The organism is Kineococcus halophytocola (assembly GCF_041276425.1).
GTDB classification, from domain to species: domain Bacteria; phylum Actinomycetota; class Actinomycetes; order Actinomycetales; family Kineococcaceae; genus Kineococcus; species Kineococcus halophytocola.
Genome location: NZ_JBGFTU010000018.1, coordinates 1 through 106,115 on the forward strand (window position 1 = coordinate 1; position 106,115 = coordinate 106,115).

The 106,115-nt window shown below is 74.8% G+C and carries 104 protein-coding genes and 1 tRNA gene; 55 read left to right on the top strand and 50 right to left on the bottom strand.

The genetic code is table 11. The features are described from left to right. A partial coding sequence (locus tag AB2L27_RS15045; protein WP_370442300.1) for a phosphoenolpyruvate carboxykinase domain-containing protein occupies positions 1-317 on the top strand: 317 nt, incomplete at its 5' end. Positions 318-402: 85 nt separating this feature from the next. Then, positions 403-1,881, top strand: coding sequence for a glyceraldehyde-3-phosphate dehydrogenase (locus tag AB2L27_RS15050; RefSeq protein WP_370442301.1), 1,479 nt, complete (start codon positions 403-405; stop codon positions 1,879-1,881). Here AB2L27_RS15050 and AB2L27_RS15055 read toward each other — a convergent pair. From AB2L27_RS15055 to AB2L27_RS15070, 4 genes are read right to left on the bottom strand one after another with little or no spacing between them, the layout of a single operon-like run. Then, a complete protein-coding gene (locus tag AB2L27_RS15055; RefSeq protein ID WP_370442302.1) occupies positions 1,848-2,450 on the bottom strand; it encodes a DJ-1/PfpI family protein in 603 nt (200 codons plus the stop codon). The two genes, AB2L27_RS15050 and AB2L27_RS15055, sit on opposite strands and share 34 nt — an antisense overlap. A 22-nt stretch (positions 2,451-2,472) precedes the next feature. Beyond that, positions 2,473-3,252 carry an HpcH/HpaI aldolase family protein gene (locus AB2L27_RS15060; protein WP_370442303.1) on the bottom strand — a complete coding sequence of 260 codons (780 nt, stop codon included), beginning with the start codon at positions 3,250-3,252 and terminating at the stop codon, positions 2,473-2,475. Beyond that, positions 3,237-4,022, bottom strand: a complete 786-nt coding sequence (hpaH, locus tag AB2L27_RS15065) for a 2-oxo-hept-4-ene-1,7-dioate hydratase (protein ID WP_370442304.1) — start codon at positions 4,020-4,022, stop codon at positions 3,237-3,239. Before hpaH ends, AB2L27_RS15060 begins: the two co-directional genes overlap by 16 nt. Before the next feature lie 2 nt (positions 4,023-4,024). After that, positions 4,025-5,488 carry a fumarylacetoacetate hydrolase family protein gene (locus AB2L27_RS15070; RefSeq protein ID WP_370442305.1) on the bottom strand — a complete coding sequence of 488 codons (1,464 nt, stop codon included), beginning with the start codon at positions 5,486-5,488 and terminating at the stop codon, positions 4,025-4,027. Positions 5,489-5,710: 222 nt separating this feature from the next. On the opposite strand from AB2L27_RS15070, the gene AB2L27_RS15075 reads away from it, so the two are divergent. The 6 genes from AB2L27_RS15075 (at position 5,711) to AB2L27_RS15100 (ending at position 12,956) form a co-directional block, all read left to right on the top strand. Further along, positions 5,711-6,415 (top strand): GntR family transcriptional regulator, encoded by a 705-nt coding sequence (locus AB2L27_RS15075; RefSeq protein WP_370442306.1) that lies wholly within the window; start codon positions 5,711-5,713, stop codon positions 6,413-6,415. A 68-nt stretch (positions 6,416-6,483) separates the two neighbouring features. After that, entirely contained in the window at positions 6,484-7,962 is a 1,479-nt protein-coding gene (hpaE, locus tag AB2L27_RS15080; RefSeq protein WP_370442398.1) for a 5-carboxymethyl-2-hydroxymuconate semialdehyde dehydrogenase, read from the top strand. Between the two features lie 27 nt (positions 7,963-7,989). After that, on the top strand, positions 7,990-9,051 hold the full coding sequence (gene hpaD, locus AB2L27_RS15085; RefSeq protein WP_370442307.1) for a 3,4-dihydroxyphenylacetate 2,3-dioxygenase: 1,062 nt from the start codon (positions 7,990-7,992) through the stop codon (positions 9,049-9,051). Then, the gene (locus tag AB2L27_RS15090) at positions 9,048-10,031 is read left to right on the top strand and encodes a LysR family transcriptional regulator (RefSeq protein ID WP_370442308.1); all 984 of its coding nucleotides are present in this window, start codon (positions 9,048-9,050) and stop codon (positions 10,029-10,031) included. Before hpaD ends, AB2L27_RS15090 begins: the two co-directional genes overlap by 4 nt. After that, positions 10,021-11,466 carry an aldehyde dehydrogenase family protein gene (locus tag AB2L27_RS15095; RefSeq protein ID WP_370442309.1) on the top strand — a complete coding sequence of 482 codons (1,446 nt, stop codon included), beginning with the start codon at positions 10,021-10,023 and terminating at the stop codon, positions 11,464-11,466. Before AB2L27_RS15090 ends, AB2L27_RS15095 begins: the two co-directional genes overlap by 11 nt. Then, entirely contained in the window at positions 11,463-12,956 is a 1,494-nt protein-coding gene (locus AB2L27_RS15100; RefSeq protein WP_370442310.1) for a GMC family oxidoreductase, read from the top strand. The genes AB2L27_RS15095 and AB2L27_RS15100 overlap by 4 nt, the downstream gene beginning before the upstream one ends. On the opposite strand, the gene AB2L27_RS15105 is transcribed toward AB2L27_RS15100, so the two are convergent. From AB2L27_RS15105 to AB2L27_RS15135, 7 genes are all read right to left on the bottom strand, one after another. Beyond that, positions 12,940-14,802, bottom strand: a complete 1,863-nt coding sequence (locus AB2L27_RS15105; RefSeq protein WP_370442311.1) for an FAD-dependent monooxygenase — start codon at positions 14,800-14,802, stop codon at positions 12,940-12,942. The genes AB2L27_RS15100 and AB2L27_RS15105 overlap by 17 nt on opposite strands. 104 nt (positions 14,803-14,906) lie before the next feature. Continuing rightward, complete coding sequence (gene pcaC / locus AB2L27_RS15110; protein ID WP_370442399.1) at positions 14,907-15,278, bottom strand: 4-carboxymuconolactone decarboxylase; 372 nt, start codon at positions 15,276-15,278, stop codon at positions 14,907-14,909. Between the two features lie 56 nt (positions 15,279-15,334). Further along, positions 15,335-16,096 carry an alpha/beta fold hydrolase gene (locus tag AB2L27_RS15115; protein WP_370442312.1) on the bottom strand — a complete coding sequence of 254 codons (762 nt, stop codon included), beginning with the start codon at positions 16,094-16,096 and terminating at the stop codon, positions 15,335-15,337. Then, positions 16,093-17,070 carry a lyase family protein gene (locus tag AB2L27_RS15120; RefSeq protein ID WP_370442313.1) on the bottom strand — a complete coding sequence of 326 codons (978 nt, stop codon included), beginning with the start codon at positions 17,068-17,070 and terminating at the stop codon, positions 16,093-16,095. The genes AB2L27_RS15115 and AB2L27_RS15120 overlap by 4 nt, the downstream gene beginning before the upstream one ends. Before the next feature lie 7 nt (positions 17,071-17,077). Next, a complete protein-coding gene (gene pcaG / locus AB2L27_RS15125) occupies positions 17,078-17,632 on the bottom strand; it encodes a protocatechuate 3,4-dioxygenase subunit alpha (protein ID WP_370442314.1) in 555 nt (184 codons plus the stop codon). After that, positions 17,629-18,405, bottom strand: a complete 777-nt coding sequence (pcaH, locus tag AB2L27_RS15130) for a protocatechuate 3,4-dioxygenase subunit beta (RefSeq protein ID WP_370442315.1) — start codon at positions 18,403-18,405, stop codon at positions 17,629-17,631. The genes pcaG and pcaH overlap by 4 nt, the downstream gene beginning before the upstream one ends. After that, the gene (locus tag AB2L27_RS15135; RefSeq protein ID WP_370442316.1) at positions 18,390-19,601 is read right to left on the bottom strand and encodes a 4-hydroxybenzoate 3-monooxygenase; all 1,212 of its coding nucleotides are present in this window, start codon (positions 19,599-19,601) and stop codon (positions 18,390-18,392) included. The genes pcaH and AB2L27_RS15135 overlap by 16 nt, the downstream gene beginning before the upstream one ends. 72 nt (positions 19,602-19,673) lie before the next feature. Between AB2L27_RS15135 and AB2L27_RS15140 the strand changes: the two genes are divergently transcribed. Beyond that, a complete protein-coding gene (locus AB2L27_RS15140) occupies positions 19,674-20,423 on the top strand; it encodes an IclR family transcriptional regulator (protein WP_370442317.1) in 750 nt (249 codons plus the stop codon). A 64-nt stretch (positions 20,424-20,487) separates the two neighbouring features. On the opposite strand, the gene AB2L27_RS15145 is transcribed toward AB2L27_RS15140, so the two are convergent. Beyond that, a tRNA-Thr gene (locus AB2L27_RS15145) sits at positions 20,488-20,560 on the bottom strand. A 21-nt stretch (positions 20,561-20,581) separates the two neighbouring features. Continuing rightward, a complete protein-coding gene (locus AB2L27_RS15150; RefSeq protein WP_370442318.1) occupies positions 20,582-21,139 on the bottom strand; it encodes a cysteine hydrolase family protein in 558 nt (185 codons plus the stop codon). A gap of 149 nt (positions 21,140-21,288) precedes the next feature. Here AB2L27_RS15150 and AB2L27_RS15155 point away from each other — a divergent pair, with 149 nt between their 5' ends. The 8 genes from AB2L27_RS15155 (at position 21,289) to AB2L27_RS15190 (ending at position 31,690) form a co-directional block, all read left to right on the top strand. Further along, the gene (locus AB2L27_RS15155; RefSeq protein ID WP_370442319.1) at positions 21,289-23,067 is read left to right on the top strand and encodes an alpha-keto acid decarboxylase family protein; all 1,779 of its coding nucleotides are present in this window, start codon (positions 21,289-21,291) and stop codon (positions 23,065-23,067) included. Between the two features lie 132 nt (positions 23,068-23,199). Continuing rightward, positions 23,200-23,385, top strand: coding sequence for a hypothetical protein (locus AB2L27_RS15160; RefSeq protein ID WP_370442320.1), 186 nt, complete (start codon positions 23,200-23,202; stop codon positions 23,383-23,385). A 79-nt stretch (positions 23,386-23,464) separates the two neighbouring features. Next, the gene (locus AB2L27_RS15165; protein ID WP_370442321.1) at positions 23,465-25,777 is read left to right on the top strand and encodes a SpoIIE family protein phosphatase; all 2,313 of its coding nucleotides are present in this window, start codon (positions 23,465-23,467) and stop codon (positions 25,775-25,777) included. Positions 25,778-25,878: 101 nt separating this feature from the next. After that, complete coding sequence (locus AB2L27_RS15170; RefSeq protein ID WP_370442322.1) at positions 25,879-28,011, top strand: PP2C family protein-serine/threonine phosphatase; 2,133 nt, start codon at positions 25,879-25,881, stop codon at positions 28,009-28,011. A 49-nt stretch (positions 28,012-28,060) separates the two neighbouring features. Then, the gene (locus AB2L27_RS15175; RefSeq protein WP_370442323.1) at positions 28,061-28,459 is read left to right on the top strand and encodes an ATP-binding protein; all 399 of its coding nucleotides are present in this window, start codon (positions 28,061-28,063) and stop codon (positions 28,457-28,459) included. Between the two features lie 104 nt (positions 28,460-28,563). Then, complete coding sequence (locus AB2L27_RS15180) at positions 28,564-29,892, top strand: ABC transporter substrate-binding protein (RefSeq protein WP_370442324.1); 1,329 nt, start codon at positions 28,564-28,566, stop codon at positions 29,890-29,892. Then, on the top strand, positions 29,889-30,815 hold the full coding sequence (locus AB2L27_RS15185; protein ID WP_370442325.1) for a carbohydrate ABC transporter permease: 927 nt from the start codon (positions 29,889-29,891) through the stop codon (positions 30,813-30,815). The genes AB2L27_RS15180 and AB2L27_RS15185 overlap by 4 nt, the downstream gene beginning before the upstream one ends. Then, positions 30,812-31,690 (top strand): carbohydrate ABC transporter permease, encoded by an 879-nt coding sequence (locus AB2L27_RS15190; RefSeq protein ID WP_370442326.1) that lies wholly within the window; start codon positions 30,812-30,814, stop codon positions 31,688-31,690. The genes AB2L27_RS15185 and AB2L27_RS15190 overlap by 4 nt, the downstream gene beginning before the upstream one ends. Positions 31,691-31,696: 6 nt before the next feature. Here AB2L27_RS15190 and AB2L27_RS15195 read toward each other — a convergent pair whose 3' ends face one another. The 8 genes from AB2L27_RS15195 to AB2L27_RS15230 all read right to left on the bottom strand — a co-directional run bounded on the left by AB2L27_RS15195 (position 31,697) and on the right by AB2L27_RS15230 (position 43,868). Next, positions 31,697-32,776: a sensor histidine kinase gene (locus AB2L27_RS15195; protein WP_370442327.1), complete on the bottom strand. Its 1,080-nt coding sequence runs from the start codon at positions 32,774-32,776 to the stop codon at positions 31,697-31,699. Then, the gene (locus AB2L27_RS15200; RefSeq protein WP_370442328.1) at positions 32,773-35,130 is read right to left on the bottom strand and encodes a SpoIIE family protein phosphatase; all 2,358 of its coding nucleotides are present in this window, start codon (positions 35,128-35,130) and stop codon (positions 32,773-32,775) included. Before AB2L27_RS15200 ends, AB2L27_RS15195 begins: the two co-directional genes overlap by 4 nt. 69 nt (positions 35,131-35,199) lie before the next feature. Then, the gene (locus AB2L27_RS15205; protein WP_370442329.1) at positions 35,200-36,225 is read right to left on the bottom strand and encodes a polysaccharide deacetylase family protein; all 1,026 of its coding nucleotides are present in this window, start codon (positions 36,223-36,225) and stop codon (positions 35,200-35,202) included. A 63-nt stretch (positions 36,226-36,288) separates the two neighbouring features. Further along, positions 36,289-37,878: a methyl-accepting chemotaxis protein gene (locus AB2L27_RS15210; RefSeq protein WP_370442330.1), complete on the bottom strand. Its 1,590-nt coding sequence runs from the start codon at positions 37,876-37,878 to the stop codon at positions 36,289-36,291. Positions 37,879-38,018: 140 nt separating this feature from the next. Continuing rightward, on the bottom strand, positions 38,019-38,399 hold the full coding sequence (locus AB2L27_RS15215) for a DUF6958 family protein (protein WP_370442331.1): 381 nt from the start codon (positions 38,397-38,399) through the stop codon (positions 38,019-38,021). 22 nt (positions 38,400-38,421) lie between these two features. After that, positions 38,422-41,388 (bottom strand): PAS domain S-box protein, encoded by a 2,967-nt coding sequence (locus AB2L27_RS15220; RefSeq protein ID WP_370442332.1) that lies wholly within the window; start codon positions 41,386-41,388, stop codon positions 38,422-38,424. Further along, positions 41,385-43,424 (bottom strand): diguanylate cyclase domain-containing protein, encoded by a 2,040-nt coding sequence (locus AB2L27_RS15225; RefSeq protein WP_370442333.1) that lies wholly within the window; start codon positions 43,422-43,424, stop codon positions 41,385-41,387. Before AB2L27_RS15225 ends, AB2L27_RS15220 begins: the two co-directional genes overlap by 4 nt. 60 nt (positions 43,425-43,484) lie before the next feature. Continuing rightward, complete coding sequence (locus AB2L27_RS15230; protein WP_370442334.1) at positions 43,485-43,868, bottom strand: hypothetical protein; 384 nt, start codon at positions 43,866-43,868, stop codon at positions 43,485-43,487. 206 nt (positions 43,869-44,074) lie between these two features. Here AB2L27_RS15230 and AB2L27_RS15235 point away from each other — a divergent pair, with 206 nt between their 5' ends. From AB2L27_RS15235 to AB2L27_RS15245, 3 genes are all read left to right on the top strand, one after another. Beyond that, the gene (locus AB2L27_RS15235) at positions 44,075-44,947 is read left to right on the top strand and encodes a sugar phosphate isomerase/epimerase family protein (RefSeq protein WP_370442335.1); all 873 of its coding nucleotides are present in this window, start codon (positions 44,075-44,077) and stop codon (positions 44,945-44,947) included. A gap of 117 nt (positions 44,948-45,064) precedes the next feature. After that, positions 45,065-45,616, top strand: coding sequence for an ANTAR domain-containing protein (locus tag AB2L27_RS15240; RefSeq protein ID WP_370442336.1), 552 nt, complete (start codon positions 45,065-45,067; stop codon positions 45,614-45,616). 54 nt (positions 45,617-45,670) lie between these two features. Next, complete coding sequence (locus tag AB2L27_RS15245) at positions 45,671-47,059, top strand: ANTAR domain-containing protein (protein WP_370442337.1); 1,389 nt, start codon at positions 45,671-45,673, stop codon at positions 47,057-47,059. Here AB2L27_RS15245 and AB2L27_RS15250 read toward each other — a convergent pair. Both AB2L27_RS15250 and AB2L27_RS15255 read right to left on the bottom strand, forming a co-directional pair. After that, positions 47,038-48,939: a CheR family methyltransferase gene (locus tag AB2L27_RS15250; RefSeq protein ID WP_370442338.1), complete on the bottom strand. Its 1,902-nt coding sequence runs from the start codon at positions 48,937-48,939 to the stop codon at positions 47,038-47,040. The two genes, AB2L27_RS15245 and AB2L27_RS15250, sit on opposite strands and share 22 nt — an antisense overlap. After that, positions 48,932-49,984, bottom strand: coding sequence for a chemotaxis protein CheB (locus tag AB2L27_RS15255; protein ID WP_370442339.1), 1,053 nt, complete (start codon positions 49,982-49,984; stop codon positions 48,932-48,934). Before AB2L27_RS15255 ends, AB2L27_RS15250 begins: the two co-directional genes overlap by 8 nt. A 220-nt stretch (positions 49,985-50,204) precedes the next feature. On the opposite strand from AB2L27_RS15255, the gene AB2L27_RS15260 reads away from it, so the two are divergent. The 6 genes from AB2L27_RS15260 to AB2L27_RS15285 all read left to right on the top strand — a co-directional run bounded on the left by AB2L27_RS15260 (position 50,205) and on the right by AB2L27_RS15285 (position 54,646). Further along, a complete protein-coding gene (locus AB2L27_RS15260) occupies positions 50,205-50,549 on the top strand; it encodes an STAS domain-containing protein (protein WP_370442340.1) in 345 nt (114 codons plus the stop codon). A 98-nt stretch (positions 50,550-50,647) separates the two neighbouring features. Continuing rightward, positions 50,648-51,058, top strand: a complete 411-nt coding sequence (locus AB2L27_RS15265) for an STAS domain-containing protein (RefSeq protein WP_370442341.1) — start codon at positions 50,648-50,650, stop codon at positions 51,056-51,058. Between the two features lie 38 nt (positions 51,059-51,096). Then, positions 51,097-51,474 (top strand): ATP-binding protein, encoded by a 378-nt coding sequence (locus AB2L27_RS15270; protein WP_370442342.1) that lies wholly within the window; start codon positions 51,097-51,099, stop codon positions 51,472-51,474. 132 nt (positions 51,475-51,606) lie between these two features. Further along, entirely contained in the window at positions 51,607-52,563 is a 957-nt protein-coding gene (locus tag AB2L27_RS15275) for an acyl-CoA dehydrogenase (protein ID WP_370442343.1), read from the top strand. Continuing rightward, complete coding sequence (locus AB2L27_RS15280; protein ID WP_370442344.1) at positions 52,560-53,936, top strand: PIG-L family deacetylase; 1,377 nt, start codon at positions 52,560-52,562, stop codon at positions 53,934-53,936. The genes AB2L27_RS15275 and AB2L27_RS15280 overlap by 4 nt, the downstream gene beginning before the upstream one ends. Beyond that, the gene (locus AB2L27_RS15285; RefSeq protein ID WP_370442345.1) at positions 53,933-54,646 is read left to right on the top strand and encodes a glycosyltransferase family 2 protein; all 714 of its coding nucleotides are present in this window, start codon (positions 53,933-53,935) and stop codon (positions 54,644-54,646) included. Before AB2L27_RS15280 ends, AB2L27_RS15285 begins: the two co-directional genes overlap by 4 nt. On the opposite strand, the gene AB2L27_RS15290 is transcribed toward AB2L27_RS15285, so the two are convergent. The 4 genes from AB2L27_RS15290 to AB2L27_RS15305 form a co-directional block, all read right to left on the bottom strand. After that, on the bottom strand, positions 54,580-55,506 hold the full coding sequence (locus AB2L27_RS15290) for a manganese catalase (protein ID WP_370442346.1): 927 nt from the start codon (positions 55,504-55,506) through the stop codon (positions 54,580-54,582). The genes AB2L27_RS15285 and AB2L27_RS15290 overlap by 67 nt on opposite strands. A 10-nt stretch (positions 55,507-55,516) precedes the next feature. After that, entirely contained in the window at positions 55,517-56,707 is a 1,191-nt protein-coding gene (locus tag AB2L27_RS15295; RefSeq protein WP_370442347.1) for an FUSC family protein, read from the bottom strand. Next, positions 56,680-57,876, bottom strand: coding sequence for a zinc-dependent alcohol dehydrogenase (locus AB2L27_RS15300; protein ID WP_370442348.1), 1,197 nt, complete (start codon positions 57,874-57,876; stop codon positions 56,680-56,682). Before AB2L27_RS15300 ends, AB2L27_RS15295 begins: the two co-directional genes overlap by 28 nt. A gap of 61 nt (positions 57,877-57,937) precedes the next feature. Then, the gene (locus AB2L27_RS15305; RefSeq protein WP_370442349.1) at positions 57,938-58,819 is read right to left on the bottom strand and encodes a Rieske (2Fe-2S) protein; all 882 of its coding nucleotides are present in this window, start codon (positions 58,817-58,819) and stop codon (positions 57,938-57,940) included. A 155-nt stretch (positions 58,820-58,974) separates the two neighbouring features. On the opposite strand from AB2L27_RS15305, the gene AB2L27_RS15310 reads away from it, so the two are divergent. Then, positions 58,975-60,006 carry an NAD-dependent epimerase/dehydratase family protein gene (locus AB2L27_RS15310; RefSeq protein WP_370442350.1) on the top strand — a complete coding sequence of 344 codons (1,032 nt, stop codon included), beginning with the start codon at positions 58,975-58,977 and terminating at the stop codon, positions 60,004-60,006. Here the strand turns inward: AB2L27_RS15310 and AB2L27_RS15315 are convergent. Then, the gene (locus AB2L27_RS15315) at positions 59,889-60,635 is read right to left on the bottom strand and encodes a sigma-70 family RNA polymerase sigma factor (protein ID WP_370442351.1); all 747 of its coding nucleotides are present in this window, start codon (positions 60,633-60,635) and stop codon (positions 59,889-59,891) included. The genes AB2L27_RS15310 and AB2L27_RS15315 overlap by 118 nt on opposite strands. A 251-nt stretch (positions 60,636-60,886) precedes the next feature. Between AB2L27_RS15315 and AB2L27_RS15320 the strand changes: the two genes are divergently transcribed. From AB2L27_RS15320 to AB2L27_RS15330, 3 genes are all read left to right on the top strand, one after another. Then, the gene (locus AB2L27_RS15320) at positions 60,887-61,597 is read left to right on the top strand and encodes a GAF and ANTAR domain-containing protein (RefSeq protein ID WP_370442352.1); all 711 of its coding nucleotides are present in this window, start codon (positions 60,887-60,889) and stop codon (positions 61,595-61,597) included. A 45-nt stretch (positions 61,598-61,642) separates the two neighbouring features. After that, positions 61,643-61,822: a hypothetical protein gene (locus AB2L27_RS15325; RefSeq protein ID WP_370442353.1), complete on the top strand. Its 180-nt coding sequence runs from the start codon at positions 61,643-61,645 to the stop codon at positions 61,820-61,822. Between the two features lie 117 nt (positions 61,823-61,939). Next, a complete protein-coding gene (locus AB2L27_RS15330) occupies positions 61,940-62,644 on the top strand; it encodes an ANTAR domain-containing protein (protein ID WP_370442354.1) in 705 nt (234 codons plus the stop codon). A 45-nt stretch (positions 62,645-62,689) separates the two neighbouring features. On the opposite strand, the gene AB2L27_RS15335 is transcribed toward AB2L27_RS15330, so the two are convergent. Continuing rightward, positions 62,690-63,019, bottom strand: coding sequence for a DUF3140 domain-containing protein (locus tag AB2L27_RS15335; protein ID WP_370442400.1), 330 nt, complete (start codon positions 63,017-63,019; stop codon positions 62,690-62,692). Between the two features lie 42 nt (positions 63,020-63,061). After that, entirely contained in the window at positions 63,062-64,129 is a 1,068-nt protein-coding gene (locus AB2L27_RS15340; protein ID WP_370442355.1) for a spore photoproduct lyase family protein, read from the bottom strand. Positions 64,130-64,211: 82 nt separating this feature from the next. Between AB2L27_RS15340 and AB2L27_RS15345 the strand changes: the two genes are divergently transcribed. Further along, complete coding sequence (locus AB2L27_RS15345; protein ID WP_370442401.1) at positions 64,212-65,105, top strand: SDR family oxidoreductase; 894 nt, start codon at positions 64,212-64,214, stop codon at positions 65,103-65,105. 8 nt (positions 65,106-65,113) lie between these two features. Here AB2L27_RS15345 and AB2L27_RS15350 read toward each other — a convergent pair whose 3' ends face one another. The 3 genes from AB2L27_RS15350 to AB2L27_RS15360 all read right to left on the bottom strand — a co-directional run bounded on the left by AB2L27_RS15350 (position 65,114) and on the right by AB2L27_RS15360 (position 68,924). Next, positions 65,114-66,265 (bottom strand): RNA polymerase sigma factor, encoded by a 1,152-nt coding sequence (locus AB2L27_RS15350; protein ID WP_370442402.1) that lies wholly within the window; start codon positions 66,263-66,265, stop codon positions 65,114-65,116. A gap of 28 nt (positions 66,266-66,293) precedes the next feature. Next, positions 66,294-66,701 carry a YciI family protein gene (locus AB2L27_RS15355; protein ID WP_370442356.1) on the bottom strand — a complete coding sequence of 136 codons (408 nt, stop codon included), beginning with the start codon at positions 66,699-66,701 and terminating at the stop codon, positions 66,294-66,296. A gap of 93 nt (positions 66,702-66,794) precedes the next feature. Then, complete coding sequence (locus AB2L27_RS15360) at positions 66,795-68,924, bottom strand: putative bifunctional diguanylate cyclase/phosphodiesterase (RefSeq protein WP_370442357.1); 2,130 nt, start codon at positions 68,922-68,924, stop codon at positions 66,795-66,797. A 118-nt stretch (positions 68,925-69,042) separates the two neighbouring features. On the opposite strand from AB2L27_RS15360, the gene AB2L27_RS15365 reads away from it, so the two are divergent. After that, on the top strand, positions 69,043-69,375 hold the full coding sequence (locus AB2L27_RS15365) for a hypothetical protein (RefSeq protein ID WP_370442358.1): 333 nt from the start codon (positions 69,043-69,045) through the stop codon (positions 69,373-69,375). 157 nt (positions 69,376-69,532) lie between these two features. On the opposite strand, the gene AB2L27_RS15370 is transcribed toward AB2L27_RS15365, so the two are convergent. Further along, positions 69,533-69,913 (bottom strand): response regulator transcription factor, encoded by a 381-nt coding sequence (locus tag AB2L27_RS15370; RefSeq protein ID WP_370442359.1) that lies wholly within the window; start codon positions 69,911-69,913, stop codon positions 69,533-69,535. 93 nt (positions 69,914-70,006) lie between these two features. Between AB2L27_RS15370 and AB2L27_RS15375 the strand changes: the two genes are divergently transcribed. Continuing rightward, positions 70,007-71,110 (top strand): LacI family DNA-binding transcriptional regulator, encoded by a 1,104-nt coding sequence (locus AB2L27_RS15375; protein ID WP_370442360.1) that lies wholly within the window; start codon positions 70,007-70,009, stop codon positions 71,108-71,110. On the opposite strand, the gene AB2L27_RS15380 is transcribed toward AB2L27_RS15375, so the two are convergent. Further along, entirely contained in the window at positions 71,050-71,925 is an 876-nt protein-coding gene (locus tag AB2L27_RS15380) for an endo alpha-1,4 polygalactosaminidase (protein WP_370442361.1), read from the bottom strand. The genes AB2L27_RS15375 and AB2L27_RS15380 overlap by 61 nt on opposite strands. 61 nt (positions 71,926-71,986) lie before the next feature. Between AB2L27_RS15380 and AB2L27_RS15385 the strand changes: the two genes are divergently transcribed. Genes AB2L27_RS15385 through AB2L27_RS15395 form a run of 3 tightly spaced genes read left to right on the top strand, consistent with a single transcriptional unit; the run spans position 71,987 to position 74,512 of the window. Then, on the top strand, positions 71,987-73,108 hold the full coding sequence (locus tag AB2L27_RS15385; RefSeq protein WP_370442362.1) for a hypothetical protein: 1,122 nt from the start codon (positions 71,987-71,989) through the stop codon (positions 73,106-73,108). A gap of 56 nt (positions 73,109-73,164) precedes the next feature. After that, entirely contained in the window at positions 73,165-73,647 is a 483-nt protein-coding gene (locus tag AB2L27_RS15390) for a DnaJ family domain-containing protein (protein ID WP_370442363.1), read from the top strand. A gap of 10 nt (positions 73,648-73,657) precedes the next feature. Next, positions 73,658-74,512 carry an LLM class flavin-dependent oxidoreductase gene (locus AB2L27_RS15395; protein ID WP_370442364.1) on the top strand — a complete coding sequence of 285 codons (855 nt, stop codon included), beginning with the start codon at positions 73,658-73,660 and terminating at the stop codon, positions 74,510-74,512. A 3-nt stretch (positions 74,513-74,515) separates the two neighbouring features. On the opposite strand, the gene AB2L27_RS15400 is transcribed toward AB2L27_RS15395, so the two are convergent. From AB2L27_RS15400 to AB2L27_RS15415, 4 genes are read right to left on the bottom strand one after another with little or no spacing between them, the layout of a single operon-like run. Then, positions 74,516-76,054, bottom strand: coding sequence for an alpha-N-arabinofuranosidase (locus AB2L27_RS15400; protein ID WP_370442365.1), 1,539 nt, complete (start codon positions 76,052-76,054; stop codon positions 74,516-74,518). Positions 76,055-76,062: 8 nt separating this feature from the next. Further along, positions 76,063-76,971 carry a carbohydrate ABC transporter permease gene (locus AB2L27_RS15405; RefSeq protein ID WP_370442366.1) on the bottom strand — a complete coding sequence of 303 codons (909 nt, stop codon included), beginning with the start codon at positions 76,969-76,971 and terminating at the stop codon, positions 76,063-76,065. Between the two features lies 1 nt (position 76,972). Beyond that, positions 76,973-77,914: a carbohydrate ABC transporter permease gene (locus tag AB2L27_RS15410; RefSeq protein ID WP_370442367.1), complete on the bottom strand. Its 942-nt coding sequence runs from the start codon at positions 77,912-77,914 to the stop codon at positions 76,973-76,975. 37 nt (positions 77,915-77,951) lie between these two features. Continuing rightward, positions 77,952-79,319, bottom strand: coding sequence for an extracellular solute-binding protein (locus AB2L27_RS15415; protein WP_370442368.1), 1,368 nt, complete (start codon positions 79,317-79,319; stop codon positions 77,952-77,954). Positions 79,320-79,624: 305 nt separating this feature from the next. Between AB2L27_RS15415 and AB2L27_RS15420 the strand changes: the two genes are divergently transcribed. Beyond that, positions 79,625-81,091: a CAP domain-containing protein gene (locus AB2L27_RS15420; protein ID WP_370442369.1), complete on the top strand. Its 1,467-nt coding sequence runs from the start codon at positions 79,625-79,627 to the stop codon at positions 81,089-81,091. A gap of 45 nt (positions 81,092-81,136) precedes the next feature. Here AB2L27_RS15420 and AB2L27_RS15425 read toward each other — a convergent pair whose 3' ends face one another. Then, positions 81,137-82,114 carry a TIGR03557 family F420-dependent LLM class oxidoreductase gene (locus tag AB2L27_RS15425; protein WP_370442370.1) on the bottom strand — a complete coding sequence of 326 codons (978 nt, stop codon included), beginning with the start codon at positions 82,112-82,114 and terminating at the stop codon, positions 81,137-81,139. 205 nt (positions 82,115-82,319) lie between these two features. On the opposite strand from AB2L27_RS15425, the gene AB2L27_RS15430 reads away from it, so the two are divergent. Further along, positions 82,320-83,741 carry an NADP-dependent succinic semialdehyde dehydrogenase gene (locus tag AB2L27_RS15430; RefSeq protein ID WP_370442371.1) on the top strand — a complete coding sequence of 474 codons (1,422 nt, stop codon included), beginning with the start codon at positions 82,320-82,322 and terminating at the stop codon, positions 83,739-83,741. 191 nt (positions 83,742-83,932) lie between these two features. Continuing rightward, positions 83,933-84,271 (top strand): ANTAR domain-containing protein, encoded by a 339-nt coding sequence (locus tag AB2L27_RS15435; RefSeq protein WP_370442372.1) that lies wholly within the window; start codon positions 83,933-83,935, stop codon positions 84,269-84,271. 9 nt (positions 84,272-84,280) lie between these two features. On the opposite strand, the gene AB2L27_RS15440 is transcribed toward AB2L27_RS15435, so the two are convergent. After that, the gene (locus AB2L27_RS15440; protein WP_370442373.1) at positions 84,281-85,198 is read right to left on the bottom strand and encodes a GAF and ANTAR domain-containing protein; all 918 of its coding nucleotides are present in this window, start codon (positions 85,196-85,198) and stop codon (positions 84,281-84,283) included. Positions 85,199-85,249: 51 nt separating this feature from the next. Between AB2L27_RS15440 and AB2L27_RS15445 the strand changes: the two genes are divergently transcribed. The 3 genes from AB2L27_RS15445 to AB2L27_RS15455 are packed head-to-tail and all read left to right on the top strand — an operon-like array spanning position 85,250 to position 87,202. After that, a complete protein-coding gene (locus tag AB2L27_RS15445; protein ID WP_370442374.1) occupies positions 85,250-85,837 on the top strand; it encodes a heme oxygenase in 588 nt (195 codons plus the stop codon). Continuing rightward, positions 85,830-86,855, top strand: coding sequence for a DUF4037 domain-containing protein (locus AB2L27_RS15450; protein ID WP_370442375.1), 1,026 nt, complete (start codon positions 85,830-85,832; stop codon positions 86,853-86,855). Before AB2L27_RS15445 ends, AB2L27_RS15450 begins: the two co-directional genes overlap by 8 nt. Further along, positions 86,852-87,202: a hypothetical protein gene (locus AB2L27_RS15455; RefSeq protein ID WP_370442376.1), complete on the top strand. Its 351-nt coding sequence runs from the start codon at positions 86,852-86,854 to the stop codon at positions 87,200-87,202. Before AB2L27_RS15450 ends, AB2L27_RS15455 begins: the two co-directional genes overlap by 4 nt. Here AB2L27_RS15455 and AB2L27_RS15460 read toward each other — a convergent pair. Then, on the bottom strand, positions 87,184-87,747 hold the full coding sequence (locus AB2L27_RS15460) for a dihydrofolate reductase family protein (protein WP_370442403.1): 564 nt from the start codon (positions 87,745-87,747) through the stop codon (positions 87,184-87,186). The genes AB2L27_RS15455 and AB2L27_RS15460 overlap by 19 nt on opposite strands. A gap of 82 nt (positions 87,748-87,829) precedes the next feature. Then, positions 87,830-88,879: a LacI family DNA-binding transcriptional regulator gene (locus AB2L27_RS15465; protein ID WP_370442377.1), complete on the bottom strand. Its 1,050-nt coding sequence runs from the start codon at positions 88,877-88,879 to the stop codon at positions 87,830-87,832. A gap of 293 nt (positions 88,880-89,172) precedes the next feature. Here AB2L27_RS15465 and AB2L27_RS15470 point away from each other — a divergent pair, with 293 nt between their 5' ends. From AB2L27_RS15470 to AB2L27_RS15490, 5 genes are read left to right on the top strand one after another with little or no spacing between them, the layout of a single operon-like run. Beyond that, positions 89,173-90,498: an extracellular solute-binding protein gene (locus tag AB2L27_RS15470; RefSeq protein ID WP_370442378.1), complete on the top strand. Its 1,326-nt coding sequence runs from the start codon at positions 89,173-89,175 to the stop codon at positions 90,496-90,498. An 8-nt stretch (positions 90,499-90,506) separates the two neighbouring features. Next, positions 90,507-91,424, top strand: a complete 918-nt coding sequence (locus AB2L27_RS15475) for a carbohydrate ABC transporter permease (RefSeq protein WP_370442379.1) — start codon at positions 90,507-90,509, stop codon at positions 91,422-91,424. Position 91,425: 1 nt separating this feature from the next. Then, positions 91,426-92,307, top strand: a complete 882-nt coding sequence (locus tag AB2L27_RS15480) for a carbohydrate ABC transporter permease (RefSeq protein ID WP_370442380.1) — start codon at positions 91,426-91,428, stop codon at positions 92,305-92,307. Between the two features lie 16 nt (positions 92,308-92,323). After that, positions 92,324-93,049 (top strand): ThuA domain-containing protein, encoded by a 726-nt coding sequence (locus tag AB2L27_RS15485; protein ID WP_370442381.1) that lies wholly within the window; start codon positions 92,324-92,326, stop codon positions 93,047-93,049. Next, complete coding sequence (locus AB2L27_RS15490; protein ID WP_370442382.1) at positions 93,034-94,176, top strand: Gfo/Idh/MocA family protein; 1,143 nt, start codon at positions 93,034-93,036, stop codon at positions 94,174-94,176. Before AB2L27_RS15485 ends, AB2L27_RS15490 begins: the two co-directional genes overlap by 16 nt. Before the next feature lie 132 nt (positions 94,177-94,308). Here the strand turns inward: AB2L27_RS15490 and AB2L27_RS15495 are convergent, their stop codons facing one another. Continuing rightward, a complete protein-coding gene (locus AB2L27_RS15495) occupies positions 94,309-94,677 on the bottom strand; it encodes a VOC family protein (RefSeq protein ID WP_370442383.1) in 369 nt (122 codons plus the stop codon). A 101-nt stretch (positions 94,678-94,778) separates the two neighbouring features. Between AB2L27_RS15495 and AB2L27_RS15500 the strand changes: the two genes are divergently transcribed. Genes AB2L27_RS15500 through AB2L27_RS15515 form a run of 4 tightly spaced genes read left to right on the top strand, consistent with a single transcriptional unit; the run spans position 94,779 to position 97,033 of the window. After that, positions 94,779-95,252: an RNA polymerase sigma factor gene (locus AB2L27_RS15500; RefSeq protein WP_370442384.1), complete on the top strand. Its 474-nt coding sequence runs from the start codon at positions 94,779-94,781 to the stop codon at positions 95,250-95,252. Continuing rightward, positions 95,252-95,842: a methylated-DNA--[protein]-cysteine S-methyltransferase gene (locus AB2L27_RS15505; protein ID WP_370442385.1), complete on the top strand. Its 591-nt coding sequence runs from the start codon at positions 95,252-95,254 to the stop codon at positions 95,840-95,842. The genes AB2L27_RS15500 and AB2L27_RS15505 overlap by 1 nt, the downstream gene beginning before the upstream one ends. Beyond that, a complete protein-coding gene (locus AB2L27_RS15510) occupies positions 95,839-96,411 on the top strand; it encodes a DUF1697 domain-containing protein (protein WP_370442386.1) in 573 nt (190 codons plus the stop codon). The genes AB2L27_RS15505 and AB2L27_RS15510 overlap by 4 nt, the downstream gene beginning before the upstream one ends. Before the next feature lies 1 nt (position 96,412). Further along, positions 96,413-97,033, top strand: a complete 621-nt coding sequence (locus tag AB2L27_RS15515; protein WP_370442387.1) for a DUF6328 family protein — start codon at positions 96,413-96,415, stop codon at positions 97,031-97,033. On the opposite strand, the gene AB2L27_RS15520 is transcribed toward AB2L27_RS15515, so the two are convergent. From AB2L27_RS15520 to AB2L27_RS15540, 5 genes are all read right to left on the bottom strand, one after another. Next, positions 96,985-98,013, bottom strand: coding sequence for an ABC transporter substrate-binding protein (locus AB2L27_RS15520; protein WP_370442388.1), 1,029 nt, complete (start codon positions 98,011-98,013; stop codon positions 96,985-96,987). The two genes, AB2L27_RS15515 and AB2L27_RS15520, sit on opposite strands and share 49 nt — an antisense overlap. A gap of 60 nt (positions 98,014-98,073) precedes the next feature. Then, positions 98,074-99,918 carry a thiamine pyrophosphate-requiring protein gene (locus AB2L27_RS15525; RefSeq protein WP_370442389.1) on the bottom strand — a complete coding sequence of 615 codons (1,845 nt, stop codon included), beginning with the start codon at positions 99,916-99,918 and terminating at the stop codon, positions 98,074-98,076. Between the two features lie 55 nt (positions 99,919-99,973). Further along, positions 99,974-100,315 (bottom strand): YtxH domain-containing protein, encoded by a 342-nt coding sequence (locus AB2L27_RS15530; RefSeq protein ID WP_370442390.1) that lies wholly within the window; start codon positions 100,313-100,315, stop codon positions 99,974-99,976. A 102-nt stretch (positions 100,316-100,417) separates the two neighbouring features. Next, a complete protein-coding gene (locus AB2L27_RS15535) occupies positions 100,418-101,584 on the bottom strand; it encodes an aminotransferase class V-fold PLP-dependent enzyme (protein ID WP_370442391.1) in 1,167 nt (388 codons plus the stop codon). Between the two features lie 32 nt (positions 101,585-101,616). Continuing rightward, on the bottom strand, positions 101,617-101,832 hold the full coding sequence (locus AB2L27_RS15540; RefSeq protein WP_370442392.1) for a hypothetical protein: 216 nt from the start codon (positions 101,830-101,832) through the stop codon (positions 101,617-101,619). 123 nt (positions 101,833-101,955) lie between these two features. Here AB2L27_RS15540 and AB2L27_RS15545 point away from each other — a divergent pair, with 123 nt between their 5' ends. From AB2L27_RS15545 to AB2L27_RS15560, 4 genes are read left to right on the top strand one after another with little or no spacing between them, the layout of a single operon-like run. Beyond that, complete coding sequence (locus AB2L27_RS15545; protein ID WP_370442393.1) at positions 101,956-102,681, top strand: metal-dependent transcriptional regulator; 726 nt, start codon at positions 101,956-101,958, stop codon at positions 102,679-102,681. After that, complete coding sequence (locus AB2L27_RS15550; protein WP_370442394.1) at positions 102,678-103,607, top strand: ribokinase; 930 nt, start codon at positions 102,678-102,680, stop codon at positions 103,605-103,607. The genes AB2L27_RS15545 and AB2L27_RS15550 overlap by 4 nt, the downstream gene beginning before the upstream one ends. Then, complete coding sequence (locus AB2L27_RS15555; RefSeq protein WP_370442395.1) at positions 103,604-104,617, top strand: Gfo/Idh/MocA family protein; 1,014 nt, start codon at positions 103,604-103,606, stop codon at positions 104,615-104,617. The genes AB2L27_RS15550 and AB2L27_RS15555 overlap by 4 nt, the downstream gene beginning before the upstream one ends. Positions 104,618-104,627: 10 nt before the next feature. Then, a complete protein-coding gene (locus tag AB2L27_RS15560) occupies positions 104,628-105,065 on the top strand; it encodes a nitroreductase family deazaflavin-dependent oxidoreductase (protein WP_370442396.1) in 438 nt (145 codons plus the stop codon). 167 nt (positions 105,066-105,232) lie between these two features. Here AB2L27_RS15560 and AB2L27_RS15565 read toward each other — a convergent pair whose 3' ends face one another. Next, positions 105,233-105,718 carry a GNAT family N-acetyltransferase gene (locus AB2L27_RS15565; protein ID WP_370442397.1) on the bottom strand — a complete coding sequence of 162 codons (486 nt, stop codon included), beginning with the start codon at positions 105,716-105,718 and terminating at the stop codon, positions 105,233-105,235. Positions 105,719-106,115: the final 397 nt, after the last annotated feature.

Sequence of the window (106,115 nt, forward strand, 5' to 3'; positions counted from 1 at the left end):
GTGGTGATGGGCGGTTCTTGTGGCCGGGGTTCGGGGAGAACTCCCGGGTGATCGCGTGGATCTGCGCGCGGTTGGCCGGACGGGTCGGTGCGGTGTCGACGCCGGTGGGGTTGGTGCCTGCTGCTGGCGATCTGGACGTGGCCGGGTTGGACGTGCCGGGTGCTGATCTGGCGGAGTTGTTCGCGGTGGATCCGGTGGCGTGGGCTGCGGAGCTGGATGAGTTGGAGGCGTACTTCGGACGGTTCGGCGACAAGCTCCCCACCGAGATCCGCCGGCGCCTGGAGCAGGTGCGTTCGGACCTGGCCACCGTGAGCTGACCACCGTGAACTGACCACCCCGAGCCGACCACCCCGAGCCGACCACCCTGAACCGACCGCGCGAACCGAAGGAGACGAACCACCCATGTCCGACCCGACCCCGCCCACCGACGACCTCGGCTGGTCCCTCAAGCTCGGCCTGGCCGAGGCGATGGTGCCGCTCATCGGCCGCCTGCACCGCGACCACGGGGTGACGGCCACCGTCCACGGCCGCAGCCTCGTCGGCAAGTCCGTCGTCGACCTCATCAAGGCCCACCGGTTCGCCCGTCGCGTCGACGACGTCGAACTGTCCCTGGAGGGCAGCCTGGAACTGCTGCAGGTGCTGTGCCGCCTGCCGCTGTCACCGGCCGTCATCGACCTCGCCCGGCTCACCGGCGCGGGGGACGAGACGGCCGTCCGCGACCTGCTCGCGCCGCTGGCCGCCGCGGCGGCGCGCGGGGACCGGCCGGCGGGGCACCGCGACGTCGTCCTCTACGGGTTCGGGCGGATCGGCCGCCTGCTCGCGCGCATCCTCGTCGAGCAGGGGCAGGACCCGTGGGGTCTGCGGTTGCGCGCCGTCGTGGTCCGCCGCGGGGGCGCCAACGACCTCGTCAAGCGGGCCAGCCTGCTGCGCCGCGACTCCGTGCACGGCGCCTTCGCCGGCACCATCACGGTGGACGAGCAGAACGAGCGGATCCACGCCAACGGCACCACGATCCAGGTCATCTACTCCGACGACCCGGCGACCGTCGACTACACCGCCCACGGGATCCGCGACGCCCTGGTCATCGACAACACGGGCCGGTGGCGCGACGCGGACGGGCTGGCGCAGCACCTGCGCAGCCCCGGCGCCGGGCGCGTGCTGCTCACGGCCCCGGGGAAGGGTTCGGTCAAGAACGTCGTCCACGGCCTGAACCAGGACTCCCTGACGGACTCCGACCGCATCGCCTCGGCGGCCTCGTGCACGACGAACGCCATCGCCCCGGTCCTGAAGGTCGTGAACGACCGCTACGGGATCGTCCGCGGGCACGTGGAGACGGTGCACTCGTTCACCAACGACCAGAACCTCATCGACAACTTCCACAAGGGTGACCGGCGGGGGCGTTCGGCCGTGCTCAACATGGTGCTCACCGAGACCGGCGCCGCCAAGGCCGTCGCCAAGGCGCTGCCGGAGCTGGAGGGCAAGCTCACCGGGAACTCCATCCGGGTACCCACCCCCGACGTCTCCCTCGCGGTGCTGCACCTGACGCTGCGCGAGGCCGTCGGGAAGGCCGACCTCAACGACTTCCTGCGCCAGGTCTCGCTCGACTCCCCGTGGCAGGACCAGATCGACTACACCGACTCCCCGGAGGTCGTCTCGACCGACTTCATCGGGACCCGCAAGACCGGCGTCGTCGACGCGCTGGCGACCATCACGGCGGGGGACACCGTCGTCCTGTACGTCTGGTACGACAACGAGCGCGGGTACTGCGAGCAGGTGCTGCGGGTGGCCCGCACGTTCCAGGGCCTGGACCGGCCGGTCTTCCCGGGGGTGCAGACCCCGCTGGCGGCTCAGACGGGCGGTGCCGGGTCGTACTCGATGTGACGGCGCACCTGGCGGGCCCGGTCCACCGAGGTGGACCGGGCCACCAGGTGCAGGGCCATGTCGATGCCCGCGGAGACCCCCGCCGACGTCACGACGTCGCCGTCGTCGACGAAGCGGTCCTGCGGGCGCACCTCGATCGAGGGGTCCAGCTCGCGCAGCAGGTCCAGTGATCCCCAGTGCGTCGTCGCGGGCCGGCCCGCGAGCAGGCCCGCGGCGGCGTAGACGAGCGCGCCGGTGCAGACGCTCGTCAGGAGCGGCACCGACCGGCGCTGGGCCCGCACCCACTCCAGGTGGGCCTCGTCGCGCAGCTGCGGGCGCGTCCCGCGCCCGCCGGGGTGCAGCAGGAGGTCCAGGGGCGGGGCGTCGGCGAAGGAGTGGGCCGCGGTGATCGCCAGCCCCTTGGCGGCGGTGACGACACCGCCCGCGGGGGACAGCGTCGTCACCGTCCAGCCGTCCTCGGGGAACTGCTGGGTCCACAGGGCCAGCACCTCCCACGGTCCGACGGCGTCGAGCTCCTCGACGCCGTCGAACAGGACGATCCCGATCCGCCGCGGTGCGCTGTCCGTCACGGGATCATCCTGCCGCACGGGCTCACCCGGCGGGAGGCACGAACTCCGCGGCCAGGCGTTCCGACCCCCGGGCCAGCAGCACCACGTCGGCGCCGACGAGGACGAACCGGGCCCCGGCCTCGACGTAGCGGCGGGCGAACGCCGGGTCGAAGGCGTTGACCCCGGCCGGCCGGCCCGCCGCGCGGATCTGCGCGAGCGCGGACTCGACCGCCGCGACGACGTCGGGGTGGGTCTGCTGCCCGAGCAGGCCCATGGAGGCGGCGAGGTCGCTGGGGCCGACGAGGACACCGTCGATCCCCGGGGTCGCGGCGATGGCCCGCGCGTTGGCGACCCCCTCGGGCGTCTCGACCTGCACGAACACCGACACGTGGTCGGCGGCCTGCTGCAGGTAGCCCTCCACGCGGTTCCAGCGCGCCGAGCGGGCCAGGGCGCTGCCCACCCCGCGCCGTCCCAGGGGCGGGTACCGCGTCGCGGCGGCCACGTCCGCGGCCTGCTCGGGGGTGGAGACCATCGGCACCAGCACGGTGCGGGCCCCGAGGTCGAGCACCTGCTTGAGCAGCACCTCGTCGGCGGCCGCCACCCGCACCACGGGGACGGCCGGGTAGCCGGAGACCGCGTGCAGCTGGGCCAGCACCGACTCCAGCCCGTTCGGCGCGTGCTCCATGTCGATGAGCACCCAGTCCAGGCCGGAGCCGGCGACGATCTCGGCCACGACGGGGGAGCCGGTGCAGACCCAGCCCCCGAACAGCGCCCGGTCGGTCCCGGCCAGGGCGTCTCGCAGGGTCGTCAGCGGAAGCGGCACGAGATGGTCCCCAGTCGTCCGTAGTCGGCGAGCACGGTGTCCCCGGGCTCGATCCACACCGGCCGGGTGAACGACCCGGCCAGGACGACCTCGCCGGCGGCCAGGCCGTCGTCGTGCTGGGCCAGCTTGCGGGCCAGCCACGCCACGCCCGTCGCGGGGTGGTTCAGCACCGCGGCCGCCACCCCCGTCTCCTCGATGGTCTCGTTGCGGTAGAGCAGGGCCGAGACCCAGCGCAGGTCCACCTCCTCGGGGGCGACGGGGTTCCCGCCGACCACCATGCCGCCCATCGCCGCGTTGTCGCTGATCGTGTCCACGATGGTCCGGCCGGCCATCTCCAGGCGCGAGGACAGGATCTCCAGGGCCGGGACGACGTACTCGGTGGCGCGCAGCACGTCGAACACCGACGTGTGCGGCCCGGAGAGGGGTTCGCGCAGGACGAAGGCGAGTTCGACCTCGATGCGGACGTTGGAGAAGCGCGCGTGCTCCACGACGCTGCCGTTCTCGAACACCATGTCGTCGAACACCGCGCCGTAGTCCGGTTCGGTGATGCCGGTGGCCTCCTGCATGACCTTGGAGGTCAGCCCGATCTTGCGGCCCACGAGGCGGCGACCGGAGGCGACGGCCCGGCGGCGCCACTCGTTCTGGACGGCGTAGGAGTCCTCGACGGTCATGCCCGGGTGCCGGGCGGTGAGCAGCGGGACGGTCGTGCGGTCGCGTTCGGCGGCCGCGAGCTCGTCGGCGATGGCGGTGATGGTCTCGGGGGGCAGCACGGTCAGTCCTCTCCGTCGGTTCCTGCGGTGCGGGCCTCGAACCGGGCGCGCCACTGCGCGTTCAGGGGGAACAGCCCGTCCACGGGGTGTCCCGCGGCGACCTGCCCGGCGATCCAGGCGTCCTCCTCCTCCTGGGCCAGGGCGGCCGCGACGACCTCCTCGACGATCGCGCGGGGCACGACGAGGACCCCGTCGGCGTCGCCCACGACGACGTCCCCGGGCTGGACGGTCGTCCCGCCGCAGGCGATCGTGACGTCGGTGTCCCAGGGGACGTGCTTGCGGCCCAGCACCGCCGGGTGCGCCCCGCGGGAGTACACCGGGATGCCGACGGCGGTCACGGCGTCGTGGTCGCGCACGCCGCCGTCGGTCACGATCCCCGCGGCCCCCAGGGCGTGCGCGCGGATGGCCAGGATGTCCCCCAGGGTTCCCGAACCGGTCTCCCCACGGGCCTCGATGACGATGACCTCCCCGGCGCCCACGCTGTCGAACAGCCGCTTCTGGGCGTTGAAACCCCCGCCGTGGGAGGCGAAGAGGTCCTCGCGGTTGGGCACGAACCGCAGCGTGCGGGCCAGCCCGACGAGCTTGTGCCCGGGGTGGTTCGTGCGCACCCCCTCGACCGTGACGTTGTTCAGCCCGCGCTTGCGCAGCTGGCCGGACAGCGCCGCCGTGGGCACCCGTTCCAGGTCGGCCCGCAGCGCGGCCGGCAGTTCCCGGGAGGGCAGGCCGGCCGCCTCGCGCGAACCCCAGGCCTCCTCGCGCTGGACGTCGTCGGCAGCCGGGACCGATCCCAGGGCGGGGTCGAACCCGTGCTCGCCCTGGACGACCGTGGTGCGCAGCCGCCCCGTCGCGGGGCCGCCGGGGACGTCGACCTCGACCTCGACCACGTCGCCCGGCACGACGACGCCCGCGCCCGCGGGCGTGCCCGTGAGGATCACGTCCCCGGTCTCCAGGGTCAGGTGCTGGGAGAGGTCGGCCACGATCTGCGCCAGCGGGAACAGCAGCCGCTCGGTGGTGTCCTCCTGGACGAGCTCGCCGTTGACCCACGTGCGCACGCGCAGCCCCGCGGGGTCCAGCGCGCGGGCGTCGAGCACGGCGGGGCCCAGCGGGGTGAACCCGTCACCGCCCTTGGACCGGACGTTGGAGCCCTTGTCGGCCGCCCGCAGGTCGTACAGGCCCAGGTCGTTGGCCGCGGTGACCCCGGCGACGTGGTCCCAGGCGTCCTCGAGGCCGACCCGGCGGGCCGGTTCCCCGATGACGAGGGCGATCTCGCCCTCGAACCCGAGCAGTTCGGTGCCGACGGGGCGTTCCACGGTGCCCTCGCCCACGACGACGGAACTGGTGGGCTTGAGGAAGTAGGACGGGTGCGCCGGGCGCCGGCCGCGCTGGGCGGCGCGGGAGGCGTAGGCGAGGTGGACGGCGAGGACCTTCCCCGGCCGCTGGGGGAGGGGTCCGGGCGAGGACGGCATCGGCGCACTCCTTCGTGTGGTGTGGTCCGACCGTCGAGGTGGCGGCCGGGATCGTCAAGACCAGGCGGCTGAGGTGCCTCCTCGGTGACGTCGAGGAGATCGACCCTTGCGCGCCGTCGTGCGGGGATTTACCGTATCTCCGAAGATATACGATCCTCCGCCGGTGTTCCAGTGGTCCCGCGATCCCGTGACCGCCGGCGGACCAACGTCGAGGAGGACGTCGTGCCGGGTCCGGAGGCGGGTGTCGCCACGTCCAAGGTGGAGCTCGCCTACGAGCTGGTCCGCGAGCGCATCGTCTCCGGGCGCTACACGCCGGGTTACCGGCTCGTGCTCGGTGCGCTGGCCCGCGAACTGGGCTCGTCCTCGGTCCCGGTGCGCGAGGCCGTGCGCCGCCTGGAGGCCGAGGGGCTCGTGGAGTTCGAGCGGCACGTCGGGGCCACGGTCCGGGGGCTGGACCCGGTGGAGTACCGCTGGACCATGGAGACCCTGGCCGTGGTCGAGGGGGCCGCGGTCGGGCAGGCCCTGGCCTCGCTGACGGCGCAGGACCTGGCCGAGGCGCGGCGGCTGAACGACCTCCTGCGCGCCGAGCTGGCCGGGTTCGACCGCGGGGAGACCGACACCCAGTGGTTCAGCCAGCTCAACCAGCGGTTCCACCGCACCCTGGCGGCCCGCTGCCCCAACCCGCACCTGCTCGACCTCGTCGACCGGGGGTGGCACCGGCTCGCCACCCTGCGCACCAGCGTCTTCTCGCTGGTCCCTGACCGGACCCACCGGTCGGTGGCCGAGCACGACGCCCTGCTCGACCTCATCGCCTCCGGCGCCGGTGCCGCCGAGGTGGAGACCGCGGCCCGTGAGCACCGCGCGGCGACGCTGCGCTCGGTGCTCGCCCACGAAGCCGCCACCCGCAACCCCGAGGAGACCGCGTGACCACGCCCACGACGCCCACAACGCCCACCACCCCGACCGACCCGACCGAGCGGCACGTCCCGCAGGGGCTGCCCACCCACCTGCAGCACTTCATCGACGGGGAGCTGCGCGACTCCGTCGACGGCGCCACGTTCGGCGTGCTGGACCCGGTGTCCAACGAGGACTACGCGACCGCCGCGGCCGGGCAGGCGGCCGACGTCGACGCCGCCGTGCAGGCCGCCCAGCGGGCCTTCGACTCCGGGGTGTGGGCCGAGAAGCCCGCCCGGGCCCGCGCCCGCGTCCTGAACAGGATCGCCGACCTCGTCGAGGCCAGCGACACCCGCCTGGCCGAGCTGGAGACCTTCGACACCGGTCTGCCCATCACCCAGGCGCTGGGCCAGGCCCAGCGGGCCGCGGAGAACTTCCGGTTCTTCGCCGACCTGATCGTCGCCCAGACCGACGACGCCTACAAGGTGCCCGGCAAGCAGATCAACTACGTCAACCGCAAGCCGGTCGGGGTCGCCGGGCTCATCACGCCCTGGAACACCCCGTTCATGCTGGAGAGCTGGAAGCTCGCCCCCTCGATCGCCTCCGGGTGCAGCGTCGTCCTCAAGCCCGCGGAGTTCACCCCGCTGTCGGCGAGCCTGTGGGTGGACATCTTCACCGAGGCCGGCCTGCCCAAGGGCGTGTTCAACCTCGTCAACGGGATCGGGGAGGAGGCCGGTGACGCGCTGGTCAAGCACCTCCGGACCCGGCTCATCTCCTTCACCGGCGAGACCACGACCGGCCAGCTCATCTTCCGCAACTCCGCGACCCACCTCAAGGGCATGTCGATGGAGCTCGGCGGGAAGTCCCCGGCCGTCGTCTTCGCCGACGCCGACCTGGAGGCCGCGCTGGACTCCACCCTGTTCGGGGTGTTCTCCCTCAACGGGGAGCGGTGCACCGCGGGTTCGCGCATCCTGGTGCAGCGCAGCATCTACGACGAGTTCGTCGAGCGCTACGCCGCGCGGGCGAAGAACATCGTCGTGGGCAACCCGCACGACCCGCGCACCGAGGTCGGCGCCCTGGTGCACCCCGAGCACTACGAGCGCGTCCTGGGCTACGTCGAGGTCGGCAAGACCGAGGGCCGCCTCGTCGCCGGCGGCGGCCGCCCGGAGAACCTGCCCGTGGGCAACTACCTCGCGCCCACCGTGTTCGCCGACGTGCCCTCCACCGCCCGGATCTTCCAGGAGGAGATCTTCGGCCCCGTCGTGGCGATCACGCCCTTCGAGGACGAGGCCGACGCGGTCCGCCTGGCCAACGACGTCAAGTACGGCCTCGCGGGGTACGTCTGGACGTCCGACCTCACCCGCGGTCACCGCGTCGCGCAGTCCATCGAGGCCGGCATGGTCTGGCTGAACTCGCACAACGTCCGTGACCTGCGCAGCCCGTTCGGCGGGGTCAAGGCCTCCGGCCTGGGCCACGAGGGCGGGTACCGCTCCCTGGACTTCTACTCCGAGCAGCAGGCCGTCCACGTCACGCTCGGCGACGTCCACACCGCGCGCTTCGGCGCCCACGACACCCACTGACCCGACGTCTCGACGAGGAGAACGACCGTGACCACCGCACTGCCCACCCCGCCCGACGTGATCCGCTGCGCCTACGCCGAGCTGGTCGTCACCGACCTGCAGGCCTCGAAGTGGTTCTACACCGAACTGCTCGGCCTGGTGGTGACCCACGAGACCGAGGACACCCTCTACCTGCGGGCGTTCGAGGAGTACCTGCACCACTCCCTCGTCGTCCGGCAGGGGCCGGTCGCGGCGCTGGCGAAGTTCGCCTACCGCGTGCGCACCCCCGGTGACCTGGACCTGGCCGAGGAGTACTACCGCGCCCTGGACGTCCCGGTCCGGCGGGTGCCGGCCGGCACCACCCGCGGCATCGGCGAGGCCGTCCAGGTCGTCGACCCGCTCGGCTTCCCGGTAGAGTTCTTCCACGAGGCCGAGCACGTCGAGCGGTTCACCCAGCGCTACGACGTCCACGGGGCCGGGGCGATCTCGCGCCTGGACCACTTCAACGTCGTCACCCCCGACGTCCCGGCCGCCCGCGCCTACTACGAGGGCCTGGGGTTCAAGGTCTCCGAGGACATCGAGGACGAGCGGGGCACGGTCTACGCTGCCTGGATGTACCGCAAGCCCACCGTCCACGACGTGGCCCTCACCGGTGGGGACGGGCCGCGGATGCACCACATCGCCTTCGCGACCCACGAGCGCAGCCAGATCCTGCACCTGTGCGACCACCTCGGCGCCGTGCGCCGCTCCGACCAGATCGAGCGCGGCCCGGGCCGGCACGGGGTGTCCAACGCCTTCTACCTGTACCTGCTCGACCCCGACGGGCACCGCATCGAGATCTACACCCACGACTACTACACCGGTGACCCGGACAACCCGGTCATCACGTGGGACGTGCACGACAACCAGCGCCGCGACTGGTGGGGCAACCCCGTGGTCCCCTCCTGGTACGCCAACGCCTCCACCGTGCTCGACCTCGACGGCAACCCGCGCGCCGTCGTCGAGCGCACCGACGACCGCGAGGCCGACGTGACCATCGGGGCCGACGGCTTCTCCTACACCCGCAAGGACGACGAGGCCGTGGGTTTCAAGGTCGGTCACCAGGTGTGAGGACCGTCCGGCAGGCGCCGGTCTGGTCCCTGCGCCAACTCCTCTACTTCGTCACCGTGGCCGAGACGGGGACGATCACCGGCGCCGCCGAGCTGCTGGTGATCTCCCCGTCCTCGGTGGCCGCGGCGGTGGAGAAGCTGGAGCACGCGCTCGGGGTCCAGCTCTGCGTCCGCCGGAAGGCGCACGGCATCACCCTCACCGCCGCCGGGCAGGACCTGCTGGGGCGCGCGCGGGCCCTGCTGGAGGAGGCCGAGGAGGTGGCCGAGGTCGGCGGCGGGGTCGGGCAGGCCGTCGGGGGCAACCTCACCCTCGGCTGCTACCACACCCTCGCCCCGACCTGCCTGCCGCCGCTGCTGTCCACGTTCGCCCGGGAGCACCCCCGGGTCCGCACGACGTTCACCGAGGCCGACCAGGACAGCCTCCAGGACGGCCTGGACCGCGGGGAGCTCGACGTCGCGGTCCTGTACGACATGCAGGTCCGCGCCGGGACCGCGAGCCTGGAGCTGTTCCGCACGCGACCGCACGTCCTGCTCCCGGCGGGCCACCCGCTCGCCGGGGTGGCGGCGGTGCGGCTGCGCGACCTCGCCGCCGAACCGTTCGTGCTGCTGGACTCACCGCCCAGCTCCCAGGACGCGTTCTCGGTGTTCCGGCAGGCCGGGATCGAACCTCAGGTCCGGTTCCGGGCCGGGGGGCTGGAGACCGTCCGGGCGCTCGTCGGCCGGGGGCTGGGGTGGAGCATGCTGATCCAGCGCCCGTGGTCGGACCGCACGTACGAGGGCCGGGAGGTCCTCGTCCGTGAGATCGCCGACCCCGTCCCCGAGGTCCGGGTCCTGCTCGCCTGGTCCCGGCGCACCCCGCCCACCCGCGCCGCCCGGGCCTTCGCCCGGACGGCCCCGACGGTCTTCACGACCACCAGCACCAGCACCAGCACCAGTCACGCCGCAGTCGACGACGACGAAGGAGAACACCGTGTCCGCTGACACCACCACCGCCACCACCACCGAGGACGACCTGCTCGCCCGGGTCGTCGCCCCCGAGGGCACCGGTGAGGAGATCTTCGAACCGGCGACGGGTGACCTGCTGGGCCGCGCGCCCGTGCACACCACCGACGACCTCGAACGCCTCGTCGCGGCGGCCACCGAGGCCCAGGCCGGGTGGGCCGCGCTGGGGCACGGCGAGCGCAGCGCCCGCCTGAACCGCATCGCCGACCGCCTCGACGCCGTGGCCGAGCCGCTGGCCCGGCTGCTGGCCCGCGAGCAGGGCAAACCCCTCAACGGGCCGAACGCCCGGTTCGAGGTGGGGGCCTGCTCGTCCTGGCTGCGCGCGACGGCGGCCCTGGAGCTGCAGGAGGAGGTCGTCGTCGACGACGGCCAGCAGGTCTCCGTCCTGACCTACCGGCCCATCGGTCTGGTCGCGGCCGTCGGGCCGTGGAACTGGCCCCTGATGATCACCGTCTGGCAGGTGGCGCCCTCGCTGCGGATGGGCAACGCGGTCATCGTCAAGCCCTCGGAGAAGACGCCGCTGAGCGTGCTCGCCATGCTCTCGATCATGGCCGAGGAACTGCCCGAGGGGGTCCTCGGTGCGCTCTCCGGCGGCCGCGAGGTCGGCGCCTCCCTCGTCGCGCACCCGGCCGTGCGCAAGGTCATGTTCACCGGGTCCACCGCCGCCGGCCGCAAGATCGTCGAGGCGTCCGGGGCGAACCTGGCCCGCCTGACCCTCGAGCTCGGCGGCAACGACGCGGGCATCGTCCTGCCCGACGCCGACCCCAAGGCCATCGCCCAGGACGTCTTCTGGGGCGCGTTCATCAACACCGGCCAGACCTGCGCCGCGCTCAAGCGGCTCTACGTCCACGAGTCGATCCACGACGAGCTCGTCGAGGCGCTGGCCGAGGTCGCCCGCGCGATGCCGATGGGCCGCAGCCTGGACGAGGACAGCGTCCTGGGCCCGGTGCAGAACTCCATGCAGTTCGACGTCGTCTCCGGGCTCGTCGAGGACGCCAAGCAGCGCGGGGGCACCATCGTCACCGGGGGCGAACCCCTCACCGACCTCGGGCCGCTGTTCTACCCCGTCACCCTGGTGACCGGTCTGCACGACGGCGACCGGCTGGTCGACGAGGAGCAGTTCGGCCCGGCGCTGCCCATCGTGAAGTACTCCGACGTGGACGAGGCCGTCGCCAGCGCGAACCGGCTCGACGTCGGCCTGGGCGCCTCGGTGTGGTCCTCGGACCCGGCGCGCGCCCAGGAGGTCGCCGACCGCGTCGAGGCGGGCAGCGTGTGGATCAACTCCCACGGCGGCATCCACCCCATGGTCCCCTTCGGCGGGGTCAAGGGGTCGGGGTACGGCCTGGAGTTCGGCGTCGAGGGGCTCAAGGCGCTCGGGGTGCCCAAGGTCGTCACCCGGCGGTCCGCGGAGTGAGCCCGTACGCCCCGGGGCGCGTCGTCGTCGTCGGGGCGGGCTCGGCCGGGTCGGTCCTGACCCGGCGCCTGCTCGACGCCGGGCGGTCCGTCCTCCTGCTGGAGGCCGGACCGCCCGAGACGAACCCCGCGATCGCCGAGCTGGCCCGGCTCGGGGAGCTGTGGCACTCCGAGGTCGACTGGAACTACTACACCGTGCCCCAGCCCGGGGCCGCCGGGCGCCGGTTGCACCTGCCCCGCGGCAAGGTGGTGGGCGGCTCGCACGCCCTCAACGCCTGCATCTGGGTCCGGGGCTGCCGCCAGGACTACGACGACTGGGCCGCGGCCGGCAACGAGGGCTGGGGCTGGGACGACGTCCTGCCGGTGTTCCGCGGTGTGGAGGAGGTCCTCGACGTCGTCGCGGACTACCCCTTGCACCCGCTGCAGGCCGCCGTGCTCGAGGCCGTCCAGCAGGCCGGGGTCGCCCGCACGCAGGACTACAACGCCGGCCGGCTCGACGGGGTGGCGCCGCAGCAGGTCACGACCCGGGACGGGCGTCGGTTCAACACCTGGCACGCGTTCCTGCGGCCGGTGCTGGACCACCCGGACCTGGAGGTCGTGACCGGGGCCTGGGTCCACGAGTTGCTCCTGGACGGGGGCGCCGTGCGCGGTGTGCGGTATGCCGTCGAGGGCCGGGTCCACGAGGTCCGGTCGGACACCGTCGTGCTGTGCGCGGGCGCCCTGGACACCCCCCGGGTGCTCCTGCGCTCGGGGGTGGGGCCGGCCGGGGAGCTCGCCGAGGTCGGCGTCGCCCCCGTCCTGGACCTGCCCGGGGTGGGCCGCAACCTGCACGACCACCTGCTCGCCCCCGTCATCGCCACGGCCGAGCAGGAGGTGCCCCCGCCCGGGCCCGCGCACAGCGTCACCCAGGTGCACTGGTGGTGGCGTTCGCGGCCGGGTCTGGACCGGCCCGACACGCAGCCGATCGTGTTCTCGGTGCCGATGTACGACGAGACCCTCAGCGGGCCGGCCAACGCCTTCACCGTCTACGGGGGGCTCGTCACCCCGCGCAGCCGCGGCACGGTGCGCCTGACCGGCCCGGACCCGACGGCCCCCACCGCCGTCGACATCGGGGCGCTGACGCACCCCGACGACGTCGCCTCGCTGGTGGCGTCGGTGCAGCAGGCCCGTGAGGTCGTGCGCCAGCCCGCGCTGGCCCCGTGGGGGGCGGCCGAGCTGCACCCCGGCGCGGACGTGCGGGGCGCGGCGCTGGAGGAGTACGTGCGGCGCACCGCCGTCACGTACCACCACCAGGTCGGCACCGCCCGCATGGGCACCGACGACCTGGCCGTCGTGGACCCCCGCACGCTGGGGGTCCACGGGGTGGCGGGCCTGCACGTGGCCGACGCGTCGGTGATCCCCACGATCCCCGCGGGGAACACCAACGCCCCGGCCGTGCTGGTCGCCGAGAAGGCGGCCCGGGCGCTGACCGCGGTCAGCCTCGCGGGCTGAAGACCCCGGCGAAGAACTCGGGCAGTCCGGTCCGATCGGTCAGCGGCACCACCGCCGCCACGTACTGGTCGGGCCGGACGACCACCACGCACCCCGCCGGGTCGATCCCGCGGTCGGCGAACACGTCCTCCTCCGGGTGCCGGGCGTAGACCTTCTCGTAGTCGATCAGGCCGAACGGGCCCGTCCGCGGCAGGAACACCGCCGGGACCGTGCCCAGGTCCACCTCCGGGTGGGGGACCGGGTGCACGACCTTGACGTCGAACAGCGCGTCGAGGTCCTCCCCGGGCCGGGCGTGCGCCACGAGCGGGGAGGCCGGGTCCGTGGCCAGCCACTGCGCCCACGCGCTCAGCGCCGCGCCCGGGGCCCCGTCGGCGAAGGCGTACAACCGCCACCGGCCGTCGGCGCGGGCGTGGTGGCCGAGGTGGACGGGGTTGCCGTCGGCGACCCGGCTGACGCGCGGGGACTTGAAGCGCTTGCCGACCGTGAACCCCTTGGCGAGGTCCTGGTGCTCGTCGCCCGCGACGACCTGCGAGGCGGGGTAGTGGGTGCGGAACCCGGCGGGGAACTCGGCCGTGGCGGTGTAGAACTCCCCGAGCGCGCCGGGGTCGTCGAACTCCTCGGGCTTGCGCGCCATGAGCGTCGACCACTCCCGGTCGAAGTCGATGAGGTTCTGCGCGATGACCTGCCGCTCGGCGGAGTAGGTGCGCAGCAACGACTCCGGGCTGCGACCGGTGAGCACGTGGGCGAGCTTCCAGCCGAGGTTGAAGGCGTCCTGCATCGAGACGTTCATCCCCTGGCCGGCCTTGGCGCTGTGGGTGTGGCAGGCGTCACCGGCGATGAACACGTGCGGGTCGCGGTCGACGTCGTGCGGGACGTCGTCGAACTTGTCGGTCAGCCGGTGCCCGACCTCGTAGACGCTGTACCAGGCCACGTCCTTCACGTCGAGGGTGTACGGGTGCAGGATCGCGTTGGCCTTGGCGATCGCCGTCTCGACCGTCGTGGCGCGCACGGCGCCCGCGTCGTCGGCGGCCGTCTCGCCGAGGTCGACGTACATCCGGAACAGGTGCCCGCCCTCGCGCGGGATGTGCAGGATGCTGCCGGCCTGGGACTGGATGGCGCACTTGGTGCGGATGTCGGGGAAGTCGGTGACCGCGAGCGCGTCCATGACGGCCCACGCGTGCAGCGCGGCCTTGCCGTCCAGGGTCCGGCCGATGGCCCGGCGCACCCCGCTGCGCGCCCCGTCGCAGCCCACGACGTACCGCGCGTGGACGGTGCGCTCGGTGCCGGACGTCTCGCGCAGCCGGACCTCCACGGGACGGTCGCGGCCGTCCTGGTGCACCGTCAGGTCGACGAAGTCGTAGCCGTAGTCGGGTTCGGCCCGGCTGGGGGAGTTCGCCATGAACTCGGTGAAGTGGTCCAGGACGCGGGCCTGGTTGACGATGAGGTGCGGGAACTCGCTGATGCCGTGCGGGTCGTCCTGGGCGCGGGAGGTGCGGACGATGGAGGCGGGGTCGGCCGGGTCCGGCCCCCAGAAGCACATCTCGGTGATCCGGTAGGCCTCCTCGGTGATCGCGCCGGCGAACCCGAAGGCCTGGAACGTCTCGACGCTGCGGGCCTGGATGCCGTCGGCCTGGCCGATCGCCAGGCGCCCCTCGCGCCGGTCCACGAGGCGGGTCGTGATCTGCGGGAAGACCGAGAGCTGGGCGGCCAGGAGGACCCCGGCGGGGCCGGCCCCCACGACGAGGACGTCGACGTCCTCGGGCAGCTCGGGGTCCCAGGTGGTGCCGGCGGGGGCCGGGGCGACGCGCGGGTCGCCCGAGACGTACCCGTGGTGGTGGAACTGCATGAGGGATCCTCCCGGACGACGGTGTCGCCCCCGACGCTAGGTTTGCCCGGTACGGGGGTCAACCACCGGTGTCCGAGGTGGATCCTCGGGTCCGCAGAGGTGCCTCAGGCCGGGGGTGGGCCCAGGTCCTCGCCCAGCTCGGTCAGCACCGCCGAGGCGATCCGGAAGGCGTTGTTCGCGTCCGGCACCCCGCAGTACACCGCCGAGGCGAGGATGGTCTCGCCGATCTCGGCGACCGTGACGCCGTTGCGCCGGGCGGCGCGCACGTGCATCGCGAACTCCTCGTGGTGCCCGCGCGCGATGAGGGCCGTGAGGGTGATGAGCGAGCGCGTGCGCCGGTCCAGCCCGGGCCGCGTCCACACCGCGCCCCAGGCGTTCTCGGTGATGTAGCGCTGGAAGTCGGCGGTGAACCCCGTCGTCGCGGCCACGGCGCGGTCGACGTGCTCGTCACCCAGCACCTCCCGGCGCACGACCATCCCCGCGTCGTGCTCGGGGGTGTGCTCGGGGGTGTGCTCGTCGGTGTGCTCGTCGGTCACCGCGCCACCTCCGTCGTCACCCGCGCGGCCAGTTCCCGGACGACCCGGGCGATCTGCTCCGGGGCCTCGGCCGGTGCCTGGTGCGCCACGTCGTCCAGGACCACGAGCCGGCCCTCGCGCACCCCGTCGGCGATCTCGCGCAGCGACTCGGGCGGGCAGACGGCGTCGTGGGCGCCCGCGACGGCGACGACGGGCCGCTCGACCTCGCCGAGCCGGTCGCGGACGTCGAACGCGCCCAGCGCCCCGCACACCGCGGTGTAGCCGTCGGTCCCGGTGTCCCGCAGCGCGTGCAGCAGCGCGGCCCCCACCTGCGGGCGACGCTCGAGGAACCCGGGGGCGAACCAGCGCGCGGCCGTGGCGCTCACCAGGGAAGCGGTGCCCGAGGCCCGCACCTGGGCGGCGCGCTCGGCCCACGACTCGGCCGTCCCGATGCGGGCGCCCGTGCAGCACAGCACGGCTCCCAGCACCCGGTCGGGGTGGTCCAGGAGGAGCTGCAGCCCCACCTGCCCGCCGACGGAGTCGCCGGCGTAGAGGAACGGCCCGTCGTGGCGCTCGGCCACGGCGTCCACGACCCGCCGGGCGAGGTCGGCGATCGTGAGGTCCGCCGGGACGGGGCCCCGGTCGGCGCCGTGCCCGGGCAGTTCCCAGGCCACGACGTCGAACTCGCCGGCCAGCAGGTCGACGACCGGGCCCCAGCAGGTGGCGGCGGTCGTGCCCAGGGACGGGCCGAGCACGAGGACGGGTCTGTCGGGGTTCACGGGGTTCCTCCGCGCAGTCGCTCGGCCGCGGCGAGGTTCGCCGCGGCCCGGTCGGGGTGGACGGTCAGGCCCGCCAGCAGGTCCGCGGTCTGGGCGGTGGCCACGACCGTGCGGCGGGCCAGCAGGCGCAGGGTGTCCCACTCGGCGTGCCAGGCCCCGTCGGCGCGCTCGTCGACCTGGTCGGCGGCGGCCGCGTGCAGGGTGGCGGCCAGGGACGGGGCGACGATCGCGGTGGAGCGGACGAGCACCGACAGCACGGGGTTCGCCTTGTGCGGCATGGACGACGACCCGCCACCGGTCCCCTCCGACAGTTCCCCGACCTCGGGCCGCGACAGCGTCAGCACGTCGCGGGCGACGTGCCCGCAGGCGTCGGTCGTGGTGACCAGGGCGTCCCCGGCGCGCGTCAGGGGGCGGCGGGTCGTGTGCCACGCCGGGGCGTCGGCCAGATCGAGGCGGGCGGCCAGGTCGCGCCGGTCGGTCAGCACGCCGACGGGGCCGCCGGCTTGCACGGGGTACGTCAGCGCGGCCAGGTCGGCCTCGGCCCCGCTCAGCCCCGCGCGCCAGGCCGCGAACCGGTGGGCCAGCGGCACGGGCAGGGCCCACTGCGTCAGCGTGCGGGCCGTCACCTCGTGGTGGCCGTGGGCGGCGTCGAGCCGGTCCAGCGCCGCGAGCGCCGCGGCGAGGTGGGTGCGCACGCGCGCGACGGCCTCGCGCAGCATCAGCACGAGGGCGGTGTCGAGGACGTCCTGGCTCGTCAGCCCGGTGTGGACCTCGACGCCGGGGTTGGCCCGGCGCAGCGCCCCGACGAGGGGGATGACGGGGTTCCCGCCGGCCTCGACGTCCAGCGGCTCGTGCGGGCCGGCCAGTTCGGTGCCGGCCCAGGCCGACTCCACCGCGACCATCGCCGCGGTGAACGCCTCCTCGGAGAACACCGGCCCGGCCCGGTGGTCCCCGGGCCGGAACAGCTCGCTCACGGGGCGCTCACGAGGGGGTTTCCCCCGGCGCCTGGAGGAAGACGGTCTCCTCCGGACCCTGCAGGTGCACGTCGAAGCGGTAGCCGTCGGCCTCGGCGGCGGCGACGAGCGTGCCCGCCCGCGCCCCCGCGGCCGTGAGCAGGGCGTCCGTGGCCCCGTCGGCGAGCGGCAGGTACGCGCGGGTGCTCAGGCGGTGCAGCAGCCCGCGGGCGAAGACCGTCACGGCGAAGAACGGCAGCCCGTCCCCGACCGCGCCGGGGGTCAGGGTCGTGAAGGAGTAGCGGCCCGTGCGGTCGGTGGCGCAGCGGCCGAACCCGGTGAACGTCCAGCCGTCCCGGTGCAACGACCCCGCCCGCTGCACGACGGTGCCGGCCGGGTCGGCCTGCCACAGTTCCAGCAGCGCGTCCGGGACCCCGGCGCCGGCACCGTCGCGGACCGTGCCGTGCAGGCGGACGGCGCCGGGGGCCCCGGCCAGCACGAGGTCGGCGTCGCCGGGGTAGGGCAGGGCGTAGTGGAAGAACGGGCCCACGGTCTGGCCCGGGGTCGGTGCGAGGCGGGTCACCGGTCGTCCTCCTCGGTCTCGGTGGGGGTGCGGTGGGCGCCGGTGAGGACGATGTCCCAGCGGTACCCCGTGGCCCACTCGTGGGTGGTCACGTCGTGGTCGTACGTCGCGACGAGGCGCTCGCGGGCGGCCGGGTCGACGATGGACTGGTAGATCGGGTCCAGCGCGAACAGCGGGTCGCCGGGGAAGTACATCTGGGTCACCAGGCGCTGGGTGAAGTCGGTGCCGAACAGCGAGAAGTGGATGTGCGCCGGCCGCCAGGCGTTGTGGTGGTTCTTCCACGGGTACGGGCCGGGTTTGACGGTCGTGAACCGGTAGACCCCGTCGGCGTCGGTGAGCATCCGGCCCATGCCGGTGAAGTTCGGGTCCAGGGGGGCGGGGTGCTGGTCGCGCTGGTGGATGTACCGCCCGCCCGCGTTGGCCTGCCAGACCTCCACGAGCTGGTGGCGCACGGGCCGGCCGTCGCCGTCGAGGACGCGGCCGGTGACGACCATCCGCTCGCCCAACGGTTCCCCGCCGCGCTGGATCGTGAGGTCGGCCTCCAGCGGGTCGACGTCGCGCTGCCCGAACGCGGGGGCGAACAGCTCCACGCCCTCGGGGTCGACCTGGAACAGGTCCTTGGTGGGGTGGCGCAGCAGCGTCGAGCGGTACGGCGGGTAGTCCCGGCGCGGCTGGAACTCCGGTTCGCGGGCCGTCGCCCACTTCGCGGCCGTGTCCTCGATCTCGGCCGACAGCTCGGCCTGGCTCTCCAGCGCTCTCATCGTGCCGGCCATCCGGTGTAACCCTCCGCGAGGTAGGTGGACCCGGCCTCGGAGGAGACCAGGGAGTGCAGTTCCCCGAGCTGGCGCAGGTCGTCGAAACCCTCGTCGCCGGGGCTGCGGTGCAGCATCGTCGTCATCCAGTAGCTGAAGTGCTGCGCCTTCCAGACGCGGGCCAGGGCCCGGCCGGTGTACGCGTCGAGCAGGTCGAGGTCGTCCTTCGCCAGGGCGTCCGCCAGGACCTCGGCCAGCACCTTCACGTCGGCCAGGGCGAGGTTCAGGCCCTTGGCCCCGGTCGGGGGAACGGTGTGGGCGGCGTCGCCGGCCAGGACGAGGCGGCCGTGCCGCATCGGGGTCTGGACGAAACTGCGGAACGGCAGGACCGAGCGGCTGACGACCGGGCCTTCGATCAGCTCGAACCCGTCCCGGCCGGCGAGGCGGCCCTGCAGCTCGTCCCAGATCCGCGCGTCGGACCAGTCGTCGGGGTTCTCGGCCGGGTCGCACTGGAAGTACATGCGCTGCACCGACTCCGTGCGCTGGCTGATGAGCGCGAAACCGGTCTCGGAACGGGTGTAGACGAGTTCGGGGGAACTCCGGGGGGCCTCGCAGAGGATGCCGAACCAGGCGAAGGGGTACTCCCGGAACCAGCGCCGGTGACCGGCCACGAGGTCGCGGCAGGCGCTGCGCGAGCCGTCGGCCCCGACGACGACTTCGGCCAGCACCTCGTGGGGCCGTCCCTCGGCGTCCGTGAACGTCACGCGGGGCGAGGTCGTCACGTCGTGGACCGCCACGTCGGACACGCCGTGGTGCAGGTCGCCGCCGTCGCGGGTGCGGGCGCGGTGCAGGTCGGTGAACACCTCGGTCTGGGGGTAGAGCCAGACGGAGTTCCCGACGAGGCGCTCGAAGTCGAGGTGGTGGGACTCGCCGTCGAAGCGCAGGAAGATCCCGCCGTGGCGGTCGCCCTCGGTGAGGACCCGCGCCGGGCCCTGGCCGTAGACCCCGGTGTCGGTGAGCAGGCGCACGCTGTCGGTCTCGAGGATGCCGGCGCGGTGGGTGGTCTCGATCTCGTGGACCGTGCGGTGGTCCAGGACCACGGTGTCGACGCCCGCCCGGTGCAGCAGGTGCGAGGCCATGAGGCCGGCGGGGCCACCCCCCACGACGACGACCCGCGTGCGGTGGGTCGTGGTCGGTGCGCGGGACGGCGTCGTCATGTCCGCAGGCTAGGGCGGCCCCGGGCGGGGGACCAGGGTGGAGTGCCACTGAGTGGAACGTAGGCTGAGGGGGTGGCCGGTCGTTCCGCCCCCGGGGCCTCCCTCGTGGACCGCACCCTCGGCGTGCTGGGCGCCTTCGACCCCGAGCACCGGGTCCTGCGGCTGGCCGACCTCGCCGCCCGCAGCGGGCTGGCGCCCTCGACGACCCTGCGCATCGCCCGCCGCCTGCAGGCCGGGGGGTTCCTCGCCCGCCGGGCCGACGGCGCGTACGTCGTGGGCCGGCGGACGTGGGACCTCGGGCTGCTGGCCCCGGTCCAGACCGACCTGCGCGACGTGGCGGCGCCGTTCCTGCACGACCTGCAGGCCGCGACGCGGGCGACGGTGCACCTGGCCGAGCGCGACGGGGACCGGGTGCTCTACCTCGACCGGCTCCAGGGGTCGACGTCGGTGCCGGTGGTCAGCCGCGTCGGCGGCCGGCTGCCCCTGCACACCACGGGGGTGGGCAAGGTGCTGCTGGCGCACGCGCCGGCCGACGTCGTGGCCCAGGTCCTGGCGGGCCTGGACCGCGTGACGCCGTACAGCATCACCTCGCCCGGGTTGCTGCGGCGCCAGCTCGCCCAGGTCCGGCGGGAGGGGTTCGCCAGCACCGCCGGGGAGATGGACGTGGGCAACGCCTCGGTGGCGGTGCCCGTGCGCGGGGCCGACGGGCAGGTCGTCGCGGCGCTGGGTCTGGTCGTGGCCACCCTCGGCCGGGACCGCCAGCGGCTCGTGGCCGCCCTCACGGTGGCCGCGGCGGGCATCGGCCGGGCCCTGCGGACCTGACCGACCCCGTCCAGGCCCCGTCCAGGCCCCGTCGGCGCCCCGCCCGGCGCACCGGGGAGTTCGGAGCCCCTGGTCGGAATCGAGCCGACGACCTACCGCTTACAAGGCGGTTGCTCTGGCCACTGAGCTACAGGGGCGCGCTCGCGCGCGGGCCGAGCTTAGCCCTTCGACCCCAGGTCCTCGACCAGGTCGGCGCTGGTCACCACCCGCGCGAACCCGCTGCCCAGCGCGGCGAGGAACGCCGTGTGCGCGAGGTCCCCGGGCACCCGGACCCCGCCGAGCTCGAGGTCGGGGGCCGCGCAGGCGTCGGCCACGACGGTGACCGCGAAACCGCGTTCGGCGGCCGAGCGCACCGTGGAGTCCACGCACATGCTCGTCATCATCCCCACGACGACCAGGTCCTCCACGCCGCGCTCGCGCAGCAGGTCCTCCAGCCCCGTGCCCAGGAAGGAGTTCGGGGCGTGCTTGACGACCAGGGCCTCCCCGGGCCCCGGCGTGAGCGAGGGGTGGATGTCGGCCCCGGGCGTGCCCGGCCGCAGGAACGGCACGTCGCCCAGGCTGTGGTGCTGGACGTGGACGACGACGAGCCCGGCCTCGCGGGCCGCGGCGAGCACCCGGCCGGCGGCCCGGGCCGCCTCCTCGGGGCCGACGAGGGGGAAGGCCCCGCCGGGGAAGTAGTCCTGCTGGACGTCGATGACGACGAGGGCGCTGGTCACGGCGTCATCCTCGCCGACGGCCCCCGGTCCCGGCGCCCGGGTGGGCGGACTGCCGGCAGCAGACCACCTCGGGCGCCGGGAACTGGGCGATGTGTCCAGTTCCGCCGCGATCACTGGACAGGATGACGTCCGTCCGGCGTCATGGGGCCATGACCTCTCGCACCACGTCCTCCAGCACGTCCCCCAGCACGTCCTCCAGCACGTCCTCCAGCACGCCCCCCACCGTGACCGTCGGCGCCTACCTGGCCCACCGCCTCGTCGAACTCGGCGGAGCGCACCTGTTCGGCCTGCCCGGCGACTTCAACCTCGCCCTCCTCGACGAGATGCTCCAGGTGCCGGGGATCGAGTGGGTCGGCAACACCAACGAGCTCAACGCCGCCTACGCGACCGACGCCTACGCCCGCACCACCCGCGGGGTCGCCGCCCTCGTCACGACCTACGGCGTGGGGGAGCTGTCCGCCGTCAACGGCATCGCCGGCAGCTACGCCGAGGACGTCCCCGTCGTGCAGGTCACCGGGATGCCCGAGACCGGCGCCTGCCAGCGCGGGGCCCTGCTGCACCACTCCCTGGTCGACGGCGACCACGAGCACTTCGCCCGCGCCTACCGCGAGGTCACCGCCACCGGGGCCGTGCTGCGCGCCGCCGACGCCGCCCTGGAGATCGACCGCGTCCTGCGCGTCGCCCTCGAACGCTCCAAACCCGTCTACCTCGGCGTGCCCGCCGACGTCGCCCTCGCCCACGTCTCCAGCGCCCCCCTGCGCCGCCCCCTGCGCCCGGCCCCCAGCGACCCCGTCGCCCTGCAGGACCTGCGCACCGCTCTGGCCGAGGTCCTCGCCGGCGTGCCCTCGCTCACCGTGCTGGCCGGGACCCAGGTGCACCGCCGCCGCGCCGAGGGCGGGCTCGCGGCGCTCGCGGACCGGGACGGGGTGCGCGTGGCGACCCTCGTGGGCGCCAAGGCGATGCTGCCCGAGCAGCACCCGGCGAGCCTGGGCACCTACCAGGGCGCCCTGACCATCTCCCCGGACGTGCGGGAGGCCGTCGACGGGGCCGACCTGCTCGTCCTGGCCGGCGCGGTCCTGTCCGACGTCATGACGGGGCTGTTCAGCCACGGCTTCGACCCCGCCCGCGCGCTCCGGCTCGGCATCGCCGACGCGGTCGTCGACGGCGTGACGTTCCACGACGTGCGGCTGGAGGACACCCTCCCGCTGCTGGCCGAGGTCGCCGGCGAGCGCGCCTTCGCGGCCCTGGACCCCGTCGAGGCCGCCTGGCCCCACGTCGGCCCCGGCGAGCACCGGGACACCGGTGCCGCGGACGCCCCGCTCACGCAGCACACCCTGTGGCGGACCGTGCAGGGCTGGCTGCCCGAGGACGCGATCGTCCTGGCCGACGCCGGCACGTCGCTGTACGGGACGCTGGAACTGCGGCTGCCGCCGGGGGCCGAGCTCCTCCTGCAACCCATCTGGTCCTCGATCGGGTTCACCGTGCCCGCCCTCCTGGGGACCTGCCTGGCCGCCCCGCAGCGCCGGTCCGTGCTGTTCGTGGGCGACGGCGCCGCGCAGCTGACCGTCCAGGAGGTCGCCACCGTCCTGCAGCGCGAGACCGTCCCGGGCCGGCCCGCGCCCGTCGTCGTCGTGGTCGACAACGCCGGGTACACCATCGAGCGCGTCCTGCGCAGCCCCCGGGCAGTCTACCAGGACGTCACGGCGTGGGACTGGCTGGCGCTGCCGGCCCTGTTCGCCCCCGGCCGCGACGTGCTCACCGCCCGCGCCGGGACCGGGGCCGAGCTCCAGGACGCGCTGACCCGGATCGCCGCGGACCCGGGCCGGCCGGCCGTCCTGCACGCCGTCCTGGACGCCGCCGACGTGCCCCCGCTGCTGGCGCGGCTGGGCCGGGCGGTCGCTTCAGGTCCGGGGGAGGCGGTCCGGTGAATCGTTGACGCACCACGCACCACGCACCACGACACCGGACCCCGGGGCGACCCCGATGACGCGCACCCCCAGAGCCCAGCGGACCAGACCCCCCGTCCCGGCCGGCATGCCCCCGGCGGACCGCTCCAGGCCGTGGGCAAGCCCTGGCAGGCCCAGCCGTGGGGCCACGGCTTCGCCGAGGACCGCACCGCGCCGCGCGACGCCGTGCAGCACGCGCTGCAGGACGTCATCGCCGACGGGACCCACGACGAGATCCTCCAGCGGTACGGGGTCGGTGACGGGGCTCTGCACACCACGGCGGTCCACGGCGGAGCCTGATGCATCCCGGATGCTCACTTAGGGTGAGGAGAGACGGTGCTCCACCCCGGATCACCGCCACGGCCACCCGAGGAGCCCGGTGCCGCAGCAGCAGGACCACGACCACGATCGGGACCAGGACCACGTCCCCGCCTACGGCGAGGTCGACCTGACGACGTGCGAGAGCGAACCCATCCACGTCCCGGGCGCGATCCAGCCCCACGGCCTGCTGCTGGCCCTCGACGGCCGGGACCACCGCGTCGTCGTCGCCTCGGAGAACACGGCCGGCCTGCTCGGTCGCGCGCCGGGGTCCGTGCTCGGGGCCGACCTGGCCGAGCTCCTGGGCGCGGACGTCGCCGCGCGGGTCCTGCAGGCCCAGGAGGACGACAACCGCGAGGAGGCCCTGCACGCCCGCCTCGTGCTGGGCGGGGCCGAGGTCGACGTCGACGTCGTCGTGCACGTCAGCGGCGAGCGCACGGTCGTGGAGGTCGAACCCGTCGGGCCCGACGCCGCCCCGGTCTCCTACCGCGCCACCCGGGGGGCGATCGCCCGGCTCGCCGGCACCAGCGGCATCGAGGCCCTGTGCCGCCGGCTGGCCCGGGAGGCCCGCACCGTCCTGGGCTTCGACCGGGTCATGGTCTACCGCTTCGACGCGCAGTGGAACGGCGAGGTCGTCGCCGAGGACCACCGCCCCGGCCTCGAACCGTTCCTCGGGCTGCGCTACCCCGCCAGCGACATCCCCGCCCAGGCCCGGCGGCTGTACGCCCTGAACTGGACGCGGCTGATCGCCGACGCCGAGTACCGCCCCGTGCGCCTGGAACCCCTCGTGGACCCGGGCACGGGAGCACCGCTGGACCTGTCGCACTCGGTGCTGCGCAGCGTCTCGCCCATCCACCTGGAGTACCTGCACAACATGGGCGTCACCGCGTCCATGTCGATCTCGCTGATCGTGGACGGGCGGTTGTGGGGGCTGGTCGCCTGCCACCACTACTCCGGTCCGCACCGGCCCGGCTACGACGCCCGCTCGGCCGCGGAGTTCCTGGGGCAGACCGCCTCCCAGCTCGTGGGGGAGCGGGCCCGCTCGCACGAGCGGGACGAGGCGCTGGCCGCGCAGGAACTCATGTCCGACCTGCTCGCGCAGGTCTCGGCGCTGGGCCGGGACCCGCTGACCTCCCTGGTGGAGGACGGGCGCGTGGTCGACCTGCTCGGCGCGGGCGGCGTCGCGGTGTGGGACGGGAACCGGCTGCTGACCGCCGGGCGGGTGCCGCCGTGGGCCCACGTCCAGCGCATCGCGCGCCTGCTCGGGCGGGCCGACGGCGCCGTGACCTTCACCGACCACCTCGCCACCCTCGACCCGCGCCTGCGCGAGGTGGCGGGCACGGCCTCGGGGGCGCTGCGCATCGGGCTGGACGGCAACGGCTGGATGCTGTGGCTGCGCCCGGAGCAGCCCGAGACCGTCTCGTGGGGCGGGGACCCGCACGAGGCCAAGACCGTCGAGGTCGAGGGGTCGGAGGCGCGGATCAGCCCCCGCAAGAGCTTCGAGAAGTGGCAGGAGGTCGTGCGTGGCCGCAGCCTGCCGTGGCGGCCCTGGCACGCCTCCACGGCCGAGCGGCTGCGCAGCCAGCTCACCGCGATCATGCTGGGCCGCTCCCGCGACCAGATCGCCATCGCCGAGTCCCTGCAGCGCGCCGTCGTCCTCGACGAGGCCCCCGAGGTGCCCGGGCTGGACGTGCACGCCCGGTACCGGCCCGCCGCGGGCGGTCAGCTCGGCGGGGACTGGTGGGACCTGCTGCCCCTGGAGGGGGGCCGGGTGGCCGTCGTCGTCGGGGACGTCGCCGGTCACGGCGTGCACGCCGCCGCGGCCATGGCCCAGCTGCGGACCGCGCTGCGGGCCTACCTGCTGGAGGGGCACAGCCCCGCCGCCGCGCTGGACCGGCTCGACGCCCTCGTGGCCACGCTCAACGGCAACCACACGGCGACGGCCCTCGTCGGGGTCGTCTCCCCCGGGGACGGGTCCGGGGCGGGGGCCGGCGCGGTGGTCGAGCTGGCCAGCGCCGGCCACCCCCCGCCGCTGCTGGTCAGCGCCGAGGGGGCGTCCTCGCCGGCCATCCAGACCCGGCCGGTCCTGGGGCTGGGGTTCGGCCCCACCCACGGCGGGCCCGAGGAGGTCTCCACGCTGCCGGTGCCGGCCGAGGCCGTGCTGCTGTTCTTCAGCGACGGCCTGGTCGAGCGGCGCGGGGCGAGCCTGACGGTCACCACCGTGCAGCTCGGGCAGGAGGCCGCCCGGGCCGTCGCGCAGGGGCTGGACACGGCCCAGGTCGCCGACCGGTTGCTGACCGCCGTGCCCGGCCGCGCCGAGGACGACACCACCCTCGTCCTGGCCCGGCTCGCCCGCGACCACGGTCTGACCTAGGCTCACCACCGGTGTCGAGACCAGGCCCCGCGGTTCGTGCTGCCCGCCAGGGGCAGAGGGGCGGGTGCTGGCCGAGGAGAGGGGACACCGTGCAGCCACAGGTGCGTGACGAGGTCGCGGCCGCGGACGTCTCGGCCATCACCGGTGACGCACCCGCCGCCGTGCTGCTCGTGCACCTGTCCGAGCGCACGGTCGTGCACGTCAACCCCGTCGCCCGCCAGCTCGCCCCCGACGCCGTGCTGCCCCTGTCGGTCGACGCGTGGTCCGACGCCGCCCGGCTGCTGGACCTCGACGGCGCCGAGCTGTCCGAGACCGAGCACCCGCTGTCGCGGGTCGCCCGCTCCGAACCCGTCGTCGGGCAGGCGGTCTCGGCGGCCGCCGGCAGCGACCTGGGGGACCGGCGCGAACCCCTGTGGGTCGTCGCCCTGCCGATGGCCGGGGCCCCCATGCTCGAGGACCACGCCCTCGTCGTCTTCCTGCCGCTGCGCGACCGGCGCGCGGCCCGGGCGGCCATGGACGCCGCCACCGAGCAGGCGGTGCTGCGCGACCGGGCGGTGCTGGCCACCGGCCTGTCCTTCACCGTCGCCGACGCCCGCGACCCCGACCTGCCGCTGGTGTGGGTCAACCCCGCGTTCACGGCCACCACCGGGTACGGCATGGACGAGGTCGTGGGCCGCAACTGCCGGTTCCTGCAGGGGCCCGGCAGCGACCCCGCCGCCCGCACGACGATGCGCGAGGCGCTCGAGGCGGGCGAGCCGGTGACCGTCACGCTCCTGAACTACCGCAAGGACGGCCTGGCCTTCTGGAACCAGGTGGCCATGAGCCCCATCTTCGGCCCCGACGGCGCGCTGACCCACTACGTCGGCATCCAGACCGACGTGAGCGGGCGCGTGGCCGCCGACCGGGCGCGCGACGACGCGCTGGCCGCCGAGCGCGCGGCCCGGGCCGAGGCCGAGGAGGCGCGGGCGCGGGCCGAGGAGCACCGGGCCCGCCTGGACCTGCTCGCCGAGGCGACCCACCGGCTCTCCGGCACCCTCGACGTGGGGGAGTGCCGCCGCCGGCTGCTGCGGCTGGTGGTGCCCCAGCTCGCCGACTGGGCCGTGGTGATCAGCCCCGACGACAAGGGCCAGATCGGCCAGGTGACCGCGCTGCACGCGCGGGCCGAGGAGACCGGGCGGTTCGAGGAGTACCTGGACGCCCTGCGGCGCACCGCCCTGCGCGGGCCCCTGCAGGAACTCCTGCTGCAGGGCGCCTCGGCCCGCCGGATCGGCGACTACGGCTCCCCGCAGGTGCGCGAGCTGCGGCGCGGCTGGGTCCGGGACGAGCGCGTCCTGGACCTGTCCGACGAGCTCGGGGTCACCTCTGTCCTCGTGGTCCCCCTCCCGGGACGTCGCCGCGACAACGACCTCATGGTCCTGGTCCGCACCGGGGAGGGGGAGGAGCACACCGACGACGACCTCGGCATCGCCGTCGACCTCGGCCGCCGCGCTGGGCTGCTGCTGGACAACGCCCGGCTCTACGAGGAGCAGCACCACATCGCCACCGAGCTGCAGCGCAGCCTGCTGCCTGACCTGCCGCACGTCCCGGGCCTGCAGCTCGCGGCCCGCTACCACGCCGGCCAGGACGGCAACGACGTCGGCGGCGACTTCTACGAGGTCATCGACGTCCCCGGCGACGGCGTCGCCGTGGTCATCGGCGACGTCGCCGGCCACGACGTGTACGCCGCGGCGGCGATGGGCCACCTGAAGGGCCTGCTGCGCGCGTGCGCCTGGGACCGGACGCTGGAGTCCCCGGCCGCGGTGCTCTCGCGCGTGGACGAGCTGACCGTGGCGCTGGGCATGACGACGATGGCGACGGTCAGCTACGCCCGCCTCGTGCCGGACGGGCCCGGCCACTGGTCGCTGGAGCACTCCTCGGCCGGGCACCCGCCCCTGCTCGTGCGCCACGAAGACGGCACCGTGCGGTACCTGCCCGACGCCTCCGACGTCCCGCTCGGGGTCGAGCCCGCGCTGCGGCGCGAGACGCGGACCGAGCGCCTGCCCGTGGGGTCGCTGCTGCTGGGCTACACCGACGGCCTCGTCGAACGGCGCGGGGAGGTGCTCAGCGTGGGGCAGGAGCGGCTCGCGCGGGTCGTGGCCGCGGCCCCGCACGACCCGCAGGCCCTGTGCGACCACCTGCTCGCCGAGCTCGGCGACAGCCACGACGACATCGCGCTGCTCGCCGTGCGGCTCTGAGCCGCGCTCCCGGTCGCCGGGACGGGTTTTCCGGGAGATGGTGCTGGCGATGTGCCAGTCCACCCCGCCCGCCGACCTCGTCCTGGTCATGGACGCCACGGCGGGCCGCCACGCCCGGCGGTTCCTCGACGAGCACTGGTGCGACGTGCACGCCCGGGACCTGCGGCCCCAGGGTGACCTCGTGGTGACCGAGCTGGTGACGAACGCCGTCCGGCACGGGGCACCCCCGGCGGTCCTGGCCCTGGAGTGCCAGGGCCGGGACGGGGTCAGCATGCGCGTCAGCGACGCCGGCCCGGACGCCCCGGAACTGCGTGAGGCGGGCCCGGAGGCCCTCGGCGGCCGCGGCATCGCCCTGGTCGACGTGCTGAGCGCGCAGTGGGGCGTGGAGGCCGGGCCCGACGGCAAGACCGTGTGGTCCCGGCTCGTGGGGCAGGTTCCAGCGGGCTGAGGCGGGCCGACCTGGCTACCGTGGTCCCACCTTTCCCAGAGGTGCCCGTCCCGCGCACGAACCAGCAGGTGCAGACAGCCGCCCGCATGGACATCGGAGTTCCCATGGTCACCCCTGCCCAGAACGCCTCCCGCCCGACCGACCCCACCCGCCGTCGCGTCCTCGGCGCCGCCGGGGCCCTCGCCGCGGGCGGGGCCCTGTCCGCGTGCAGCGGTTTCTCCACCCCGGACTCCGGCGGTTCCGGATCGGGGTCCGGGGACGGCGCGCTCACGATGATCACGTGGGCCTCCGACGTCGAGAGCGCCGCCTTCGCCGCGCTCGCGGACGGTTTCGAGGCCGAGACCGGCACGGCGGTCGACCTGCAGGTCGTCCCGTACTCCGAGGTCCTCACCGCCGTCGACACCGGCCTGCGCACCGACTCCCCGCCGGACCTGTTCCGCGTCAGCTACACCGACGTGGCCGCCTACCGGCGCCAGGGGGTGCTGGCCGACCTCGCCGACGCGGACACCCTGGAACCGGCGTTCCTGCTCGCCTTCTGGGCGGCGGTCACCGACGAGCGGGGCACGTTCGGCGTCCCGCACCACACCGACACCTCGATGGTGCTGCTCAACACCGCGGCCGTCGCCTCGGCCGGGCTGGGCCCGCTGCCCACGACCCTGGACGACGCGTGGACGTGGGAGCAGTTCGCCGACGCCCTCGCCCGCATCCAGCCCTCCCGCGCCGACACCTACGCGTTCGCGGCGAACTGGCAGAACGCCGGGGCCTACCGCTGGCTGAACTTCGTCGACCAGGCCGGGGGCCGGTTGCTGAGCGAGGACCTGCGGTCCGTGGTCACCGACGACCCGGGGGCGCTGAAGGCCCTGACCTTCACCCGCGACCTGTTCCGCCGCCAGCTCACCCCGGCGAACGCCTCGGCCCGCGGGCAGGCGGCCAGCGACCTGTTCCTCAACCAGACCGTCGCCACCGCGTTCGCGGGGGACTTCCTGCTGAGCGAGATCGAGGGGGGCGGGTTCGAGTACTCCGCCACGTTCCTGCCCCGCGACGTCAACGCCTCGGCCGACCTCGGCGGCAACGCCCTCGTGGCCGTGGAGGCGAGCCCGAACCGGGACCGGGCGCTGGAGTTCCTCACCTACTGCGCGCAGGCCGAGCAGATGGCGGCGTTCTGCACCGCGGCCTCGGTCCTGCCGACCCGCGGCGACATCGACGCCTCCTCGCTGCGCTACCCCGTGCGGCCCGACCTCATGGAGCTGTACGTGCAGCAGGCCCAGGCGATCCGCGAACCCCTCGTGCAGCAGGTCGTCGTGCCCAGCTTCAGCGCGATCAACGCCCAGTTGCGCGACCGGCTCGACGAGGTGTTCCTCGGCGGCGACGACGACGCCACCGCGCTGAGGAGGATCACCGACGGTGTCGCGGCGGTGCTGCAGACCTCGTGAGCGCGGCCACGACGACCCGGGCCACCACGCCCGGGGTCGCGCCCTCGCGCCGGCCGGCGGTGCGCCGCTGGGCGACGTCGTACCTCATGCTCGCCCCGGCCCTCGTGCTGTTCGGGGTGTTCGTCCTCTACCCCCTCGTGGGGGCGGTGCGGATCTCGCTGACGAACTCCACCGGCATCGGCCAGGCGCAGTTCGTCGGGCTGGCGAACTACCGCGCCATGCTGGCGGACCCGACGTTCTGGCAGGCGGCGCGCAACACGGCGCTGCTGGCCGTGGTGTCCGTGCCCGTGAGCCTGGCCCTGGGGCTGGCGATCGCCCTGCTGCTGCGCGAGCGCATCCCCGGCGGGGGGCTGTTCCGGGCGGTGTTCCTCGCCCCGTACGTCATCTCCGGGGTCGTCGTGGCGATGGCCGGCCGCTGGGTCTTCGACCAGAACGTCGGCATCGTCGACCGCGTCCTGGCCGGGGCCGGTCTGCCGCAACCGGACTGGCAGTCCGACGGGACGGCCGCCGCGGTGTCCGTCGTCCTGGTGCTGCTGTGGGCGCGCTCGGGACTGGCCGTCATCCTCTACCTCAGCGCGCTGCAGGGCATCGACCGGGACGTGCTGGAGGCCGCCGAGCTCGACGGCGCCTCGTCCTGGCAGCGGCTGCGCGAGGTCGTGTGGCCGCTCATGCGCCCGACCACGTTCTTCCTCACCGTGATGATGGTCATCGAGACGTTCCAGGTGTTCGACATCGTCTGGGTCATGACCAAGGGGGGCCCGGCGGGGTCCACCGAACTGCTCGTCACCTACGCCTACGGGCAGGGTTTCGCCGCCCGTCGCGAGGGTTACGGGTCGGCCATCGGCGTCGTCGTGTTCGTCGTCGTGCTCGCGGCCACCGTCCTGTGGTGGCGGGCCCAGCGCTCCAGCGAGGACGAGCAGTGAGCGGGGCGCGGACCGCGGCCCGCCCCGACGCCGACGCCGGCACCGCCCGCGGCCCGCGGGCGCGGCGGGGGTCGCGACGGGCCAGGGTCGTCGTCCTCCTCGTGCTGAGCCTGGTCTGGCTGTTCCCGCTGTACTGGATGCTCGTCACCGCGGTCTCGCCGCGCGACGACCTCGCCTCCGGGCGGGTGGGCCTGCTGCCCACGACGCTGGACCCCGGCGGGTTCTCCCGGGCGCTGACGCAGTTCCCCGTGCTGCAGTGGGCGCAGAACTCCCTGGCCATCGCCGTGGTCGCCGTCGTCATCACGGTCGCCGTCGACGTCACGGCCGGGTACGTCCTGGCCAAGCACCGGTTCCCGGGGCGGGCGGTGGTGTTCTTCCTCATCATCGCCACCCTGATGATCCCCATCCAGGTGCTGCTCATCCCGCAGTTCGACCTCGTCAACTCCCTCGGCTGGATCAACTCCTACTGGGCGGTCATCGTCCCGCGCTCGGCGGAGGCGTTCGGGGTGTTCCTGGCCCGGCAGTACTTCCTGTCCCTGCCCGACGAACTGCTCGAGGCCGCCCAGCTCGACGGGGCCGGGCAGCTGCGGACCCTGTGGTCGGTCGTCCTGCCGCTGTCCCGGCCGCTGGTGGCCGTGCTGGTCGTCATGACGTTCATGTACCGGTGGAACGAGTTCGCCTGGCCGCTGGTGGCGCTGCGCGACCCGGCCCTCTACACGCTGCCGGTGGGGTTGTCGTTCCTGCAGAGCCAGTACACGACGGACTACCCGGCCCTCATGGCCGGCGCCCTCGTCTCGGTGCTGCCCGTCCTGGTCCTGTTCGGCATCGCCCAGCGGCAGTTCGTCGCCGGCATCGCCCGCAGCGGCCTGAAGTGAGGGCGCTCAGGGGTCCGGGATCGTCACGACGAGGCGGAACCCGCCGGCCGGGGTGGGGGCGGCGTGCACCTGCCCGTCCAGCAGCGCGGCCCGCTCGCGCAGCCCCAGCAGCCCGTGCCGGGCGCTGGGCAGGGCCAGGACCGGCCCGGTGGCCGGGCCGTTGGCGACCTCCACCCGCGTGCGGGCACCGTCGTGGACCACCGAGACGGTGACCTCGGCGCCGGGGGCGTGCTTGCGGACGTTCGTCAGCCCCTCCTGCACGGCGCGGAACACCGCGCGCTGCACCGGCGCGGGCAGGTCGCCGGGCACGTCGACGGTGCTGCGCACCACCAGCCCGCACCCGGCGGTGAGCCCGTCCAGGTCCCCGACCCCCGGCTGCGGGCCGTCCCGGCGCGCGGAACCCCCCGCGGTGCGCAGCACCTCGACCATCGCGCGCAGCTCGTCCAGGGTGCGCACGCTCAGCTCGCGGATGGTGCGCGCCGCCGAGCGCGTGGTTTCCTCCGCCGCGGTCACCTGCAGCGCCCCGGCCTGCACGGCGATGAGGCTCACCTGGTGGGACACGACGTCGTGCATCTCCCGGGCCAGCACGGCCCGCTCGCGCTCCAGCACCTCCCGCGCGACCCGCTCGTCGATCTCGGCCAGCCGGCGCGACAGCTCCCGGCGGGTGACCACCAGTTCCCCCAGCGCCCACGGGGCCGTCGCGAACAGCAGGCCGTACAGCACGGCGCTGACCCACTCGTCGGCGTCCTGGGGCAGTTCGGTGGCCACGAGGTTGCCGCCGAGGACGACGAGCGCGGCCACCACCCCCACCGGCCGCCGGCCCCGGGTGCGGACCGCCAGCGTGAACACCACGGCCATCGCCGCCACGAGGGCGTAGCCGTAGTACAGGCCCACGGCCGCGACGAGCGCCGTCACCCACGGCAGGCGCCGGCGCAGCGGCAGGACGCAGGCCGTCACCAGCGCGGCCGCGGTCGCCCCCGTCGAGGCGTACGGCAGCCCGATGAGCGCGTCGACGACGGCCAGCAGCACCAGTCCCGCCTCGGCGAGCCCCCGCCGGAGACCGGGGCGGGCCGGCAGGGCCCTCACCCCCGCCTCTCCGCCCGCTGTCCCGCCCGCGGCAGCACCTCCGGCTCGTCGGGGACGTCCGGGGGCACCCGGCGCGGGCCGGCCGTCGCCGGGCGCGGCCGGTCCTGGCGGTGCAGCCGGATCGCCACGAGCGCGACGTCGTCGCCGGGCTGGGCGTGCAGCAGCCGGCGCAGCACCTCCTCGCACGTGGCGTCGACGTCCTGCGGGTAGCCGTCGGCGTCGCGCGGCTCGCGGGCCACCGCGTCCGCGACGGCCTCCAGCAGCCGGTCCAGACCGGCCTGCAGGGACTCCCCGCGACGCTCGACGAGCCCGTCGGTGTAGAGCAGGACGGTGCTGCCGCGCTCGACCTCCACCGTGTGCTCGTGCCGCGGGGCCGCCGGGTCCACCCCCAGCAGCAGGTCGCGCTGACCGGGGACGTCCAGCAGGCGGGGCACCCCCTCGCGCGAGACCAGGACCGGCGGCGGGTGACCCGCGGTGGACCAGCGCAGCCGGGTCAGGCCGCGCCGGGTCAGGTCCTCGTCCTGCTCCAGCCGACCCACCACGCACGTGGCCATCGTCCCGACCTGCAGCGTGCTCATCGCCGCGTCCGTGGCCGTGAGCACGTCGGCCGGGCCGCGACCCGTCATCACCGCAGCCGCGCGCACGAGGGTGCGCACCTGGCCCATCACCGCGGCGGCCGTGCGGTCGTGCCCCAGGACGTCCCCGACGACCAGCACGCTCGCGCCGTCGTCCTGCAGGAACGCGTCGTACCAGTCGCCCCCCACCTGCGCGGCCTGCGCCGCGGGCAGGTACCGGACGACGACGTGGGCGTGGTCCGGCTGCGGCGGGTCGGTCAGCAGCGCGCGCTGCAGGGTCTCGGCGATCTGCAGCTGGGCGCGCACCAGCCGCCCCTCCTCCACGGCGGTGCCGATGCGGTCGGCCAGCGTCTGCGCGAACGCCACGACGTCCTCGCCCGGACCGGCGGCCGGCCGGGCCGTGGCCGTCCGGCGGGGGTCGGCACCCAGGTCCGTGGCCGGGGTGGCCGCGGCCGGCGGGTGGGGGGCGGCCGGAGCCGCCGGCCCCGGCCCGTCCCAGCCCAGCGTCAGCACCCCCAGGGACCGGCCCCTGGCGCGCACGGGGACCGCCACCGCCGGTCCCCGCCGGTCCGGCCCGTCCCCGGCGGTGCCGGTCGTGAGCACCTCGGTGCGCCCGTGCACCAGGGCCCGGACGACGGGGGGCGGGACCACCCGTCCCTCGTAGCGGGTTTCGTGGTGGGTTTCGTGGTGGGCGTCCTGCCGGGCCGGGCCGGCGTGCTGCGCGGCGACGTCGTCCAGGTGCTCCAGCACGAGCTGCACCGCCGAGGCCGGCGCGGTCCCGTCCGTGCCCGCGCGGGTCTGGGCCGCGAGGGCGTCCACGGCGGCCTCGGCCCGCTCGGAGGCCTCCAGCACCGTGACGACGCACCGGTCGGCCAGCGCGGGCACGACCAGGCCGGGCACGAGGCGGACGGCGGTGTCGGGGTCGCGGTGCGCGCTGAGCAGCTCCCCGACCCGGGCCAGCAACCCGGCGCGCTCGGCGGCGGTCTCGGCGGCGCGCTGGGCCTGCACCCGCTCGCTGACGTCCAGGAAGTACAGCGCGAGCGTCGACCCGTCCGGGACGGCCCGCACCTCGTACCAGGCGTCCAGGGGCGGGGGGTAGTAGGCGTCGAAGACGCAGGGCGTCCCGGAGGCCAGCGCCCGGCGGTAGCCGGCCTCGAAGGCGGTGCCCACGGTGGCGGGGAACAGGGCCCACAACGACCCGCCCACGAGCTGCTCGCGCGGCAGGCCGAGGGCGGCCTCCGCCTGCCGGTTGACGTAGGTGATCGGCCAGGACTCCTCGGCGGTGTCCAGCACGAGGTACCCCGCGGCCATCGTCTCGGTGATCTGCTCGACGCGGCGCCGGCTGTCGGCCAGCGAACGGGCCAGCTCCTCCCGCGCGGTGACGTCGTCGACGATGACGCACAACCCGGTGACCTCCCGCGTCCCGGGCCGGTGCACGGGGTGGAAGGTCAGGGACCAGTGCCGCAGGTGACCGGGGCGGGCGCTGACCTCGCCGGACAGCGGGACGTCGCGCATGGGCACGCCGTCGGCGATCACCCGCCGGTACAGCTCCTCGGCGCGGGCCCCGGTCTGCCCGTTGACCTCGCTGGGGGTGCGCCCGACCAGCTCCTGCACCGTCCGGCCGTTCATCTCGGCGAGCACGGCGTTGACCCGCACGTGGCGCAGGTCGAGGTCGAAGACGCCGATCCCCAGCGGGGCCCCGGCGAGCAGGGAATCGAACTGCGCGGCCGCGGCCGCGTCGGGATCCTCGGGAGTTCGCGAGCCCACGTGCGTGTCCACCTGTGTCCTGGATCTGGTGCCGGTGCGTGCGGTCGTCCGCGACCGGAGCGGACCGAGTATCCCCGACGTTCAGCGGTGCAGGCGGCGCAACGCCGTGCCGGAGGTCCACAACCGCACCCCGGTCCCGGTCAGCGCCACGTCGCCCGGGCGCGTCGGGTCGGGGTCGGTGCCGCCCAGCCAGGCCCACGACGCGGGCGGGCGGCCGGTGGCGGCGGTGAGGCGGCGCACCGGTTCCAGCACCTCGGCCACCACCTGCTCCGGGGTGGTGACGTCGGCCGAGGCGGCGTGCGTGGCGGTGTGCGCGCACACCTCGTGGCGGGCCGACAGCTCCGTCAGCTCCTCCCACGTCATCGCCAGCCGGCCCGGCGGGTGCTCCAGCACGCCGTACTCGTGGGCCCGGGCGAACTCCCGCTGCCGGTCGGCCGGGACGTCCAGGAAGTCCGTGGGCGGGTAGAACCAGCCGACCAGCCCGGCCTCCTCCAGCGCCGGGACCGCGACCTGCACGGCGCTGGCGAAACCGTCGTAGAACGCGGGCACGATCCCCGGGCGGGAGGCGTCCGGCCAGCGCCCGGTGGTGCAGAACGCGTGCACGTCCTGCGCCGTCACGGGGGCGAAGCGCTCGGCGTACCGGAGCAGGTCGCGGCGGAACTCCTCGCCCCGGGACGCGGGGGTGTCGTGGTGGTTCACCACCCGCAGCAGGCGGCCGGCGACGAACGCCTCCGAGACCTGCACCACCTGCGCGTCGCGGGCGGCGCGGGAGGGGACGGGGGTGCCCGGGGGCCGCCACCCGGCCAGGCTCGCCGGGGGCCGGGAGGGGGCCCGGGACGGTTCCGGGCGCAGGTCCAGGTCGCCCAGGACGGCGAGCACGTCCTGCACGGACACGTCGGCGTCGGCCGCGCTCAGCACGTCCCACGCCGCGCGCACGCGCGCGGCCAGCTCCGGCTCACCGGGGCCGGGGAGGAGAGCCGGGTCGGGGGTGCCGGGGCCGGGGTCGACGCGCAGGTACGTCGCGACCCCGGCCCGTTCCTCGTCCTCGGCGGCGACGGCCCGCGCCGCCTCCAGGTACTCCTGCTCCCGGGGGTCGGCGGCGTCCACGACCCCGTTGTAGGCGCTCCGGCCCGGTCGCGCCCGTCGTCGGTCCCGTCGTCGCGCCGGTCGTCAGCGGGGGAGGGTGAAGCTGGCGACGAGGGTGTCCAGCTCGGCCGCGGCCGTGCTGACCTCGGCGGCGGTGCCGGCGGTGCGGGTGGCGCCCTCGGTGGCCTGGCCGGCCGCGGCGGCGATGCCGGAGATGTTCAGGGCGATCTCCTGGGAGCCGGTGGAGACCTCGGTGACGTTGCGGACCATCTCGCTGGTGGTGGCCGACTGCTCCTCGACCGCGGCGGCGATGGTGGCCTGCAGGCCGTCGATGCGGGTGATGACGTCGGTGATCTCGGTGATGGCCGCGGCGGCGTCGGCGGCGTCGGTCTGGGTGGACCCGATCCGGGCGACGATCTGCTCGGTGGCCCGCGCGGTCTGCTGGGCCAGTTCCTTGACCTCCCCGGCCACGACGGCGAACCCCTTGCCGGCGTCGCCGGCGCGGGCGGCCTCGATGGTGGCGTTGAGGGCGAGCAGGTTCGTCTGCTCGGCGATGGAGGTGATGAGCTTGACGACGTCGCCGATCTCGCGGCTGGAGGTGGCCAGGCGGTCCAGGGTCTCCCCGGCGGCGGAGGCGGCGGTGACGGCGCTGGCGGCGGTGGAGCTGGCGTCGGCGGTGGAGGTGGCGATCTCGCGGATGGCCGAGGTCATCTCCTCCCCGGCGGCGGCCACGGTGCCGATGTTGGCGCTGATCTGCTCGGTGGCGGCGGAGACGACCTGGGCCTGGGAGGAGGACTCCTCGGCGCTGGCGGACAGGTGCGTGGCCACGGCGGTCAGCTCGGCCGAGGCGCCGGCCAGCGTGGTGGCCGAGGTGCCGATGCGGCGCAGGGTGCCGGCCAGGCGCTCGACGGTGCGGTCCAGGGCGGCGGCCAGGCGGCCCACCTCGTCCTGGGCGTGGTAGCCGACCTGCTGGTCCAGGCGGCCCTCGGCCATGCCCTCGACGACGGTCAGGGTGCGGGCCAGGGGGCGGGCCACGGAGCGGGCGACGACGAGGGCCACGACGACGGCCACGGCGATGGCCAGCGCGCCGACGAGCAGCAGGACGAGCACGGCGGTGCGGACGGCCACGGCCCCGGAGGCGGCGATGTCCTGGGCGGCGGCGGCCTCGGTGGCGCGGATGGTGTCGATGTCGGCGCTGAGCTGCTTCAGGATGGGCAGGGTCTTCTGGGTGCGCAGCGCGATGAAACCGGGGATGTCGTTGGCGCGGGCGCGGTCGAGCAGTTCCTCGCGGGCCTGGCGGTACTGGGCGACGGTCGCGGTGAAGGCCTGCCGGTCGGCGGCGGAGGAGGCGGGGCGGGAGGCCTCGTACCTCGCCCAGGCGGCGTCGAAGGTCGCGTCGGCGGCGGTGACGGCCTGGATGGCCGCCTCGGTGGACGCCGCGTCGGGGGCCAGGGCCGCGTTGGCGACCTCCAGGCGGGTCTGCAGCAGCGCGGTCTGGGCCTCCCCGAGGGTCTGCACGGAGGCCATGCCCGAGGACGACATCCTCGCCAGGGTCTCCTGCGAGGCCTGCAGGCGGGTGATGCCGAGCACCACCACGGCGGCCAGCAGCAGGCACACGACGCCGAACCCGGCGAACAGCTTCGAGGCGACGTTCAGGTCGCGCAGACGGCTCATCACCCTCACCGCATCGGCACCCGGGCGCGGGGGGTTGAGTCGTCCGGCCATGACCGTTCTCCCGGGATGCGGTGTCTCGCAGCAACTTAGAGCCGGGTCCCGAAAAGAGGGTGCGGGGTCGGGGGGTTCCGGGAGCGGGGTCAGCGCGGGCGGCGCAGGCGTTGCGGGGAGGACCGGGGGACGACCTCCACGAGCCGGCGGGCCTCGAGGTCGACCTTGACGTACCGCACGATGTTCGTCAGTCGACCACCGGGGAAGGCGGGGTGGTCACCCAGCCGCTCCTGGGCCGTGGCCACGACGGTCTTCAGCAGGGCCCCGTGCTCGGGGTCGGCGTCGTCGACGACGTCCAGGACGACGTCGCGGACGAGCTCCCACTGCTGCACCGGCAGCGTCCAGTCCTCCATCCCGCCCACCAGGGCGCCGTTGAGCATCCGCACCCGTCGGCGGGCGCGGTCCTGCTCGTCGGTGGCCCAGGCCTGGTCCGTGATCTCCCAACCGCCGTCGGGTCGTCGTCGCGCCACGGCCCCAGGGTGGCAGACCCGCTCAGACCAGCTCGGCGTGCACGACGGGGGAGGGCACGGCGTTCAGGGTCAGGGAGAACCGGGAACCGCCGCCGGTGACGGGGTGGTAGGTCAGGTCCCCGCCGTTGGCGTTGACGAGGGTCCGGGCGATGAACAGCCCCAGCCCCGTGCCCTTCTGCCCGGCCGCGGCGCCGGTGGTCGCCCGCGCGAAGCGGTCGAACAGGTGCGGCACGAACTCCGGGGGGACCCCCTCGCCGGCGTCGACGACGTCCAGGAGCACGTGGTCGCCGCGCCCGCGGGCCACCAGCCGCACGGGGGGCCGGCCGTACTTGACGGCGTTGCCCACCAGGTTGGTCAGGACCTGCTCGAGGTGGCCGCGCTCGGCCAGGACGGTGAGGTCCTGCACGCCCGTCGTGTCCAGGGACCCGGCCGGCACGTCGAGGCGGTCCACGACGTCGGCGACCAGGGCCGGCACGTGCACGCGGGTGGTGCGCGGGGCCGGGGGACCGGCGTCGAGCTGGGCCATCGTGAGGATGTCCTCCAGCAGGTCGTTGGCCCAGCGGCCGGCCTTCTGGATGCGGGTCAGGTGCTGGTGGCGGTCCTGATCGCTCAGCCCCTGCCAGTCCTCCAGCAGCAGCTCGGCGAACCCGGTCGTGGTCGACAGCGGCTGGCGCAGGTCGTGGCTGAGGGTGGCGACCAGGTCGTCCTTGAGGCGGTTGGCCTCGCGCAGCTGCTCGTTGGAGCGGGCCAGGGCGTCCTGGACGCGGCGCTGCTCGGACAGGTCGCGCACGAGGGTCAGGGTGGCGCGGCCGCCGGCGTCGGGCAGCGGGACGCACGTGACCTCCACCGGCACGCGCGTCCCGTCGGCGTGCCGCAGGGCGGTGACCGAGGACTGCGAGGCGCGGACCTGCCCGGGGGTGAACGTGCTGCGCTCGACCCAGGCGGCCTGCTCCTCCTCGGGCACCAGCAGCAGCGACGTCGCCAGCGCCAGCAGGCTCGCGGTGCGCCGGCCGGTGAGCCGGGACAGGGCGTCGTTGGCGTAGGTGACCTGACCGTCGTGCTCGACCAGCACGCCCTCGCCGAGGTCGCTGAGGGCGTTCAGCAGGCGCGCGGAGACGTCGCGCTGGCGGCGGACGCCCTCCTGGGCGGCGACCCGGCTGCTGACGTCGAGCACCTGGGTGGTCAGGTGCGCGGGCCGCCCGGCCCCGTCGCGCACGACCGCCGTGGCGACGTGGGTGTGCACGACGTGCCCGTCGCGGTGCAGGTGGCGCAGGTCGTCCCCGGGGGCCGGGCCGGGGTTCGCGCCGGGGTTCGCGTCGGGGGTCGCGTCGGAGTTCGCGTCGGGTCCCGGCGCGCCCTCGAGCAGGGCCCGGGTCGCCCCGGCCCAGGCGGCCCGGTCCTCGGGGTGCACGTGCGGGTCCCACGACCGGCCCACCACCTCGGCCGGGGTGCGGCCGAGCACGGCCGCGGCCGCCGGGTTCACCCGCAGCACGGTGCCGTCCAGGGCGAGGTCGACGGTGCCGACGACGGAGGCCTCGAAGGCGGCCTGCAGCCGGTCGGCCTGCTGACGGGCCTGCGCGCGGGCCTGTTCGAGGTCGGTGCGCAGGGCGCGGTCGGCGCTCACGTCGGCCATGACGACGACGGCGCCCAGGGCGCTGCCGTCGGGGCGGGTCATGCGCCGCCCGGAGCACACCACCGTCAGCGCCGGACGCCCGGCCGGGGCGATGACCACCTCGACGTCGGCGACGGCCCCCTCCCGCAGCACCCGGTGCAGCGGCACCTCCTGCGCGGCCAGCGGGGTGCGGCCGTCGGCGGCGAACAGGTCGTAGCGGCCGGCGTGCTCGGCGGGGTCCAGGCCGGTGTCGGCGTCCAGGCCGTGCCAGTGCTGCGCGGTGCGGTTGAACATCGTCAGCCGGCCCCGTTCGTCGGCCACGACGATGCCGACGTCGACGGACTCCAGCACCACGGCGGTCAGCTCGCCCCGGGCCTCGGCCTCGGCCCGCAGGACCGCGGCCTCGCGCGCCAGGCGCTCGCTCGCGGCGGCCGAGCGCCGCGTCGAGGCGACGAGGACGTCGCGCTCGTCCCGGCTCATCGCCAGCGCCAGCCCCAGCACGGCGAGCATCGCCACGTAGAGCTGCACGACGATCGCCCGGGTCGGGTCGTCGGCGACGAGGGCGAAGGGGCCGTGCCCCTTGAGGGTGAGCAGCACCGCGGTCACGCCCATCGCCAGGTCCAGGACGAGCACGACGGTGGTGTCGAAGCGCAGCGCGGCCCAGGCCGCCAGCGCGATGAGGGGGAAGGCGACGGGCAGGCCGTCGTAGACGACGAAGACGAGGGCGTAACCCCCGGCCGTGCAGGCCACCACCGCGGCGAGCTCGGCCAGCCGCCACCCGCGCGGCCGGTGGACCGGGACCACGACCCCGCCGCCGGTGCCCTCGCGCCGGGCGCTCAGCAGGCAGCCGACGCGGAACGCGGCGGAGGCGATGAGCAGGATGCTCGCGGTGTTGCGGGTCATCCAGACCAGCGTCGTCACCCAGGACCAGTGCCCGGTCAGCGCCCACACGGCCGTCGGGCCCAGCACCGCACCGGAGCCCGTGGCCAGCACGGCCGCCGCGAGCAGCCGCATGAGCTGGGCGACCCCGGTCAGCGGGTCCCGGCCCCCCGCGCCCCACGCCGTCGGGCACCAGCGGGCGAACAGCGCGCCGAAGACGAGGACCTGCAGCACGTTGGCCACGACGAAGCAGGCCGCGAGCGCCGCGGTGGCGCCGGTGGCGGCGTTGAGGGCGAAGGTGGCCGCCGACAGCAGGACCAGGTCCAGCCGGACCGTGCCCGCGCTCCGCTGGGCGCCGAACCAGACCACGGCCACCCCGGCCGCGGGCCAGACCAGGCTCAGGCTCGTGCCGTCCATGACGGTCGCCCGGCCCAGCAGGACCGCGACGGCGAAGGCGAGGGCGAAGGCGGCGCTGCGCAGCGCCGCGGCCGCGCTCACGGGTGCACCACCGTGCGGTCGCGGCCCTGCTCCTTGCCCGCGTACAGGGCCGCGTCGGCCCGGCGCACGACGTCCTCGGCCGCCGACCCGGGGTGCCACTGGGCGATCCCGACCGTGCAGGTCTGCCCGTGCGGGACGGCCGCCCGGATCCGGTCGGCCACGGCGACCGCGGCGCTGCCCGTGCAGCCGGGCAGGACCGCGACGAACTCCTCCCCGCCCCAGCGGGCCAGGGTGTCGACCTCCCGCAGGCACGCCTGGGCGGCGGTGGCGAACCCGCGCAGCAGCTCGTCCCCGCCGAGGTGGCCGTGGGTGTCGTTGTACCGCTTGAAGTGGTCGAGGTCGACGACGGCGACGCTGAGGGGGTCGCCGGTGCGGGCGGCGCGGGCCACCTCGGCCGCCAGGACGTCGTCCCAGCGTCGGCGGTTGGCCAGCCCGGTCAGCGCGTCGCGCTCGGCCGCCTGCGCGAGCCGGGCCAGCAGGTCGGCCCGTTCGGCGGCGTGCGCGACCTCCCCGGCGAGGGTCTGCAGGACCGGCAGCACGTGGTCGGGCAGCTCGGCCTGGGCCTCGTGCCAGAGGACGCCGAGGACCCCCACGGTGCGCTGCCCGGCGGTCCCGGGGAGCACGACGGGGTGCCAGGCGCCGGCGGCGGTGCCGGTGGGGGAGGCCGGGTGCCGGCGGGTGCGGGGGTCGGTGGTGGCGTCGGTGACGAGGACCGGCGCGGCGGAGGTGAAGGCCAGCCCCGCCGGCGACGGCTCGGACAGCCGGTGGGTGACCTGGGCGGCGGGCAGGCCGGAGGTGGCCACCGCGTGCAGGGCGGTGCCGGCGGTGTCGGCGGTGTCGGCGGTGTCGGCGGTGCCCGCCGGGCCCTGCTCGGGGCGCAGCAGGTGGGCGGCGTCGGCCCCGGTCAGCTCGCGCACGAGGTGGCACACGGCCTGCTCGGGGTCCGGGGCGGCGGCCAGGGCGCGGGAGGCGTCGGCGAGGGTCTGCACGCGCCCGGTGTGCTCGGCCAGCGCCGCGTGCGCCCGGGCCAGGGCGTTCTCGCGCTCGCGGGCCCGCGTGACGTCGTGCAGGGTCACGACGGCCCCCAGCGTCGAGCCGTCGGCGCGGTGGGTGGCGCGGCCGGAGCAGACGAGGGTGCGCGGGGGGCGGCCGGGCACGGCCAGGACGACCTCGGCGGCCTGCACCGACCCCTCGCGCAGGGCCCGCAGCCACGGCAGCTCGTGCGGGGGCAGGGGGGTGGTCCCGTCGGCGGCGAGGTGGACGGCGCCGGCGCCGTGCCACTGCCGGGCGCTGCGGTTCAGCGAGGTCACGTGGCCCCCGCCGTCGACGGTGACGAGCCCGACGTCGACGGTCTCGGCGACGACCTCGCTCTGCTCCCAGCGGGCCTCGGCCTCGGCCACGGCCAGCACGGCCAGCTCGCGCGCCTCGGCGGCCCGTCGTCCCCGTTCGGCCGCCTCCCGGGCCTGGCGGCGGCGTTCGAACAGGGCCACCAGCACCCCGGCCAGGCCGGCCAGGACCTCCAGCCGGTCGGCGGGGACCTCGCGGGGGACGGTGTCGAACACGCACAGCGAACCCAGGGCGCGGCCCCGCGGGTCGATCAGCGGGGCCGAGGCGTAGGCGCGCACCCGGCCCAGCCGGCCGTCGACCCACGGGGTGGCGGCGAAGCGGGGGTCCCCGGCGGCGTCGGGCACGTGCACGAGCACCCCGTCCTCGACGTGCTGCGCGCACATCGAGTCCGCCCGGGGGGAGTCGGTGCCCTCGAAGCCCACTGTGGCGAGCTGGCACTGGCGGTCCCCGTCGAGGAGGTTGACGGTCGCGTGCGGCAGGCCGGTCACGAGGGCCGCGGCCCGGACCACGGCGGACAGCTCCTCGTCGGCGGGGGTGTCGGCGGGGATGTCGGCGGGGGTCTCGGCGGGGGGGCCGGGCAGGCGGTGGTCGTGCGGGGCCACCGGCCGGTCCGCCCGGCGCGCGGACGGGACCGGCCCGGTGCCGGCCGGGTCCGCGTGCGCGAGGGCGATCCAGTCCTTCCGGTCCACCCGTTGCTCCTCGGCCGGGGTGCGGCGGAGCTTGAGGACCGGTCCGTGCGGCGGGGAGCCTCAGGACACCCGGCACCACAGGCGGGCGCCGTCGTCGGTGCGCGACCAGCCCGTCGCGGCGGACAGCTCGGTGAGCAGGTCCCGGGTGTGGTCGGACAGGACGGGTGGGGTCCGGTCGCCGGGGAGGGGGACGTCGACCCCGACGACGAGGGCGCCGTCGTCCTCCCCGACCCGCAGGGCGGTGGGCCGGGTCCCCTCGCCCAGGGCGCCGAGCAGTTCGGCGGTCACCTGCACGGCGTCGTCGGCGACGTCCTCCAGGCCGAGCTGCTCGGCCTGCAGGCGCACGAACCGCCGGGCCTGGCGCAGCGGCTCGTCGTCACCGAGCAGGTCCAGCGGCAGGCTGTGGGGCAGTTCGACCGGGACAGGGGTGGGACTGGGGTCCACGGACTCCTCCTGGTTCCTGCGCACCACGGGGGTGGTGCCGTCGCTGCGCCGTGGCGCACGGGTGCTGTCCCGAGTGTGCCGGGGCGGGGCGGGCCCGCGCCACCCGCCGAAGGTCGGGACTGTTTGTCATGACAACCTGAGGAACCTTAGGCTGACCGCCGGCGAGGGTGCCCTCGCCGCCGACGCGACGAGGAGGCCGTTCCCGCATGGTGACGATCGCTCTGGACCCCACCCCCTTCCACCCCGACCACGACCTGCTCGACCTGCCCGACCTCGTGGCCCGCGCCGGGTTCGAGCACTTCCAGCTCGCCCCGCACCCCGACGTCGCCCCCTTCTTCCGCCACCCCACCGCCGACGACGCGCTCGTGGCCGCCCTCGCCAAGCGCGCCGCCGACGCCGGGGTCGGCATCTGCTCCCTGCTGCCCGTCCAGCGGATCTCCTGGCCCGAGGAACCTCAGCGGCAGGCCGCGGTGAAGAACTTCCGCCGCGTCCTGCAGATCGCCGTGGACCTCGGCGTGCAGGTCGTCAACACCGAGTTCTCCGGCCGCCCCGAGCGCGCCGAGGACTCCGAGGCCGCGTTCCACCGCTCCATGGAGGAGCTGCTGCCCGTGGTCGAGCGCGAGGGGCTCACGCTGAACCTCGACCCGCACCCGGACGACTTCGTCGAGGACGGCCTGGAGGCGTGGCGGGTCGTGCGCGGGCTGAACTCCCTGCACGTCGGGGTCGTCTACGTCGCCTCCCACACGTTCCACTACGGCGACCGGGCCACGACCCTGCTGCCGGCCGTGGGGTCCCGGCTCGGTGCGGTGTACGCCGCCGACACCTTCGACCACCGCCGCTCGCACGGGCTGCGCTACATCACCAACCCGCCGGGCAACGCCGCCCGCGTCCACCAGCACCTGCGCCTGGGCGCCGGGGACGTCGACTGGGACGAGCTGTTCGGCACGTTGCGCACCACGGGTTTCCTGGACCGGCCGGACGCCCTGCTCGTGTCCAACGTCTTCGCCGAGGACGAGACGGCGCTGGAGACGTCGCGGTTCCAGCTCGAGCGGCTGCGCGAGCTCACCGCGGCGCGCTGAGGGGCCGGGTCGCCGCGCGGGCCGGTCTCGGTACGGTGGTCCGGTCGCTCGAACCACCGGGCCGCCGCACGCGTCGCCGGAGGACCGCACCGTCGACGCCCTCCGACGGGAGACGACGTGCTGGACTCACCGCCCGACCGCCTGCGGGTGCTGCTGGCCGACCCGGCCCCGCACGCCGTCCGCTCCCTCGCCGAGGACCTCGCGGTGGCCCGGGCCCGGGCCCGCACGGCCGGGGAGCGCAGCCGTGAGCTGCGGCGGCGCACCGAGACGGTCCTGGCCCGGTCCCAGGAGCTGGCCCGGCAGCGGCCCGAGCGCCGCGGTGCCGGGGACCACGCCGGGGACCACGCCGGGGAGCACGCCGGGGAGCAGGACCGGGTCGCGGCGCTGGAGCGGGAGGTCGAGCACCTGCGGCGGGCCCTGGAGAACCGTCCCTGCACCGAGCGCGCCGTCGGCATCGTCATGCAGCTCCTCGGCTGTGACGCCGACACGGCCTGGGACCGCCTCAGCCGGCTGTCGCAGCACACGAACGTCAAGGTCCGGGTGGTGGCCGAGGCCCTGGCCGGGCACGTCGCCTCCGGACGGGGCGTGCCCCCGGAGGTGGTCGCGGCCCTCACCTCCCTCGCCGCTCCCACCCCCGCCGGCGGCTCGCCCGGACGCTCTAGAACGTGACAGGATGTGGGGTCACATCGAACAGCCGGTGTCCATCGTGGTGAGGGAGCCGAGATGTGCCCCGACAAGCTGCTGGGCCGGGACGAGACCGTCGTGACCGACGACCTGTCCCTGCGGTTGCAGGTCGCCACCGAGGAACTGGCCGTCGCCGACGACGAGCTCGCCGCCCAGCAGCGCGAGATCGACGAGCTGCTCGCCCGCGAGCTCGACGCCCGCCGCACCGCCAGCGCCCTGGTGCGCAGCGTCCCCGTCCCGGTCCTGGTGACCGACCCGGCCGGTGGGGTCGTCGAGGCCAACCTCGCCGCCGCGGCGCTGTTCGCGGTGCCCGGGGCCCGGCTGGTGCGCAAACCCGTGCAGGCCCTCGTCGCGCCGTCGGCGCGCGCGGCCGTGCGCGACCTCGTCTCCCGCGCCACGAGCACGCGCACCGCCGCCGCCACGATCGCGGTCACCCCGCGCTCGGGCCCCGAGCGCACCGTCCGCGTCGTCATCACCGCCGGAGCCCGCCGCCTCGACGGCCGCTCGGTCCTGACGTGGGTCCTGGAGGACGTCACCCCGACCGACCGCGGTGCGCCGGCGCCAGGGCCCGAGGCGGACACCTCGGCCTCGCGGGCGCTGCAGGCCGTGGCCGCCCTCACCGCGCTGCCGGTCGGCGACCTGACCCCGCACGAGCTGCTGACCCGGCTGGCGGCCCTGGCCACGCAGGCCGTGGCGGGGGCCCACTGGAGCAGCGTCGTGCTCGGGGACCCGGCCGAACCGGCCGAGCTCGCCGCCGACTCCGAGGAGGCCCAGCGCATCGACGGCGCCCAGTGGCGCGTGGGGCAGGGCCCGGCGGCGGCGGCCTACCGCGACGGGGCACCGGTCCTCAGCGGCGACCTGACCCGGGACGAGCGGTGGCCGGCGCTGACCGGGCCGGCGGGCACCACGCCCGTGCGCAGCGCCCTGGCCCTGCCCGTCCGGGCCCACGACCCCGCGGCGACCCCGGCCGTGCGCGGGGTGCTCACCGTGTACGGGCCGGACCCGGACGCCTTCGGCTCCGAGGCCCACCTGGACCGCGCCCTCGTCTTCGCCGAGGCCGCCTCGGCGCTGCTGCACGACCTGGACCGCATCGCCGAGCTGCGCGCCACGGCCGAGAACCTCGCCGTGGCCATGCGCTCGCGGGCGACCATCGAGCAGGCCAAGGGCCTGGTCGCCGGCTGGCTGGGGTGCAGCGTCGAGGAGGCCTTCGAGGTCCTGACGCGCCTGAGCCAGGACCGCAACGTCAAGCTGCGCGACCTCGCCGCGCTCGCGGTCTCCGACCCCGCCCGCCACGACCTGCACGCCGTCCTGGCCCAGGCGCACGAGCGCCTCGTGCGCCAGCGCGCCCGGCCCAGTGCCCGGCAGGAGACTCGGCAGGAGACCCGGCAGGGGGCCGGGCAGGAGGCTCAGGAGGGGTCGTCGAGCTGATCCATGACGACGAGGGCCCCGGCGCTGCCCGGGGTCCCCGCCAGTGAGCTGACGGTCACCTGCACGCGGATGGGCCGGCCGCGCCGGTTCACCGCGGCCAGCTCGAACACCGCGTCCGGGCCGGGGTCCTCACCGGACAGGACGGCGCGCACGGCGGGCCCGATCTCGTGCAGCGGCAGCCCGATGTCGAGGTTCAGCAGGTGCTCACCGGCCGCCTCGTCGGCCCGCACGCCCCACAGGTCGGCCGCCCACGCGTTCCACACCGTCACGCGCATGTCGGCGTCCACGACCGCGACGCCGACGCGCAGGCTGGCGAACACGCCCTCCATGTACCCGTTGAGGGCGCTGACCTCGTCGGTGCGCAGCCGCAGTTCGTGGTTGGAGTTCTGCAGCTCGTCGTTCATCGACTGCAGCTCCTCGTTCATCGTCTCCAGTTCCTCGTTCGTGGAGTGCAGTTCCTCGTTGGTGGTCTCCAGCTCCTCGACCGTGGACTGCAGTTCCTCGTTCGTCGTCTCCAGTTCCTCGTTCGTGGACTGCAGTTCCTCGTAGGCGGTCTCCAGCTGGCGGTGCGCCTCCTCCAGCTCGTCCTGCAGCTGCCGCGACCGGCTGACGTCGATGAACACGACGGCCGTCCCGAGGATGTGCCCCTGGGGGTTGCGCAGCGGCACCACCTGCACGTCGAAGAACGTCCGGTCCGCCCGGGGGCGGGTGAACTCGACGTCGCGGATCCAGACGGTGCGCCGCTGGGTGTGCGCCTGCTCGACGGCCGAGCGCAGCTCGACGGGCCGGTAGCTCACCTCCAGGTCCTGGAACGGGCGGCCGGTGTCGGCGGCGGTCAGCCCGAACAGCGTGTCGGCCCGGTGGTTCGACAGCACCACCTGACCGGCCTGGTCCAGGACGATCTGCGCGACCGGGCTGGCCGCGAGGGCCTCGGCCCGCAGCGTCACGGCGTCGTTCCCGGCGGGCGGGTGGACGGCCGGGGCGATCGTGGCGGTGATGCGCGAGGGGGTGCGAGCACCGCCCACGCGCCGGAAGAACCGGTTCTTCAGGTCGACGGGGGAGAACAGCGCCGACTGGCTCAGCAGCATCTCCGCCTTGCCCAGGAACAGCAGGCCGTCGGGTTTGAGGGAGTAGTGCAGCCGCTCGGCGATCCGTGCCTGGGTCTCGGCGGTCAGGTACATCAGGGTGTTCCGGCAGGTCAGCAGGTCCACGTGCGAGATCGGGGCGTCCTGGACCAGGTCGGCGCGGCCGAAGATCACCGAGCGGCGCAGGTCCTGCCGGAACGTGTAGCGGGTGCCGTGCGGTTCGAAGTACTTCTCCAGCAGTTCCGGTGGCAGGCCGCGCACCTCGCGGTCGGTGTACGTCGCCGTCCGGGCCTGCGTCAGCGCGTCCTCGTCGGCGTCGGTGGCGTAGATCTTCACCCGCTCGCGGAACTCCTCCGGCCCGAGCGCCTCGGCCAGGCAGATCGCGACCGTGTACGCCTCCTGGCCCGAGGCGCACCCCGCGCTCCAGGCCCGGATCGGGCCCGAGGGGCGCCGGGACAGCACCTGCGGCAGCAGGTCCGAGCGCAACCGCTCCCACGCCTCCAGGTCGCGGAAGAACGACGTGACGTTGATGAGGATGGTGTTGAACAGCGCCGTGAACTCGTCGGCGTCGACCTCGAGCCGGTCGCGGTACTCCTCGTACCGCCCCACCCCGACGTCGTCCATCCGCCGGTGCACCCGGCGCAGCAGGCTGGCCCGCTTGTACCCGGTGAAGTCGAAACCCCGGGCGTCCTTGAGGTGCCCTAGCAGGTCCTCGAACTCCTCGGCCGTCCCGTGGGTCGTCCCGGGGGGCGTCCCGCCGTCCTGCCGTCCCTGTTCTCCCACGTCCTCAGCCACCCGTCTCCTCCTGCGTCCCCGCGCTCGTCCCCGCCGGCCCGCGCAGCGTCCCGGAGGTGAGCAGCCGCCGGATGGTGCGCGCCGCCTCGCCGGTCTCCTCGGCGCGGTCGGAGAACCGGACCGCGGTGAGGCCGTGCCCGGCCTGGCGGGCGCGGTCGGCCATCTCCCGGGCCAGCGCGGCGCGCTCCTCCAGGCTGCGCAGGGCCATCCACAGGGCCCCGTCGAGCTCGGCGGTCTGCTGGTCCTGCAGGCTCTGCGGGCTCCAGGCGTGCCCCACCCGGCAGCGGAACCGCAGCAACCCGTGGTCCTCGATGCGCCACAGGACCCCCGAGCAGTCCGGGCAGGAGTACCCCGAGGGTTCCCCGGGGTGGTCGTCGCCCTCCAGGGGGCGCAGGTCGAACTCCGCCATCGCGACCTCCTCGTTCACCAGGGCCTGCTCGTCGGCGCCGGTGCCGGCTCCGACGGGCCGGGCCGGGGCCTGTTCGCGGACCAGCCGGGTCAGCAGGCCGGGCAGGTCCGCCAGGGGGACGACGTGCTCGGGGCCGGCGGCCTCCAGCGCGGCCCGCGGCATGCCGTCGTAGAGGGCGTCCGCGGGGTCCTGGACCACCCCGAGACCACCCTGGGCGCGCAGCGCGACCAGGCCGGCGGCGCCGTCGTCCAGCGCCCCGGTGAGGACCACCCCGACCGCCCGCGGCCCGACCGCGCGCGCCGCGGACCGGAAGAGGGTGTCGACCGCGGGGCGGTGCCCGTTCTCCCGCGGCCCGCTGCTGAGCGCGACGTGGTCGTCGGTGAGCAGCAGGTGCCGGTCCGGGACCGCGACGAGCACCTCCCCGCGGCGCAGGGGCGCGCCGTGCTCGGCCGCGCGGGCGGGCAGGGGACCGGAGCGGTCCAGGATGGCCGCGAGCGCGTTGGCCCCGGTGGGCGGCACGTGCAGGACGACCAGGACCGTGGCGGGCAGGTCGGCCGGCAGGCCGGCGACGAGGGCCCGCAGCGCCTCGACCCCACCCGCGCTGGCGCCCACCAGGACGACGTCTCGGGTGGTCACGGCGCCCACCCTAGTGACCCGGGTCGGGCCGTCGGGTCCAGCGGTGGGGGCACGGGATCACCACGCACGTCTCGGGGTCGGGCCCGTGGCTTCGAGCGGCCCCAGTCAAGCACGGGGGTGGTCCCGGCGGGCGCTGGGCCCTAGCATCGGAGGTGGTTGTAGGCACAGCCCCGGCGCTCGGCGGGTCGCACCCGCACGAGCCGGCGAAAGGGAGAGTGCTGTGACCACGGCTCCTCTCGACCACGTCCTGACCGTCGACCTGCACGTGCACGACGGCGTCTGCGCCCTGCGGTTGTGCGGTGAGCTCGACGGCCTGTCCTGCCCGCAGCTCGTCCCCCTCCTCGATCGGGCGCTGGCGACCGCGGCGGCGACCACGGTGGTGACCGTCGTCGTCGACCTGCGCCACGTCACCTTCTGCGACCTCGACGGGCTGCGGGCGCTGGGGGCCGCCCACCGTCGGGCTCTGGCCCGGGGGGTGGACCTGCGCTGCGAGGGCGCCTCGTCCCTGCTGCACCGGGTCGCTCCCGTGGCGGGGTTCGCCGAGCTGTTCGCGGAGCCGGGCTGACCGGGGGCTGACCTGGTCGGGGCCGGGAGGTACCGTCGTGGGCCCGGCTCCAGCAGCGGGCGGGGCACCTCGTCGGCCGGAGCAGGGAGAGCAGCAGCGTGGCGACACCCGTCCCCGAACCCGCGTCCGTGCCGGACGGCCCCGCCGGTGAGGTGGACCTGCGCCTGGCCCCCGACGCCGCGACCGTGGTCCTGACCGGGGAGATCGACGACGAGCTGCGCCCGGGCCTGGACGCCGTGACCGCCGAGGTGGCCCGCGAGCTGCGCGCCGCCGCCCGTCCCGTCCTCGTCGACGCCAGCGGTGTCTCGTTCATGGACTCCGCCGGCGCCGCCTTCCTGGCCAAGCTCGTTGTCGCGGTGCGCCCGGCCCGCCTGGCCGTGCGCCCCAGCGGGCCCGTGGGGTTCCTGCTCCACGTCACCCGCCTGTCCGACGTGGTGGACGTCGTGGGCGGGGACGACGGGGACGACGGGGACGGGGACGGGGACGGCGGGTCGGGGGAGCGGTCCTGACGAGCGCCGGCGGCGATCCTCGGCGAGCATCGACCTCCATGTGCGAGTGGACCCCGAGCGCCGAGTCCGCCGTCGTGGAGGACCGGTCCGCGGCCCGTCACGCGCGGCGCTTCCTCGACGACCACTGGTGCGTCGAGCACGCCGCCCTCCTGCGCGGGCACGCCGACCTCATCGCCAGCGAGCTGGTCACCGAGGCCGTCTCGCACGGGACGCCCCCGGTGGTGCTGCGCGTGGACTGCGAAGGCGCCGACGGCGTGGTCATCGAGGTCAGCGACCGGGACCCCAACGGGCCGCGCTTCCAGGCCGTGGGGCCGGACGAGGCGCACACGACGAACCTCGTGGAGGTCCTCAGCGACGAGTGGGGCGTGCGCACCCGCCCCGGCGGCAAGACCGTCTGGAGCCGGCTCGTCGTCTGACCCCTCGTCCGGCTCCTCCTCCGACGTGCCGCCCGCGGGGTCCCTGGCTAGCGTGCGGGACAGTCCCTCCGTGCAGACCGTCGCGGACGCTGCCCCGCCACGCCGTCCCGCACCCGTCGCTGGAGCCACCCCGTGCCCACACCGCGCATCGACGCCGCGCTCGCGCTCTGCCGGCGGCTGACCGCCGAGGTCCCGCTGCCCGGGGCGGGCGCCACCCGCCGCCGCTGGGAGGTGCTGTCCACCCTGGCCGAGCACGACCTCACGCTGGCGCGCGTCGTGGAGGCGCACCTGGACGCCGTCGCCGTCCTCGCCGAGGCGGGGCAGCAGCCCCCGCCGGGCAGCACGTGGGGGGTGTTCGCCGCCGAGGCACCGGACGCGCAGCTCCTGGCCACCCCCGGACCCGACGGCGGGTGGCGGCTGGAGGGCACGAAACCGTGGTGCTCGCTGGCCGGGGTGCTCGACCAGGCCCTCGTGACGGCCCGCACCGACGCGGGCCGCCGGTTGTTCGCCGTCGACCTCGTCGCCGCCCGGGACGGTCGCGCGGGCCGGGCCGAGGTCCCGGCGGGCCGCTGGCACAGCCGCGGCCTGGTCGACGTGCCGAGCGGACCGCTGGTCCTGCACGACGTCCCGGCCCGACCGGTGGGGGAGGCCGGCTGGTACCTGCGCCGGCCCGGGTTCGCCCACGGCGGCATCGGGGTCGCCGCGTGCTGGTTCGGCGGTGCCGTCGGGGTCGCCGCGCCGCTGCTGGCCCCCGGGCGCACCGACCCGCTGACCCTGCGTTCGCGCGGGCTGGTCGACCTGCGGCTGTGGAGCGCCCGGCTCGGCCTGGACGCCGCGGCCGAGGCCGTCGACGCCGGCCGCGCCACCGGGGCCGAGGGGGAACTGCTCGCCGCCCGCGTGCGCGCGCTCGTCGCGGCTACGGTCGAGGACGTGCTCACCGAGGTCGGGCACGCGCTCGGCCCGCGGCCCCTGACCGCCGACGCCGCGCACGCCGCCCGCGTGGCCGACCTCACCGTCTACGTCCGCCAGCACCACGCCGACCACGACCTCGTGGCGCTGGCCGAGCTGTCCGCCCGGACCGCCCCGTGAGCCCGGAGTTTACCCACGACGGTCCGGGCACCCCCGAGGCCGACTGGCGGCGGTGGCCGGGGCTGCGCGACGTGGCGCCGCTGGAGTGGGCCGGCGTGGAGCACGTCGTGGTCGTGGCCGCCCACCCCGACGACGAGACCCTGGGGGCCGGCGGGCTGCTGGCCGCCGCCGCCGCGCGCGGGAGGGCCGTCGACGTCGTCGTGGCCACCGACGGGGAGGGCTCGCACCCGCACTCCCCGACGACCACCCCGCAGGCGCTCGCGCTCGTGCGGGCCCGGGAGGTGCAGGACGCCGTCGCCACCCTGGCCCCGCACGCGCGGGTGCACCGCCTGGCCCTGCCCGACGGGGGTGTCGCGGCCGGCCGCGAGGCGCTGGCCGCGGCGCTGGGTCCCCTCGTGGGCCCGCGGACGCTGCTCGTGGCGCCGTGGACGGCCGACGGGCACCCCGACCACGACGCGGCCGGCGAGGTCGCGGTCGCCGTCGCGGCGCAGGCGGGCGCGACCTGCCTGCACTACCCCGTGTGGCTGTGGCACTGGGCCCACCCCGGCGACGTCCGCGTCCCCTGGCTGCGGGGCAGGCGGCTGGAGCTAGACGCCCACGCCCGGGAGCGCAAGAGCGCGGCGATGGCGCGGCACGTCTCCCAGACGGCGCCGCTGTCCCCGCGGCCGGGGGACGAGGTGCTGCTGCCGGCCGGGGTGCTGGCGCACTTCGAGCGCGACGTGGAGTTCTTCCTCACCGCCGGTCCCGACCCGGCCCCGGCCAGCCTGGGCGGGGAGTTCTTCGAGGAGTTCTACGCCGCGAACGGGGCGGACCCGTGGGGGTTCGAGGACCGCTGGTACGAGGCGCGCAAACGGGCCCTGACCCTGGCGGTGCTGCCGCGCCCGCGGTTCCGCGACACCCTGGAGATCGGCTGCAGCACAGGGGTCCTGACGGTGGACCTGGCCCGCCGGAGCGACCGGGTGCTCGCCGTGGACGTCGCGGCCTCGGCGCTGGACCGGGCCCGGGAGCGCCTCGTCGCGGCGGGGGCGCAGGACGGGGTCACGACGCGGGTGGCGGCGGTCCCGCAGGAGTTCCCCGAGGGCACCTTCGACCTCGTGGTGCTCTCGGAGGTGGCGTACTACTGCGACCCGAACGACCTGCGCACCCTGGTCGACCGCCTGCGCGCCTGCCTCAGCGCGGACGGGGTGCTCGTCGCCTGCCACTGGCGCCACCTCGTCGAGGGGTACCCGCTGACCGGGGACGAGGTCCACCGCGTGCTGCGCGGGATCTCGGGCCTGGACGTGCTCGTGCACCACGAGGAGGAGGACTTCCTGCTGGACGTCCTCGTCCCGTCCCCGGCCGTCTCGGTCGCCCGCGCCGGGGGTCTGGTGTGAGGCTGGAACGGATCGTGGTGGTCGTGCCCGCCCGGGACGAGGCCGCGACGGTCACCGCCTGCGTGGCGTCGGTGCGGGCCGCGGCCCGGTGCGCCCAGGCCCCCGTCGACGTGCTCGTCGTCGCCGACCGCTGCACAGACGCGACGGCGGCGCTGGCCCGCGCGGCCGGGGCCCGCGTCCTGACGACCTCGGTCGGCGCCGTCGGGGCCGCCCGCGCCGCGGGGGTGGACGCGGCCCTGGCCGGGGTCCCACCCGAACGCTGGCCGCGCTGGTGGATCGCCGGGACCGACGCCGACTCCGTCGTCCCCCACGGCTGGTTGCGCCACCAGGAACGGGCGGCCGCGGCCGGGACGGACCTGCTGCTGGGGACCGTGGACCTGCCTGGCCCCGCCACCCGGCACGCGGCCTGGCGGGCGCGGTACGCGGCGGGGCGCGGGCACGTGCACGGGGCGAACCTGGGGATCCGCGCCTCGGTCTACCGGGCCGCGGGCGGGTTCCCCGCCGTCCCCGCCCACGAGGACCGGGAGCTGGCCGAACGGGTGCGGGCCCTGCCCGGGGCCCGGGTCACCCACTCCGACCGGTTCCCGGTCCTGACCAGCGACCGGACGCTGGGCCGGGCCCCCGAGGGGGTGGCCCGCGACCTTCAGCTGTCGTCGCCGGTGAGCGCGTCCTTGACCTTCGTCACCACGTTCTGCGCGCCCTGCCCGTGAGCGCCCGCGCCGGTGCCGGGCTTGCCCGGGCCGGCGTTGCCGTCGTAGGTGACGAACTGCAGCGGGTCCGGGGCTGGCAGGGTGCCGTCGTCGTCGGTGAGCGGGCGCAGTTCCTCGGTGCGGAACGGTTCGCCGTCGACCAGGCTGTTCCCGGTGGCCCACAGACCCTCACCGGCCGCGCTGCCGTTCGTCGAGGTGTAGAACACGTGGGCGGCGTCGTGGTTCTCCCAGTCCCCGTTGGACCGCTCGATCTGGGTCTCGGTGAACCCGTCCTCGGCGAGCATCTGGATGCCCAGCAGCCACTGCTGCTGGTGGTAGGTGTCGCGGGCGAGGTTGAACGCCAGCATCTCCTTGACGCCGCGGTCGTCCGTCATGTTCGCGATGCGGCTGGTCATGAGCCGGCTCTGCGCCTCGGCGGCCACGTTGGAGCGGAAGTCGGTCAGCAGGTTCCCGCTGGCGGCGATGTAACCGGCGTTCCACGGGTTGCCCAGGGAGTCGGTCGGGCGAGCCCCGCCGCCGGAGACGATGGCGTGCTGCACGTTCTGCCCGCCGAGCACGGCGGCGAGGGCGGGGTTCGCCGCGGCGGCCTTGTCCGTGGCCTCGCCGGGAGCACCCTCGAGGAGGCGGGCGAGCATGACGGTGAGCATCTCGACGTGGGAGATCTCCTCCGCCCCGATGTCCATGATCATGTCCTTGTACTTGCCGGGGACGCGGCAGTTCCAGCCCTGGAACAGGTACTGCATCATGACGGTCATCTCGCCGAACTGACCGCCCAGGATCTCCTGGAACTTCGCGGCGAACAGGGCGTCGGGCTTCTCGGGCTTGGCGGTGAACTGCAGTTCTCGGGTGTGCCGGTACACGGGGTGCCTCTCAGCGTCGGGAACGTCGGAGTCGTGCCCGCCACCTACCCGGGCCCGTGCGGCCCAAACCGCCGTGCGACCCCGGGGGGTCCGGCCGCACCCACGGGGTGGGGACGAAGGCCTCGTCGTCGGAGGTCTCGGACTCGGGATCGCGCACGTCGAGGGCCCCGAGGCAGCGGCGCAACCCGGTCACCACGGCGCCGGCCGCCTGCCGGTCGCGGTCGGTGGGGAACTGCGCGGCCGTCTCGGCGGCCGAGAGCCTGCGCACGGCCTCCCACAACGCCGGGCGCCGGTCCTCCTGCCCGTCCTGCGTCCTCAGCACGACGGCCAGCGCGGCCAGGGCCTCGGCCGTCGGCCCGCGCAGACCGGTCGGGAGGGCGACCTCCTCGTCGCGGGGGGTGAGGGCCTCGACGAGCAGTTCGGTGAGTTCCTCCACCCGGACCGCGACGTTCTCCAGGGCGACCCCCGTGACGTGCTGCTCCCGGACGAGCTCGAGGTTGCGCCGAGCCCGCAGGTTGCCGCTCACCGACTCCTCGGTCTCCTGGCGGCTGGCCCGCAACGACTCCCGGACGGGGGCGACGGACCGCAGCCGCTGGGCCCACTCGCGCGGTCCGGGCGGGTCGTCGCGCCGCAGGCCCTCGGCCAGGTCGTCGAGCTGGTCGGCCAGGGTCCGGGCCAGGGTGTGCAGGGCGTCGCGGGACTGCGCCACCGGCAGCGAGGGCAGCAGCGTGTTCACCGCCACGGCCACGCACCCGCCCAGCAGGGTCAGCGTCGTGTACCCCAGGGCGTACTGGACGGGGTGCTGCACGCCGACGACGAGGACGAACAGGCCGACGGTGAGGACCCAGCTCCCCTGGCCGTCCAGGAACCGCCACCCGGCCAGGAGCGTCGCGAGGAACACCACGACCGGGATGACCACCAGGTCGCGCCCGAGCAGTTCGGCCGTCCCCACCGACAGCAGGGCACCGCAGACGATCGCGGTGACGGCCCGGGCGGAGTTGCGGACCGAGCTGCGAACCGTGGAGTAGCACCCCACCACGGCACCCAGGGGCGCGAAGTACGGGTACGTGTCGGGGATCTCCCCGGGTAGGGCCAGGGCGATGACCCAGGCCAGGGTCGCAGCCAGTGCCGTCCGGAACGCCAGCCCGATCCGGGGCCGGTGCGCGAGGAACGTCAGGGCTGCAGGACGACCTTGACGCACCCGTCCTGCTTGGCCTGGAACATCGCGTAGGCGTCCGGGGCCTCCTCCAGGCCCACCCGGTGCGTCGTCAGGTCCATCACCCCCAGCGGGTCGGCCGGGTCCTCCACCAGCGGCAGGAGGTCGTCGATCCACGCCTTGACGTTGCACTGGCCCATCCGCAGCTGCACCTGCTTGTCGAACATCGTCATCATCGGCATCGGGTCCGCCTCCCCGCCGTAGACGCCGGACAGCGAGATCGTGCCGCCGCGGCGCACGGCGTCGACGGCCGTGCGCACGGCCCACAACCGGTCGATCCCGCCGGTCTCCATGACCTTCTGCGCCAGCGCGTCCGGCAGCAGCCCGACCGCGGTCTGCGCCGCCTTGGCGATGGCCCCCTCGGCCCCGCCGTGCGCCTCCATCCCGACGGCGTCCAGGACGGCGTCGGGGCCGCGGCCGTCGGTGCGCTCACGCAGCTGGGCCGGGACGTCGGCGCCGGCGGGGTCGGTGAGGTCGATCGTCGTGACCCCGTGGCGTTCGGCCATCGCGCGCCGCTCCGGGACGGGGTCGACGGCGACGACGTCGTACCCGAGGTGGCGGCCGATGCGGGCGGCGAACTGGCCCACCGGGCCCAGACCCAGCACGGCCAGGGTCCCCCCCTCGGGGACGTCGGCGTAGCGGACGCCCTGCCAGGCGGTCGGGACGATGTCGGACAGGAACAGGTACCGCTCGTCGGGCAGGTCGTTCCCGACCTTGATGGGGTTGTAGTCCGCGTGCCGCACCCGCAGGTACTGCGCCTGCCCGCCGGGGACCGACCCGTACAGCGAGGTGTAGCCGTACAGCGCGGCGCCGCTGCCCTTCTCCCGGACCTGCGTCGTCTCGCACTGCGTCGTCAGGCCGCGCTCGCACATCCAGCACCGGCCGCAGGAGATGGTGAACGGCACCACCACCCGGTCGCCGGGGGCGAGGTCGGTCACCTCCGGGCCCACGGCCTCCACGATCCCCATCGGCTCGTGGCCGAGGACGTCACCGGGGGCCAGGTAGGGGGCCAGCACCTCGTACAGGTGCAGGTCGGACCCGCAGATCGCCGTGGAGGTGATCCGCACCACCGCGTCGGTCGGGTCGACGATCTCGGGGTCGGGCACGTCCTCGACGCGTACCGACCGCTTGCCCTGCCACGTCAGCGCTCTCACGACCGTCCCCTGCCCGCCGGTGCGCGCCTCAAACCCCTCCGCGAACCCCTCGACGAACCCCTCACAGCGGGGGACCGACGACGCGGGCCTGCACGCGGCCGTCGGCCACCCGGGTGCGCACGGTCGGCTGCGGTGCGGTGGCCGGGCCGTCCAGCACGTCCCCGTCGGCGAACCGGAACCGGCTCGCGTGCCACGGGCAGGTGATCGTCGTGGCCCCGCCGGTGCCGGAGACCTCGCCCTCGTGCAGGGCCGCCCCGAGGTGGGTGCACGTGTCGGTCAGGGCGAGCACGTCCTCGCCGCGGCGCAGCACGCACAGCGGGGCGTCCCCGATCCAGCGCTGCACCGCCTCGCCCTCGGGCAGGTCGGCCAGGGCCCCGATGTCGGAGAACTCCTGCCCGTCGCCGGCGAGGTGCACGAGGTGCTCGGCGTGGTTGGCCCCGGCCGCCCACCGGTAGGCCAGGTGCCCGCCCAGGGCCCCGGCCGCCCCCGCGGCCACCGTCCCGGCCGTGCGCAGCAGTCGGGCGCGGCGGCGCGAGAACAGCGAGGCGGTCCACAGCGTGGCGGCCACGGCGTTCCCGGCGGCGTGCACGAGCGCGGTGCGCTGCTGGTCGGGGTGCAGGTCGACGTAGTCGGCCCAGCCGGCCAGCGCCGTGGGGGCGACGGTGGCCACGCTGACGGCGGCCAGCCCCCGCGCGGGGACGTCCAGGAGGCGCCCGCCCGGCAGCAGGGAGGCGACGTCGAGCAGCAGGGCCGAGACCGACGTCCCGACCGGCACCATGGCCATCGCCGGGTGGGCCGGGTGCCCGGCCGGGCGGCCGTGCAGCAGCCCGCGCACCGCCCCACCGGGCAGCAGGCGGTCGGCGGTGTCCTTGGCCCGCGCCGCGACGGGGTCCAGGGCGGTCCAGCGCGAGGGGGCGTCGAAGAGCGAGCTCAGCAGGGGCATGGGTCCGTGCTACGCCCTCCCGGGGCGCCGCGCGCGCCGGAACCGGCGGTTTCGCGGACGGTTCCCGGGGGTAGTCGCCCCGGGAACGGGCTGGGTCGAGCGGATCGAGCAGCCGAGGTGCGCACCGACGGGGGAGTTCGAGCATGAGGGTCGCCGTGACCGGAGCGACGGGGAACGTGGGCAGCGCCCTGGTGCGCCGGCTGAGGCGGGCCGGGACCGACGTCCTCGGCGTCTGCCGGCGCCTGCCCGAACCCACCGGGGCGTGGGCCGACGTGCAGTGGGTCCAGCAGGACGTCGCCGGACCCGACGCCGTGCAGCGGCTCACCGACGCCTTCGCCGGTGTCGACGCCGTCGTGCACACCGCCTGGCTCATCCAGCCCGCCCGGGACCCGCAGGAGATGGCCCGGGTGAACCTGACCGGCAGCGAGAACGTCGTGCGGGCCGCGCTGGCCGCCGGGGTCCCGCACCTGGTGCACCTGTCCTCGGTGGGGGCCTACTCCACCCACCCCGCCGACGACGGCCGGGTCGAGGAGTCGTGGCCGGCGGACGGGATCTCCTCCTCGCAGTACTCGCGGGAGAAGGCCGCCGTGGAATCGCACCTGGACGACGTCGAACGCGAGCACCCCGAACTCGTCGTCACGCGGGTCCGCCCGGCGCTGGTGTTCCAGCGCGACGCCGGCAGCGAGATCGCCCGCTACTTCCTCGGCCCGTTCGTGCCGACCCGCCTGCTGCGGCGCGTGCCGCTGCCCGTGCTGCCGCTGCCGGAACGGCTGCGCTTCCAGGTCGTGCACGCCGACGACCTCGCCGACGCCCTGGAGCGGATCCTGGACCGGGTCCCCGGGGGGGCGTTCAACGTCGCCGACGAACCCGTGCTCGGGGCGCGCGACCTGGCGCTGTCGCTGAACGCCCCGCGGTTCGTGTCGGTCTCGCGCCGGCTCGTGCGGGCGGCGGCGGACGTCACGTACCGGGCGCGGGTGCACCCGGTGCAGCCGGGGTGGGTCGACCTCGGCCTCGGGGTCCCCGTCATGCACACCACCCGCGCCCGCGAGGACCTCGGGTGGCGTCCGGCTCACGCCGCCCGCGACGTCTTGCTGGAACTCCTCGACGGCATCCGCGACCACGCGGGCGCACCCTCCGGGGCGCTGCGCCGGCGGACGGGCCTGGTGACCTCGCGCACCGGGACGTGAACCCCGAGGTGGCCGCGCAGCCGGCCCAGGATCGAGGCCAGCAGGCGTGAGACCTGCATCTGGCTGATGCCGAGGTCCGCAGCGATCTCCGACTGCGTGGCCTCCTCGTAGAACCGGAGTTTCAGGATGCGGCGCTCGCGGTCGTCGAGCTCGGCCACGGCCCCCTTGAGCGAGACGAGGTCGTCGACGGTGATCGTGGCGTCGGCGTCACCGGCGACGTCGTGCCGGGGGACGTCCAGGGACAGCGCGCAGTAGGCGTTGGTCGCCCGGTGGACCTCGCGCAGTTCCTCCAGGGTGGCTCCCAGCTTCTCGGCGACCTGCACGTCGGTCAGCCCCGTCGTGTCCTCGTGCACCAGCCGGGTCCGCAGTTCCTGCAACCGGCGCGGTGGGCGCACGGCCCAGCCGTGGTCGCGGAAGTAGCGGCGGATCTCCCCGGTGATCGTGGGGGTGGCGTAGGCACCGAACTCGTGCTCGCCGTCGTCACGGAACCGGTCGGCGGCCTTGACCAGCCCCAGGTAGGCGATCTGCTCCAGGTCCTCGGTCGGGATCCCGCGGTGGCGGTAGCGGGCGGCCAGGCCCCGGGCCAGCCCCAGGTGCTCCTCGACGAGGTCGTGTCGTGTCCCGAGCATCACGGGTGCCTCCAAGCGGTCGTCTGCTGACTGCCTGGGCGTACGCTGCTGCACCCGACGTGGGTTCACTCCAGCACCGCACTCCGGGGCGGGCAACCGGAAGTCGGCCCGGACGGTGCGAGGGTCCGGTGGTGCGAGGGTCCGGCGGTGCGGCCACGGGCCGCAGGCCGGGCCGAGCGGGTCTAGGGTCGCCACGGGGCACGAGGTCGAACCACCGGCCGGCCGGCCCCGACCAGGTGTGGGAGGACCCCATGTCGACACTGCTGCCCGACGCCTCCGGGGCCGAGAAGTCCCTGGCGGCCACCCTCGCCGACCTCGCCCGGGACCTGCAGCGCGAGCAGGTCCCCGACGACGTCATGGTGCACAGCGTGCACAGCGCGGTCGCCCTCGTGCCGGGGGCCCAGGAGGCCTCGATCAGCCTCGTCCGCTCCCGGCGCCACGTCCTGTCGGCCGCCGTCACCAGCGACGTCGCCCGCGGTTTCGACGCGGTGCAGGGGGAGCTGGGTGAGGGGCCCTGCCTGGCCGCGATCGCCTCCGAGCCGGTCGTGCGCGCCGACGACCTCGCCGGGGACCCCCGCTGGCCGCGGCTGGGTGCCCGCGCCGGGGAGCTGGGGGTGCGCAGCATGCTGTGCTTCCAGCTGTTCGTGCACGAGAACACCCTCGGGGCCCTGAACCTGCTCTCCGCGGAGGCGTCGGCCTTCGACGAGGAGGCCGAGACCGTGGGGGCCATGGTCGCCGCACACGCGGCCGTGGCCCTGGCCGGGGCGCAGAAGTTCGACCACCTGCGCACGGCGCTGGCCAACCGCGACGTCATCGGTCAGGCCAAGGGCATCCTCATGGAGCGGTTCAAGGTCGACGCCGACCGCGCCTTCGACCTGCTGACCCGGGCCAGCCAGGACCGGAACGTCAAGCTGCACCGGCTCGCGGTCGAACTGACCCGCACGGGGTCCCTGGAGCGGTGAACGACCCGGCGCGCGCCGGGCGGGCCGCGCGCCTACGGTCGGGGCATGAGCGAGAACACCCCTCAGAACACCCCCGAGGACAACCCCGGCCAGGAGAACCCCGGCACCGCGCAGGCGGCCGAGTCGCCGGCCCTGGACGGCTACGGCAACGACACCGGTTTCGCGCAGGCGGCCGAGGAGACCGACGACGCCCAGGACGCCCAGGACGCCGACGCCCCGCAGTGATCCCGCCGGCACAGCTCGTGTAGGTTCGGCACCGGTTGAACCTCCAGCCTCGCAGCACGTCCGCTCGACCCCCGGCCCGCCGGACGAGGCGGACCGCCGGGCCGGGAGGAACGTCCGATGCCGTTGGCCCTCGAGGCCGCTTTCGTCGAGCTGGGCCGCATCGCGGCCGACCAGCCTCTGACCGCGGTCCTGCGGCGGGTCGCCGACCTCGTCGTGCAGACCGTCCCTGGAGCGGACGACGTCTCGGTGACGCTGCTGCGGCGGGGCAGGCCCGTCACCGTGGTCTTCCACGGCGACCTGGCCGCCGACCTCGACGAACGCCAGTACCCCCTGGGGTACGGCCCCAGCGTCGTGGCGGCGCAGTCGGGCACGACGGTGCGGATCGACGACACGGGCACCGACGACGTGTTCCCGGGGTTCTCGGCCACCGCCGCCCGCCGCGGGGTGTGCGGTGTCGTCAGCGCCGGGTTGCCCGACCCCGACCGACGTCCCGGTTCGATCACCGCCTACTGCTCCGGCCGTTCCGGGCACCCCGTCCTCCCGCCGCAGGCGCAGCGCACCCTGGAACGGTTCGCCGCCTTCGCCGCCGTCGCCCTGGGCAACGCGGCGGCCCTGGCGGAGGCGGGGGAACGGGTGGAGAACCTGCAGATCGCCCTGCAGTCCCGCGCCGTCATCGAACAGGCCAAGGGTGTGCTCATGGCCCGGCGCGGGATCGACGCCGACGAGGCGTTCACGGTGCTCTCGACGTGGTCCCAGCACGGGAACCGCAAACTGCGCGTGGTGGCTGAGGAGGTCGTGGCCGGCGCCGTCGTCGGTTCCTGAGCGAGTCCGCTCGACCCCGCCCGGGGCCGCAGCCCTTCCGGGGTCTCAGCCCTTCTCGGGGTCGTTGCCCCAGTTCATGAGCGAGTAGCGCCACTTCGTGTCGGTGACGTCGCCGTCGGGCCGCTGCTTGGAGTGCCGCGCCACGTACCCGGCGACCTTCTTCATGTGCTCGTGGTCGTCGTCGGTGCGGTCGGCCTTCTTCGTCCGCAGGATCTCCACGATGCGCCGGCCCGAGCGGTGCCCGACCGATTCGCCGTCCCCGACGCCGACGGACTGCGACTCCTCGGTCTCCAGCCAGTCCTCGAGCTCCTTGGCCGTCATGTTGACGGCCTCGCCGAAGCGCTCCTCGGCGTCCTTCCTGTCCTCGTCGCTCATCGTGCTGTCCCCATTCTGCGTCATGGGGCCGAGCCTGCTGGTTCAGAAGGCGTACCGCACCCGCAGGTAGGGGGCGCGCTCGGCGATGAGGGCCAGCAGCTGGTCGAGGTAGCGCGCCTTGTCCCCGGCGCGGTACCGGACGTTCAGGCCTCCCGACTGCGAGCGCTTCGTCTCCTGCATCGACGGCCGCCACAGCAGGTCCTCGGCCTTGGGGTGCCAGCCGAGGTTCACCCGGTGCAGGTTCTCCTCGTGGGTCAGGAAGATCACCTCCGCCTGCAGTTGCGCCTTCGTCGCCTCCCCGGTGGCGTCGCCGAGCTGGTCGAGCAGTTCGGCCCACAGGGGCAGCCAGCCGTCGTGGACGACGACGGGGGAGAGGTTGACGTGCACCTCGTACCCGGCCGCGACGAAGTCGTCGAGGGCGGCGAGCCGGTCGGCGACGGGGGACGTGCGGACGTCCAGCAGCTTGGCGACGCGGGCCGGCATGAGCGAGAACCGCACGCGCGTCCGGCCCTGCGGGTCCAGGGTCAGCAGCCGGCGGTTGACGTGCTTGGTGGCGAACGACGCCTTCGCCGTGGGCAGCCCGCGGAACAGGGCGACGAGGTCGTCGACGTTGTCGGAGATCTCGGCGTCGACGGAGCAGTCGCTGTTCTCGCCCAGGTCGTAGACCCAGCTGACGGGGTCGCACTGGTTCGGCTCCGGTTTCACGCCCTGGCGCGCGACGTGCCGGGCGAGGTAGCCGGTGATCTGCTCGATGTTCGCGAACACCGTGATCGGGTTGCTGTACCCCTTGCGGCGCGGCACGTAGCAGTACGCGCACGCCATCGCGCAGCCGTTCGACGTGGACGGGGCGATGAAGTCCGCGGAGCGGCCGTTCGGCCTGGCCTGCAACGACTTCTTGATCCCCAGGACGAGTGCCTCGCGCTTGATCCGCACCCACCGGTCGACGTTCGTCTCGTCGCCGTGCAGTTCCGGGACCCGCCAGTGGCTCTCGACCGGCACGCGCGTGGCGTCCGGCCAGCGCTCCAGCACCTGAGCGCCCCGGGGGAGTTCGGCGGCGGCCGGCTCGTAGTAGATCCGCGTGATGTCGACGAGGTCACGGGTCGCGGGCACCGGGCCATCATGCCCGTACCGCTCGCCTCCACCGCGCGCCTCCACCGCGCGGGTGCGCGGGACGCTGCCTACGGTGAGTTCCGTGACCGACCAGTACACCTTCGCCAACCCCGTCACCCTCTACCACCAGGGAGGTTTCGAGCCGCAGCCGCAGGACGGCCCCGGCCTCGCCTCGGACCTCTCGCCGCGACCGGACCACGGGGAGTCCACCTACCGCGGCACCGGGCGCCTCACCGGACGCAAGGCCCTCGTGACCGGTGCGGACTCCGGGATCGGCCGCGCGACGGCGATCGCGTTCGCCCGCGAGGGCGCCGACGTCGTCCTCTCGTTCCTGCCCTCGGAGGAGTCCGACGCCCGCGAGGTCGCCGACCTCGTCGAGCAGGCCGGCCGCACGGCCGTCCTGGCCCCGGGCGACCTCACCGACGAGCAGTACACCCGCTCCCTGGTCGCGACCGCGGTGCGCGACCTGGGGGGTCTGGACCTGCTGGCCGTCGTGGCCGGCAAGCAGCAGCACGCCGAGGACGTCGCCGACCTCACGTCCCAGCAGTTCGACGAGACGATGCGCACCAACGTCCACTCGCTGTTCTGGCTCGTGCAGGAGGCCGTGCCGCACCTGCCGGCGGGATCCACGATCGTCACGACGTCCTCGATCCAGGGCTACCAGCCCTCGCCGAACCTCGTGGACTACGCGACCACGAAGTCCGCGATCATCTCGATGTCGCAGGCCCTGGCCCAGCAGCTCGCACCGAAGGGGATCCGGGTCAACGTCGTCGCCCCGGGTCCGGTGTGGACCCCGCTGCAGGTCTCCGGCGGCCAGCCCTCCGACGCCATGCCCGAGTTCGGGACCTCCACCCCGCTGGGCCGCGCCGGTCAGCCGGCCGAACTGGCCCCGGCGTACGTCTTCCTGTCCTCGCCGGAGTCCAGCTACGTCGTCGGTGAGGTGCTCAACGTCAACGGGGGTATGCCCACGCCCTGAGGCCGGGTTCACCTCCCGGGGCCGGGCGAGCGGTTCAACCGGGCCGACTGCCGGACGAGGTGGTCGCGCTCGGGCGCGTTCGTCGCCCGCCGCGCCGCCTCGGCGTACAGGCCGGCGGCGGTCGCGGTGTCCCCGCACTTCTCGTGCAGGTGCGCCGACACGGCGGCGTACCGGGGGAGGGACGGATCGAGACCGGCGAGCGCGGCCAGTCCCGCGGGCCCGCCGTCGGCCTCCCCGACGGCCACGGCCCGGTTGAGCCGGACGACGGGGGAGTCCTCCAGACGCAGCAGCTCGTCGTACCACTCGACGATCTGCCCCCAGTCGGTCTCCTCGGCCCGGCGGGCGTCGGCGTGCAGCGCCGCGATCGCCGCCTGCGCCTGGAACGGCCCCAGCCGGTCCCGGGTCAGCGCGGCCTGCAGGACCGCGACCCCCTCGGCGACGAGCGTGGTGTCCCAGCGGCCGCGGTCCTGCTGGGCCAGGGGCACGAGCGCGCCGCCCGCGTCCGTGCGGGCGGCGCGCCGGGCGTGGTGCAGCAGTTGCAGCGCCAGCAGGCCCGCGACCTCGGGGTGGTCGACGACGCCGGCGAGCCGGCGCGTCAGCCGGATGGCCTCGGCGGCGAGGTCGACGTCGCCGGAGTACCCCTCGTTGAACACGAGGTAGAGCACCCGCAGCACGGTCGCCACGTCGCCGCCGCCGCCCGGACCGGCCTGGGCCACCGTCCGCTTGGCGCGGCTGATCCGTTGCGCCACGGTCGCTTCCGGGACGAGGTGGGCCTGCGCGATCTGCCGCGTCGTGAGGCCGCCGACGGCCCGCAGCGTCAGCGCCACCGCCGAGGAGGGGCTGAGCGCGGGGTGCGCGCAGAGGAAGTACAGCTGCAACGTGTCGTCGTCCGACGTCACCGGCCCCGCCGGGGGCTCGGCCTGCAGCCGTTCCTCGCGCCGGCGTCGCGCGTCCTCGGCGCGGGTGGCGTCGACCAGCCGCCGCCACGACACCGTCACCAGCCAGGCCTTCGGGTCCCTCGGCGGATCCCGCGGCCAGGACCGCACGGCGTCGAGCAGTGCCTCCTGGGCGGCGTCCTCGGCCTCCGCGAACCCGGCGCCGCGGCGGACGAGGACGGTCAGCACCTCCGGGACGAGCCGGCGCAGCAGCGCCTCGTCCACCGTCCCGTCCACCGTCCCGTCCACCAGCTCACTCCGTGACGGTCGGCGGGGCGGTGAGGAACGGATGCACCTCCAGCCACTCGTGGAGGGGGCGCCCACCCGCGCCCGGTGCCGCGGAGAGCTCCCCGGCCAGTTCCACGGCGCGGTCCCAGCTGTCAACGTCGATGACCATCCAGCCGGCGACGAGGTCCTTGGTCTCGGCGAAGGGCCCGTCGGTGACCGGCGGCCGTCCCTCCCCGTCGTGGCGGACCCAGGCGCCGGTCGGGGCCAGGGCCTGTCCGTCGACGTACTCGCCGGTCGCTCGCAGCCGGTCGGCGAACTCGTCCATGTACCGCAGGTGGGCCGTGACCTCCTCCGGCGTCCAGCGGTCCATCGGGACGTCGTCCACGCCCGCCGGTGCGCCGCGGTAGTGCTTGAGCAGCAGGTGCTTGGCCATCGTCCGTCTCCCTCGTCGAGCCCTCCCGGCGGCCCCGGTGACCGCCGCGCACCCCGGGGTCGGAGCCGGCCCGGCGTTCTCGACATCCTGGCCTCACCGGACGGCGGCGGTCACCCCCTGCCGGGCCTGCAGCCAGCTCAGGAACTCCGCCGCCGGGACGGGACGGCTGTGCAGGTACCCCTGGGACTCGTCGCAGCCGAGCTCGCGCAGCAGGTCCAGCGTCGCGGTGTCCTCCACCCCCTCGGCGACCACGCGCAGCCCGAGGTGGTGGGCGAGCTCGACCGTCCCGGCCACGATGGCGGCGATGCGCGCATCGGCCAGGGCCCGGGAGGTGAACGTGCGGTCGATCTTCAGCTCGTCGGCCGGCAGGTTCGCCAGGTAGGCCAGCGAGGAGTACCCCGTCCCGAAGTCGTCGATGCTGAGGGAGAACCCGCGGGCGGTGATGTCCTGGCACGTCACCAGCGCCCGGTCCGGGTCGTTCATCAGGGACGTCTCGGTCACCTCCACCACGAGGTGCGCGGGGTCGGCGCCGCCGGCGACGAGCTCGTCGAGCAGGGGCAGCAGCCCGGGGTCGCACAGGTGGGTGCTGGAGAGGTTGAACGACAGCCGCAGGTCGTGACCGGCGGCCCGCCACCGCGCGAGGTCGGCCACGGCCCGGCGGGCGACGAGCGCGGTCAGGGCCGGCATGAGGCGGCGTTCCTCGAGCACGTCCAGGAACGCGCCGGGGGCCAGCACCCCCAGGCGGGGGTGCTGCCAGCGCACGAGGGCCTCGACCCCCACGCAGGTGCCGGCCGCCGAGACCTGCGGCTGGTAGTGCACCGCGAACTGCCCGGCGGCCTCCGGCGCGGCGTCCGGGCCCAGGGCCAGGTGCAGGTCGTCGGACAGGGCCAGCCGCCGGCGCCAGGCGCGGTCGGCGGCGTCGTCGTGGACCGCCACCCCCTGCCCGCCGGCCTTGGCCGCGTACATGGCCGCGTCGGCGCGGCGCAGCAGTTCGGTGCCGGTCAGGGCCTCGGTGCCGCAGGTGTCGGCGACCCCGATGCTGGCCCCGACCTCGATCGCGGTGAGCATCGCCCGCGCGGTGCCGACGGCGTCCCCGGTGCCGGCCCCGGGCAGGATCGCGGCGAACTCGTCGCCGCCGAGGCGGGCCAGGACCGCCCCCGGCGGCAGGGCGCCCTCCAGCCGGACCGCGGTGGCCGCCAGCAGGTCGTCCCCGACGGCGTGCCCGTGCTGGTCGTTGACCTCCTTGAACCGGTCCAGGTCGAGCAGCAGCACGGCGAACGGGTCGCCCGCCTGCGAGTGCAGCCCCAGGCGGCGCAGGAACTCGCGCCGGTTGGCCAGGCCGGTCAGGTCGTCGGTGCCGGCCTGGCGGCGGGCCCGGTCGTGGTCGGCGAGGTCGCGCACGAGCCGCACCATCCGGGCCGAGGACCCCGCGATCGCCGCGACGCCGAAGACCAGGGCCCAGTGACCCTCGGCCAGGCGCAGACCGGCGCCGACCACGGCCGCGAGCCCGAGCAGCAGCCCGGCCGAGCTGGCCACCGGCACCGCGTACGTCGAGGGGTGCTCCCGGGGGACGGGGCGCGGCGGCAGCAGGGACAGCCAGCCGAACCCCACGGCCAGCAGCACCCAGCCGGCCCACGCCGCCAGGACGACCTCCGTGCGGGGGCCGAGCACGACGTAGAGGATCTGGGTCACCGCGACGACGAGGACCGTGGCGGCGATGCCCCGGGCCCGTCCGCGGACCGGGGCGGGCATCCGGAACGCGGCGACGACCAGGGCGGTGAGCAGCACGGCCAGCGAGCTGACGTGCAGCCAGCGCAGTTGCGCCGCCAGACCGGACACCCCCTCGGGCACGTCCAGCACGACGTTGGCGACCCCGGCGACGCCCAGGACGCAGCTGACCCCCACGAGCCAGTCGACGCGGCCGGCGGGCAGGGTCTTCTCCCGCAGCCGGAACCAGGTGGCGACCCCGCGGTAGAGGGACAGGCTGGCCAGCGTGCTGGCCAGGCGCAGGGGGACGGCCAGCAGCAGGCCGCTCGTGCCGACCGCCGCCCCCGATAGGACGACGGCGCTCTCCAGCGCACTGGCCGCGGTCAGCAGGACGAAGGCCGTCAGGTAGTGCCGCCAGGCCTGCCGGTGGACGACCTCGCGGCGCATCCGCCGCACGAGCAGCGCGAGGGCGCCGGCGACGGCGAGCGTGCGCAGCACGATGAGCACGGACAGCACGCGACGCTCCTTCCGGGACGGGTGGGTTCCCGTCCCGTCAACGGCACCGCAGTGGCCCGACGTGATCGCCCGAACGGGTCGGGGTGCGCGATCGGTCCCCGTCCCGCACGCTTCCGGGGTGGATGAGCACGAAGACGGACGTGGAGCGGTCGAGCACGAGGAGACGGGGGCCTGGGGCGGCACCGGGTACGTCCGCCGGGAACCGGACCCGGCGGTGGTGAGCTGGTGGCAGGGACTGGCGGAGTCGACGCGGACCGAGCTGGCGGCCCTGCGGCCCGGTCAGGTCCTGCCGCGGGAGGCGGCGCGGGCGCTGCAGGAGATCGGGGTGGTGTCCCCGGAGGTGGTGGTGACCGAGGACGGCCGGCGCGTGCGCCGGGGGGTCGCCTCGCGGGACGTGGTCTCGACCGTCCTGCTGGCCCGGCTGAACCACTCCGAGCGCCGGCTCGTCTGAGCCGGTCAGGACGGTGCGGGGCGCCCCGGACCCTGGGCCCCGCACCTCTAGAAGTCGCACAGTATTCTTCCAGCATGTCTAGAAACAGGCAGCGCGGTGCGGGTCCGGCCGGTCATGGAAAGGCATTTCCCCGCGTTTTCCCCGACGGTTGCCGGAATCAGATCAATCCGTCGCGCCGGGCGTGCTCCACCGCCGCCCGGGTGCTGGACACCCCGAACTTCCGCCGTGCCCCGACGAGGTGCTGGCTGACGGTGTTGACGGCCACGCCGAGCACGGCGGCGGTCTCCGCCGCCGTCAGGCCCGTCCCCACCAGGCGCAGGGTCTGCTCCTCACGGGGGGTCAGATGCACTGCGCGGGAACGGTTCTCCTCCGACGGAGACTGCGCGGTCCGCCCGGTGAGCCGGACGAAGGCCTCCTCGGTGAGGCAGACCAGGGCGGTCCCGTCGACGACGAGCCGGACCACGCCCTCGACCTTGGCGCGGGTGGCCAGGCCGTCCAGACCGGCCGGGCGGTGTGTGTGCTCGTCGTGCGAAACCATCGCGAAACCGCTCCTGATCGGACCCTACCGTCGCTGGACGTTATCTTTGTGGGCGCTAACAGGCAAACGCTCACCACGCGGTCGGAGCGCGTCGTGGTGAACCCCCACCGGGTCCACCGGGCGGCCAGCATGATCGACGTGGCGCGCCGGGCGGGGGTGTCCGCCCAGACGGTCTCGCGCGTGGTCAACGACCGCCCCCACGTCGACCCGGCCACCCGCGCCCGGGTCCTGGAGGCCCTGGAACACCTGGGGTACCGCCGCAACCCGGCCGCGGTCTCGCTGGCCACCGGCCGCTACCGGACCATCGGCGTGGTCGCCTCCACGCTCACCACGCACGGAGCCGTGCTCGTCCTGGACGGCATGACCGAGGAGGTCGCCCGGCACGGGTACTCCCTGACCCTGTCCCCGTTGCGCGCCCCGACGCTGGGGGCCGTCTCCGAGGCCCTCACCTCCTTCGCCGGGGCCGGCGTCGACGCGGTCGTCCTCGGCGTGGAGAGCGAGCTCGTGCGGTCCCTGCCCCGTCCGCTCGTGCCGGGCCTGCCGGTCGTGGTGGTGGACGGCGCCGGGACGACGGAGGGGCCCACCGCCGAGAGCGACCCCGCGCCGGGCCTGCTGGCGGCCATGACCCACCTCCTCGACCTCGGGCACCGGCAGGTGCGCCACCTCGCCGGACCGCCCGACAGCGCGACCGCCGCGCGGCGCCGGGAGCTGTGGAGGGGCTTCCTCACCGGGCGCGGGCTCGACGTCGTCGAGCCGCTGGTCACGGACTGGAGCGCGGCCTCCGGGCTCGCCGCGGGGGCCGAGCTGCTGCGCACCGACCCGGCCGCCACCGCCGTCGTCGCGGCCAACGACCAGGTCGCGCTCGGCCTCGTGCGCGCCTGCGCGGACGCGGGGGTGCGCGTCCCGGACGACCTCAGCGTCGTCGGGTTCGACGACGTCGAGCACGCCGGGGTCGCGGTGCCCCGGCTGAGCACCGTGCAGCACGACCTGCGCGAGGTCGGCCGCCGGGCCGTGCGCCAGCTCCTGCACGACCTCGGGGTGCTGCCGCAGGCGCCGCCGTGGCCCGTCCCCAGCGCGTTCGTCCCGCGCGAGAGCACGGCCCCCCCGCCGTCCCCCCCGCCGTCCCCGCGCGCGGGTCAGCAGTGGTCGAACTCGTACCCCGGCACGCCGCGGGGCAGCAGGTCCCGGTCCCGGTAGACGACCGACACCTCGCCCCCGCGCGCGGCGCACGCCGCCTCGAACGGCTCGGGGCCGTCGTCGGCGTACTCCACCTCCAGGACCCGCCGGCCGTGGACGGCCGTGTAGTCCCCGCACTCGCCGTACAGCTCGCAGCTCTCGGCCACGGCGAAGTCGAACCCCGCGGCCCGGGCCTGTTCCGCCGTGGTCTGCGGGGCGTTCTTCTGGGCGTAGGCCAGGCCCCGGGCGTGCGCCCGCGCCGACAGCAGCGCCGAGTAGGCGTAGGCGTCGGCCATCGTCAGGGCCCCGTCGCTGCGGGTGGCCGAGTCGAGGTTGTCCGCCTCGACGGCGGCGAACCCGGCGTCCGCGCAGCCGTCGATCCACGCCCCCACGACGTCGGCCAGGGCCGCGCGCTTGCCGGCCGTGGAGGTGTCCAGCAGGAACTCCCCGGGCCAGCCGGGGTCCTGCACCGGGTTCCCGTCCACCCGCAGCAGCAGGTCCGGGTGCTCGCGCAGCCAGGTGCCGGTCTCCTGCGGCTGGGTCTGGAACGCGTTGACGTAGCAGACCGAGTACAGCCCCGCGGCCGGTTCGTCCTCCCGGTCGCGCACCACGACCCGGACGTCGGCGGCGGGCGGGTAGGCGCCCCCGAGCTGGTAGTCGGCCACCACGCCCGGCGGGGGTGGGCTCACGCCTGCCGACGAGCTCGTCACCGGGCCGGTCGGGCTGGCCGGGCCGGTCGGGCCGGTCGGGGTGGGTGCCGCGGACGGGGCGGCCGGGTCGGCACCCGCGCAGGAGGTCAGCAGGAGCAGGGCCACGGCCGGCCACGTCGCGCGCACGTCTCCATCCTGCACACCTGTCCGGCCCACCCGTCCGGCCCACCCGTCTACGCTCAGGACGGTGCCCAAGAAGAAGAAGCATCGCGGCCACCCGGCCCGTCAGCCCGTCGCCGGGAACCAGCTCTCCCCGCTGCGGGCCGGCGGCCGCGTCCTCGGCGACCTGCAGGTGCCGTTCCGGCGCTTCCTGGAGGCCGAACGCGCCGAGGACGGCGAGCAGGACCCCGCCGAGCTGCCCGGTGAGCTCCCCGTGGAGGACGTCGAGGCCCGGCTCATGGAGTCCCTCGGCTGGCTCGTCCTGAGCCTGGAGGCCGACCTGGGCCCGGCCGCCGCGCGCACCTTCGACCCCGGTGACCTGGCCGAGCTGTTCACCGAGATCGTGCCCGCCGTGGCCGAGCACAACGGCCTGGACCCGCAGGAACTGGTCGACGAGACGCGGCTGGCGTGGACGTCGTACCTGATGTTCCTGGGCGAGTCCGAGGAGTGGGCGGGTGAACCCGAGGCGCTCGCCGACTGCCTCGACGTCGCCTCCGGCGGGGTGGGCGGCGCGGTCGCGGGCCAGGGCAGCGTGCTGGACGCGCTGACCGCGGCCGAGGCCGCGGTGCCCCCGGCCGACCGGCTGGAGGACCTGCGGGCCCTCGACGTCGTCGCCGCGTTCCTGGCCGGTGTCGACGAGCTGGCCGCCGGGGTGGACCTGGCCGGGACCGAACTGCCCGAGAGCCCGGCCGTGGAGGTGCTGCGCTCCCGCCTGGCCGACGTCCCCGAGGTCGACCCCGTGGCCCTGCTGCTGGACCTGGTCGCCGACGGGGTGCTCGTCGTGCGGGACGGCCGCGCGCTCGTGCCGGACGCCGCCGACCCCGACCGCCGCTACCGCCTCGCCACGTTCTTCCTGGCCTCCCTCGTCACCGGCGTCCTGGCCGACTGCCCCTCGCCGGCCGCGATCGTCGCCGCCCTGTCCGTCGTGACGAGCGCCGTCCTGCAGCCGATGACGGCGGGGGAGGTCCGGGCGTTCCTGGAGGAGAGCGAGGAGGCCGGCGAACTGCCGGCGACCCTGGCCGTCGTCCGCCGCCTCGTCGACCTCGGGGTCCTGTCCCCGGTCGAGCCGTGGACGGCCCGGCCCGGCACCGCCGGTGCCGTCCTCGACGTCGTCGACGGGTTCTTCCGGCCGGAGGGTGGGCAGGAGTAGGGCAGCGGGCCCGGGGCGACGACGCGCCCGCCGCCGGAGCGGGTTAGCGTCGGCGTGTGAGCACCGGCGGGCGCAAACCGTTCGGCACCTCCTTCGAGGACTGGGTCGAACGGCAGGTGCGGGAGGCGCACGAGCGCGGCGACTTCGAGGACCTGCCCGGGGCGGGCAAGCCCCTGGCCGGGCTGGACCGGGAGTTCTCCGCCGAGCAGTGGGCCGCCGACAAGGCCCGCCGCGAGGGGTTCGACGTCAGCGCCATGCTGCCGCCCCCGCTGGCGTTGCGCCGCGAGCGCGAGGTGCTGCTGCGCGACGTCCCCCGGCTCGTCTCCGCGGCCGCCGTGCGCGCGGTCGTCGCGGACTTCAACGACCGCGTCCGGGAGCTGTACCGGCGCCCGGCGGACGGTCCGTTGATCGTCGTGGGGCTGCTCGACGTCGAGGCGCTCGTGCAGGACTGGCACCGGTCCCGCCCGGCTCCCGCCGAGCCCGCGCCCGCACCGGGACCGCGCCGCCGGTGGTGGCAGCGCGGACGGCGGCGGGGATAGCTTGCCGCGGGTGGACCTCTCCTGCGTCGTGCTCAACGACCTGCACCCGCACGCCTTCGCCGAGACCGCCCGGGCCGCCGAGGACGCCGGCGTCCGCACCGTGTTCAGCTACGACCACCTGTCGTGGCGCGACCTGCGCGAGGGGCCCTGGTACGCCGCGGTGCCGCTGCTGGCGGCCGCCGCGACGGCGACCGAGCGCGTCCGGCTCGGGACGCTGGTCGCGTCGCCGAACTACCGCCACCCCGTGACGTTCGCCGCGGAGGTGATGACCCTGGACCAGCTCTCGGGCGGGCGCGTGGAGCTGGGGGTGGGGGCTGGGACGTCCGCGCACGACGCCTCCGTCCTCGGGGTGCCGTCGCTGACGCCGCGCGAGCGCCAGGACCGGTTCGAGGAGTGGACGCTGCTGCTGCGCACGCTGCTGTCGCAGCGGGTCACCGACGTGCGGGGGGAGCGCTACACGGCCCACGACGCCCGGAACGTACCGGGGCCGGTGACCGGGGTGCCGCTGACGGTCGCGGCCGCCGGGCCGCGGGGGATGCGCTTCGCCGCCCGGCTCGGCCAGGGGTGGGTCACCTACGGCGAGGGTGAAGCCCGCCCGGACGACGGGGTGCAGGAGGCCGTGACCCGGTTCACGGCACCGATCGGGCGCTTCGCCGCGCTGGAGGGGGCCGGTGGTGTGCGGAAGGTGGCGCTGCTCGGCCTCGACGAGCGCGGCGCGTACGCGGACTGGCCGCGGTTCGCGACGGCGCTGGCCGAGGCCGGCTACGACGAGGTGTGCGTGCACTGGCCGCGCCCGGACGGCAGGGGACTGCCGTCCGGGGCGCTGGCCGGGGTCCTCGCGACCCCTGCGCTCACGACGGGCTGAGGCTCACGAGAGGGTGAGTTCCACCGTCGCGAACGAGTGCGGCGGCAGCTCGACGACGAGGGTGTCGCCCTCGCGGCCGGTCTCCTTGCGAGCACCGTCGAAGTCCGCCGGTGCCACGGCGTCCGGGGCGTCCGCGGTGTTGTGGGCCTGGACCGAGGCCCCGGCCAGCACGCGGGCCCGGCTCACGTCCCAGCCCCGGCCCCGCAGGTCCAGGCGGACCGCGGCCGGCCCGTCGACGTCGAGGTTGGTCAGGGAGACCAGGGCCGAGCCGTCCCTGGAGCTGACCGTCGTGGTGAGCGTCCGGTAGGACCCCGCCTCGCCCTCGTGGGTCGCGTCCGCCGCCGTCACCTGGACGGGGTGGGACGTGGCGTCCTGGTGCCCCGCGTTCATCGCGAACACGTGGTACGTCGGCGTCAGGACCATCCGCGCCCCGTCGGTGAGGACCATGGCCTGCAGCACGTTGACGGTCTGGGCGATGTTGGCCATGACCAGCCGGCGCGCGTTCTCGTGGAACACGTCGAAGTGCAGGCCGGCGACCAGGGCGTCGCGCAGGGTGTTCTGCTGGAAGAGGAACCCGGGGTTGGTGCCGGGTTCGACGTCCCACCAGGTGCCCCACTCGTCGCAGACGAGCCCGACGGCGGCCTCGGGGTCGTAGGCGTCCATGACCCGGGCGTGACCGCGGACGATCTCGTCGATGCGCCAGGCCCGGACCATCGTCTCGTGGTAGTCGGCGGCGGAGAACTCCGTCGCCGAGCCCTTGTGGTCCCAGTCGTCCGAGGAGTGCGTGTAGTAGTGGAACGACAGCGCCTGCCACCCGTTGTGCTTGGGGGAGCGGGCGGGCCCGCCGAGGGTGCTGATCGACTTCATCAGCGTCTCGGTCCAGTGGTAGTCGTCCCGGTTGGGGCCGGCCGCGATGCGGTACAGCCGGTTGCCGTCGTGGTCGCGGCAGTACGTCGCGAACTGGGCGGCGAGCTGGGTGTACTGCTCGGCGGTCATGTTGCCGCCGCAGCCCCAGGACTCGTTGCCGATGCCCCAGAAGGGCACCGTCCAGGGTTCGGAGCGGCCGTGCTCGCGGCGCAGCCGGGACATCGGGGCGTCCCCGGACCGGGTGAGGTACTCGACCCAGTCGCTCATCTCGGCGACCGTGCCGGACCCGACGTTGCCCGACACGTACGGGTCGGCGCCCAGCAGCTCGCACAGCCGCATGAACTCGTGGGTGCCGAAGGAGTTGTCCTCGACGACGTCGCCCCAGTGGGTGTTCACCATCGACGGGCGCTCCTCGCGCGGGCCGACGCCGTTCATCCAGTGGTACTCGTCGGCGAAGCAGCCGCCCGGCCAGCGCAGGTTGGGGATGCTGATGTCCTTCAGCGCCTGCACGACGTCGTCGCGGATGCCGTCGGAGTTCTGGATGTCGGAGTCCTCCCCGACCCAGAACCCCTCGTAGATGCAGCGGCCGAGGTGCTCGGCGAAGTGCCCGTAGAGGTGGCGGCTGATGGTGGCTCCGGCGACGTCGAGGTCGACGACGCCGTTCAGGGTGGTCACGTGGGGGTTCAGCCCTTCAGGCCGGTTCCGGCCACACCTTCGACGATGCGGCGCTGGAAGATGACGAACAGGACGACGAGCGGCAGGGCGCCCAGGATGGTGGAGGCCTGGATGTCGGAGAAGCGCTGCCCGAAGGAGCCCTGCACCGTGGCCAGGCCGACCGGGATGGTCATGAGGTCGGGGTTGGACAGGACGAACAGCGGCAGGATGAGGTTGTTCCACACCCCGACGAAGGTCACGATCGCCATCGCCGACAGCACCGGACGCGACAGCGGCATGATGACCGAGCGGTAGATGCGCCAGTTCGAGGCGCCGTCCAGGCGGGCGGCCTCCTCCAGCTCCTTGGGCAGGCCGTCGAAGAACTGCTTGAACACGAAGAGCGCGATGACGCTGGAGACCTGCGGGAAGATCACCGCCCAGTAGGTGTTGAGCAGGTTCACCGAGTTCAGCAGCTGGAAGATCGGGATGATCAGCACGTCGGCCGGGACCATGATCCCGGCCAGCAGCAGCACGAAGACGACGTTGCGGCCGCGGAAGCGCATCCGGGAGATCGCGAACGCCGCCATCGAGGCGAAGGTCACGACGAGCACCGCGGACAGCGTCGAGGTGATGAAGCTGGCCAGGTACCAGTTCCACAGGTCGCCCCCGCCCAGCAGGGAGGCGTAGGAGGCCAGCGTCGGGTTGACGTCGCGCAGGATGGCCTGGGTGCCCAGGGCCGACACCGCGTTGGACGTGAACGAGGTCTTGATGGCCCACAGGCTCGGGATCAGCCAGATGACGGCGCAGACCGCCAGGAGGACCGCGGCCACGCGGTTGAAGCTCTTGCCACCGTTGGTCCCGACCTGCGCGGCCCGCCGCGGCGGGGCGGCGGCCGAGATGCCGGAACGGCGGCCTCCGGGGGCGTCCGTGGTCGCCATGTCAGGCTCCCTTCTGCTGAGCGCGCTCGACGAGCTGACGGATCACGGCGATGGTCACGATGACCAGGAAGAGCAGGAACGAGGCGGCGGCCGCCGCGCCGATGCGGTAGTCGGCGAAACCGGTGTCGGTGATGAACAGCAGCGCCGTGCGGGTGCTGGTCCCCGGGCCCCCGTTGGTCATGAGGTAGACCTGGTCGAAGATCTTCAGGCTGGCGATGATCTGCAGCAGCAGCACGAGCGTCGTGGTGCGGCTGAGCAGCGGGATCGTCAGGTGCCGGATCTGCTGCCACGGGGTCGCGCCGTCGATCGAGGCCGCTTCGTACAGCTCTCGCGGGATGTCCTGCAGGCCGGCCAGGTACAGGATGAAGTTGAAGCCGATCGTCCACCACACCGTGGCGACGGCGATGCCGACCATGGCGATGCTCGGGGTGCCCAGGACGGGCGTCGGGGAGTCGTCGCCGAAGAGCTTCTGCACCGTCGCCCACAGCCCGGTGTCCGCGGTGTAGATGAACACCCAGATCAGCGAGATCGCGGCCGAGGGGAGGATGTAGGGGGTGAAGAAGGCCAGCCGCCAGAACGTCTGCCCGCGCGGCATCCGGTTGGCCAGCACGGCGAAGACGAACGACAGGATCACCAGCGGCGGCACCGTGTACAGCGTGAACTGCAGCGTGTGCCACATGGAGGACCAGAAGGCGCTCGACCGCACGAGCGCGGCGTAGTTCTCCAGGCCGATGAAGTTGCCCAGGCCGCTCTTGACGATGGAGGCGTCGAAGAAGCTCGCGACGAACATGTAGAGCGCCGGGCCGAGGAGGAAGCAGAGGTAGAAGAACGCGAACGGGGCGATGAACAGCCAGGCCGAGCGTTGCCGGCCTCCGGCCGGGGCGGCGTCACCGCTCGGGGTGGTCGGGACAGCCGGCTGCGCGCCGACGGTGTGTGCACTCATCGGTGGTCGTCTCCAGGGGCGGGGGCGGACGGGGTCGTCACAGCGGGTTGGGGGTGTTGGCGTAGGTCTCCAGCGTGGAGCGGATGCCGGCGACCGCGTCCTGCGGGCTCGTGAGGCCCTGCTGCACCAGCCCGACGGTCGAACCCACCACCGTCTCGAAATTCGACCCCGAGCCGGAGTACCAGGCGGCCGGGTCGTAGACGGCGTAGTCGACCGTGTCGGCGTAGCTCGACTGCGGGGTGATCCGGCGGTACTCCGGGCTCTCGTAGACGGGCAGGTACGTGGGCACGTGCCCGCCCTCGGCCCAGGTCAGCCCCTGGTCCAGCATCGACGTGACGAACCCCATGGCGCGTTCGAGCTGCTCGGCGCTGCGGTCCATGCGCGGGAGGATGAAGGCGTGGGAGTCGGCCTGGACGGCCGGGGTGTCGTAGAGGGTGGGGAACGCGCTCATGCCGAAGTTCAGGCCCTCGATGCTCTGGGCGGTCGTCACCTCCCACTCACCGTTCATGAAGAACGCGGACTGGCCGGTGAACATGAGGGTCTCGGCCCCGGGGGTGTCGACCGTCGCCGGCATGAGCCCCTTCTCGACCCAGCTGCGCATGGTCGCCAGGGTGTCGATCGCCAGCTCGTCGTCCATGGTCACCGACAGGCCCCCGTCGTCGACCAGGGGCGTGCTGCCGTCGCGCTGGCGGTACAGGGTGCTGAAGAAGCGCCAGTTGTTGGAGTCGTCGGCCACCGTGGCCGTGGCCGCCCCGAAGCCCCCGGAGGCCTCCTTGCCGGCGGTCAGCGCCGCCTCCCAGCCCTCCACCCCCTCGATCGGGGCGAGGGTCCCGTCGGGGCCGAGCAGGCCGGCGGCGCTGCACACGTCGGCGTTGTAGAACAGGACCCAGGGGTGGGTGTCCATCGGGATGGCGTAGGTCTGGCCCTGGAACTGCGAGGCCTTCCAGGCCGTCTGGCTGAAGTCGTCCGCCGACAGCCCGGCCAGGGCCAGCACGTCGTCGGTGATCGGCTCCAGCAGGCCCGCGGCGGCGAGGTTGGAGGCGCGGGTCACGTGCGCCACGGCGACGTCCGGCGGCTTGTTCCCCAGCGTCGCCAGCGACACCTTCGTGTAGTAGGGGTTGCCCCAGGCGAAGGTGGCCGAGACGAGGGAGTCCGCGCCGCCGTGCTGCTCGCGGTACTGGTCGAGCATGATCTGCAGGCGCGCGCCGTCGCCGCCCGCGAACAGGTTCCAGAAGGTCACCGTCCCGGGGTTGAGCTGGGTGCCCGCGAGCCCGGCGGCCAGCGGGGAACCGCAGCCGGCGGTCCCGGCGACCAGGCCGAGGCCCCCGGCGGCGAGCCCGCCGCGCAGGAGGGAGCGTCGGCTGAGGGGGCCTCGGGGGCCCGGTGTCGGGGGATGACTGTTCACGCGTGTCCGTCCCTGCCGTCGTTGGCGGTCGGTGGTCACCGGGTGGCGGCACCGGCTGGTCGAGAACCGAGAACCGCTCTGTCCCGATCAGTGCTGCGGAACCTAGCACGCGTTTGCAACGCTGCATAGTTCCACGTGCCGTTGGCTTGCAACGATGTAGGGAGCCCGACCACCCCCACCTCGCGCGCCACCGATCGACGTGACGCGCAGACAAGAGCGGTCACCGGCTGTGACGGCGGCTCCCCCGGAGAGGGTAGCCCCGGCGGGCGCTGTCGTGACCGCGACACGGGGACGACACCTCTGGGGTGACCAGGCTGACTCCGCACCGCCCCCGCCGGGCCTCCGGGCTGGGCCCCGTGCTGGCGCCCGTGCTGGCCGCCCTCGTCGCCCTGCCGTGCGCGGGGCTGGCGGTGGACGTGGCGACCGCGGCCCCCGCCGTCGCCGCCGGCCCCGTCCAGGTGCTGCAGCCCGTCGTGCCCGCGGCCACCCAGCAGCAGCAGATCCTCGACGGCCTCAACCGCGAGCGCGCGGCCGTCGGCGCCCCGGCGCTGACGCTGGACCCGACCCTGCAGACCGTCGCCCAGGACTGGGCCGACGCGCTCGGCCAGGGCGACGGCATGAGGCACAACCCCGACCTCGGCCGGCTGCTGTCCGACTTCCCGCGGTGGGGCGAGATCGTCGCGACCGCCGACATGGGCAACGCCGACACCCGCGGCCTGGAGAACGGCGACCTCGCGGTCGACACGTGGATGAGGTCCGACCCGCACCGGGCGGTGCTGCAGGACCGCACGTACACCGCCGTCGGCATCGGGCTGGTCTACACGACGCTGTTCTCCGGGGGCCGGACCGTGTGGCGCTCGTACTGGGTCGCCGACTTCGGCTCCCCGCGCCGCACGCCGCTGGTGGCGCAGAACCCCGACGGCTCCCGCAGCTACGCCGGTGTCCCGGTCAAGGGCGCCATCCTGGCGACGTACACCGCGGCCGGTGCCAACGGCGGCCACCTCGGCCTGCCGGTCGGTCGCGAGCTCGGCCCGCTGCGCTCGGGCGGGTACGGCCAGCACTTCGCCGGCGGCTCGGTGTACTGGAGCGCGGCCTCGGGGGCCGCCGCCGTCCGCGGGGGCATCCGGGACCGCTGGGCCGCCCTGGGCTGGGAGAACGGCTGGCTGGGCTACCCGACGGGGTCGGAGTTCCCCGTCCGCGGCGGCCTCGCGCAGCGGTTCCAGGGCGGGACCGTCTACTGGTCCCCGGCCACCGGGGCGCAGGCCCTGGGCGGTGCCGTGCTCGCCGGGTACGGCGCGGCCGGCTGGGAGGACGGCCCGTTGGGGTTCCCCACGACGACGTCGGCCCCGCTGCGCGGGGGGTCCTTCGCGCACTTCCAGGGCGGGTCGGTCTACGCCGGCCCCGCCGGCACGTTCGTCGTGGCCGGCCCGGTCCGGGCGGCGTGGGCCGCGCAGGGCTGGGAGGCCGGTGCGCTGGGCTACCCGGCCTCGGCGCAGTTCGGCGGTCTCCTGGCCGGCGGCAGCGGTCAGCACTTCACGGGCGGGTCGGTCTACTCCTCCCCGGCCTCGGGCACGCACGCCGTCCCCGCCGCCGTGCGTGACGTCTGGGCCGCGCGCGGGTGGGAGACCGGGGTGCTGGGGTACCCCGTGTCCGAGGCCCGCCGCAGCGGGGACGCGGTCGTGCAGGACTTCCAGGGCGGGCAGGTGAGCGTCCGCGGCGGGGCCGCGCAGGTCCGGACGCCGTCGGTGGCGCGGACCGCGCGGGTGCGCTGACGGACCGGCCCCCGCGCCGTCCCCCGCGCCGGTCCCCGGCGGGTCTCAGCCGGCGGACCCGCCGGTGCCGAGCCCGCGCAGCGCCGGCAGCAGGTCGGTGCGCGCGAACTGCAGGAAACCGTCGGGGTCGGGGCCGGCGTTCTGGGTGACGAGGTGGTCGAAACCCGCGTCGACGAACTGCTGGGCCACCGGCACGTAGGCGGCGACGTCGGGGCCGAGGGCGAACTGGGCGCGCACGTTCTCGGCCGTGACCGTCTGCGTCGCGGCGTCGAAGTTCACCGGGTTCGGCAGTTCGGACATGACCTTCCAGCCCGTCACGGCCCAGCGGCTCTTCTCCAGCACCGCGTCGACGGCCTGCTGCTCGTCCGGTGCCCACGCCATCGGCACCTCGGCGTAGGCCGGTCCGGAGCCACCGTGCTGCTTCCACGTCGCGACCATGTCGCCCTTGGGCTCGGTGGCGAACAGACCGTCGCCGAGGTCGGCGGCGATGCGGGCCGAGGCGGGCCCGCTGGCGGCGACGGCGATGCGGGGCAGTTCGGCGGGCAGGTCGAACACCCGGGCGTCCTCCAGGCGCAGGTGCTTGCCCTCGTAGGTGCGGTACCCGCCCTGCCACAGCAGCCGGATGATCTCCAGCGCCTCGCGGAACCGTTCGTGCCGTTCGGCGACACCGGGGAAACCGCGGCCGACGACGTGCTCGTTGAGCCGTTCCCCGGCGCCCACGCCGAGCGTGAACCGGTCGTCGGAGATGATCGCGAGCGTCGCGGCGGCCTGGGCGATGATCGCCGGGTGGTACCGCACCGAGGGGCACGTCACCCCGGTCACCAGGCCGATCCGCTCGGTGCGCGCGGCGATGAACGACAGCAGGTTCCAGGTGAAACCCGAGTGGCCCTGCACGTCGAGCCAGGGGTGGTAGTGGTCGCTCATCTCGACGAAGTCGTACCCGGCCTCCTCGGCCGCGACGGCCTGCCGCACGATCTCCTTCGGGTCGAACGACTCGGTGGCGAGCTTGTAGCCGATCTGCACGGTGTACCTCCGGTGGGTGCCTCGCTGCTGCCGCCGGTGCTCCACCGGCCGCTGACGTCGTCCCCCTACCCGGACCCGGGCCGGCGAACCGCGGACCGGGCGAGGACGTGGGCGCGCGCGCAGCGGGAACAGGACGCAGGATCGACCGCGTGGTGCCCGGGCCCGAGCCCGGAGCACGTGTCGAGGAGGAGTGCGAGGAACGGGCATGGCGATCGCGACGATCAACCCGGCGACCGGTGAGACGGTGCGCGAGTTCGAGGCGCTGGACCAGCAGGGCGTGGAGGACCGCGTCGCGCGCGCCGCGGCGGCCTTCGCCGGGTACCGGCTGACGACGGTCGAGCAGCGGGTGGGCTGGCTGCGGGCGGCGGCGGACGTGCTGGACGCCGACACCGACGACGTGGCCGCGCTGATGACGACGGAGATGGGCAAGACGCTGTCCGCGGCGAAGGCCGAGGTGGGCAAGTGCGCCGCCGCGCTGCGCTACTACGCCGAGCAGGGGCCGGGGTTCCTGCAGCCGCGTCCGGCCGACGCGGACGCCGTCGGTGCGCGCGAGGCGTACGTGACGTACCAGCCGCTGGGGGTGGTGCTGGCGGTGATGCCGTGGAACTTCCCCCTGTGGCAGGCGATGCGGTTCGCCGCCCCGGCCCTCGTGGCCGGGAACGTGGGTCTGCTCAAGCACGCGAGCAACGTGCCGCAGACCGCGCTGTACCTGGAGGAGCTGTTCCGCAAGGCCGGGTTCCCCGACGACGTGTTCCAGACGCTCCTCGTCGGGTCCGGTGCCATCGAGGCGGTGCTGCGCGACGACCGCGTGGTCGCCGCCACCCTGACCGGCAGCGCACCGGCCGGACGGTCGGTCGCCTCGATCGCCGGGGACGAGCTCAAACCCACGGTGCTGGAACTGGGCGGCAGCGACCCGTTCGTCGTCATGCCCTCCGCCGACCTGGAGACCGCCGCGCAGGTGGCGGTGACCGCGCGCTGCCAGAACAACGGGCAGAGCTGCATCGCGGCCAAGCGGTTCCTCGTCCACGCCGACGTCGCCGAGGAGTTCACCCGGTTGTTCGCCGACGGGCTCGCCGCGCTGCGGGTGGGCGACCCGATGGACCAGGACACGCAGGTCGGCCCGCTGGCCACGGAGTCCGGGCGCGAGGACGTCGAGGAGTACGTCCGCGACGCCGTCGAGAAGGGTGCCACCGTCGTCACGGGTGGCCGTCGGGGGGAGGGGGCCGGGTGGTACTACCAGCCGACCCTGCTCACGGGGGTCACCCCGCGGATGCGGGTCTACGACGAGGAGGTGTTCGGTCCGGTCGCCGTGCTGTTCACCGTCTCCGGTCTGGACGAGGCGATCGACATCGCCAACAGCCACCCCTACGGGCTGGGGTCGAACATCTGGACCGAGGACGAGGACGAGCGGGCCCGGTTCGTCCGGGACGTGCAGTCCGGGATGGTGTTCGTCAACGGCATGGTCACCAGCTACCCCGAACTGCCGTTCGGCGGGGTGAAGCAGAGCGGGTACGGCCGGGAGCTGACCGACCTGGGCCTGCACGCGTTCATGAACGCCAAGACCGTCTGGATCGGGCCGCCCAGCGGCGAGCAGCGCGGGGGCGACACCTCCAGCGCCTCGGAGTGAGGGGTCCGGGCGCCCGGGACCGGTGACGGCGGGGACCGGCGGCCACCGCACGTCGACCGTCAGCAGACGGTGCGTGCGGGGTCTGCGGTTCGTCGTAGGATCTTCGTCGGTTCCGCTCCGCCCAGACCTCGCTGCGCGAACCGCCTCCCGCCGACCGGTGGGAGGTCGGCTGCACGGAGGACGCAACGAGGATGCACGACGAGGACGGTCCGGTCGCGGAGCTGAACACCCCCACCGCCGGGGTCGACACCGGCGCCGAGGCCACGGCCCTGCGCGCCGAGCTGGCGCAGCTGCGCACCGCCCTGACCCGGCGACCGGTCATCGACATGGCCAAGGGCGCGATCATGGCCCTCACCCGCTGCGACGAGGACGGGGCCTTCCGGCAGTTGTCGGAGGTGTCCCAGACGCACAACGTCAAGCTGTACGACCTGGCCAGCGCCCTGCTGGACGACCTGCGGGGGGCGGACCCGGGCCAGGGCGGGCAGCGCGAGGTCGACCGGCTCGTCCAGCGGAACTGGACGCGCCGCTGAGGGACGGGCTCAGGCGCCGCGGACCCGGCCCAGCGGCGCCACCACCTCCTGGGCGACCTCGCGCAGCCGGCGGCGTTCGGACCGGGCCCGTGCGCGCAGCTGCGCGAACGCCTCGTCGGGGTGGATCCGGTGGCGTTCGGCGAGGACGCCCTTGGCCTGCTCCAGGACGACCCGGCTGTCGAGCGCCTCCTGGAGCTGCTCGCGCACGCGGTCCCCCCGGGCGCCGGCCTCCAGCTCACCGATGCCGACGGCGACGAAGGACGCCATCGCGTGCGCGACGTCGGTCTCGACCGTCGAGAACGGTCCTTCGTGGTCGCGGAACAGGTTCAGCGCGCCGACCGTGCGCCCGCCGACCTGCACGGGGACGGTGTGGACGGCGACGATGCCCTGCGCGGTGGCCCCGGCGGCGAACCGCGGCCAGGCCCGGAGCAGCTGCCCGGCGTCGACGGCCGCGGTGGGGGCTCCGGTCCGGTAGCAGTCCAGGCACGGGCCCTCGTCGTTCTGCAGCTGGAACAGCTCCACGACCCGGGCCTCCCCGGAGCTGGCCGCGAGCAGGCGCAGGTCACCGTGGGCGTCCTCGACGAGCAGACCGACCGCGCTGGCGGACAGCAGCCGCGCGCAGTGCCGGACCAGCCGGTGGGCCAGGTCCAGCGGGTCGACCCGTTCGGCCAGCGCCGCGGCCACGTCACCGACCGCCGCGGCGACCTCCTCGGCCCGCACCTGCACCGCACCCTCCTCCTGCCCGACCTGCCCGACCTGCCCGACCTGCCCGACCTGCCCGACCTGCCCGACCTGCCCGACCTGCCCGACCTGCCCGACCTGCCCGACCTGCCCGACCTGCCCGACCTGCCCGACCTGCCCGACTGCCCGATCTGCCCACCCGTCCGACGCCGGACAGAGCGTGCCAGGCCCGGCGGGCCGGCGCACCGAGGAGGTCGGCGCCGTCCCGGGCGTGTCGGGACCGGGTAGCTTGGGGCGGTGGGAACGGCACAGGGCTCGCTGGCCCGGTTGCGGGCGGCCACGGCCGCCGCGCACGAGGACCTCGACGCATCGCTCGACGTCCTGGACCGGCCCTGGGACACCGCCCGGCACCGCCGGTGGCTGGAACTGACGTGGGGGCTGCTGGCCCCGCTGGAGCGGGCGCTGGCCGAGCAGGCCCGCACGGACCCCGGGGCCCTGGACGTCGTGGGCCGGGCCCGCGCCGGGCTGGCCCTGCAGGACCTGCGCGCCCTCGCGGTCCCCGAGGACGAGATCGCCGCTGTGCCCGAGTGCCCCGACGTGCCCGCGGTGCCGGACCGGGCCGCGGCCCTGGGGGTCCGCTACGTCCTCGACGGGTCCACCCTGGGGGGCCGGCTCATCGCGCGGACCGTCGTCGCCGCCGGCGTCCCGGCCGCGGCGACGACGTCGCTGACCGGGCCCGAGGGCGCCGGCCGGCGGTGGCGGGAGACGACCGCGGCGGTGGAGGCGGCCGGGCCCGAGGCCCTGCCGGGGATGACGGCGGCCGCGCTGGGGACCTTCGCGGCCTACCGCGCCTGGCTGGCGCCGCTGGTGCGGGTCCGTGCCTGAACCGCGCGGCGCCGAGCTGGCCCGCGGGTTCCACGACGACGTCGTGGCGCCGCTGCTGCGGCGGGAGTTCCCCGGCGCGCCGCTGGTCGCGGGCCGCTTCGGGGCCGGCTCGGACGTGCTGGGGCTCGACGACGACGTCTCGCGCGACCACGACTGGGGGCTGCGCCTGCACGTGCTGGTCCCGGACGGGCTCGCCGGGCCGGTCGGCGCCGTCCTGCAGGAGCACCTGCCCGCGACGCAGGCGGGGCGCCCGGTCCGGTTCGCCACGACCTGGGACCCGCACGAGCGGCACCGCGTCGAGGTCGCCACGATCGACGGCTTCGTCCGGTCCCGCCTGGGGATCGGGGCGCAGGAGGACCCCACGACCGCCGACTGGCTGTCCTTCACGGGCCAGGCCGTCCTCGAACTCCTCGCCGGGCCCGTGTTCGCCGACGACGAGGGACGGTGGGAGGCGCTGCGGCGCAAGCTCTCCTGGTACCCCGACGACGTGTGGCGGCACCTGGTGGCCAGCGCCTGGCAGCAGCTGGAGCAGGAACTGCCGTTCGTCGGGCGCACCGGGGCGCGCGGTGACGACCTCGGGTCGCGGCTGCTGGCCGCCCGGCTGGCGGGCACGGCCGTCCAGCTCGGGCTGCTGCTGGACCGGACCTGGGCCCCGTACGCGAAGTGGGCCGGGACGGTGTTCGCGGCCCGCCCGAGCGGCCGCGTCGCCCCGCACCTGGCGCGCGCCCTCGCGGCGACGCACTGGCGCGAGCGCGAGGCCGGGCTGTGCGCGGCGCTGGAGGGCCTGCTGGCCCGGCAGGGCGAGGTCGGGCTGCCCGCTCCGGGCCCGGCCACGGCACCGTTCCACGGCCGGCCCTTCGCCGGGGTGGTCCCGACGCTGCCCGGCGCGGTCGCACCGGCCGGGGACGGGCGGGGGCCGGTGGGGGTGGGCGCCCTGGGGCAGTGGGTGGACGCGGTCGACGTGCTCGTGCGCCCGGCCCTGCGCCGCGACCTGGCCCGTGCGGTGGTGGGGTCGTGAGCCCGACCGCGCACGCCCAGCTCCTCGGTCACGTCGTCGCCGCGGGGGAGGACCTGCTGGCGGCCCTGCCGCTGCGCGGCGGTCTCGTCGGCGGGGAGGGCGCGATCGGCGTGGGGACCGTCCAGCTGTGGCTGTCCCGGCCCCAGCTCGTCGGCGGTGCGTCCGTGGCCGCGGTCCCGCTCGCCGACGTGGGCGCGGGCGCCGCCCGTGAGCGGCGGTTCGGCGGCGGGCTGGAGCTGCGGCTGGTCCTGTCCGGCCGCGAGGTGGCCTTCGCCACCGGCGCCGGCCGCGACGCGGTCGAGGGGTTCCTGCGCGAGCTGGCGCGGGCTCAGCGCACGGCGTCGTAGACGAGCTTGACGACGCCGTTGGCGTAGGTCTGCGACTCCACGACCCGCAGCCTCTGCTCGTCCTTGTCGGCCTCGCTCCACAACCGCTTGCCCGCGCCGAGCAGGACCGGGAACACGAGCAGGTGGTACCGGTCGACCAGACCGGCGTCGGTGAGGGAGCGGGCGAGGGTCGCGCTGCCGTGCACCGCGATCGGGCCGCCCTCGGTCTCCTTGAGGGCCGCGACGTCCTCGAGGGAGCGCAGCACGGTCGCCGGCCACCGCTCGTCGTCGTGCTCGAGGGTGGTGGAGACGACGTAGCGGGGCATCGCGTCGTACCCGGCGAACTCCTCCCTCGTCGGCCAGACCGGGGCGAACGCCTCGTAGCTGGTGCGGCCCAGGAGCAGTGCCGTCGTCTCCTCCTGCTCCCGGCCCTTGATCTCGTAGACCTCGGGGAGGAACTCGACGTTCCGGAACGTCCAGCCGGAGCTGCGGTGCCCGGGTTCGCCCCCGGGGGCCTCCACGACCCCGTCGAGGGACACGAAGGCGGTGACGACGAGCTGGCGCACGGGGGTGCCCTTCTCCCGGTGGTGGTGGTCTGGAACCTGCTGCCCCTCCTGACCGCGGCCGGGGCGAGAACTCACCGGCGGCTCAGCGCGGTGCGGTGGACTCCCGGACCACGAGCTCGGTGGCGAGCTCGACGTGGTGGGAGTCCAGGCTCTCCCCGCCGGCCATCCGCAGGACCGTGCGCAGGGCCACCCGGCCCATCTCGCGCAGCGGCTGACGGATCGTCGTCAGCGGGGGAGCGGCCATGGCGGCCAGCTCGGTGTCGTCGAAACCGGTGACCGACAGGTCGTCCGGGACGCGCAGGCCCAGGGCGCGCGCGGCCTCCATGACGCCCAGGGCGATCGAGTCGCAGCCGCCGACGACGGCGGTGGGCCGGTCCGGGCCGGCGAGGAGCTGGGCCCCCAGGCGCCGACCCGCCTCGTACCGGAAGTCGGCGTTCAGGACGTGCTCGGCCACCGGCACGAGCCCGGCGCTCTCCATGGCGGCGCGGTAGCCGTGCAACCGGGCCTGGTTGCACTGGGACCCGGGGGGACCGCCGACCCAGGCGATGCTGCGGTGCCCCTGGGCCAGCAGGTGGTTGGTCGCGGTCATGCCGCCGGTGAAGTTCGTCGACCCCACGCTGGTGACCTCCCGCCGGGGCAGGTTCAAGGGGTCGATGACCACCAGCGGCAGGTTCACGGCCGAGAGCGCGTCGACGTGGGCGCCGGTGAGCTCACCGGTGACGACGATGACACCGGTGCGGCCGGCGGTGGCCAGGGAACGGGCCCAGGCGCGCGGTGGCGCGGGGTAGCGCCCCTCGCGCTGGTCGCGCAGCAACCCCACGACGACCGAGGCGTCGGCGTCGGCGGCGGCCTCCACGACCCCGTCGACGACGGCCGTGGCGTAGGAGGAGAAGTCGCCGTCGATGAGGAACTCCACGGTCGAGCTGCCGGTGACGACCCGGCGCGTGGACGGCGGCGCGTACTCGTGCTGGACGAGCAGGTCCTCCACGAGGGCCCGGGTCTCGGCGGAGACGTCCTCGCGGCCGTTGACGACCTTGGAGACGGTCGCCACCGACACGCCGGCGCTCGCGGCGATGGTGGCCAGGGTCGTCCTGTCCCTGGACCGGGTGGGGGTGTGCGGACGGTCCAGCACGGGTCCTCCTCGACTCGACGAAGCACGACTGTACGGGTCGCGATGGTGGTGACGCTACCACTTGTCGAAACTTTTCGAGATGTGTTCGAGACAAGGTAGCCGTTGTGCGACAACGGGTTCAGCCGGGGGACCCGGTACGGGTGGTGCAGTGCTTGACCACGGCACCGGGGCCCTCTTATCGTCATTGCCAGACAGCGCGGTCGAAAGCTTTTCGACCGCGTTCGACGCGGTCCCGCCCGGGGCCGCGGGGTGGAACAGCCGCAGGGCTGCGGCTCGGCTCAACGGAGATCACTGTGGATCACAACCGCGCATCGCGCCGGTCCTTCCTCGCCCTGGCGACGGCGACCCCGCTCGCCGCCACCGTCCTGGCCTCCTGCGGGGACTCCGGCCCGGCGGGTGCGAGCTCGGACACCGCGACGGACTGGATCCTCTCGGGGCAGCCCAAGGAGGGCATCCGCCAGACGGCGGTGGACGACTGGAACGACGCCCACGAGGACCAGCGGATCGAGACCAGCTCGTTCCAGAACGACGCGTACAAGGCCAAGATCAAGACGGCCATCGGCGCCGGTCAGGCCCCGACGATCATCTTCGGCTGGGGCGGCGGCACGCTGCGCAGCTACGCCCAGGCCGGCCAGGTCGACGACCTGACCCCGTGGCTGCAGGAGAACCCGCAGGTCAAGGACCGGCTGTTCGACGCGGCGTTCGCCGCGGGCACGGTCGACGACAAGGTCTACGCCCTGCCCACCGAGACGGTGCAGCCGCTGGTGCTGTTCTACAACAAGCGGATGTTCGAGCAGGTCGGTGCGCAGCCGCCGACGACGTGGGACGAGCTCATGGCCCTGGTGCCGACGTTCAACGCGGCCGGGATCGCCCCGTTCTCCCTCGCCGGTCAGTCCCGCTGGACCAACATGATGTGGCTGGAACTGCTGTTCGACCGCATCGGTGGCCCGGAGCTGTTCGACTCCATCTACCAGGGCCAGCCGAACTGGAACGACCCGGCCGCCCTCGACGCCCTCACCAAGGTCCAGGACCTCGTCCGGGCCGACGGTTTCATCACCGGTTTCGCCTCGGTCACGGCCGACTCCAACGCCGACCAGGCGCTGCTCTACACCGACAAGGCCGCGATGATGCTGCACGGCACGTGGACCTACGGCAGCATGAAGTCCGACGGCGGCGACTTCGTCTCCGGCGGCCACCTCGGCTACATGAACTTCCCCGAGGTCACCGGGGGCAAGGGCGACCCGATGAACACCTTCGGCAACCCCGCCCAGTACGTGTCGGTCTCCTCCCAGGCCACCCAGGAGCAGAAGGACATCGCCCTGGCCTACTTCGCGGACGGGCTGCTGCAGGAGAAGGAGGCCGAGGCGTACATCACCGAGGCCGGTGAGGTCCCCATCGTCAAGGGCATCGACGCCAAGTTCGCCGGCCTGGAGGACGAGGACTGGCTGAAGTTCACCTACGACCTCGCCACCAACGCCCCGTCCTTCGCCCAGTCGTGGGACCAGGCGCTGTCCCCGACCCAGGCCGAGACCCTGCTGACCAACATCGAGAAGCTCTTCGGCCTGGCCATCACGCCGGAGGAGTTCGCCACCGCCATGAACGCGGCGACCGCGTCGTGAGTGCGTCCGTGAGCACGGCTCCCACCTACGCGTCCGGCAAGGTCACCTCGACCGGCCGCACGTCCACCGGGAAGCTGGGGTGGCTCGTCCTGCCCGCCCTGGTGATCTTCCTCGCCTTCGCGGTCCTGCCGCTGTTCGGGGTGTTCGCCCTGAGCTTCACGTCGTGGGACGGCATCGGGGCGATCGACTTCGCCGGGTTCGACAGCTGGACCACCGTGCTCACGGACCCGGGTCTCCCGCACGCCCTGTGGGTGACGTTCCTCGTCATCGTGCTGTCCTGGATCGCCCAGACCCCGCTGTCGATCCTGCTCGGGGTCTTCATCTCCGGCAGCCAGCGCTACCGCGCCGTCCTGGCCGTCCTGTTCTTCCTGCCGCTGCTGCTGTCGGCCGCGGCCGTCTCGATCGCCTACAAGGCGCTGCTGGACCCGAACTTCGGGCTGGGCCCGGGACTGGGCCTGGACATCCTCACGCAGAACTGGCTGGGTGACGGCACGCTGGCCATGGGCGTCGTGATCTTCATCATCGCGTGGCAGTGGATCCCCTTCCACTCCCTCATCTACCAAGGCGCGATCCGGCAGATCCCGGGGTCGATGTACGAGGCGGCCCAGCTCGACGGCGCCGGCCGGGTGCGGCAGTTCTTCTCCATCACGCTGCCGCAGCTGAAGAACACGATGATCACGTCCTCGACGCTCATGGTCGTCGGGTCCCTCACGACCTTCGACCTGATCTTCGTCCTGACCGCCGGTGGGCCGAACGACGCGACGCGCGTCCTGGCCCTGGACATGTACCTCACCGGTTTCCGCGCCAACCTCATGGGCCCGGCGTCGGCCATCGCGGTGATCCTCGTCGTGGTCGGCCTCGTCCTCGCCCAGCTCCTGCAGCGCCTCGGCGGCCGTGAGCGCAACTCGCAACTGGAAGGTGCCTGAGATGGCGACCCAGACCGCGCCCGCGCGCACCGGCGCCCGCTCCGCGGGGGCGCCCAAGAACGGCACCACCCACCGCAAGAACTGGATCGGGGGCGCCTTCGGGTGGCTCTGGCTGCTCGTCGTCCTGGTGCCCGTGTACTGGATCGTCATCACGAGCTTCAAGACGTCGGCGAACTACTTCGGCAGCAACCCGATGGTGCCGCCGGCGTCGCCGACGCTGGCCAACTACCAGCTCGTGCTGGAGAACGACTTCGTCCGGTACTTCGCCAACTCGGTCATCGTGACCGTGGGCGCGACCGTCCCGGCCGTGCTGGTGTCCTTCATGGCCGCCTTCGCCATCGTCCGCGGCGCCGGGCGCTGGCTGAAGCTGGTGAACTCCCTGTTCCTCATGGGGCTGGCCATCCCGCTGCAGGCCACGATCATCCCGATCTACCTGATCATGATCAAGCTCGGGATGTACAACTCGTTCGGCGCGCTGATCCTGCCCTCGATCGCCTTCGCCATCCCGCTGACCGTGCTCATCCTGTCCAACTTCGTGCGCGACGTCCCGAACGAGCTGTTCGAGGCCATGCGCATGGACGGGTCCAGCGAGTGGGGCACCATGTGGCGCCTGGCGTTCCCGCTGACCCGCCCGGCCCTGGTGACGGTGACGATCTACCAGGGTCTGCAGATCTGGAACGGCTTCCTGCTGCCCCTGATCCTCACCGACCGGGCCGAGATGCGCGTCCTGCCGCTGGCCCTGTGGACGTTCCAGGGCCAGTACTCGGTCAACATCCCGGCCGTGCTCGCCTCGGTCGTCCTCACCACGCTGCCGATCCTCGTCCTGTACGTCATCGGCCGCCGTCAGCTGCTCTCCGGCCTCACGGCCGGATTCTCCAAGTGATCGGAAGGCTCCACCCGTGACTCGGCAGGCTCTCGTCGTCCGCGGCGGCTGGGACGGGCACTCGCCCGTCGAGGCCACCGACCTGTTCATCCCGCACCTGGAGGCCAACGGCTTCACCGTCCGCGTCGAGGACCTCGGCACCGACTTCGGGCCGGGCTCCACGGCCACGCCGACGGTGTACACCGACGCCGACTACCTGGCGACGGTCGACCTCATCGTGCAGTGCAACACCATGAACACCATCGAGAAGGAGGAGTTCGAGGGCCTGCGCACCGCGGTCGAGAACGGCACCGGGTTTGCCGGCTGGCACGGCGGCATCGCCGACTCCTACCGGTCGAACTCCGACTACCTCACCCTCGTCGGGGGCCAGTTCGGGTGCCACCCGGGCAAGCACCCCGACGAGCGCGAGGGTGGCCCGCAGGACAACTACGTGCCCTACCGCGTGACCATGACCCCCGCGGCGGCCTCGCACCCCATCACCTCCGGCATCGAGGACTTCGACCTCGTGACCGAGCAGTACTGGGTCCTGTCCGACGACTACGTCGACGTGCTCGCCACGACGACGCAGGCCGTCCGCGAGTGGGACCCGTGGACCCGGCCGGTCACCTCCCCGGCGGTCTGGACCCGGCAGTGGGGCAAGGGGCGGATCTTCGTCGCCACCCCCGGGCACGACCCGGCCACCTTGAAGGACGAGAACGTCACGACGATCATCGAGAGGGGCCTGTTGTGGGCAGCCCGCTGAACCAGAAGGCCCTGCGCGTCGGCGTCGTCGGCGCCGGTGTCATCTCCGCGCAGTACTCGGCGTCGCTGGAGCGGCTGCCGCAGCTGCAGATCACCGCGGTGAGCGACGTGGTCCCCGAGCGGGCGCAGGCGCTGGCCGACGCGCACGGTGCGCAGGTGCTCTCGCTGGAGGCGCTGCTGGCCTCCCCGGACGTGGACGTGGTGCTCAACCTGACGCTGCCGCGCACCCACGCCGAGGTCGCCCTGCAGGCCATCGCGGCCGGCAAGCACGTCTACGGCGAGAAGCCGCTGGCCATGACCGTCGCGGAGGGTCGCGACGTGGTGAAGGCCGCGGCCGCCGCCGGCGTCCGCGTCGGGTGCGCCCCCGACACCGTGCTGGGCACCGGCATCCAGACCGCCCGCGCGCTCGTGGACGCCGGCCGGATCGGCACCCCGCACTCGGCCACCGCGTTCATGACCACCCCCGGTCACGAGCGCTGGCACCCGCAGCCGGACTTCTACTACCAGCCCGGCGGCGGGCCCCTGCTGGACATGGGCCCGTACTACCTCACCTCGCTGGTGCACCTGCTCGGCCCCGTGGTCCGGGTCGTCGGGGCGTCCTCGCGGCCCTCCCAGGAGCGGACCATCGGGTCCGGGCCCCGGGCCGGGGAGTCCTTCGGCGTCACCATCGACACCCACATCACCGGCATCCTGGAGCACGCCTCCGGGGCCCTGTCGACGCTGATCATGAGCTTCGACACGTGGGCGGCGCGGCTGCCGCGCATCGAGGTCCACGGGACCGGCGGCTCGATCTCCGTGCCGGACCCGAACACGTTCTCCGGCACCGTGGAGCTGTTCGACGCCGCGAGCGCGCCCGCCCCGGGCCCGGACGCGGACCTGGAGACGAACTGGGTCGACGCCGGGGCCGGCGCCGGGTACGTCGACTCCGGCCGCGGCTACGGCCTGGCCGACCTCGCCCTCGCCCTCGAGGCCGGCCGGTCGCACCGCGCCAACGACGAGGTCGCGCTGCACGTCCTGGAGATCATGGAGTCCGTCCAGGCCGCCGCCGACGGGCACACGTCCGTGACGCTGACCACGACGTGCGAACGCCCCGAGGCGATCAGCGAGGCGATCGACCTCACCGTCTGAGGAGAACCGCCCGCGCAGGACACCGGGGCCCGCACGCGCTGCGTGCGGGCCCCGGTGCGTCCGGGCTCAGACGTCCAGCAGGAGCCGGCGGGCCCAGGCCCGGACCTTGCCCGGGAGGGGGACCGTCGGTGCTCACCCCTCCAGGCACAGGCAGAACGGGTGCCCGGACGGGTCGGCGTAGACCCGCCACGACGGGTGGTCGGTCTCGTCCTCCAGCAAGCGGCCGCCGAGGGCGTGGACCTGCGCGTCCGTCTCCGCGTACCCGCTCACCCAGAGGTCGACGTGGGCCTGCTGCGGGACCGGGCCGGCGGGCCAGGTGGGCGGGACGTGGTCGGGGGCGAGCTGGAACGACAACCGCGTCCCGCCGGGGCCGCCGCCGATGGTGACCCAGTCCTCGTCGGACTGCTCGACCTCCCAGCCGAGCAGCGCGCCGTAGAAGGCGGCCAGGCCGCGGGGGTCGGGGGTGTCGAGGGCGAGGGTGCCGAAGCGGACGGTGCTCACGGCCCGAGCCTGGCCCCCGCGTGCCAGGCTGTCCACGCCCCTTCCCGGTGGGGACCTCACATCCGGGGTGTCCGGCGCGTTGGTGGGGTGTGGGAGCAGCGGTGGAACCCTTCGAGCGGGTCGTCGAGCAGCACGGCGCGACGGTCCTGCGCGTGTGCCGCGCCGTGGTCGGCGAGCACGCCGCCGAGGACGCGTGGTCGGAGACGTTCCTGGCCGCCCTCACCGCCTACCCCCGGCTGCGGCCGGGCAGCGACGTCCGGGCCTGGCTGGTGACCATCGCGCACCGCAAGGCCGTCGACGTGCTGCGGGCGCGGGCCCGGGCGGGGGTGCCGGTGGCCGACCCGCCCGAACCGCCGCCGACGGGGGAGCACCCGGGGGACGGGCGCTCGGAGGTCTGGCGGGCCGTGGCCGCTCTGCCGCCCAAGCAGCGCCGGTGCGTGGCTTACCACCACGTGGGGGGTCTGCCCTACGACGAGGTCGCCGCGCTCGTGGGCGGCACCCCGGCCGCGGCGCGACGGGCGGCGGCCGACGGCATCGCCGCCCTGCGGCGCACCTGGACGAGCGAGGAGTTCTGATGAGCGTGGTGGAGGAGGACCTCGTGCGGCGGCTGCGTGAGCGGCTGGCGCAGCAGGCCGAGCGGGCGGGGGTGCTGGACGTGGCCTACCGGACGCTGGACTCGCCCCTGGGCCCGCTCCTGCTCGCGGCCACCTCCGAGGGTGTGGTGCGGGTGGCGTTCGAGCAGCAGGGGCACGACGCGGCGCTGGAGGACCTGGCGCAACGGGTCAGCCCGCGGGTCCTGCGCGCGCCGGCCCGCCTGGACCCGCTGGTCCGCGAGCTGGAGGAGTACTTCGCCGGGCGGCGGACGGCGTTCGACGTCCCGGTCGACCTGGTCCTGGCCGGGCAGGGGTTCCGCCGGTCCGTGCTGGAGGCGTTGCGGCGCGTCGGCTTCGGGATCCGGATCAGCTACCGGGACCTGGCGGGGGACGTGGGCAACCCCGGCGCGGTGCGGGCCGTCGGGACGGCCTGCGCCCGCAACCCCGTGCCCCTGCTCCTGCCCTGCCACCGGGTCGTGCGGTCCGACGGCGGCAGCGGGCAGTACGCCGGCGGCGCCGAGGCCAAGGACCGGTTGCTGCACCTGGAACGCCGGGTCAGGGTGGGGACGTGAAGTGGGTGGTCCTCCTGCGCGGGGTGAACGTCAACGGGGTGACCGTGCGGTCCGCCGCCCTCTCGGCCTGCCTGCAGGAGGCGGGTTTCACCGGGGTCAGGTCCGTCCTGGCCAGCGGCAACGTGGTGCTCGAGGCCGACGACGCGCACAGCGCGCAGGACGTGCGGTCCCGGGTCGAGGCGGCTCTGCGGTCGGCGTTCGGGTACGAGGCGTGGGTCGTGGTCCTCACCCCGCAGCGGCTGGCCGAGGTCGCGGCGGCGTACCCGTTCGCCCGCGACGACGAGCACGTCCACCCCTACGTCACGTTCACCTCCGACCCCGGCCGCCTCGCGGCGCTCGCGGCCGAGCACCTGGAGGACGACGCGGAGAACCACGTGGAGAACCACGCGGACGACGACGCCGAGGCGGTGGTCCTGGCCGGGGACGTCCTGTACTGGCGCTGCCCGAAGGGGGCGAGCACGGACACCCCGTTCGCCCGCCGGGCCGGGGCGGCGCGCTGGAAACCGTTCGTGACGACGCGGAACCTGCGCACGGTCGGCAAACTGCTCGCCGTCGCGGGCGGGGCCTGACGTGGCGGCCGGCCCCCAGGACGCGCAGGACCCGGACGACCCCTACAGCGGTCTGCGGCGCGAGACGCCCACCGAGCGGCTGGACCGCAACTGGGTCGAACTCCTCCAGGAACTGCGCGTCGTGCAGACCGGGGTGCAACTGCTCACGGGTTTCCTGCTGACCCTGCCGTTCCAGTCGCGCTTCGAGGAACTGGACCGGTACCAGGAGTCCGTCTACGTCGTGGTGCTGCTGCTGGCGGTGACCGCCGTCGTGCTGTTCATCGCCCCGGTGGGGTACCACCGCGCCCTGTTCCAGCAACGCTCCAAGGCCCGGCTGGTGCGCGCCGGGTCCGCGTTCGCCAAGGCGGGGCTGGCGACCGTGGGGCTGGTCGTCTCCGGCGGGGTCTGCCTCGTCGTCGACGTCATCGGTGGGCGCGTCGCCGGCTGGAGCGCCGGCGGCGCGGTGGCCGCCCTGGTCCTGGTGTGCTGGTACGCGTTGCCGCGCAGGGCGTTGGCCGCGACCGTCCGCGAGCGCCGGGCGTCGGGGGACCCGGCGGCGGGGGATCGGGCCGCGGGGGATGACGCCCCGGGGGATCAGGCGAGCGCGGCGGCGAGGTCGGGGACGAGCCGGGACACCCCGTAGGGGACGGACAGGACGCTGTTGTAGGTCATCGCGCCGCGCACGTCGAGGTCGGGCAGCACCAGCGCGCCGCGACGCACGACGGGCAGGTCGGCCAGCACGCGGTCCTCCTCGACCGCGGCGCGCGTGCTGTCGTCGGTGAGCACCACGAGGACGTCGGCGTCGAGCAGGTCGAGCCGTTCGGCCGACACGTCGATGAAGAAGCTCTCGCCGGTGTCCAGCGCGCTCAGGGCCGGGGGCAGGGAGAACCCGAGGTCACCCAGGAAGGCGCCCCGGGCGTCCTGGGGGGAGTACACGCCGTACCTGCCGTCGTAGGGCAGGGCCACGACGGCGGTGCGCCCGGAGAACTCCGGGTGGGCGGCGACGGCGTCGGTGAACGCGGCGTCGGCTGCCTCGCACCACCGCCGGCCCTCCTCCTCCCGGCCCAGGGCCCGGGCGACGGCGAGGGTGGTCGCGGTGCGGTCGGCGGCGTAGGGCGCGGACCCGGCCGGCCGGGCCAGGACGGGGGCGACCCGGGACAGCTGGTCGTAGCGGTCCTGGTCGATGCCCGAGACGAGGGCCAGCACGAGGTCCGGGCGCACGCTCGCGACCTGTTCGACGTTCGCCTGCGTGTCGGAGGTGAGCTTGAGCAGGTCGCCGGTGAGCAGGTCGGCGGCCCACGGCCCCAGGCCCTGCTGGGGGTAGAAGCTGTAGCCGGTGTTCGTCAGGGGCTGCACGCCCAGGGCCAGCAGCGGGTCGGCGTCGGCCACCCCCAGGACGGCCACCCGGCTCACGGGGGAGTCCAGGACCGTCTCGCCGAAGGCGTGCTCGTACCGGAACGGGAACCCCGGTGCGGCGGCCGGGGTTCCCGGGGTTCCCGGGGTTCCCGGGGTCTCGCCGGTGTCCGGGGTCCCCGGACCGCCGCAGGCGCCGAGCCCCGCCGCACCGGCGGCCCCGAGCACGGAGGCGGACAGCAGGTGGCGGCGGGACATCGGCGCACTCATGGAAGTGAGCTTAGCCTGCCCTGAGTGGGGAGATCACGGGCCGGGCGCGGGGTGCGGCGTTCACCGCTGCTCCGGGCGCCGCGCCCGCCCGCGCACGGCGCGGGCCGCCGCCCCCACCGTCTGCCGCACGCCGTCCACGACGATCTCGCGGGCGTCGGGATCCCCGCTCAGGCCGGCCTTGACGGTCGCCTTCGCGGTGGACAGCACCTGGTCGAGGCTGACGTGCGGCGGGATCATCGGCACGTTCGGGTCGACCACCGCGTCCAGGACGAAGGGCCGGTCGGCGCTCATCGCCGCGGTGAGCGCCGCGTCGACGTCCTCGGGCCCCTCCACGCGCCGGCCCGCCAGCCCCAGCAGCTCGGCCCATCCGGCGTAGGGGACGTCCGGGACGTCCATCGCGGCGTCGAACGGGACCTCGCCCTGCATCGCCCGCGCCTCCCAGGCCACGAACGAGAGCTGCCGGTTGTTCAGCACGACGACGACGAACCGCGGGTCGGTCCACGTCCGCCAGCGCTGGGCCACGGTGATGAGTTCGGACAGGCCGTTCATCTGCATGGCCCCGTCGCCCAGCAGCGCCAGTACGGGGCGGTCGGGGTGGGCCTGCTTGGCCGCCAGCGCGTACGGCAACCCCCCACCCATCGACAGCAGCGTCCCCGACAGCGACGCCGTCATGCCCGGCCGCAGGTCCAGGTCGCGCGCGAACCAGCTCGTGACGGTGCCGCAGTCCACGGCCACCTGGTGGTCGTCCTCCAGGCGGTCGGACAACCCCCGCACCAGCAGTTCGGGGTTCAGCGGGTTCGCCTCCGCCTGCGCCCGCTCCACGCCCCAGGCGTCCCAGGCCCGGTTCCAGCCCGCGATGTCCTCGCGCCACGACGGGTCCGGGTCGGCGCCCTCGAGCAGCGGCAGCAGCGCGGCGAGGGTTTCCCGGGCGTCCCCGACGAGGTTCACCTCGGTGGGGTAGCGCAACCCGCAGCGGGTGCCGTCCACGTCGATCTGGACGGCGCGGGCCTGCCCCGGGGCGGGGTAGTACTCCGAGTACGGCATGGTCGTGCCCACCATGAGCAAGACGTCGCACTGGCTCATGAGGTCGTAGCTGGGGCGGGTGCCGAGCAGGCCGATCGCCCCCGTCACCCACTCCAGCCGGTCGTCCAGGACGGCCTTGCCCAGCAACGCCTTCGCGACCCCGGCCCCGAGCCGGTCGGCGACCGCGGTGAGTTCGGCCGTGGCCCCCAGCGCACCGGCTCCGGCCAGGATCGCCACCTTGCGCCCCGAGCGCAGCACCTCCGCCGCCTGGGCCAGTGCCTCCGTGCGCGGCGTGCCCGGCAGGGACCCGGGCACCGCGGAGGTGTGGGCGAAACCGTGGCCCTCGGGGACCTCCGGCACCGCGTCGGCGTCCTGCAGGTCGCTGGGCAGCACCACCGCGGTGACCGTCCGGCGTTCGCGCGCCGTGCGCGCGGCGCGGTCCACCACGTGCTGCACCTGGTCGGGGCGGCTGACCTGGAACACGAACTCCCCGGCCACGTCGCCGTAGAGCCGGACGAGGTCGAGTTCCTGGTAGTAGCTCGTGCCGAGCGCGTTCGAGGCGGTCTGCCCGACGAGGGCGACCACGGGGACGTGGTCCAGCTTGGCGTCGTAGAGGCCGTTGAGGACGTGCACCGCACCGGGGCCGGAGGTCACCACGGCCACGCCGAGCGGGGAACCGCCGTACTTCACGTCGGCGGTCGCGGCGAAACCGGCGGTCTCCTCGTGCCGCACCTGCACGAACTCGGCGTCCCCGGCCTCCACGGCCCGCCCGATCGCCGAGACGACACCGCCGATGCCGTCCCCGGGGTAGCCGTAGAACCGGCGGGCGCCCCACTGGCCCAGACGCGAGACGACGTGGTCACCGACGGTGGGAGAACTCATGTCCCCACCCTCGGTGCCACGTCGTCGGTGCGCACCCGCAGGTGCCAGGGGTGGATCAGTCGGTGGGCATCCGCGTGTGGTGCTGGTCGCCCAGGGGGGCGCCGTCCCCACCGTCGCTGCCGCCGTTGTTCCCGGCGTCGCCGCCGCTGATCCTGTCCTTCACCGAGCCGGCCACGGAACCCGCGGCGGCGCCGACCTTCTCCTGGGCGGCGGAACCGGCCTGGCGGGCCAGGTCACCGGCCTTGTCCTCCAGGTCCCCGACGCGCGACTGCACCTTGGGGTTGCCCCACAGCCGGCCCACCGAACTGCTGATCTGCTCGTACCGCTCGCGGCCGGCCCGGGCCCCGAGCACGTACCCGGCTCCGGCCGCCGCCAGCAGCAGCACCTTGCCCACCATGAACTTCCTCCTCCGTGCGGGACTGTCCGTCGATCTGCGCCCAACTCTGGCAGCGCCGGGCGCGCTTCGCCTGCCGGAGTACCGGAAAGGTCCGGCGGTGGTTCAGGAACGACCCAGCAGGGCGGTGACCAGGGCCTGGAGGTCCTCGGCCGTGGTGTCGAGGTGGCCGCTGACCCGCAGCACCGGGCCCGTCATCTCCAGCGGGGCCCGCTCGGTGCCGCAGGCGGTGGTGACGATGCCGTCGGTGGCGATGAGGTCGGCCCGCAGGCCGGCGACGTCGAGGGCCTGCAGCGGGCGCAGGGTCACCGTCGCGCTGGGCTCGTCGAGGGGTTCGCGCACCTCCCAGGACCCGGCCAGCCCGTCGGCGAGGCGGCGGCGGGTGGCCGCGCCGACGGCGGCCAGGCCGGCGTGCACGGCCGCCGGGCCGAGGTCGACGTGCTCGGCGAGGGCGGCGGCGAACCCGAGGCGGCCCGCGACGGTGGCCTCGGCCTGCTCCAGCGGGCCGACCCGCTGGGCCAGGGGTCCGCGCACGGCCACGAACCCGACCCCGCGGGGCCCGGCCAGCCACTTGCGCGAGGTGCCGTAGACGACGTCGGCCGCCCGCGCGGCGGTGGTGTCCACGTGCCCGAAGGCCTGCGCGGCGTCGAGCACGACCGGCACGTCCGCGGCGCGGCAGACGGCCAGGACGTCGGCGACCGGTTGCACCGTCCCGACGTGGGAGCCCAGCCAGGTGAGGTGGACGAGGTCGGGGCGCCCGCCGGGCCGGGCCAGGGACCGGGCCACGGCCCCGGGGTCCCACCGGTGCGGCCCGTCGAGCACGCGCGTGCCGATCCCCAGGGTCGACAGGACCGCCAGGTTCGGGCCGTACTCCCCCCGCGGGTGCGCGACCGCGACCGGCCGCTCACCGGGCCAGCGCAGCAGGACCTGGCGCAGGGCGTCCTCGGCGCTGTGGACGAAGGCGACCAGCCCCTCCCCGGGCGCGAAGCCCAGCAGGGCCCGGACGTGCTCGCGCGCCGGTTCCAGCACCGCCTCGGCCTCCAACGCGGCCACGTACGCACCGCGGGTGGCCTCGGCGCGCAGGTGCCCGCCGACCGCGTCGAGCACGGCCCAGCTGCTGCGGCCGGCGGCGGCCGCGTCGAGGTGGCGCAGGGTGCGCGGCGGGCGGGTGCGCCGCCACGTGGACGCCAGGTCGGGGGCCAGGTCGGGGGCCAGGTCGGGGGCCAGGTCGGGGGCCAGGTCGGGGGCCAGGTCGGGGGTCAGGTCGGTCACGTCGGTGATCCTGGCACCGCCGCGGTCCGCGCTCAGCCCGCCGGGCGCGCCCGTCGCGCGGGGCGGGTCGCGCGGGCCCGGCCCAGGCGCCACCACGCGGCCGCCCACCACAGGAGGGCGACGACGGCGGCCAGGGCGGCCGTGCCCCACCGGGCGCCGCCCGCGGCCGCACCGGCCACGAGCAGGAGGGTCAGACCCACGAGGACGTCGGCCCCCGAGACCACCGCGTCCCGTCCGCTGCGCTGCACGTCGACCTCCCGTGGTCGCTCGACAACCGTTCTGCGGTCCACGGTAACCCCGAGTTCGGCGCACCGAAACCCCGCCGGTGGTGCCGCCGGGAGGGGGACGGGCCGAGGTGGCAAGCTGGGGGTGTGCCCCGCGCCTCGACGACCTCGGTGCCGGCGGCCACGCCGGCCGCGGAGGACTGCCTGAAGACCGTCTACGCCGCGGGGGAGTGGTCCGACGCCAAGATCACGCTCTCGATGCTCGCCCAGAGCATGGGCGTGTCCGCCTCCACGGCCTCCGAGGCCGTCCGCAAGCTCACCGACGCCGGGCTCCTGCGCCACGAGCGCTACGGCGGGGTGGAGCTGACCGAGGACGGGCGCACCCGGGCGCTCGCCGTCGTGCGCCGGCACCGGCTGCTGGAGACGTTCCTCGTCGCCGACCTCGGCTACTCCTGGGACGAGGTGCACGAGGAGGCCGAGGTGCTCGAGCACGTCGTCTCCGACCGGATGCTGGACCGCCTCGACGCGCGCCTGGGGCGCCCCGAGCGCGACCCGCACGGCGACCCGATCCCGCGCGCGGACGGCACCGTCCCGCAGCCGGGGGCGCACAACCTCTCCGACGTGCCCGAGGGGGGCGTCGGCGTCGTCGCCCGCATCTCCGACGCCGACCCGGACGTCCTGCGCTACTTCGCCGACCTGGGCATCGGGCTGGACCTGCGGCTGGAGGTGGTGCAGCGCCGGGGGTTCGCCGGGACCACCGTCGTTCGGCTGGGGGGCGAGCGCACCGTCGACCTCGGGGACCCGGCGGTCGCGGCGATCTGGGTGCTGCCCGTGCGCGGCGAGGCGGGCCCGGGAACGGGGGCGGGCGCGTGAGCATCACGTACGACAGCCACGGCACCCCGCACGCCGAGAAGACGCGCGACGTCACCGTGGTCGGCAGCGTCAACGCCGACCTCGCGATCCGCCTGGACGAGCTGCCCCCGGCGGGGCAGACCGTGCGCGGGGCCGACGCCGAGCGCGGCCTCGGCGGCAAGGGGGCCAACCAGGCCGTCGCCGCCGCCCGGCTCGGCCGCCGGGTGTCGATGGTGGGCGCCGTGGGCGACGACGAGGAGGGTCGCGGGCTGCGGGAGCGGCTGGCCGCCGAGGGGGTCGACGTCGAGCACGTGGCCGCCCTCGACGTGCCCACCGGCGTCGCGGTCGTCCTCGTGCACGCCGGGGAGTCGACCATCGTCCTGAGCCCGGGGGCCAACGACCGCCTCGACGACGCCCGCGTCCGGGCCGCCGCCGAGACGGTCAGCTCGGCCCGGGTGGTCCTGCTGCAGTGCGAGGTGCCCGACGAGGCGCTGCTGGCGGCGGCCGAGCTGTGCACGGGCGTGCTGGTCCTCAACCCGGCCCCGGCCCGGCCGCTGCCGCCGGCGCTGCTGACCCGCGCCGACCTGCTCGTGCCCAACGCCGGGGAGCTGGCCGTGCTGGCCGGTGAGCCGGTCGCGACCGACGTCGAGGGCCTGGTCGCCCAGGCCCGGGCCGTGCGGCCCGCGGGCACGACGATCGTCACCCGCGGTGAGCGCGGGTCCCTGGTCGTCACCCCCGGCGGGCACGCCGAGGTCGCGGCGGCCCCGGCCGACCTCGTGGACGCCACCGCGGCCGGCGACAGCTACGTGGCGGCGCTGGCCGACGGCCTGCTCGACGGGCTGGGCCTGCTGGAGGCCGCGCAGTGGGCCGCGCGCGTGGCGGCGGTGACGGTGAGCCGGGCCGGGGCCTCGCAGTCCCTGCCCCGCGAGGAGGAGGTGCCGCGGTGAACGCCGAGGCCGGGGTGGGCTGGGGTTTCGTGGGGACCGGCGGCATCGCCCGGGAGGTGGCCGAGGCGCTGGACCTCGCACCGGGCGGGCGGCTGCGGGCCGTCGCCTCCCGCGACGTCGAGCGGGCCCGCCGCTTCGTGCCCGAGGGCCGCGAGGACGTGGCCGCGTACGGGTCGGTGGAGGAGATGCTCGCCGACCCGGCCGTCGACGCGGTCTACGTCGCCACGACGCACCCGCAGCACCACGCCCCGGCCCGCGCCGCGCTGCTGGCGGGCAAGGCGGTGCTGGTGGAGAAGCCGATGACCGTCAGCCTGGCCGCCACCCGCGACCTGCTGGACACCGCCCGCGAGCGCGGGGTGTTCCTCATGGAGGCGTACTGGACGCGCTTCCTGCCGGGCACCGTGGCGCTGCTGGACCTCCTGGGCCGCGGGGAGGTGGGGCAGGTGCACGGCCTGCACGCCGACTTCGGCTTCCCCGTCCCGGACTCCCTCGCCCGCTTCCACGACCCCGCCATCGGCGGCGGGTCCCTGTTCGACCTCGGCCCCTACCCGGTGGGGCTGGCGCTGACGTTGTTCGGGACGCCGGCGACCGTGCGGGTGGCCGGTTCCCTGGCCCCCTCGGGGGTGGACCGCCAGGTCGCCCTGGCCCTGGGCTGGGACTCGGGGGCGGCCGCGGCCCTGTCCACGACGATGGTCGCGAGCACCCCCTCGCGGGCCTGGATCGAGGCCGCCGAGGGGTGGATCGAGGTCGGTTCGCCGCTGCCGGCCGCGCCTCGGTTCACGGTGCACCGCACGGGCCCGGACGGGACCGAGCACGTCAGCGAGCACGACCACGCCGTGGCCCACGGGCACCGCTTCATGCTCGAGCACGTCCACGAGTGCCTGGCCGCGGGACTGACGAGCAGCCCGTCGGTGACGCCGCAGTTCTCCCTGGACCTGGCGACGGTGTTCGAGACCGCGGTGCGCGAGCTCGGCATCACCCGCGCGGCGGAGCTCGACGGTACTGGCTAGCCTGCGGGACATGCCCTTGACCGGAGAGTACGAGCCCAGCCCCGAGGCGTGGGTCCGCGAACAGGTGGAGCAGTACGAGGCCAGCGGCGGGACCGAGGCGACCGAGCTGCGCGGGATGCCGGTGGTCGTCCTGACCACGTTGGGCGCGAAGTCGGGCAAGCTGCGCAAGCAGGCCCTCATGCGCGTCGAGCACGCCGGCAGCTACGCGGCCGTGGCCTCCCTGGGTGGGGCCCCGAAGAACCCCGTCTGGTACCACAACCTCAAGGCCAACCCGCTGGCCGAGCTGCAGGACGGCCCGGTCAAGCGCGACTACACCGCGCGCGAGGTGAGCGGTGAGGAGAAGGCGCAATGGTGGGAGCGCGCGGTCGCCGCCTACCCGGACTACGCCGACTACCAGCGCAAGACAGACCGGGAGATCCCCGTCTTCGTGCTCGACCCCATCGACTGATCCCCCTCCTGCCGCAGGACCCCGGTGGCGGTTCCGCGCCGGGGCTGCGGTGAGGTCCCTCGCCCGCCGGTCCGTCCCGGTGCGGGTCGTGGGGGTCGCCGCTGCGGCGACGTCGTGGGCGGGACTTCACGCACATGACGGTGTCGTGTCGTTCGCTCGTCCTGTGGTCAGCGTGCGTTCGAGGCTGGCGCGGGAGCCATGTTGTAGGTGATGACCGGGCTTCGATCGGCGAGCTGGTCGTAGAGCTTCTGTGCGCTGTTGGTCTGGCCTGTCGTCCACCGCACCGTGCTCCAGCCGTGCTCTGCTGCCAGGACCCGCAGGTGCTCCAGCACCGCACGAGCCCCACCGCGGCCGCGGTGGCCGGGGTCGACGAAGAGGTCATCGAGCCAGCAGCCGACCGACCCGGCGAGGGGCCGCTCGAAGAGGCGGTAGTGAGCGAGCCCCACCACGCGCTGCTGTTCACCTTCACGCAGCACCAGGCAGCCGGTCTGGCCCGCAGGGGTACCGATCCAGGACCAGACCCGGTCGAGGTGCTCGGGGCTCAGACGTTCTCCAGCGACCTCGCCGTAGGCCAGGTACAGCCGTTCCCAGTCTGAACGGTCGTCGTCGGTGGCAGGGGTGATGGTCCAGGTGGTCGTGCCCGTGGTGCTCACGTGCTCACCCTCTCGTGAGCTGTCGACGGTGAGCCTGCAGGGCGCAGGACTTCACGGTCATCCCGCGTCGTGTGCGCTGTCACCGGCAGCCAGCGACGTCACGGTCGTGGCGAATTGAGGACGGTCATCACCTGCCGCGAGGCGGCATCACTCGAACGGGTTAGTCGCTTACGAGCTGGTAGACGCACGCGCTGATGAAGAGGACGCCGAATACGGAGAACATGATGACCTTGCCGGCGCGGCTGCGGGGGGTCCAACCACCGGGGACTAAGAGACTGTTTCAGATGTGGGTATGAGGGTGGGATCCTGCTCGGGTGAGTGGCGTGCAGCGTGAGGCTTACCCGTCGGACTTGAGTAATGCGGAGTGGGAGCTCATCGAGCCACTGCTGCCCAAGCA

Coding starts and splice junctions, on each gene's coding strand:
- AB2L27_RS15435 (WP_370442372.1), top strand. CDS start 83,933: ATGCACGACGAGGACGGTCCGGTCGCGGAGCTGAACACCCCCACCGCC.
- AB2L27_RS15325 (WP_370442353.1), top strand. CDS start 61,643: ATGAGCGAGAACACCCCTCAGAACACCCCCGAGGACAACCCCGGCCAG.
- AB2L27_RS15210 (WP_370442330.1), bottom strand. CDS start 37,878: ATGAGCCGTCTGCGCGACCTGAACGTCGCCTCGAAGCTGTTCGCCGGG.
- AB2L27_RS15305 (WP_370442349.1), bottom strand. CDS start 58,819: ATGCCCCTGCTGAGCTCGCTCTTCGACGCCCCCTCGCGCTGGACCGCC.
- AB2L27_RS15180 (WP_370442324.1), top strand. CDS start 28,564: ATGGTCACCCCTGCCCAGAACGCCTCCCGCCCGACCGACCCCACCCGC.
- AB2L27_RS15235 (WP_370442335.1), top strand. CDS start 44,075: ATGGTGACGATCGCTCTGGACCCCACCCCCTTCCACCCCGACCACGAC.
- AB2L27_RS15355 (WP_370442356.1), bottom strand. CDS start 66,701: ATGGCCAAGCACCTGCTGCTCAAGCACTACCGCGGCGCACCGGCGGGC.
- AB2L27_RS15370 (WP_370442359.1), bottom strand. CDS start 69,913: ATGGTTTCGCACGACGAGCACACACACCGCCCGGCCGGTCTGGACGGC.
- AB2L27_RS15105 (WP_370442311.1), bottom strand. CDS start 14,802: ATGCAGTTCCACCACCACGGGTACGTCTCGGGCGACCCGCGCGTCGCC.
- AB2L27_RS15245 (WP_370442337.1), top strand. CDS start 45,671: ATGTGCCCCGACAAGCTGCTGGGCCGGGACGAGACCGTCGTGACCGAC.
- AB2L27_RS15070 (WP_370442305.1), bottom strand. CDS start 5,488: ATGCCGTCCTCGCCCGGACCCCTCCCCCAGCGGCCGGGGAAGGTCCTC.
- AB2L27_RS15520 (WP_370442388.1), bottom strand. CDS start 98,013: ATGAGTGCGCCGATGTCCCGCCGCCACCTGCTGTCCGCCTCCGTGCTC.
- pcaH (WP_370442315.1), bottom strand. CDS start 18,405: ATGGCCGGCACGATGAGAGCGCTGGAGAGCCAGGCCGAGCTGTCGGCC.
- AB2L27_RS15525 (WP_370442389.1), bottom strand. CDS start 99,918: ATGAGTTCTCCCACCGTCGGTGACCACGTCGTCTCGCGTCTGGGCCAG.
- AB2L27_RS15530 (WP_370442390.1), bottom strand. CDS start 100,315: ATGGTGGGCAAGGTGCTGCTGCTGGCGGCGGCCGGAGCCGGGTACGTG.
- AB2L27_RS15330 (WP_370442354.1), top strand. CDS start 61,940: ATGCCGTTGGCCCTCGAGGCCGCTTTCGTCGAGCTGGGCCGCATCGCG.
- AB2L27_RS15405 (WP_370442366.1), bottom strand. CDS start 76,971: ATGGCGACCACGGACGCCCCCGGAGGCCGCCGTTCCGGCATCTCGGCC.
- AB2L27_RS15315 (WP_370442351.1), bottom strand. CDS start 60,635: ATGCTCGGGACACGACACGACCTCGTCGAGGAGCACCTGGGGCTGGCC.
- AB2L27_RS15135 (WP_370442316.1), bottom strand. CDS start 19,601: ATGACGACGCCGTCCCGCGCACCGACCACGACCCACCGCACGCGGGTC.
- AB2L27_RS15155 (WP_370442319.1), top strand. CDS start 21,289: ATGACCTCTCGCACCACGTCCTCCAGCACGTCCCCCAGCACGTCCTCC.
- AB2L27_RS15050 (WP_370442301.1), top strand. CDS start 403: ATGTCCGACCCGACCCCGCCCACCGACGACCTCGGCTGGTCCCTCAAG.
- AB2L27_RS15175 (WP_370442323.1), top strand. CDS start 28,061: ATGTGCCAGTCCACCCCGCCCGCCGACCTCGTCCTGGTCATGGACGCC.
- AB2L27_RS15480 (WP_370442380.1), top strand. CDS start 91,426: ATGGCGACCCAGACCGCGCCCGCGCGCACCGGCGCCCGCTCCGCGGGG.
- AB2L27_RS15430 (WP_370442371.1), top strand. CDS start 82,320: ATGGCGATCGCGACGATCAACCCGGCGACCGGTGAGACGGTGCGCGAG.
- AB2L27_RS15270 (WP_370442342.1), top strand. CDS start 51,097: ATGTGCGAGTGGACCCCGAGCGCCGAGTCCGCCGTCGTGGAGGACCGG.
- AB2L27_RS15410 (WP_370442367.1), bottom strand. CDS start 77,914: ATGAGTGCACACACCGTCGGCGCGCAGCCGGCTGTCCCGACCACCCCG.
- AB2L27_RS15560 (WP_370442396.1), top strand. CDS start 104,628: ATGCCCTTGACCGGAGAGTACGAGCCCAGCCCCGAGGCGTGGGTCCGC.
- AB2L27_RS15335 (WP_370442400.1), bottom strand. CDS start 63,019: ATGAGCGACGAGGACAGGAAGGACGCCGAGGAGCGCTTCGGCGAGGCC.
- AB2L27_RS15320 (WP_370442352.1), top strand. CDS start 60,887: ATGTCGACACTGCTGCCCGACGCCTCCGGGGCCGAGAAGTCCCTGGCG.
- AB2L27_RS15505 (WP_370442385.1), top strand. CDS start 95,252: ATGAGCGTGGTGGAGGAGGACCTCGTGCGGCGGCTGCGTGAGCGGCTG.
- pcaC (WP_370442399.1), bottom strand. CDS start 15,278: ATGGTCGTGCGCCGGGAGGTGCTGGGTGACGAGCACGTCGACCGCGCC.